91 protein-coding genes, 5 tRNA genes, 1 rRNA gene, 13 pseudogenes and 1 other annotated feature (1 of these 111 cut by a window edge) are annotated in these 106026 nt (G+C 44.2%); of the genes and pseudogenes, 71 read left to right on the top strand and 39 right to left on the bottom strand.

The genetic code is table 11. The annotated features are described in order from the left end of the window. Window positions 1–14: 14 nt before the first annotated feature. The 3 genes from rrf to Q3W56_RS10270 all read left to right on the top strand — a co-directional run bounded on the left by rrf (window position 15) and on the right by Q3W56_RS10270 (window position 3347). Window positions 15–130, top strand: a 5S ribosomal RNA gene (rrf, locus tag Q3W56_RS10280). Between the two features lie 713 nt (window positions 131–843). Then, window positions 844–2280 carry a SulP family inorganic anion transporter gene (locus Q3W56_RS10275; protein WP_019713137.1) on the top strand — a complete coding sequence of 479 codons (1437 nt, stop codon included), beginning with the start codon at window positions 844–846 and terminating at the stop codon, window positions 2278–2280. 146 nt (window positions 2281–2426) lie between these two features. After that, window positions 2427–3347: a bile acid:sodium symporter family protein gene (locus tag Q3W56_RS10270; RefSeq protein ID WP_080010221.1), complete on the top strand. Its 921-nt coding sequence runs from the start codon at window positions 2427–2429 to the stop codon at window positions 3345–3347. Window positions 3348–3418: 71 nt separating this feature from the next. Here the strand turns inward: Q3W56_RS10270 and Q3W56_RS21180 are convergent. From Q3W56_RS21180 to Q3W56_RS10205, 13 genes and pseudogenes are all read right to left on the bottom strand, one after another. Then, window positions 3419–3613: pseudogene (locus tag Q3W56_RS21180) on the bottom strand (alpha/beta hydrolase); the annotation flags it as partial. Further along, entirely contained in the window at window positions 3610–4608 is a 999-nt protein-coding gene (feuC, locus tag Q3W56_RS10260) for an iron ABC transporter permease FeuC (RefSeq protein ID WP_302895387.1), read from the bottom strand. The gene feuC and the pseudogene Q3W56_RS21180, both read right to left, overlap by 4 nt. Beyond that, entirely contained in the window at window positions 4601–5605 is a 1005-nt protein-coding gene (locus Q3W56_RS10255) for a FecCD family ABC transporter permease (RefSeq protein WP_019713140.1), read from the bottom strand. Before Q3W56_RS10255 ends, feuC begins: the two co-directional genes overlap by 8 nt. Before the next feature lie 18 nt (window positions 5606–5623). Continuing rightward, the gene (gene feuA, locus Q3W56_RS10250; protein WP_019713141.1) at window positions 5624–6577 is read right to left on the bottom strand and encodes an iron ABC transporter substrate-binding protein FeuA; all 954 of its coding nucleotides are present in this window, start codon (window positions 6575–6577) and stop codon (window positions 5624–5626) included. Window positions 6578–6667: 90 nt separating this feature from the next. Beyond that, window positions 6668–8257 (bottom strand): bacillibactin transport transcriptional regulator Btr, encoded by a 1590-nt coding sequence (gene btr / locus Q3W56_RS10245; RefSeq protein WP_302895386.1) that lies wholly within the window; start codon window positions 8255–8257, stop codon window positions 6668–6670. A gap of 190 nt (window positions 8258–8447) precedes the next feature. Beyond that, window positions 8448–9692 carry an exo-beta-N-acetylmuramidase NamZ family protein gene (locus Q3W56_RS10240; RefSeq protein WP_302895385.1) on the bottom strand — a complete coding sequence of 415 codons (1245 nt, stop codon included), beginning with the start codon at window positions 9690–9692 and terminating at the stop codon, window positions 8448–8450. A 13-nt stretch (window positions 9693–9705) separates the two neighbouring features. Next, window positions 9706–11634 carry a glycoside hydrolase family 3 protein gene (locus Q3W56_RS10235; RefSeq protein ID WP_302895384.1) on the bottom strand — a complete coding sequence of 643 codons (1929 nt, stop codon included), beginning with the start codon at window positions 11632–11634 and terminating at the stop codon, window positions 9706–9708. Between the two features lie 27 nt (window positions 11635–11661). Further along, on the bottom strand, window positions 11662–12984 hold the full coding sequence (gene pbp4b, locus Q3W56_RS10230; RefSeq protein ID WP_302895383.1) for a penicillin binding protein PBP4B: 1323 nt from the start codon (window positions 12982–12984) through the stop codon (window positions 11662–11664). A gap of 55 nt (window positions 12985–13039) precedes the next feature. Beyond that, window positions 13040–14407 carry a PTS transporter subunit EIIC gene (locus Q3W56_RS10225; RefSeq protein ID WP_302895382.1) on the bottom strand — a complete coding sequence of 456 codons (1368 nt, stop codon included), beginning with the start codon at window positions 14405–14407 and terminating at the stop codon, window positions 13040–13042. Window positions 14408–14432: 25 nt separating this feature from the next. Next, window positions 14433–15284 carry a MurR/RpiR family transcriptional regulator gene (locus tag Q3W56_RS10220; RefSeq protein WP_302895381.1) on the bottom strand — a complete coding sequence of 284 codons (852 nt, stop codon included), beginning with the start codon at window positions 15282–15284 and terminating at the stop codon, window positions 14433–14435. 13 nt (window positions 15285–15297) lie between these two features. Further along, window positions 15298–16215 (bottom strand): N-acetylmuramic acid 6-phosphate etherase, encoded by a 918-nt coding sequence (gene murQ / locus Q3W56_RS10215; RefSeq protein WP_302895380.1) that lies wholly within the window; start codon window positions 16213–16215, stop codon window positions 15298–15300. A gap of 109 nt (window positions 16216–16324) precedes the next feature. Beyond that, window positions 16325–16807 (bottom strand): GNAT family N-acetyltransferase, encoded by a 483-nt coding sequence (locus tag Q3W56_RS10210; protein WP_302895379.1) that lies wholly within the window; start codon window positions 16805–16807, stop codon window positions 16325–16327. Between the two features lie 12 nt (window positions 16808–16819). Beyond that, complete coding sequence (locus tag Q3W56_RS10205; RefSeq protein ID WP_302895378.1) at window positions 16820–17275, bottom strand: 2-thiouracil desulfurase family protein; 456 nt, start codon at window positions 17273–17275, stop codon at window positions 16820–16822. 180 nt (window positions 17276–17455) lie between these two features. On the opposite strand from Q3W56_RS10205, the gene Q3W56_RS10200 reads away from it, so the two are divergent. The 21 genes and pseudogenes from Q3W56_RS10200 to Q3W56_RS10100 all read left to right on the top strand — a co-directional run bounded on the left by Q3W56_RS10200 (window position 17456) and on the right by Q3W56_RS10100 (window position 35231). Then, window positions 17456–17530 (top strand) — tRNA-Glu (locus Q3W56_RS10200). Window positions 17531–17533: 3 nt separating this feature from the next. Beyond that, window positions 17534–17609: transfer RNA gene (locus tag Q3W56_RS10195), tRNA-Val, on the top strand. Window positions 17610–17613: 4 nt separating this feature from the next. Then, window positions 17614–17686 (top strand) — tRNA-Thr (locus tag Q3W56_RS10190). Window positions 17687–17706: 20 nt separating this feature from the next. Continuing rightward, a tRNA-Tyr gene (locus Q3W56_RS10185) sits at window positions 17707–17791 on the top strand. 4 nt (window positions 17792–17795) lie between these two features. Further along, a tRNA-Gln gene (locus tag Q3W56_RS10180) sits at window positions 17796–17867 on the top strand. Between the two features lie 227 nt (window positions 17868–18094). Next, window positions 18095–18658 carry an RNA polymerase sigma factor SigW gene (sigW, locus tag Q3W56_RS10175; RefSeq protein WP_302895377.1) on the top strand — a complete coding sequence of 188 codons (564 nt, stop codon included), beginning with the start codon at window positions 18095–18097 and terminating at the stop codon, window positions 18656–18658. Between the two features lie 13 nt (window positions 18659–18671). Then, window positions 18672–19298 carry an anti-sigma-W factor RsiW gene (gene rsiW, locus Q3W56_RS10170; RefSeq protein WP_302895376.1) on the top strand — a complete coding sequence of 209 codons (627 nt, stop codon included), beginning with the start codon at window positions 18672–18674 and terminating at the stop codon, window positions 19296–19298. Window positions 19299–19465: 167 nt separating this feature from the next. Next, window positions 19466–20287, top strand: a complete 822-nt coding sequence (gene cdaA, locus Q3W56_RS10165; protein WP_019713153.1) for a diadenylate cyclase CdaA — start codon at window positions 19466–19468, stop codon at window positions 20285–20287. Next, window positions 20280–21734 (top strand): CdaA regulatory protein CdaR, encoded by a 1455-nt coding sequence (cdaR, locus tag Q3W56_RS10160; RefSeq protein ID WP_302895375.1) that lies wholly within the window; start codon window positions 20280–20282, stop codon window positions 21732–21734. The genes cdaA and cdaR overlap by 8 nt, the downstream gene beginning before the upstream one ends. Window positions 21735–21752: 18 nt before the next feature. Beyond that, window positions 21753–23099, top strand: coding sequence for a phosphoglucosamine mutase (gene glmM, locus Q3W56_RS10155; protein WP_302895374.1), 1347 nt, complete (start codon window positions 21753–21755; stop codon window positions 23097–23099). A gap of 431 nt (window positions 23100–23530) precedes the next feature. Further along, window positions 23531–25333: a glutamine--fructose-6-phosphate transaminase (isomerizing) gene (glmS, locus tag Q3W56_RS10150; protein ID WP_302895373.1), complete on the top strand. Its 1803-nt coding sequence runs from the start codon at window positions 23531–23533 to the stop codon at window positions 25331–25333. Window positions 25334–25920: 587 nt separating this feature from the next. Beyond that, complete coding sequence (locus tag Q3W56_RS10145) at window positions 25921–27066, top strand: NADH:flavin oxidoreductase (RefSeq protein ID WP_302895372.1); 1146 nt, start codon at window positions 25921–25923, stop codon at window positions 27064–27066. 54 nt (window positions 27067–27120) lie between these two features. Further along, entirely contained in the window at window positions 27121–27300 is a 180-nt protein-coding gene (locus Q3W56_RS10140) for a hypothetical protein (protein ID WP_302895371.1), read from the top strand. A gap of 20 nt (window positions 27301–27320) precedes the next feature. Further along, window positions 27321–28091: an SDR family NAD(P)-dependent oxidoreductase gene (locus Q3W56_RS10135; protein ID WP_302895370.1), complete on the top strand. Its 771-nt coding sequence runs from the start codon at window positions 27321–27323 to the stop codon at window positions 28089–28091. 784 nt (window positions 28092–28875) lie between these two features. Continuing rightward, window positions 28876–30393 carry an NADH dehydrogenase subunit 5 gene (locus Q3W56_RS10130; protein ID WP_302895369.1) on the top strand — a complete coding sequence of 506 codons (1518 nt, stop codon included), beginning with the start codon at window positions 28876–28878 and terminating at the stop codon, window positions 30391–30393. 14 nt (window positions 30394–30407) lie between these two features. After that, window positions 30408–33032, top strand: a complete 2625-nt coding sequence (locus Q3W56_RS10125; protein ID WP_302895368.1) for a DUF2309 domain-containing protein — start codon at window positions 30408–30410, stop codon at window positions 33030–33032. Window positions 33033–33086: 54 nt separating this feature from the next. After that, window positions 33087–33621 (top strand): annotated as a pseudogene (locus Q3W56_RS10120) (carbonic anhydrase). Between the two features lie 52 nt (window positions 33622–33673). After that, the gene (locus Q3W56_RS10115; RefSeq protein ID WP_302895367.1) at window positions 33674–33964 is read left to right on the top strand and encodes a DUF6407 family protein; all 291 of its coding nucleotides are present in this window, start codon (window positions 33674–33676) and stop codon (window positions 33962–33964) included. Window positions 33965–34015: 51 nt separating this feature from the next. Further along, on the top strand, window positions 34016–34390 hold the full coding sequence (locus Q3W56_RS10110) for a Na-translocating system protein MpsC family protein (RefSeq protein ID WP_019713162.1): 375 nt from the start codon (window positions 34016–34018) through the stop codon (window positions 34388–34390). 324 nt (window positions 34391–34714) lie between these two features. After that, window positions 34715–34919: pseudogene (locus Q3W56_RS10105) on the top strand (two-component sensor histidine kinase); the annotation flags it as partial. 58 nt (window positions 34920–34977) lie between these two features. After that, a pseudogene (locus Q3W56_RS10100) lies at window positions 34978–35231 on the top strand (hypothetical protein). On the opposite strand, the pseudogene Q3W56_RS10095 reads toward Q3W56_RS10100, so the two are convergent. Further along, window positions 35224–35994: pseudogene (locus tag Q3W56_RS10095) on the bottom strand (serine/threonine protein kinase). The pseudogenes Q3W56_RS10100 and Q3W56_RS10095 overlap by 8 nt on opposite strands. A gap of 98 nt (window positions 35995–36092) precedes the next feature. Then, entirely contained in the window at window positions 36093–36950 is an 858-nt protein-coding gene (locus tag Q3W56_RS10090) for a hypothetical protein (protein ID WP_302895365.1), read from the bottom strand. Between the two features lie 131 nt (window positions 36951–37081). On the opposite strand from Q3W56_RS10090, the gene Q3W56_RS10085 reads away from it, so the two are divergent. The 4 genes from Q3W56_RS10085 to Q3W56_RS10070 all read left to right on the top strand — a co-directional run bounded on the left by Q3W56_RS10085 (window position 37082) and on the right by Q3W56_RS10070 (window position 40549). Further along, window positions 37082–38287 carry a DUF4885 domain-containing protein gene (locus tag Q3W56_RS10085; protein ID WP_302895364.1) on the top strand — a complete coding sequence of 402 codons (1206 nt, stop codon included), beginning with the start codon at window positions 37082–37084 and terminating at the stop codon, window positions 38285–38287. Window positions 38288–38591: 304 nt separating this feature from the next. Beyond that, window positions 38592–39980, top strand: coding sequence for an amino acid permease (locus tag Q3W56_RS10080; protein ID WP_268401148.1), 1389 nt, complete (start codon window positions 38592–38594; stop codon window positions 39978–39980). A gap of 114 nt (window positions 39981–40094) precedes the next feature. After that, the gene (gene csgA, locus Q3W56_RS10075) at window positions 40095–40343 is read left to right on the top strand and encodes a sigma-G-dependent sporulation-specific acid-soluble spore protein CsgA (RefSeq protein WP_003234887.1); all 249 of its coding nucleotides are present in this window, start codon (window positions 40095–40097) and stop codon (window positions 40341–40343) included. Between the two features lie 14 nt (window positions 40344–40357). Next, window positions 40358–40549 (top strand): YbxH family protein, encoded by a 192-nt coding sequence (locus Q3W56_RS10070; RefSeq protein WP_019713168.1) that lies wholly within the window; start codon window positions 40358–40360, stop codon window positions 40547–40549. A 29-nt stretch (window positions 40550–40578) separates the two neighbouring features. Here the strand turns inward: Q3W56_RS10070 and blaOXA are convergent, their stop codons facing one another. Beyond that, window positions 40579–41382 carry a class D beta-lactamase gene (gene blaOXA, locus Q3W56_RS10065; RefSeq protein ID WP_302895363.1) on the bottom strand — a complete coding sequence of 268 codons (804 nt, stop codon included), beginning with the start codon at window positions 41380–41382 and terminating at the stop codon, window positions 40579–40581. A 172-nt stretch (window positions 41383–41554) separates the two neighbouring features. On the opposite strand from blaOXA, the gene cypC reads away from it, so the two are divergent. Beyond that, a complete protein-coding gene (cypC, locus tag Q3W56_RS10060; protein WP_302895393.1) occupies window positions 41555–42808 on the top strand; it encodes a CYP152 family fatty-acid peroxygenase CypC in 1254 nt (417 codons plus the stop codon). Window positions 42809–42848: 40 nt separating this feature from the next. Here the strand turns inward: cypC and Q3W56_RS10055 are convergent, their stop codons facing one another. Then, window positions 42849–43109, bottom strand: coding sequence for a hypothetical protein (locus Q3W56_RS10055; RefSeq protein WP_014112476.1), 261 nt, complete (start codon window positions 43107–43109; stop codon window positions 42849–42851). Window positions 43110–43459: 350 nt separating this feature from the next. Between Q3W56_RS10055 and Q3W56_RS10050 the strand changes: the two genes are divergently transcribed. Then, window positions 43460–45088, top strand: a complete 1629-nt coding sequence (locus tag Q3W56_RS10050; RefSeq protein WP_419901038.1) for a Na/Pi cotransporter family protein — start codon at window positions 43460–43462, stop codon at window positions 45086–45088. 25 nt (window positions 45089–45113) lie between these two features. Here Q3W56_RS10050 and Q3W56_RS10045 read toward each other — a convergent pair whose 3' ends face one another. Beyond that, on the bottom strand, window positions 45114–46004 hold the full coding sequence (locus Q3W56_RS10045; protein ID WP_302895362.1) for a glycerophosphodiester phosphodiesterase: 891 nt from the start codon (window positions 46002–46004) through the stop codon (window positions 45114–45116). A 413-nt stretch (window positions 46005–46417) separates the two neighbouring features. Between Q3W56_RS10045 and Q3W56_RS10040 the strand changes: the two genes are divergently transcribed. The 3 genes from Q3W56_RS10040 to Q3W56_RS10030 all read left to right on the top strand — a co-directional run bounded on the left by Q3W56_RS10040 (window position 46418) and on the right by Q3W56_RS10030 (window position 48922). Then, window positions 46418–46666, top strand: coding sequence for a YbeF family protein (locus Q3W56_RS10040; RefSeq protein WP_302895361.1), 249 nt, complete (start codon window positions 46418–46420; stop codon window positions 46664–46666). A 91-nt stretch (window positions 46667–46757) separates the two neighbouring features. Continuing rightward, window positions 46758–47675 carry a bifunctional helix-turn-helix transcriptional regulator/GNAT family N-acetyltransferase gene (locus tag Q3W56_RS10035; protein WP_302895360.1) on the top strand — a complete coding sequence of 306 codons (918 nt, stop codon included), beginning with the start codon at window positions 46758–46760 and terminating at the stop codon, window positions 47673–47675. Continuing rightward, window positions 47672–48922, top strand: a complete 1251-nt coding sequence (locus Q3W56_RS10030) for an MFS transporter (protein ID WP_302895392.1) — start codon at window positions 47672–47674, stop codon at window positions 48920–48922. Before Q3W56_RS10035 ends, Q3W56_RS10030 begins: the two co-directional genes overlap by 4 nt. Before the next feature lie 31 nt (window positions 48923–48953). Here the strand turns inward: Q3W56_RS10030 and Q3W56_RS10025 are convergent, their stop codons facing one another. The 6 genes and pseudogenes from Q3W56_RS10025 to Q3W56_RS10000 all read right to left on the bottom strand — a co-directional run bounded on the left by Q3W56_RS10025 (window position 48954) and on the right by Q3W56_RS10000 (window position 56685). Next, window positions 48954–49382: a hypothetical protein gene (locus Q3W56_RS10025; protein ID WP_014112484.1), complete on the bottom strand. Its 429-nt coding sequence runs from the start codon at window positions 49380–49382 to the stop codon at window positions 48954–48956. Between the two features lie 63 nt (window positions 49383–49445). Next, window positions 49446–51626 carry a glycoside hydrolase domain-containing protein gene (locus tag Q3W56_RS10020; RefSeq protein ID WP_302895359.1) on the bottom strand — a complete coding sequence of 727 codons (2181 nt, stop codon included), beginning with the start codon at window positions 51624–51626 and terminating at the stop codon, window positions 49446–49448. Window positions 51627–51699: 73 nt separating this feature from the next. Next, window positions 51700–52619, bottom strand: a pseudogene (locus Q3W56_RS10015) (DMT family transporter). Next, on the bottom strand, window positions 52616–53443 hold the full coding sequence (locus Q3W56_RS10010) for an AraC family ligand binding domain-containing protein (protein ID WP_302895358.1): 828 nt from the start codon (window positions 53441–53443) through the stop codon (window positions 52616–52618). The pseudogene Q3W56_RS10015 and the gene Q3W56_RS10010 overlap by 4 nt, the downstream one beginning before the upstream one ends. 161 nt (window positions 53444–53604) lie before the next feature. Beyond that, on the bottom strand, window positions 53605–54630 hold the full coding sequence (locus Q3W56_RS10005) for an ADP-ribosylglycohydrolase family protein (protein WP_302895357.1): 1026 nt from the start codon (window positions 54628–54630) through the stop codon (window positions 53605–53607). 12 nt (window positions 54631–54642) lie between these two features. Further along, window positions 54643–56685, bottom strand: a complete 2043-nt coding sequence (locus Q3W56_RS10000; protein ID WP_302895356.1) for a T7SS effector LXG polymorphic toxin — start codon at window positions 56683–56685, stop codon at window positions 54643–54645. 364 nt (window positions 56686–57049) lie between these two features. Between Q3W56_RS10000 and purT the strand changes: the two genes are divergently transcribed. From purT to trhO, 11 genes and pseudogenes are all read left to right on the top strand, one after another. After that, window positions 57050–58204, top strand: a complete 1155-nt coding sequence (purT, locus tag Q3W56_RS09995; RefSeq protein WP_302895355.1) for a phosphoribosylglycinamide formyltransferase 2 — start codon at window positions 57050–57052, stop codon at window positions 58202–58204. A gap of 140 nt (window positions 58205–58344) precedes the next feature. After that, window positions 58345–59286, top strand: a complete 942-nt coding sequence (gene mpr, locus Q3W56_RS09990) for an extracellular metalloprotease Mpr (RefSeq protein WP_302895354.1) — start codon at window positions 58345–58347, stop codon at window positions 59284–59286. Further along, window positions 59249–59644, top strand: coding sequence for a DUF2606 family protein (locus Q3W56_RS09985; RefSeq protein ID WP_302895353.1), 396 nt, complete (start codon window positions 59249–59251; stop codon window positions 59642–59644). Before mpr ends, Q3W56_RS09985 begins: the two co-directional genes overlap by 38 nt. 172 nt (window positions 59645–59816) lie before the next feature. Further along, window positions 59817–60701, top strand: a complete 885-nt coding sequence (gene cesB, locus Q3W56_RS09980; RefSeq protein WP_302895352.1) for an enantioselective carboxylesterase CesB — start codon at window positions 59817–59819, stop codon at window positions 60699–60701. Window positions 60702–60898: 197 nt separating this feature from the next. Next, complete coding sequence (gene pssA / locus Q3W56_RS09975; RefSeq protein ID WP_302895351.1) at window positions 60899–61432, top strand: CDP-diacylglycerol--serine O-phosphatidyltransferase; 534 nt, start codon at window positions 60899–60901, stop codon at window positions 61430–61432. Next, window positions 61423–61911 carry a DedA family protein gene (locus Q3W56_RS09970; RefSeq protein ID WP_302895350.1) on the top strand — a complete coding sequence of 163 codons (489 nt, stop codon included), beginning with the start codon at window positions 61423–61425 and terminating at the stop codon, window positions 61909–61911. The genes pssA and Q3W56_RS09970 overlap by 10 nt, the downstream gene beginning before the upstream one ends. After that, window positions 61904–62713, top strand: a complete 810-nt coding sequence (locus Q3W56_RS09965; RefSeq protein WP_302895349.1) for a phosphatidylserine decarboxylase — start codon at window positions 61904–61906, stop codon at window positions 62711–62713. Before Q3W56_RS09970 ends, Q3W56_RS09965 begins: the two co-directional genes overlap by 8 nt. Window positions 62714–62749: 36 nt before the next feature. Beyond that, the gene (locus Q3W56_RS09960; protein WP_302895348.1) at window positions 62750–63028 is read left to right on the top strand and encodes a hypothetical protein; all 279 of its coding nucleotides are present in this window, start codon (window positions 62750–62752) and stop codon (window positions 63026–63028) included. A 104-nt stretch (window positions 63029–63132) separates the two neighbouring features. Continuing rightward, window positions 63133–64470, top strand: coding sequence for an erythromycin esterase family protein (locus Q3W56_RS09955; RefSeq protein ID WP_302895347.1), 1338 nt, complete (start codon window positions 63133–63135; stop codon window positions 64468–64470). 111 nt (window positions 64471–64581) lie between these two features. Beyond that, window positions 64582–65373 (top strand): annotated as a pseudogene (locus tag Q3W56_RS09950) (helix-turn-helix domain-containing protein); the annotation flags it as partial. A gap of 213 nt (window positions 65374–65586) precedes the next feature. After that, window positions 65587–66555 carry an oxygen-dependent tRNA uridine(34) hydroxylase TrhO gene (gene trhO, locus Q3W56_RS09945; RefSeq protein WP_302895346.1) on the top strand — a complete coding sequence of 323 codons (969 nt, stop codon included), beginning with the start codon at window positions 65587–65589 and terminating at the stop codon, window positions 66553–66555. 34 nt (window positions 66556–66589) lie between these two features. Here trhO and gltP read toward each other — a convergent pair whose 3' ends face one another. Further along, a complete protein-coding gene (gltP, locus tag Q3W56_RS09940) occupies window positions 66590–67834 on the bottom strand; it encodes a glutamate-aspartate/proton symporter GltP (RefSeq protein ID WP_302895344.1) in 1245 nt (414 codons plus the stop codon). 153 nt (window positions 67835–67987) lie between these two features. Then, window positions 67988–68227: pseudogene (locus Q3W56_RS09935) on the bottom strand (glucosamine-6-phosphate deaminase); the annotation flags it as partial. 217 nt (window positions 68228–68444) lie between these two features. Here Q3W56_RS09935 and gamR point away from each other — a divergent pair. The 3 genes and pseudogenes from gamR to Q3W56_RS09920 all read left to right on the top strand — a co-directional run bounded on the left by gamR (window position 68445) and on the right by Q3W56_RS09920 (window position 70955). Further along, window positions 68445–69151 (top strand): annotated as a pseudogene (gene gamR, locus Q3W56_RS09930) (transcriptional regulator GamR). A 34-nt stretch (window positions 69152–69185) separates the two neighbouring features. Beyond that, window positions 69186–69461 (top strand): DUF1648 domain-containing protein, encoded by a 276-nt coding sequence (locus tag Q3W56_RS09925; protein WP_302895343.1) that lies wholly within the window; start codon window positions 69186–69188, stop codon window positions 69459–69461. A gap of 423 nt (window positions 69462–69884) precedes the next feature. Next, window positions 69885–70955, top strand: coding sequence for a branched-chain amino acid aminotransferase (locus Q3W56_RS09920; protein ID WP_302895342.1), 1071 nt, complete (start codon window positions 69885–69887; stop codon window positions 70953–70955). Between the two features lie 35 nt (window positions 70956–70990). On the opposite strand, the gene mmuP is transcribed toward Q3W56_RS09920, so the two are convergent. From mmuP to Q3W56_RS09900, 4 genes are all read right to left on the bottom strand, one after another. Continuing rightward, the gene (gene mmuP / locus Q3W56_RS09915; RefSeq protein WP_302895341.1) at window positions 70991–72403 is read right to left on the bottom strand and encodes an S-methylmethionine permease; all 1413 of its coding nucleotides are present in this window, start codon (window positions 72401–72403) and stop codon (window positions 70991–70993) included. 120 nt (window positions 72404–72523) lie between these two features. After that, the gene (gene mmuM / locus Q3W56_RS09910) at window positions 72524–73471 is read right to left on the bottom strand and encodes a homocysteine S-methyltransferase (RefSeq protein WP_302895340.1); all 948 of its coding nucleotides are present in this window, start codon (window positions 73469–73471) and stop codon (window positions 72524–72526) included. 125 nt (window positions 73472–73596) lie between these two features. Further along, window positions 73597–75033, bottom strand: a complete 1437-nt coding sequence (locus Q3W56_RS09905; protein ID WP_302895339.1) for an alanine/glycine:cation symporter family protein — start codon at window positions 75031–75033, stop codon at window positions 73597–73599. Between the two features lie 21 nt (window positions 75034–75054). Further along, window positions 75055–76038: a glutaminase gene (locus tag Q3W56_RS09900; protein ID WP_019713195.1), complete on the bottom strand. Its 984-nt coding sequence runs from the start codon at window positions 76036–76038 to the stop codon at window positions 75055–75057. 299 nt (window positions 76039–76337) lie between these two features. On the opposite strand from Q3W56_RS09900, the gene glnK reads away from it, so the two are divergent. From glnK to Q3W56_RS09840, 12 genes and pseudogenes are all read left to right on the top strand, one after another. Then, on the top strand, window positions 76338–77570 hold the full coding sequence (glnK, locus tag Q3W56_RS09895) for a two-component system sensor histidine kinase GlnK (RefSeq protein WP_302895391.1): 1233 nt from the start codon (window positions 76338–76340) through the stop codon (window positions 77568–77570). A 10-nt stretch (window positions 77571–77580) separates the two neighbouring features. Continuing rightward, complete coding sequence (glnL, locus tag Q3W56_RS09890; RefSeq protein WP_268401170.1) at window positions 77581–78525, top strand: glutamine utilization two-component system response regulator GlnL; 945 nt, start codon at window positions 77581–77583, stop codon at window positions 78523–78525. A gap of 224 nt (window positions 78526–78749) precedes the next feature. Next, window positions 78750–79676, top strand: a complete 927-nt coding sequence (gene kdgD / locus Q3W56_RS09885) for a 5-dehydro-4-deoxyglucarate dehydratase (RefSeq protein ID WP_302895338.1) — start codon at window positions 78750–78752, stop codon at window positions 79674–79676. A 29-nt stretch (window positions 79677–79705) separates the two neighbouring features. Continuing rightward, entirely contained in the window at window positions 79706–81172 is a 1467-nt protein-coding gene (gucD, locus tag Q3W56_RS09880; RefSeq protein WP_302895337.1) for an alpha-ketoglutaric semialdehyde dehydrogenase GucD, read from the top strand. A gap of 86 nt (window positions 81173–81258) precedes the next feature. Further along, window positions 81259–82626 carry a glucarate transporter GudP gene (gudP, locus tag Q3W56_RS09875; RefSeq protein WP_302895336.1) on the top strand — a complete coding sequence of 456 codons (1368 nt, stop codon included), beginning with the start codon at window positions 81259–81261 and terminating at the stop codon, window positions 82624–82626. 36 nt (window positions 82627–82662) lie between these two features. Then, window positions 82663–84030 carry a glucarate dehydratase gene (gudD, locus tag Q3W56_RS09870; RefSeq protein ID WP_302895335.1) on the top strand — a complete coding sequence of 456 codons (1368 nt, stop codon included), beginning with the start codon at window positions 82663–82665 and terminating at the stop codon, window positions 84028–84030. A gap of 69 nt (window positions 84031–84099) precedes the next feature. Further along, complete coding sequence (locus Q3W56_RS09865; RefSeq protein ID WP_302895334.1) at window positions 84100–84801, top strand: FadR/GntR family transcriptional regulator; 702 nt, start codon at window positions 84100–84102, stop codon at window positions 84799–84801. A gap of 87 nt (window positions 84802–84888) precedes the next feature. Continuing rightward, window positions 84889–86421 carry a galactarate dehydratase gene (gene garD, locus Q3W56_RS09860; RefSeq protein WP_302895333.1) on the top strand — a complete coding sequence of 511 codons (1533 nt, stop codon included), beginning with the start codon at window positions 84889–84891 and terminating at the stop codon, window positions 86419–86421. A gap of 64 nt (window positions 86422–86485) precedes the next feature. Beyond that, a pseudogene (locus Q3W56_RS09855) lies at window positions 86486–86623 on the top strand (hypothetical protein); the annotation flags it as partial. A 49-nt stretch (window positions 86624–86672) separates the two neighbouring features. Further along, window positions 86673–86920 (top strand) — a binding site (T-box leader). Between the two features lie 96 nt (window positions 86921–87016). Further along, on the top strand, window positions 87017–87178 hold the full coding sequence (locus tag Q3W56_RS09850) for a tryptophan RNA-binding attenuator protein inhibitory protein (protein ID WP_019713204.1): 162 nt from the start codon (window positions 87017–87019) through the stop codon (window positions 87176–87178). A gap of 20 nt (window positions 87179–87198) precedes the next feature. Beyond that, window positions 87199–88137: a DMT family transporter gene (locus Q3W56_RS09845; RefSeq protein ID WP_302895332.1), complete on the top strand. Its 939-nt coding sequence runs from the start codon at window positions 87199–87201 to the stop codon at window positions 88135–88137. Between the two features lie 126 nt (window positions 88138–88263). Continuing rightward, a pseudogene (locus Q3W56_RS09840) lies at window positions 88264–88512 on the top strand (ABC transporter permease); the annotation flags it as partial. Here Q3W56_RS09840 and Q3W56_RS09835 read toward each other — a convergent pair. Next, window positions 88473–88612 (bottom strand): annotated as a pseudogene (locus tag Q3W56_RS09835) (hypothetical protein). The pseudogenes Q3W56_RS09840 and Q3W56_RS09835 sit on opposite strands and share 40 nt — an antisense overlap. After that, window positions 88572–88958, bottom strand: a complete 387-nt coding sequence (locus Q3W56_RS09830) for a YndM family protein (protein ID WP_019713206.1) — start codon at window positions 88956–88958, stop codon at window positions 88572–88574. The pseudogene Q3W56_RS09835 and the gene Q3W56_RS09830 overlap by 41 nt, the downstream one beginning before the upstream one ends. 115 nt (window positions 88959–89073) lie before the next feature. Here Q3W56_RS09830 and Q3W56_RS09825 point away from each other — a divergent pair, with 115 nt between their 5' ends. The 6 genes and pseudogenes from Q3W56_RS09825 (at window position 89074) to tatC (ending at window position 94005) form a co-directional block, all read left to right on the top strand. Further along, entirely contained in the window at window positions 89074–90309 is a 1236-nt protein-coding gene (locus tag Q3W56_RS09825) for a serpin family protein (RefSeq protein WP_302895331.1), read from the top strand. An 81-nt stretch (window positions 90310–90390) separates the two neighbouring features. Further along, window positions 90391–90819 (top strand): cell wall hydrolase CwlJ, encoded by a 429-nt coding sequence (gene cwlJ, locus Q3W56_RS09820; RefSeq protein ID WP_019713208.1) that lies wholly within the window; start codon window positions 90391–90393, stop codon window positions 90817–90819. A gap of 227 nt (window positions 90820–91046) precedes the next feature. After that, a pseudogene (locus Q3W56_RS09815) lies at window positions 91047–91223 on the top strand (hypothetical protein). An 18-nt stretch (window positions 91224–91241) separates the two neighbouring features. Beyond that, window positions 91242–92993 (top strand): alkaline phosphatase PhoD, encoded by a 1752-nt coding sequence (phoD, locus tag Q3W56_RS09810; RefSeq protein ID WP_302895329.1) that lies wholly within the window; start codon window positions 91242–91244, stop codon window positions 92991–92993. Window positions 92994–93006: 13 nt separating this feature from the next. Continuing rightward, window positions 93007–93219 (top strand): sec-independent protein translocase protein TatAD, encoded by a 213-nt coding sequence (gene tatAD, locus Q3W56_RS09805; RefSeq protein WP_003223835.1) that lies wholly within the window; start codon window positions 93007–93009, stop codon window positions 93217–93219. 60 nt (window positions 93220–93279) lie between these two features. After that, window positions 93280–94005 (top strand): twin-arginine translocase subunit TatC, encoded by a 726-nt coding sequence (gene tatC / locus Q3W56_RS09800; RefSeq protein WP_019713212.1) that lies wholly within the window; start codon window positions 93280–93282, stop codon window positions 94003–94005. On the opposite strand, the gene pcp is transcribed toward tatC, so the two are convergent. Continuing rightward, the gene (gene pcp / locus Q3W56_RS09795) at window positions 94002–94649 is read right to left on the bottom strand and encodes a pyroglutamyl-peptidase I (RefSeq protein ID WP_302895327.1); all 648 of its coding nucleotides are present in this window, start codon (window positions 94647–94649) and stop codon (window positions 94002–94004) included. The genes tatC and pcp overlap by 4 nt on opposite strands. A gap of 79 nt (window positions 94650–94728) precedes the next feature. Between pcp and Q3W56_RS09790 the strand changes: the two genes are divergently transcribed. Beyond that, on the top strand, window positions 94729–95829 hold the full coding sequence (locus Q3W56_RS09790; RefSeq protein ID WP_302895326.1) for an aminotransferase class V-fold PLP-dependent enzyme: 1101 nt from the start codon (window positions 94729–94731) through the stop codon (window positions 95827–95829). Window positions 95830–95871: 42 nt separating this feature from the next. Here the strand turns inward: Q3W56_RS09790 and lmr(B) are convergent, their stop codons facing one another. Both lmr(B) and lmrA read right to left on the bottom strand, forming a co-directional pair. After that, window positions 95872–97305, bottom strand: a complete 1434-nt coding sequence (gene lmr(B) / locus Q3W56_RS09785; RefSeq protein ID WP_302895325.1) for a lincomycin efflux MFS transporter Lmr(B) — start codon at window positions 97303–97305, stop codon at window positions 95872–95874. 49 nt (window positions 97306–97354) lie between these two features. Beyond that, window positions 97355–97921: a transcriptional regulator LmrA gene (lmrA, locus tag Q3W56_RS09780; protein ID WP_302895324.1), complete on the bottom strand. Its 567-nt coding sequence runs from the start codon at window positions 97919–97921 to the stop codon at window positions 97355–97357. A gap of 644 nt (window positions 97922–98565) precedes the next feature. Between lmrA and estA the strand changes: the two genes are divergently transcribed. Beyond that, entirely contained in the window at window positions 98566–99204 is a 639-nt protein-coding gene (estA, locus tag Q3W56_RS09775) for a lipase EstA (RefSeq protein WP_302895323.1), read from the top strand. Window positions 99205–99241: 37 nt separating this feature from the next. Here estA and Q3W56_RS09770 read toward each other — a convergent pair whose 3' ends face one another. Then, window positions 99242–99625: an RDD family protein gene (locus tag Q3W56_RS09770; protein WP_268401185.1), complete on the bottom strand. Its 384-nt coding sequence runs from the start codon at window positions 99623–99625 to the stop codon at window positions 99242–99244. Between the two features lie 234 nt (window positions 99626–99859). Here Q3W56_RS09770 and Q3W56_RS09765 point away from each other — a divergent pair, with 234 nt between their 5' ends. Beyond that, window positions 99860–100936 carry a helix-turn-helix domain-containing protein gene (locus Q3W56_RS09765; RefSeq protein ID WP_268401186.1) on the top strand — a complete coding sequence of 359 codons (1077 nt, stop codon included), beginning with the start codon at window positions 99860–99862 and terminating at the stop codon, window positions 100934–100936. A gap of 39 nt (window positions 100937–100975) precedes the next feature. Here the strand turns inward: Q3W56_RS09765 and natK are convergent, their stop codons facing one another. Together natK and natR are read right to left on the bottom strand one after the other, a co-directional pair. Beyond that, entirely contained in the window at window positions 100976–101932 is a 957-nt protein-coding gene (gene natK, locus Q3W56_RS09760; RefSeq protein ID WP_064672043.1) for a two-component system sensor histidine kinase NatK, read from the bottom strand. Window positions 101933–101944: 12 nt separating this feature from the next. After that, window positions 101945–102646 carry a two-component system response regulator NatR gene (gene natR / locus Q3W56_RS09755; RefSeq protein WP_003234759.1) on the bottom strand — a complete coding sequence of 234 codons (702 nt, stop codon included), beginning with the start codon at window positions 102644–102646 and terminating at the stop codon, window positions 101945–101947. Between the two features lie 144 nt (window positions 102647–102790). Here natR and natA point away from each other — a divergent pair, with 144 nt between their 5' ends. The 3 genes from natA (at window position 102791) to Q3W56_RS09740 (ending at window position 105760) form a co-directional block, all read left to right on the top strand. Next, window positions 102791–103531, top strand: a complete 741-nt coding sequence (natA, locus tag Q3W56_RS09750; protein WP_015252894.1) for a sodium ABC transporter ATP-binding protein NatA — start codon at window positions 102791–102793, stop codon at window positions 103529–103531. Beyond that, window positions 103532–104692 carry a sodium ABC transporter permease NatB gene (gene natB, locus Q3W56_RS09745; RefSeq protein ID WP_302895317.1) on the top strand — a complete coding sequence of 387 codons (1161 nt, stop codon included), beginning with the start codon at window positions 103532–103534 and terminating at the stop codon, window positions 104690–104692. A 135-nt stretch (window positions 104693–104827) separates the two neighbouring features. Then, complete coding sequence (locus Q3W56_RS09740) at window positions 104828–105760, top strand: aldo/keto reductase (RefSeq protein WP_302895316.1); 933 nt, start codon at window positions 104828–104830, stop codon at window positions 105758–105760. 38 nt (window positions 105761–105798) lie between these two features. On the opposite strand, the gene Q3W56_RS09735 is transcribed toward Q3W56_RS09740, so the two are convergent. Next, a protein-coding gene (locus Q3W56_RS09735) for a DUF4352 domain-containing protein (protein WP_302895315.1) crosses the window boundary here: on the bottom strand, window positions 105799–106026 show its 3' end. 837 nt of this gene lie beyond the right edge of the window; the window shows 228 of its 1065 coding nt (coding positions 838–1065); its start codon lies beyond the right edge, outside the window — the gene reads right to left on this strand; it ends in the stop codon at window positions 105799–105801.

Here is a 106026-nt window from a genome sequence, read left to right as displayed (position 1 = left end):
CCTGAAGGCATTTGTTTGGTGGCGATAGCGAAGAGGTCACACCCGTTCCCATGCCGAACACGGAAGTTAAGCTCTTCAGCGCCGATGGTAGTCGGGGGTTTCCCCCTGTGAGAGTAGGACGCCGCCATGCAATTTGAAAAAAGGGCAGCTCAAATGAGCTGCCCTTTTTGTATTCGGGTTTACCGGACGGTATGGAATGGAACGAGCCACTTTAATTGAGCCGCATTCCTGTGTGTTAAATAGACAGAGCGGGCACAATAAAAACCTGCCGATTCTGTATTGGTGTTAGGGTCGGGGCCGATCAGACATCAGATTGCTTGTTCAAATGATGATGAAATAACTATTAAGGCTGACCGTTAGACTGAGGTTGATTGGACGTATCCGTTAATAGACAAGGGCGGAAGGCATGTGCCATGGATTTGATGATATGTATCAGATGAAAATTAGGCCTTTCCAGCTGGCTTCTCATGGTAGTGACAATTGTTGGAACCGTAGAGGCTCGCAAATTATGGAGGACATGCCTCAGCTTTCTAAACCAATTACGGACGAGAAAAGATATTACAGCAGTTAAAACGAATCTTATTTCTCATCAATATGATTTAATGCAGCGAAATAGCTCAAACTAAGTTTGAGCCATTATTTTCTTTAGCATGCATCTTGCGTATTTGATCAAAATTTAATATGATACTCTTTGTATAATAACTCCTTGCCTCAATACAAAATACTCAACGTGTCCTCTTTTTCTCCGGTCATTTTCCTTTCATTTTCTCCCGTAAAATAAAGAAAGCTCCCAATACAACAAATACGGTGCGGATTTATTTTTAAAAAAAGGAGTCGTTATATTTGAATAATAGTTTTACATTAAAGCAGCAATGGTTTGGAAATATCCGAAAAGACATTCTTGCTGGCATTTTAGTTGCGTTAGCATTAATACCTGAAGCAATTGGCTTTTCTATTATAGCTGGTGTTGATCCGATGGTCGGTCTTTATGCGTCATTTTGTATAGCCATTATTATTTCTATTTTTGGCGGCAGACCAGGCATGATTTCAGCGGCAACTGGCTCAATGGCAGTCGTTATGGTGTCTCTGGTTGCTGATCATGGGCTTCAATATTTATTTGCGGCTACGATTTTGACAGGAATTATTCAGGTGATTTTAGGTATCAGTAAAATTGCGAGATTAATGAAATTCATCCCGCGTTCTGTGATGATCGGGTTTGTGAATGCGCTGGCGATCCTTATCTTCTCTGCGCAGCTTCCTCAGTTTGAAGGTGCTTCTTGGAGCATGTATGCGATGCTTGCCGGGTCGTTGGTTATTATTTATGTACTGCCGAGGTTTACGACTGCGGTTCCGTCTCCGCTTGTAGCGATTATTGTAATGACGATTATTGCGGTCACTTTCCATGTGGATGTGCGGACGGTAGGGGATATGGGCAATATTTCTAGCTCATTGCCTCATTTCTTAATTCCTGATGTTCCGTTTACCTTTGAGACGCTGCAAATCATTTTTCCATATTCAATTGCTTTAGCGTTTGTTGGATTGCTGGAATCTTTGCTGACAGCACAGATTATTGATGAAATGACGGATACAGACAGTGACAAAAATAAAGAGAGCCGTGGACAAGGAATTGCAAATATCGTAACTGGGTTCTTTGGCGGCATGGCTGGCTGCGCTATGATCGGACAATCTGTCATTAATACAAAAGCAGGCGGACGCGGGCGCTTGTCAGCGTTTGTTGCCGGTGCTTTTCTGATGTTTTTAATTGCCGTCTTAAGTACTGTCGTCGTGAAAATTCCGATGGCTGCGTTGGTGGCTGTTATGGTTATGGTATCTGTTGGCACATTTGATTGGTCATCTTTAAAAGGCCTCAAAAAAGCACCGCTCACAGACTCAATTGTCATGGTTGTGACTGTGATTACGGTTGTTGTGACGGACGACTTATCTAAAGGCGTATTCGTCGGCGTTCTCTTAAGTGCTGTGTTCTTTGTGGCAAAAATCTCGAAGCTGAAAATTGTTTCTCATGCAGAGGATCAAAAACTGAGAACGTACCAAGTGAAGGGGCAAATCTTTTTTGCGTCAGTGACTGAACTTACGAATGCGTTTATTTATCAAGAGGATATTGAGCGAGTCGTGATTGATTTAACTGAGGCCCACATATGGGATGATTCAGGAGCTGCGGCGCTTGATAAGATTGTAGTGAAGTTTAAAGAGCAAGGAATTGAGGCTGAAGTAAAGGGTTTGAACAAAGCTAGTAAAGCCCTTATGAAGCAAATGACATAAAGTGTGAAAGCCCAGATTGATGAGATCTGGGCTTTTTTTTATAACATATGACTGAATAGCATTGATATAATAGAGTGAGATAGAAATATTTAATAGGAGACTTGTATATGACGCTTCAGAAGCTGAACCGTGTATTGGGGAAAGTCATGCCGCTTTTAACGCCTACTAGTGTTGTGCTGGGCGTGCTGCTGTCTCAGTTTTTAAATGGATATGAAAGCGCTGTGCCTTGGATCTTTGCTTTTATTACGTTTGCTGGCAGTTTGAGCGCTAATTTTCAATCTTTGAGACATGCATTGTCTCATCCTCTTCCTATGATTCTTGCATTATTTGTTCTTCATATTTTTATGCCGCTTTTTGCTTGGGGCAGCGGCCATCTTATCTTTAAAGGCGATCCTTTGACGATCACCGGCTTAACATTGGCTGTTGTGATTCCTACGGGGATTACAAGCTTGATTTGGGCAGCGATGTACAAAGGGAATGTCGGTTTGACACTTTCAATTATTCTAGTTGATACGGTGCTGTCGCCGTTGATCGTTCCGCTGAGCCTTTCATTGCTAGCCGGCGCTCAGGTTCATATGGATGTGTGGGGGATGATGAAAGGGCTGATTGTGATGGTTGTGATACCTTCTTTTCTGGGTATGCTGTTTAATCAGATCTCATCTCCAGAAAGAACCGCATCTGTAAGCAGTGCGCTGTCGCCTTTTTCAAAGCTTTGCCTGATGGCTGTGATTGCGATTAACAGTTCTGCGATTGCCCCTTATTTCAAAGCCGTTGATTTGAGATTCGTAGGTATAGCGGCGACGGTATTCTTTATCGCGTTAACAGGCTATGCAGCTGCTTGGCTGATCGGTAAATTGATGAAAAGACGCCAGGAGGAAATTGTATCTCTTATTTTCACGGGAGGTATGAGAAATATCAGTGCCGGCGCAGTTCTTGCCGTGACGTTCTTTCCGTCTCAGGTTGCCGTTCCGGTGGTGATCGGCATGCTGTTTCAGCAGATACTGGCTGCTTTGTTTGGCTATATGCTGAATCGTTTTGAATTAAAACCTGTATTACAGAAAGCATGAAAAAAACCGTTCAAATTTATGAGCGGTTTTTTTCTCTGTATAGCCAATCACGATGATGAACTGTTTGCAGAAGAACTTGCGGCGGTGCACTGATACTCATCTAGCAGGTTTTCGGGTTCAATACCGATCAGCGCGAGTTCAGGCAGCCTATGGTCTTGAAACAAAGAACTGATATCTTGCACGTAATCAGCAGGGTATCTCTTGCTGCAGGCTGGCTGTAGGAAGGGGGAGGTGCCGGCGTTATGCCCTGAAAGAGTTCTGTTCAATTTTTTTGCTGAAAAAGCAAATATAAAAAATAAGGTACACCGAGGATCGCCAATATGATGCCTGCAGGCACTTCCGCGGGCTGGAAAAACAGTTTTCCGGCAAAGTCTGCGCTTATCACTAGCAGCATGCCGATTAAACCGCTCAGTGGCAGGATGTCGCGGTGTTCGACACCAGCCAGTCTCCGTGAAATATGGGGAGCGATTAAGCCGACAAACGCCATGCTGCCCGCTACGGAGACACAGGCGCTGATGATTGCTACACAAGCGACGAGCAGGATCGTTTTTTCTTTATTTGATGAAATACCCAGGCTTCTGACTGTGTCTTCATCAAAACGAATAGTGTCGAGCAAGCGGGACTTGGCGATAAGGATAGGTATAAACACTAGCATCCATGGGAGAACGGCTGTGATATACGTCCAGTTGGCAGACCAGATGCTTCCGTTTTTCCACACCATGGCCATTTGATAGTCTTGCGGATCCATTTTTAATGATAAAAACAACGACAGGGCGCTGAATCCTGAATTAATTGCGATCCCTACCAGAATAATTCTTCCTGAATCTAAATTGCCTCTGTGCCATGCAAATATGTAAATCAGGATCGCCGCGATCAGTCCTCCTATCAATCCGAAGAAAGGCATTCCCATCGCTGCAGCTATGGATGTCACTTCCTTCTGGCCTTGGAATAAGAGCATAAACGCTACAATGCCGGCTCCTGCCCCTGCGTTGATTCCGAGAATTCCAGGATCAGCAAGCCCGTTTCTCGTGATGGCCTGGATAACAGCGCCTGCAATGCCAAGACCGAGTCCGATAATAGCTGCCATGACAACCCGCGGCAGTCTTAAATCGAACAGCAAAATTTCATACTGTGGATTTGGATCAATCTGAAAAAGAGTGGAGAGCAGTTCAGCAGGACGAACAGAAAATGATCCGCTTGTTAAGCTGAAATAGCTGACAATGAGAATCAAAGTGATGAACACGGCATATTTTTTAGCCATTTTGCTCCCCTCCTTTTCGTTTAATCAAATAAAGGAAGAAAGGGACGCCGATAATGGATGTCACGACTTCAATCGGTGTTTCGAACGGATAATTGATAAATCTGCTTGCGAGATCACACAAGGTTAAAAAGATACCCCCCAAGATGCAGGAACACGGAATCAGCCTGCTGTAATCAGAGCCGACGAGAAATCGTGTGATATGAGGAACAACCAATCCGACAAACGCGATTTTTCCGGCCAGCGCTACTGCACTGCCGGTTAAAATGATGACTGAAAGCATTGCCATGATTTTAACGGTCTTTTTCTTTTGCCCCAGACTTTTAGAAATGTCGTCCCCTAATGATACGGCGGTCACCTTTTTGCTGAGAGAAATGGCCATTACAATGCCAATTAGGAAAAACGGAGCGGCTAGTTTCAGAAAATCTGGACTCATTTGGTGAAGTCTGGCACTGTACCAGAAACTGAGATCCTGTGAAATTTGAAAATATATCGACATGGCCGCTGATAAACTGCTGAGCAGCATGCTTGTGACTGTGCCGATGATGGCAAGCTGTACGGGGGAAAACCCGTTAGGCATCATGGCGGCAAGGCTGAATACCAACACAGCTCCTAGTGCTGAGCCGATAAAAGAGTAAATGATCATCTCAAACGAAGACGACTGCGGAAGCAGAACCATACAAAGCGTGATGATAAACGCGGAACCATCTGAAACGCCCATAATGGAGGGCGAAGCTAAATAATTGCGCGTAATGCCTTGCATAAGCGCTCCAGAAACAGCAAGAGCTGCCCCTATGAGCAGAGCGCCGGCAGCCCTTGGAATCCGGGAATGCCATATAATTTGATGGTCTGTGTTTCCCGGATCGAAATGAATAAGAGATGTAAAAACGATATCTGTGCTTAGATGCTTTGCGCCATATAGGATCGAAAGCAGCAGTGACAGTGCAATAGCAAATGGAGAAGTAATCAATATGATACGTGTCCACTGTTTTGAATACATACAAAAACCTACTCTGAATTAGTTTTGTGTCAATTTTTCAGCAGCCGCTTTCAGGAAGCGGACTTTGCTCCAAGCTGTGCCGCCTTGTGCAAGAGGATTTACCGAGTTGACGTACACATGATCTTCTTTGACTGCTTTCAGGCTTTTCCAGATTGGATTCTTCTCTAAGTCTTTTAAGGCATCAGGTTTATCTGCATTTTCATCATCAGAAAATTGGACGAAGATATGGTCCGGATTCATTTCACTTAATTTTTCTAATGAAATCAGCTCTTGTGCTTTTGCAGCTTTTACTTCGTCCGGCGCTTTAAGGCCTAAATCACCATAAAGTGTGGAGTTGAAGTATACCTGTTCAGGGTAAATGTAAATGTTGCCTTGTCTGATTCTGATGACCAGAGCTTTTGAATCTTTTGCTTTTTCGTTAATTTTTGTTTTCGTTTCTTTTAAATCCTGTTCATAGTCTGCAATGATTTTTTTCGCTTTTTTCTCTTTTCCAGTCAGCTGGGCAAGCAGCATCATGTTTTCCTTCCAGTTTGAAGAGATATGAGAAACTGGGATCGTTGTGCCGGCTGTGCTGATTTTTTGCAGCGTTTTTTCCGGGAACTTTGTTGAAGCAAGGATGACATCTGGCTTCATTTCAAGAATCTTTTCAATGTTTGGCTCCATTTTTTCTCCGGTTGCTTCGGCTTTATCAGTAATGTCTTTGAACATATCAGGGAATTTGCCGGAGAATGAAATCGCGCCTTGCGGATGAACGTCAAGCAGTTTCGCGTCTTCCATCGATTCTACGCTTCCCGTAATGGCAATTTTGTCTGTCGGTACAGTTACTTCATATGTTTTATCCAGGTATTCAATGTTCTTCTTCTCAGACGCTGTGCCGCTTGCCTTGCTGGCAGTCGATTCATTTTTGCTGCCGCAAGCTGCCGCCGTCAGCGCGAGAAGCAAGATTAATAAGGTAAGAGATAACTTTTTCATCTATAGAGCCTCCTGTTCAATTGATAACTATTATCAATTGGGATTATAGAGAATGAACAGGTATAACACCATGGACAAATTCCATATTTATCATGGACTATCACCGGAAAGTAAAGAAATGGTTTGCTGGACAATCCGTTTGTGCCCGCAAGCTGAGTATTCATTCCAAGGATCAAAGGATAGAAGATAAACACGGTTATTTCGTACCGCACTTAGGTTTTGCCACGCCTCTGTCTGTTGCAATTGCTGGTAATAAGCAAGGGTTTCAGGCTCTTTAAATAGAAAAAGCATGATGCAGTCAGCTTGGTCATTTGCGATATTTTCTAACGAAATAGCTTGATCTGAAGATGTGTCTTCCGTTTTTGCCGAATGAAATCCTAAATCTCCGAAGAAGACTTCGCGGACGCTTCGATTATGTGCCAGATAAAAGTTTTGCTTATGCAGCCTCAGAAAGAGGAAACGGAGCTTTTGGGCGTGCTGAAGTGTTTTTTTGCCGGCCGCTGCCTGCTGGTCATAAGCTGCGAGCCATTTTTCTGCTTCTGACTCTTCCTTTAAGAATGAGGCAGTTTGCAGAAAGTGAGTTCTCCAGCTTTCTTCTGAAGGAAGGTACATGACTTCTGCGATGCGATTCAGGCAATTTTTTTCTGCTGGAGATATAGAATCCATGCTGAAAATCACATCTGGTTCAGTCTGAGATAACGTGTTCAGGTTTTCTTCCCACCTTTCATTAAATCGGTATGCGCTGAGCTGGACGGGTATATCTGCCGAATAATGCTGATAGTAGTAAGATGTCCATTTTGGATGCAGCGCGGCCGCAAACGGTATGTGATTCAGGGGGATGAGATGGCCCATTGTGCCCCTTCCGTATGCGGCAATTTTTTTTCGGCGTTTTTTCATATAGCTTGTAGGTGAACAGCCTGTAAGCTTTTTAAAGATTCTGCTGAAATAAAATTCATCTTGATAGCCGGTTTGGTGGGCTATTTCCTTCAATTTGCAGTTTGACCTTGCCATGAGCTGTTTTGCTCGGGTGATTCGCGTTTTTGTGATGAACTCTGTTACGCTCTGACCTGTCCATTTTTTAAAACTATCGCTGTAGTGTTTGGCACTGATTCCTGCCATTTGCGACAGCTGGGCAAGTGTCATTTTTGTATCGGCGTGGGTTTCGATGTACTGTTTTGTTTTTTCGATTGCTGAATGTGTATCCGTCTGGTTAGATAAATTGGCAGTAAAGAGGTCATAAATCAGGCTTTGAACTTCAATCACACATTTTAGCTGAGAAAGCTGAGACGATTCATTCCATAGCGCTATAAGCTCTTGAAGCCGGACTGCAAGGTTTTCGATATGTGAAACATTCACAAGCTTCAGGTTGGATAGTTCGGTTTCTGTGCAGGGTGTTAAGATATCTTGCCCGGTTTCCTTGACATAACTTTGGAGCCTGATTAGATAGGCATCTATATGCCCTTGGGCTGCGGGCGTAAAGCCAAAGGTCTCGTTAGGCGGACAAACATAAAGTGTCTTTTTTTGCAAAGGACTGATGTTTGTTCCGATTGAAATATGGCCGTTTCCTTTTAAATGAAAGATCAGCACGAATGAATCGGCTAATTGCTGTTCTGAGAAGAGATCACTTGGTTTTTTTAGATATTCAATTTGTATGGGATGATAAATCACTGTATTTTGCACGAGTAGACCACCTTTTCAGAAGCATTCAATTGATAATCATTTTCAATAAAAATTGTACCAAATAAATGAAAGTTTTCCTATATAAAGCGGGTGGTTTTTTAGTATGAAAAAAACCCTTACTTATGTGTAAAAGTAAGGGTCTTTCGTTCGGTAAGAATATGTTACACGTGTAACATACGATGCTTACGTTCTAATAAATGAGATATTTTTTTCTTGTTTTGCTGAATTGTTGGAGTGTTTTTTCATAGCTGTTTATGATGTTCTCAATCGAAGTTCCATTTTCAATTTTTGTCCTGATCCAGCCGTTGCCTGCCAGTTTATCGAATGAACCTGTTGACAGGAACTCAAAATCCTCAGGATAGAGATCGTGTATGGTTTTAATGACTGAAAGACCCGTTTTAACGGCTTCAAACTTATCTCTGTCTGTCACATAGAGCTGCACACCGTGGCAAAGCGTTCCTTGATGTTTAGAAAACGTCGGTGTGAAGGATGCTGCCCTAAATGTTACGCCCGGCAGATTGAGGCTGTTTAATGTTTCTTCAAGTTCTGTGCTTTTGATAAATGGAGCTCCGATCAATTCGAATGGTCTTGTTGTCCCTCGCCCTTCGGATATATTTGTTCCTTCAATCAGCCCGGTTGCAGGATAAACAAATGTGCTTTCCACCGTCGGCATGTTAGGCGAAGGGAGGACGAAAGGCAATCGGGTATCGTCAAAATCCATTTTTCGTTTCCAGTGTTTCATTTTTACCACTGTAAGATCGGCATCAATATCAAATTCTTTGTTGAACAGTAAAGCCAATTCGCCTATCGTCATCCCATGCTTCAATGGAATGGGATACAATCCGACAAATGAGGCGTATTCAGGTTCTAAGATTGGCCCTTCAATATGATTCCCGCCTTGAGGATTCGGACGGTCCAGCACCATAACTGGAATGCCGTTTTCTTTAGCGGCTTCCATTGCGTATGCCATTGTATAAATGTACGTGTAGAAACGGGTCCCGACATCCTGAATGTCAAACATTAGAATATCGACATTTTTCAGCATTTCTGGAGTCGGTTTTTTCGTTTTTCCGTAGAGGCTGTATACGGGAACCCTGGTTTTTTCGTCAATGTAAGAGCCTACTTCGTCTCCAGCCTGGGCGTCACCTCGGACGCCGTGTTCAGGGCCGAATAAAGCTGTCAGTTTGATATCCGGGTTCTCGTAAAGGATATCGACACTGCTTTTCAGAGATGCGTTTACTCCGGTTGGATTGGTGATCAGTCCGATGCGTTTTCCCTTGAGCTGTTTTTTATAGTCTGGCAAGAGCGTGTCTATACCAGTTTGGACTTTAGGTTTTTTAGCCGTTTGATTCTTTGAATCGGGTGAAGCAGAGGCAGCGGTTATCGTTCCGAACATCATGAGCCCTGTCAGAAAAGCGAATATTGTTTTTCTCATGTGTCCCTCCTTATTAAAGCGGTTTTCCCGTTTTGATATTTAATCCGTAGCCATATGGATAAAGGGTGTCCCCCGGGTTCGTGACTGATGGGATGTCAACTGGAAGTGTGCCTTTAGGTTTTGCCTGGCCGAAAATCGCCATCACTCCGGCCGGAATATTAGGTTGAAGATAACGGCCATTCGCGTAGCCTTTGAAGCCGTAGACAGCAATGAGTGCCTTAGCTTCTTCAAAATTAGCGGCATCATATGGGTTGCGCAGGCTCATTAAGACAAATGGTTTGTTGTGCTGCAGTGCTGCTTTCATCACAGCTCTCGGAAATACGGTCGCCCATTTGCTTGTATCTGATATGGTGTCGTCAATGACACCGTCGTTGACGACAGGATCGTTTTTCACGACGTAGGAGCCGGTAATGATATGGTCAGCCTCTTTTACTTGTCTTTCATGCTCGGCATTAAATACTTGGTTGGCAAAATTCATTTTGATGAGAGACACGGGTTTGATTTTCTTTCGCTTGACGAGATCGCGAATGGTTTGTTCAATCGAAGCAGTTTGTTCTTCGTAAGGTGCGACAATTAAGATTCGGCTGTCTTTTTTAGGCTTGAACGGCAAGGTATGCTGTTCATTTTTTAATACGGTCACTGCTTTTTCAGCTATTTGTTTCTCCACGTTTAGGTGACGCTTGCTTCCTACGATTTTCTGGGCTTTGTCTATTTTTTCTTTTATGCTGTCGTCGTTTCGAGCTGGATACATACCACGTTTTATTTTCAGAGAAATGATTCGTTCAACCGATTTGTTGATTTGATGCTCAGGAATGTCTTCGTTTTTTACGGCTTCTTTTAAAGCTTGAATAACACGTGCGAATTTCTGTTCTTCTTTCAGTGAAGTGACCGAGGCTGGCATTAGTGCAATATCGACACCGGCTTTTATAGCCATGACCACCGCCTCTTCCTGGCCGAAATGATCTGCGATTGCTTTCATATTGAGAGCATCGGTAACGATGACACCATCAAAGCCCATTTCCTGCCGAAGAAGACCTGTCATCACGTTTTTCGAGAGTGTAGCAGGAACCAAAATGTCCGATCCATCGAGTTTACTTTTGTATGTGGTGTCGTCAAAGGCAGGAAATTGAACGTGAGCTGTCATCACCATATCAGCACCAGCATCAATTGCTCTTTGAAAAGGATAGAGCTCGACCTCACGAAGCCGTTCTTGGCTATGAGAAACGAGCGGCAGTCCGTAATGGCTGTCAACGTCGGTGTCTCCATGTCCCGGGAAATGTTTGAGGGCAGAGGCGATATCTTGCCGCTGCAAACCTTTCATCGTATATAAACCGAGTCGTGCTGTCAGTTCTCGATTAGAGCTGAATGACCGTACGCCGATTACCGGATTATGAGGATTATTATTAATGTCTACGACAGGGCTGAAATCGGTGTTAATGCCTAAGGCAGAGAGCTCCTTTCCAATAATGGTGCCGGTCTGATAGGCGTTGATTCTGCTTCTGGCTGCGCCTAGCGCCATATTCCCTGGGAAATTAGTACCCTCCCCTAATCTCGTTACGATGCCGCCTTCCTGATCAATGCCCAGCATAAGCGGAATTTTGGGGCTCGCCTTTTGGTAAGCGTGAGTCAGCTGTACAGTTTGTTGTGTTGTTTTTACATTTTCTGCAAAAAGAATGACGCCGCCGAATTGATACTTATTGATAAGGCCGGCGATTTCCTCATTCATTTCTGTGAAGGCTTGTGGAGAAGACTCGCCCTCCTTTTGCCAATTTCTGAAATCAGGCATCAGCATCTGGCCGAGTTTTTCATCTAATGTCATGCGATTGACAATCTGCTTGGCATCGGCTGAGCTGCTGGATGAAGCAGCTTTAGCTTGGCTGCCGCCGAGAAAACATGAAAAAAAGAGAACGGCTGAAAGGATAAGCGGAAATACAGGTTTCATATCAACTTCCTCCTATCGTCGAATCATTCATTCCATCGCTTCATAGATCGCGGTGATGACGCTCCCGTAACTGCCTGTTGGAAATTGATCACCCTCAAACACATTTGGATTTTCCTCTGGATCAGCAACTGATGAATGCTTTTTGTTTGTTAATAAAGCAATGCCTAAATTGAATGTTGGATCAATGATTGTAACTGTCCCTGTCCAGCCGGTGTGTCCGTAAGCATTTTCACTGGCATGAGGGCCAAACATCCATTCCATGCTTTTACTTCCGTTTCGACGCCAGCCAAGAGCGAATGTCGGGTCTGTTGCTGAAGATGCTGTAAATAGTTCTGCTGTTTTCTGATCAAATAAAGAAACGTTTCGATATGATCCTTTGTTTAACATGACCTGCAGCAAAATGGCCATATCATCTGCATTTGAGAACAATCCGGCATGGCCAGACACACCATCCATTGAGTAAAATGCTTTTTCGTCATGAACTTCTCCTTGCAGCGTGTGTGTACGGATGTTAGGGAAATGAATAACGCCGTCCCGTGTATTACCCATACGCTCAGTAGCTGCGAACTGTTTTGGTTTAAAGCCTTTTAGCAGCGGATTGTACAAAGTATGCTTCAGCTTCAGCGGCTTGTAAAGCTCTTGCTCTGCGTAGACATCAAGCGGTTTGCCGGTGAGTTTTTCGACAATACAGCCGAGGAGCATATAGCCGATGTCACTGTATACGTGTTTTGTCCCCGTTTCATAATCGAGCGGAATTTTCGACAAATACTCAATCGTTTTGTCTCGCTCCTGAGAATAATACATGCCGGCTTTTTCCGGCGTATAAAAGTAAAAGCTTGAGGGGAGTCCTGATTGGTGCTGGAGGACATCAATGACACGAATCTTGTCTTTTCCTTTAATCAGGTCTCCCGGCTGATCCTTGAAATCAGGCAAATATGCAGAAACCTTTTCATGTACATCGAGTTTTCCTTGGGTGACTAAGCGCTGCAATGCAAAATTCGTTGCATACATTTTTGTATTTGAGGCTAAGTCAAACATCGTGCGGGTTTTCATTTTGGCCGGGCGGCGCAGGACTGCCGATCCTTCGTACTTTTTACTGTAGCCGTATGCTTCTTTTTTTATGATGCGGCCATCCTTCACGACGACGAGAACGGCGCCTGGAAATCCTGCTGAAATATCCCGTTCTATCATCTGATCAACCTTCCTTAGTTTCTTCGACGAGAATTGTGCAGTCTCTGCATTTATGGTTTTGGCCCCCACTTGATAGTCTGCTGTTTGTGCGGAGGTTCCGGTTGGCAATATAGATAGAGTGAAAATGGCACTGAATAAGAACAGAAATTTTGTTTTCACTGGCTTGCTCCTTTCCGTGCTTCTATCCGTTTACTATCCCTGAAACAGAAACCATTTAATCGAACTGAGAAGCCATTTCTTCTTTATATCCGAATGCATAGGTTAATAAAAAGCCGGCCGCGTAGGAAATAAACAGTCCGATGATATACAGAATGATTTGCGAAGATAGGACGAGAAAGGAAAGCGGCAGCCCGGAGACACCAATCGCAATGGTGGCTACCTGAAAATAAGCTTGAAAGGCTCCGCCAATTCCAGCTCCTAAGCACGCTGTTAAAAACGGACGGCCAAGTGGCAGCGTGACTCCGAAAATAAGCGGTTCACCAATACCGAGCAGCCCCGACGGAAGCCCGCCGGCGATTGCTTTTCTCAATGTTGATTTTTTCGTTTTCACAAAGATGGCAAAGGCGGCGCCTACCTGTCCTGCACCTCCCATAGCTAAAATAGGAAGCAGAGGATCATTGCCGATCGAATTGATCAGTTCCATGTGCACAGGCGTCAAGCCTTGATGCAGTCCGGTCACGACGAGAGGTAGGAAGGCAGCTCCCAGAATAAAGCCTGCAGCGATGCCGCCGATGTCCAAGATGGAAAGAAGGCCGGATGTAATAGCGTCAGAAATGAAGCCTCCTAAAGGCATAAATACGACATACGTTACGATTCCGGTGATTAACAGTGAAACGGTTGGGGTGACAATGATATCGAGTGATTGAGGAATAAAACGGCGGATAAATTGTTCGGTGTAAGCAATGAATATGGCTGCGAAAAGAACCCCAATCAAACCCCCCCTGCCCGGAAGAAGCTGTTCTCCGAATAAACTGATTTTTGCGATCTCCGGATTTATAATCAAGATCCCCGCCAGAGCTCCAAGAGCGGGTGTCCCGCCAAATTCTTTCGAAGCGTTAATGCCGACGAGAATGCCGAGATAAGTGAACAATCCTGATCCGATGACTGTCAGGATAACAGCAATTTGTGAATCTACAGAGAGCCAGCCGGCTTGAATAATTGCTTTGGTAATCCCAATGATTAAACCGGAAGCGACAAGTGCGGGAATAAGAGGGATGAAAATGCTGGCAATTTTACGTAAGAAAAGTTTAAAAGGAGTGGCGTTTTTTCGGTTTATGTCAGCTTTCTTTTTGGCCGCAGTTTCTTTGACGTCAACACCTTCTTCTGCTGACACGAGTTTTGAGAAAGCGGCTGTGACATGGTTGACGACTCCTGTGCCGAGGATGATTTGTATGGTTTCAGCTTCGACGACCCCCAATACGCCGTCAAGCTCTCTTAAAGCTTGAGCATCTGCTTTGTTTTCATCATAAGGCGTGATACGCAGGCGTGTCATACAATGCGTATACGAGGAAATATTGGATTTTCCTCCGCATAGCTCAAGGATTTTCTTTGCAAGATGATTGTAGTTATTTTCATTGCTCATCAAAACCCCTCCTCTTCCAGATGCCTTATTTTTTTCTCATAGATTGTATGGCTGCTTTCGTTTTATCAATATAGCCTGTTGTTTCTTCATACTGCTCAGCCGCCATGCCTAAAAACAAAACATCAATCATAAAAAGCTGGGCGAGGCGGGAGGAAGTGGCTGCACTTCGAATCAGGGCTTCGTTGGAGTGCGTTGTGTACAACGGGACATCAGACAGCGCGGAGACGGATGTCTGGCTGAATTGTGTAAGACTGATCGTTGTGATGCCTTTTTCCTTAGCCATTGTGAGCAGTTCAATGATTTCCTGCGTCTCTCCCGAAAACGAAATCGCGAATACAATGTCATCCTTATCTGCATTTGCGATTAGAGATGCCACAAGATGAGTGTCTGTGAACGCGGTTGCTTGTTTATGAATGCGAAGCCACTTTTGCTGGGCGTCCTTGGCGACAATGCTGGAAGCCCCGACGCCGATAAAATGCACAGTATGTGCTTTGAGAAGCAGAGAAACCGCTCGTTCAAGCTCTTTGTAGTCCATCAGGTCTGAAGTATCCTGAATGGCTTGAATGGCGTTGCCGGCCGCTTTTTCAGAAATAGAGGAAAGAGGTTCGCGAGGCGCAATGTCCCGATAGCCTTGTACAGCAGGTTTTGCCAGATCGCCTGCCACTCTCATTTTTAAATCTTGAAATCCCTTTAGCCCGAGTGATTTGCAGAGCCTGATGACGGCAGCGTCACTTGAATTGGCTAAGGCACTGATTTCGCTGACAGTGCTTTCTATAGCTTTGTGGGGTTGAGCTAGGATGTAATCTGCAAGTTTACGCTCGGATGGAGGGAGCTTGTGCTTCATTGATTCGATAATCGCTAGACCGCCTGTTGCCATTCTTGGTCTCTCCTTATCTTGAATGGTAATGTTCAATTGCTTTGTCTATAAAACCGTTTGTTTCGTCAAGCAATTCTTTAGCTTGTTCCTGATCTGTGTTTGTTTTGAGCATAACGATTGCTGTTTTGACGTGATGATTGGCTTTTTCCAGAGTGTGTCTGGCTGTGTCGTATGAAGCGTTTGTGAGGCTTTGGATGATACTGATGGCGCGTTCTTTTAGTTTTTTGTTGCTGACATTGACGTCCACCATCAAGTTTTCATAAACCTTGCCGATTTTGACCATTACAGCAGTGGATATCATGTTTAGAATCATTTTATGAGCAGTTGCGGCTTTCATACGTGTTGATCCTGTAATGGCCTCAGGTCCGACGACAACCTCAATGCTGTGATCCGCCTCCTTGCTGATGACGGAATTTTCATTACAGGTAAGCGCGATGGTGTGTGCTCCGACTTTACGGGCGTATGTTAGGGCGCCTGCGGCATAAGGTGTGCGGCCGCTTGCTGCGATGGCAATGACGGTGTCGTTTGAAGTGAGTTGTATGTTTTTTAAATCTTCGGCTCCAGCTTTTTCACTGTCTTCAATTCCCTCTGCTGCCTGCAAAAATGCTTTAGGTCCGCCAGCCATGATTCCGATGACCTGATCTGGGTTGACGCTGTAGGTGGGAGGACATTCAACAGCATCCATGACACCGATTCTGCCGCTTGTGCCGGCGCCTATGTATATAAGCCGGCCACCATTTTGAAACGAGTCATAGGCGCAGTCTACAGCTGTTATGATATCGGGGAGAACCTGCTGAACGGCGGCTGCGACTTTCAAATCTTCGTTGTTGATCATTTTGAGGATGCCGAGTGTGTCTGCTTTGTGGATTTCAGCTGTTTGGCTATTGCGTGATTCCGTTGTAAGGCGGTGAAGGTTTAATGGTTTTGACATGAGGAGGCCCCCTGTTTAAAAATAATATATCTCAATATTCAGTATATTCGTTCCTGTTATGACATTTCAACTATGTTTTAAAATCTTTAAAATTTTATTTCATCCTAGACTATAAGAAGTAATGAAGGAGCAGGTGCTCTCCAATCGGTCCGATTCTTCGCCGTCCTTTATCAAGAAACCCGCTTTTCATATAAAGGTGCTTTGCACGTGTGTTCAGTTGATTAACGGCTAAAATAATTTCATCGCACCATGGGAAATAACTGCTCACAAAAGAGGGAAGCTGAAACATTGCTTTTTTTGCATAACCTTTTCCCTGATGCACTGCGTGTATAGACAGAGAGCTGAGCAGTAAAGCAAATGGATTGTTAGAATATGGAGCAAGCGTTTCTTTTGATGTATATAAAATGAAAAAACCGACTGGCAAATCGTCTTTTAAAATGACTACTGGATACCGGTCCCGTATGCTCAGGGCCTGAGCCAGCACCTCTTTCGGGAGTGAGGTAAAGCGTTTGTCATCGTTTTTTAGTGTAAATGATTGGAGCTCCGGCAAATGTTCAGGCTTATAGAAGGATAAAGAAATGTCTTGAGTCATGTGATGCCCTCCTTACAATATGTTGTCTAGCTGGTTTTCCGAAATGACATGGTAGCCCGCTTGTTTTAACAGTGCGGCGGTCACTCCGCTGCCGGCAATTTTTTGGCCGGAGAATGTACCGTTATAGATAAAACCGCTTCCGCACGACGGACTGTTTTCTTTTAATATGATGGTAGAGGCATTGACTTCTTTTGCGTAAGCTAATGTGTTCGTGGCGCCTTCCATATATAATTCTGTGACATCTTCTCCTGAAGCTGTCACGACTTTAGCGGTTCCATTAAGAACATCCTCGCCGGTGCCTCCGATGATTTCTGCAGGTTCTCGGGGAGTTGAGAAGCCGCCGAGAAGCTCAGGACAAGCCACAACTGCTTCATTTTCATTGATGAGTTTTCTGATTTTCTCCGATGCGGCATGAGAGCCGTTATATCTGCATTCAATGCCGCCAAGGCAAGAGCTGACTAGTATCATATTGGTTTCTCCTCTCTTAATTCGCTTGTCTCTATCATAAAAGAAATGATAAATGTTGGGAGGCTTTTTCAGTTAAAAAAGGAGTTAAAAAGTTTGAAAATAAAAAATTTAATTTTTCTCTTTACAAAGGGGGTGTAACCTGTATATAATAACTTTTGTCAGCTCGACGAGAACACAAACGGCCCGTTGGTCAAGCGGTTAAGACACCGCCCTTTCACGGCGGTAACACGGGTTCGAATCCCGTACGGGTCACCATTTGGAGGATTAGCTCAGCTGGGAGAGCATCTGCCTTACAAGCAGAGGGTCGGCGGTTCGAGCCCGTCATCCTCCACCATCTTGCCGGTGTAGCTCAATTGGTAGAGCAACTGACTTGTAATCAGTAGGTTGGGGGTTCAAGTCCTCTTGCCGGCACTCTTTTCTAACATTAATATGGAGGGGTAGCGAAGTGGCTAAACGCGGCGGACTGTAAATCCGCTCCCTCAGGGTTCGGCAGTTCGAATCTGCCCCCCTCCACCATTATTGGGCTATAGCCAAGCGGTAAGGCAACGGACTTTGACTCCGTCATGCGTTGGTTCGAATCCAGCTAGCCCAGTCACAGACACCTTTGATCAAAAGGTGTCTTTTTTTCTTTTTAAAATCATTCCAACTTCTAACTGTTCAGTCTGTATAATAATTTTAAAAATATGTTAAGGTAGTTTATTCACGAATTACCATCTACACCCTGCCAAAAATTTGATAAACTTATTTTATAAAAAACTTGAAACCTTTTGGAACGAAGCTCGTATACATACAGACCGGTGAAGGCAGAGGTTAGATAATATGGAAATGATGATTAAAAAGAGAATTAAACAAGTCAAAAAAGGCGACCAAGATGCATTTGCTGACATCGTAGATATCTACAAGGATAAAATTTATCAGCTTTGCTATCGTATGCTTGGTAATGTGCATGAGGCAGAGGATATTGCACAGGAGGCTTTCGTCAGAGCGTACGTTAATATCGACAGTTTTGATATTAACCGGAAATTTTCAACTTGGCTTTATCGAATCGCGACCAATTTGACGATTGACCGCATTCGCAAAAAGAAGCCGGATTATTACCTTGATGCAGAGGTGGCTGGTACGGAAGGCTTGACCATGTATTCACAAATCGCCGCAGATGGAGTTTTGCCTGATGATGCAGTTGTGTCGCTGGAACTCTCAAACACGATTCAGCAGAAAATTTTAAAGCTTCCTGACAAATACAGAACAGTGATCGTATTAAAGTATATTGACGAACTCTCATTAATTGAAATCAGCGAGATTCTCAACATTCCTGTGGGGACTGTGAAAACGCGGATTCACAGAGGCAGAGAGGCTCTCAGAAAACAATTAAGGGATCTTTAAGTGGGGTGATGAAATGAGCTGTCCTGAACAAATTGTGCAGCTTATGCATATGCATCTTGATGGAGATATCCTTCCAAAAGGTGAACACATATTAAATGAACATCTGGAGACATGCGAGAAATGCAGAAAGCATTTTTATGAGATGGAAAAATCTATAGCGCTCGTCCGGAGCACATCGCATGTCGAAGCCCCCGCGGATTTTACCGCTAATGTCATGGCAAAATTGCCTAAGGAGAAGAAAAGAGCTTCTGTGAAAAGGTGGTTCAGAACCCATCCTGTTATCGCATCTGCTGCGGTATTCATCATTTTGATGGGCGGAGGTTTTTTGAACAGCTGGCATAATGACCAAAATTTCAGCGTGTCCAAGCAGCCGAATCTTGTGGTCCATAACCACACTGTGACCGTGCCAGAAGGTGAGACGGTCAAAGGTGATGTTACTGTCAAAAACGGCAAGCTGATTATTAAAGGAAAAATAGACGGGGATGTAACTGTCGTAAACGGCGAAAAATATATGGCCTCTGCTGGACAAGTCACCGGTCAGATTGAGGAAATCAATCAATTATTCGATTGGACATGGTACAAGATGAAGTCTGCGGGGAAAAGTGTAGTCAATGCTTTAAATCCAAAAGGAAAAGAGTAAAGCGCGTCAGTCGCTTTGCTCTTTTTTTACGGGCTGATAGAGCTGGCACATTTCACTTGCTAAATCGATATGTGGTATAATGGGCTCGCTATGTAAAGTACATATGCGTAACACGTAAAACACAAAATGCGAAATACGAAATGACTGAAATCTTGGAGGACGAGGAAATGGCTTTTGAGGATATCCCTTTTTTGCAGTACCTCGGCAATGCCGTTGATATTCTCCTTGTTTGGTATGTGATATATAAATTGATTATGGTGATACGTGGCACGAAAGCGGTTCAGCTGTTAAAAGGAATTGTTGTGATCGTGCTAGTCCGTATGGCCAGCCAATATTTGGGCCTCAGCACGCTTCAATGGCTGATGGACCAAGCGATAACATGGGGATTTTTAGCAATTATTATTATTTTTCAGCCTGAGCTGAGAAGAGCGCTTGAACAGCTTGGCCGCGGCCGCTTTTTTTCAAGGAGCGGCACGCCTGTAGAGGAAGCGCAGCAGAAAACGATTGAGGCAATCACAAAAGCAATCAATTATATGGCGAAACGCCGTATAGGCGCCCTGCTGACCATTGAGCGGGATACCGGAATGGGAGATTATATTGAGACCGGCATACCATTGAATGCCAAGGTCAGCTCTGAGCTGCTGATCAATATTTTTATTCCGAACACCCCGCTTCATGACGGTGCGGTGATTATGAAGAATAATGAAATTGCCGCTGCCGCTTGTTATCTGCCGCTTTCGGAGAGCCCATTTATTTCAAAAGAACTGGGTACGCGGCACAGAGCGGCTGTCGGCATCAGTGAAGTAACAGACAGTTTGACGATTATCGTGTCTGAAGAGACCGGCAGCGTCAGTGTGGCGAAGAACGGAGACCTTCACAGAGAGCTGACGGAAGAAGCACTGAAAGAAATGCTTGAAGCCGAGTTTAAGAAAAACACCAGAGACACTTCTTCTAACCGCTGGTATTGGAGGGGCAAGAAAAATGGATAAATTCTTAAACAACCGCTGGGCTGTGAAAATCATTGCTCTGCTTTTCGCGCTCTTGCTTTATGTGGCGGTTAACAGCAATCAAGCACCGACTCCGAAAAAACCGGGTGAATCTTTCTTTCCAACATCAACAACTGACGAAGCAACACTGACCGATATCCCAGTCAAAGCGTATTATGATGATGAAAATTACGTCGTGACAGGTGTTCCGCAAACGGTGAATGTCACGATTAAAGGCTCGACAAGCGCTGTGAAAAAGGCTAGGCAGACCAAAAACTTTGAAATATATGTCGACATGGAAAATTTAAAAACCGGCACACATAAGGTTGAGCTAAAGGCCAAAAACGTGTCGGATGGGCTGACAATCTCAATCAATCCGTCTGTTACGACAGTTACCATTCAAGAACGGACGGTCAAAAACTTTCCCGTAGAAGTGGAGTACTACAATAAAAGCAAAATGAAAAAAGGTTATTCTCCAGAGCAACCGATTGTCAGTCCGAAAAATGTGCAAATTACCGGATCTAAAAATGTGATTGATAATATTTCTCTTGTAAAAGCTTCAGTGAATTTGGAAAATGCAGATGAAACGATTGAAAAGGAAGCGAAAGTGACTGTCTATGATAAAGACGGTAACGCGCTTCCTGTCGACGTAGAGCCCTCGGTCATCAAGATTACCGTTCCGGTAACAAGCCCGAGTAAAAAAGTGCCCTATAAAATTGAACGTACAGGAAGCCTTCCTGATGGTGTCAGCATAGCGAAAATTGAATCCAGTCCCAGTGAGGTAACGGTTTACGGATCACAGGATGTGTTGGACTCTCTTGAATTTATTGACGGCGTCAGCTTAGATTTAAGCAAAATTAACAAGGATTCCGATATCGAGGCAGATATTCCGCTTCCTGACGGTGTCAAAAAAATCTCGCCGTCAAAGGTGACTTTGCATATAGAAGTAGATAGTGAAGCGGATCAGAAGTTTGAGAATGTCTCTATTAAGACTGTAGGGCTGAGCAGCTCGCAAAACATTGAGTTTCTAGACCCTGAATCTCAAGCGATAGACGTGACGGCTAAAGGCTCTCCCGCCAATATAAAAAAACTGAAGAAATCAGATATTGAATTGTATGTGAATGTTTCAGATTTAGATGACGGGGAGCATAGCGTGAAGCTTGAAGTAAACGGGCCTCAGAATGTAACCTGGTCCTTGGGGCAGAAAAACGCCAAAATCAAGCTGTCATCAAAAAAAAGCAATATATCAACTAATGGCAACAGCAGCAATACATCAGGAAACCAGGATGACACAGATAAGCAAACGAATGATCAAAGGAACAACCAGAAAGAAGATACAACGAACACCGATAAAAACAGCAATGATCAAAAACAAGACGAAAATAAAGATCAAAACCAAGATCAGGATGAGGACGAATCCAATGCGGCTTCAAAATCCTCATCGGAATAAAAAAGGAGCGATTATAAAATGGGCAAGTATTTTGGAACAGACGGTGTAAGAGGTGTCGCCAATAGTGAGCTTACACCTGAGCTGGCCTTCAAAGTCGGACGTTTCGGCGGATATGTGCTGACAAAAGACAAACAACGTCCGAAAGTGCTGATAGGCCGCGATACACGCATCTCCGGTCATATGCTGGAGGGAGCCCTTGTCGCCGGACTTTTATCCATTGGCGCAGAAGTCATGCGTTTGGGTGTCATTTCTACACCTGGTGTATCTTATTTAACAAAAGCGATGGATGCAGAGGCAGGCGTTATGATTTCTGCTTCTCACAACCCAGTGCAGGATAACGGCATTAAGTTTTTCGGGGGAGACGGATTTAAACTATCTGACGAACAGGAGGCTGAAATTGAGCGCCTGATGGACGAACCGGAGGATAAGCTGCCAAGGCCGGTCGGTGCCGATCTCGGGCTTGTAAACGACTATTTTGAAGGTGGACAAAAATATCTGCAATTCTTAAAACAGACTGCTGATGAAGATTTCACAGGCATTCATGTGGCACTGGACTGCGCACATGGTGCAACATCGTCCTTGGCGACACACCTGTTTGCTGATTTAGATGCAGATGTTTCAACAATGGGGACTTCCCCGAATGGATTAAACATCAATGACGGCGTCGGATCAACTCATCCTGAAGCGCTCAGCGCGTTTGTCAAAGAGAAAAACGCCGATCTCGGCCTTGCGTTTGACGGTGACGGCGACCGCCTGATTGCTGTCGATGAAAAAGGAAATATCGTTGACGGCGACCAAATCATGTACATATGCTCAAAACACCTAAAGTTAGAAGGCCGTTTAAAGGATGATACAGTGGTTTCGACTGTAATGAGCAACCTCGGCTTCTATAAGGCGCTCGAAAAAGAAGGCATCAAAAGCGTGCAGACGGCTGTCGGTGACCGTTACGTAGTAGAAGCAATGAAGAAAGATGGCTACAATGTCGGCGGTGAGCAGTCAGGACATCTTATTTTCCTTGATTACAACACGACAGGGGACGGATTATTGTCTGCTATTATGCTGATGAATACATTGAAAGCGACAGGAAAGCCGTTGTCAGAGCTTGCAGCTGAAATGCAGAAGTTCCCGCAGCTGTTAGTCAATGTGAGAGTCACTGATAAATATAAAGTCGAAGAAAACGAAAAAGTAAAAGCTGTTATTTCTGAAGTTGAAAAAGAAATGAACGGCGACGGCCGGATTTTGGTCCGTCCTTCAGGCACTGAACCGCTAGTCCGTGTTATGGCTGAAGCGAAGACGAAGGAGCTATGCGATGAGTATGTCAATCGCATTGTTGAAGTCGTCCGGTCAGAAATGGGATTAGAGTAACGAAGTCTATTATCAGAGAGTGAACAAGACAAGCGAGTTTTACATATGATAATTGTGAGACATACGGCAAAGTTGTTTAAAAAACAATTGACCGTTTTATGTCACATGCTGTAAAATCAAGCTTGTCTTGTTCTTATTTTCTCTACAGGAAAGAAGACGGGATTATTGTTTCACTTATAATTATAGCGCCCGAACTAAGCGCCCGAAAAAAGGCTTAGTTGACGAGGATGGAGGTTATCGAATTTTCGGCGGATGCCTCCCGGCTGATATGCAGATCACAGCCGTAAGGATTTCTTCAAACCAGGGGGGTAACTCCTTGAACAAAGAGAAATCACATGATCTTCCAAAAACATGTAGGAGGGGACGATTGAAAGTCCCCTTGAAATTTGACTTTCTTCGTCTCCTTTTACAATCTTAGGAGGAAGAAAAATATGTGTGGAATCGTAGGTTATATCGGTCAGCTTGATGCGAAGGAAATTTTACTGAAAGGGTTAGAAAAGCTTGAGTACCGCGGATATGATTCTGCTGGTATCGCTGTTGCCAACGAACAGGGAATCCATGTGTTCAAAGAAAAAGGACGCATTGCGGATCTTCGTGAAGTTGTGGATGCCAATATAGAAGCGAAAGCTGGAATTGGCCATACTCGCTGGGCAACACACGGCGAACCAAGCTATCTGAACGCTCACCCGCATCAAAGCGCACTGGGCCGCTTTACACTTGTTCATAACGGCGTGATCGAGAACTATGTTCAGCTGAAACTAGAGTATTTACAAGGTGTAGAGCTCAAAAGTGATACCGATACAGAGGTAGTTGTTCAAGTAATTGAGCAATTTGTCAACGGAGGTCTTGATACAGAAGAAGCGTTCCGCAAAACACTTACACTGTTAAAAGGCTCTTATGCAATTGCTCTATTCGACAACGAAAACAGAGAAACGATTTTTGTAGCGAAAAACAAAAGCCCTCTATTAGTCGGTCTTGGAGATACATTCAATGTCGTAGCATCTGATGCGATGGCAATGCTTCAAGTAACCAATGAATACGTAGAGCTGATGGATAAAGAAATGGTCATCGTCACTGATGATCAAGTTGTCATCAAAAACCTTGATGGTGACGTGATTTCACGTGCTTCTTATATTGCTGAGCTGGATGCCAGCGATATTGAAAAAGGTACGTACCCTCACTACATGTTGAAAGAAACGGATGAGCAGCCTGTTGTCATGCGCAAAATCATCCAAACGTATCAAGATGAAAACGGCAAACTGTCTGTGGCTGGTGATATCGCTGCCGCTGTAGCGGAAGCGGACCGCATCTATATCATTGGCTGCGGAACAAGCTACCATGCAGGACTTGTCGGTAAACAATATATTGAAATGTGGGCAAACGTGCCGGTTGAAGTGCATGTAGCGAGTGAATTCTCTTACAACATGCCGCTTCTGTCTAAGAAACCGCTCTTTATTTTCCTATCACAAAGCGGAGAAACAGCAGACAGCCGTGCCGTTCTTGTTCAAGTCAAAGCGCTTGGACACAAAGCGCTGACAATCACAAACGTACCGGGCTCAACGCTTTCTCGTGAAGCTGACTATACATTGCTGCTTCATGCGGGCCCTGAAATTGCTGTTGCTTCAACGAAAGCATACACGGCACAAATCGCTGTTCTTGCTATTCTTGCATCTGTAGCAGCTGATAAAAACGGCATCGATATTGGTTTTGACCTTGTCAAAGAACTCGGTATCGCAGCTAACGCAATGGAAGCTCTTTGCGACCAGAAAGACGAAATGGAAATGATTGCCCGTGAATACCTGACTGTATCCAGAAACGCTTTCTTCATTGGGCGCGGCCTTGACTACTTTGTATGTGTCGAAGGCGCACTGAAGCTGAAAGAGATTTCTTACATTCAGGCAGAAGGCTTTGCCGGCGGAGAACTGAAGCACGGCACGATTGCCTTGATCGAACAAGGTACACCAGTATTTGCACTGGCAACACAAGAGCACGTAAACCTAAGCATCCGCGGAAATGTCAAAGAAGTTGCCGCTCGCGGAGCCAATACATGCATCATCTCACTGAAAGGCCTAGACGATGCGGATGACAGATTCGTATTACCGGAAGTAAACCCAGCGCTTGCTCCGTTGGTATCTGTTGTTCCATTGCAGCTGATCGCTTACTATGCTGCACTGCATCGCGGCTGTGATGTTGATAAACCGCGTAACCTTGCGAAGAGTGTTACTGTGGAGTAATGAATGTTTAACCCCTTTGGATATTAGCCAAAGGGGTTTTTTGTTAGAGTGAATTATTTGAGGAAGCTTACTTTTACTCATTTGGTAGCTATGACTTACATCTCCGTATGCTAAAAGAATTCTTCCTGCTGATACTATGATGGTGCTTGAATAGATATAGAAGATGCCCTGCTGTTGTTAGCTCCTTTTCCAATGCTAAAAAGATGATTCTTTGGTAGAGAGTTTTATAACGATACGGAAAACGAAGAGGCTATGAATGTACCGTAAATAGATTCATTGGCATTCCTCCTCTCTGAACTCTGTTGGAGTCTACACATATTCATCAAGATCGCTATCTTCCAGATTGAGTAAGATACAAACAATAAAAGTGCAAATGATATACGCCTTATAAGGAGAACAAGATAAATGGCAGCCTCGTTGTGCTAGGAAGCAAATACCCTTGCTATTTTTTTATTATACGAATACAGGAGAAACGCTAGAACATACTCTAAAGGATGAATTATATAAACAAAAACAACAAATAGTAATGGAAGGCTAGTGGCGTTATTGACCGATACTAATTGATTTAAAGAAGAAGGAGTTTTCTTATGAGTAATAAAAACTTGTTGTTTGAAAAAGTGACTTTAGGTAGTACAGCTATAGACAATCGGGTAGGTGTAGCCCCAATGACACGAACGAGTGCGACACCGGATGGGTATGCAACCGAACAAATGGTTTCGTATTATACATTATTTGCCCGCGGCGGGTTTGGATTGATTATTACTGAGGGAATTTACCCGGATGATAAGTATAGTCAAGGATATTTGAATCAACCTGGTATTGTCTTCGAAGAACAAGTCAAAGCTTGGAAGAAGGTAGTAGATTCTGTTCATCAAGCTGGAGCTAGAATATTCGCACAGCTCATGCACGCAGGGGCGCTGTCACAAGGAAATCGTTTTGTGAATGAAACGATTGCACCTTCTTCTGTTCCGCCAAAAGGAGAGCAGATGGAATTTTATGGAGGTAAAGGACCGTTCTCGATACCAAGAGAAGCGACAAAAGAAGACATAACAGAAGTGATCAAGGGGTTTATCAGTGCGGCTAAAAAAGCCAAAACAGCTGGTTTCGATGGGATTGAAATTCATGGGGCGAATGGTTATTTATTAGATCAATTCCTAACAGATTACACCAATCAGCGTACGGATGAATATGGCGGTTCTACAGAAAATCGTGTGCGTTTACTAGTGGAAGTGTCGAAAGCTGTTCGGGAAGCTGTCGGACAGGATTTCACCGTTGGGATCCGGATTTCACAAGGGAAAGTGAATGACTACACACACAAATGGCAGGGTAAAGATAAGGATGCTGAAATGATCTTTGGTCAGTTAGGCCAAGCTGGTCTCGATTTTATCCATGTCACGGAGTATGAAGCATGGCAACCAGCATTTCCGGAAGGGGAAGGGACGACTGCAACCGATTCGGCTTTTGGTGATGGTGGGTCCTCAATGGCACGTTTAGCAAAGACATACAGTAACTTGACCGTAATTGCCAATGGGCATCTTGAGGATCCTGCAAAGGCTATAGAAATTATTGAAAAAGGAGAGGCAGATGTAATTACTTTAGGTAAAGGCGCTCTTGCGAATCATGACTGGGTAGAAAAAGTAAAAAACGGGGAGCGTTTAGCAGAGTTCCAGCCTGAAAAAGTATTAAGCCCGAATGCTAAAATTAAAGAATTTGAAACAGAAGGATTCGAATAAACTATTAACGTCGGCTAAACAGCTGAAACGAAGGTTATCAGGTTGAACTTGATCTTGAGGATTTATTTATATCCTTCCGTTCATCCTCAAGAAAATATGACGAAAATTGTCCAATATGATAAAGGTCCTTTAAAGGAAAGAGCCTTTGCGGTTTGGACAAATGATTATATGCCGAGATTCTTTATCTTCTCTGCGTTAATGGGTTATGAAGTAGTGAAGGCGCTTGAAAAATAAATAAGGGAGAAGAGAATAAGATGAACGAAATGTTTGATTTAAGTGGCAAGGCAGCAATCATTACAGGAGCAGGCAGAGGTATTGGTAGAACACTTGCTGAAGGTTTGGCTAACGCTGGAGCAGATGTTGTCCTAGTTGCTCGAACAGAAGAAGAAGTGAATAATGCGGCAAATGAAATATCTAAAAACACAGATCGTAAAACACTAGCATTGGTTTGTGATGTTACTGATGCAGAGGCTGTGAATAATACCGTGAGCACGGCGTATGAGCATTTTGGACACCTTGATATTTTAGTCAATAATGCCGGGGTAAGTGTCCGTGAAACAACATTTAATTTATCTGAAGAAAACTGGGATAAAGTGATGGACGTTAACTTTAAATCAGTTTTCTTGATGTCCAAAGCCGTTGGAAGCTATATGATGAAACAAAAATCAGGAAGAGTCATAAATGTAGCCTCAGTGGCATCTGCATTGACGTTATCATCGGGAACACCATACGGACCAAGCAAAGCTGGTGTCGTTCAATTAACTCGGCAAATGGCAAATGAGTGGGCAACACATGGGATTACGGTTAATGCGATAAGCCCTTGGTTTTTTAAAACATCGTTAAATGCAAAAGCGTTAGAAAACGAGGAATTTCGCAGTCTATTAGAAAGTAGGACACCGATGAAACGTCTTGGTCAATTAGAAGAAGTCATTGCTCCCGTTGTCATGTTTTGTTCAGACCGTGCAAGTTATATTACTGGTCAGAATCTTTTTATTGACGGTGGAGTAACTAATTACGCGTTTTAACTCCAAAGAGTGGACCAGACCGTGTGATGTTATGAGACAACTGGCTGAAGCCTAACAAATGCGTGTAAACGAGACTTCTATCTATCGGTTGGACTAGCTGTTGTCAAAATTGTTGTAGCTATATATGTTTATCAAGGAGGAATCATATTCATTTAATTTAACCGCTCAGTTATTTGCTAAGAAAGAATATTGAAAAGTGGATATCTCAGCATATCAATTCATAGGGAAAGGAGAGTTTGATACTTCGTTCCTGTATTCCAAGCAGCAACATGTATTTCTATTCAATTAAAATATGAGTTTCTGTTGACAACTTTTAAAATTTATCATATCTTATACATAACTAAATAATCGGTACAGATGTCTATTTTCACCCTTCTACACCATGAGGCCTTTAGCATTCTTTTAATATTAATATTTTAATCTTGACGGGATGAAAAAGTATTCTAATGTAGAAAGGGAAGAATAACATTCATCCGATTTATTCTATAATTGGACTAAATGAAAGTTGTAACGATGATTCCTTTAAAGGAATTGAAAATATAGTATATAATAAATGACCAATAATAAAGGTAGCTCTTCAAAAAACTTCGCAGAAGTTAGTTGAAGTGAAACCGACAATGTTCAAGATTCAGTGATCTAACATCATCATTGAAATTTTGAGGTTGTCGGTTTTTTTGTTGGAAAAAAATAGAGATACATAAAATATGTATTAAATTGTAGATAAATATCTTTAGTTTTAAAGGCTTTTTAAGCAATAACGATATTTAAAAAGGGAGAATTTGAAATGTTAGTTTCACTGAATTTATCTTCATTGTTAACATTATTTTTTATTATGCTGATTGCTTCTGGGATAAGTGGACTAGTGTTTTTACATCCACGCGTACCCTTGCGTTTTGTTCGCATTCATATTGGTATCTTGGCTTTACCGCTTTTGGTTTCCTTACTGATGCTTGCCAATAGGAGTGTGAATGGAAATGTTGGCCCTTGGCACTTCGATTCCTTAGCTGGGTTAATGACTTTCTTTGTTTTGGCAATTGGTCTAATTATTCAGCGTTTTTCTGTACGTTACTTAATGGGTGATCGGTCGTACCGAAAATATTTTATGCTTTTTACTTTCACTACAGGATCTGCTTCAGTTGCATGGTTAAGTGGCGATCTCCGCTTGATGGTTATATTTTGGGGAGCAACTCTTGCCGGTTTAACTTTACTTATAAAGTTAAACAGTGCTTGGCAAGTGGCTAGTGAAGCGGCCAAGGTTTCCGGTCGATTATTTTTGTTAAGTTGGTTTTCATTGTTTTTCGCGATGATGTGGCTTTTTCAAGCCACAGGTCAATGGCAGTTATCATTGGTTTTAACAAATGAAAGTTTAACCCAACTGGGAGGATGGGAGAAAACAGGGATTAATCTATTGATTGTATTAGCAGTGATCATTCCTGCAGCTCAATGGCCATTCCAAAGATGGTTAATTGATTCTATTGTTGCTCCAACTCCTGTTTCTGCGATTATGCACGCAGGTTTAGTAAATGCAGGCGGGATCATACTGGCTCGATTTTCTCCTCTATTTAATGGAGGTATCGCTTCGATTATTTTACTTATGCTTGCTAGCATCTCAGTATTGATTGGAACTGGTATTAGTTTAGTTCAGGTTGACTATAAACGCCAGTTAGTAGGCTCCACGATTGGACAAATGGGGTTTATGCTCATCCAGTGTGCATTAGGAGCCTATATCGCAGCTATTATTCATCTTATTTTACATGGTTTATTCAAGGCTACATTGTTTTTACAGGCTGGTTCGGCAGTACGGCGTCATGAAGGATCAGCTCGCGCTAATGAAGGAACTTCCTATTTATGGATCATAGCTGGTCGGATTTTATCCTTAGTTATAGGCGTTGCTTTTTGGCTCGTTGCTCCTGGAGAGGGTTATCGATTCATTAGTGCCTTAATTTTAGGGTGGTCACTGTCCGTTTCTTGGACTCAGCTCGTAGCTTTTGGAAAGGGAAGAATGGGTCGAATTGCCGGCTTAACATTTTTAGGCGGAGCAGCCTTTGTATATTTTATCATTCATAACCTCTTCTATAAGTGGCTGCATACGAGCGTTTTTCAAAGTGTTCAACCTCCAATGTCAGCTGTCATCATTGTCGTCTGTCTTTTACTATTTGGCAGTGCTTTAGGTACGTGGGTTGCTCGTCATCGTTCTTCAGTTTTGTTCGCAGTACTCTATCTTCGGTTAGTACGATTAGGTGAAGCAAAACCAAAGACAGTAGAGAGTCATCCAGACTACCTTAAACAATATTTATCATAAGGAGGTAATAAGTGTTGGGCATGACATCCGTATTAACGAAAGAAAATGTAAAAAAGAAAAATACAGAGATTGATTTTCAAGATAGAGATATTAACGTTCTAATTGAATCAGCCAGCCGAGTCATTGCGCCACTTTGGCCTATTTCAACATTTGCTGCACGTAACCCGTGGATGGGACTTGAAAACCAACCTTTTGACAAGGTTGCTGGTTGGTTGAAAGATACTCGTGATGTTGATATATACCCTAGTGCGTCTATGATCCGTTCAGCAAAAAATAAAGGTGAGATTGATGAAGATTTTGTAAAAATGGGGCTGCAGCGTTGGCTTGATTCACACTCCTTTAACATCCCGCGGGATGTGGCAGAACGCTTTTGTCAGGCTGGATTAAAATTAGATCCACTTCCTTCCACCCTTTTATCATCACATAAGCTGGAACAAATGGTGAATGAATGTAGTGGACTGAATACCGATCATATCGAGAACTTTTTTATGCAGCCAATCAGTTCGTATATTGAGCATCAAGACGGAGAAAGGTTAGTTAATATACTTGATCATCATGTTATCAAGTGGTGTAAGTTATATCTGGATAACTCTCAAGCAGGTTGGAAAATGCCTAATCGTGAGGAGGGTTTCTATCGTGCCTGGCAGCAACTCATTCAATATGATTCAGCACTTAGTAAAAAGCAGCGTGAAAGGTTAAAAGGCTGGCCGCAAGAGGCACATATCGCTTTACAAGAAGCCTTATTCGCACTAGACATACCAGAATCAGAAATCCAGACTTATCTTGAAGGTCATTTACTTTCCTTACCTGGATGGGCAGGAATGATGCTTTGGCGTTCCCAACAATCAAGCCATGAACATGCACTCCTTACAGAATATTTAGCGGTTCGGATATCCATGGAGTGGGCCCTTATAAAGCCATTTTTACCTTTGAATCATCAACGATCTCAGAAAGAAATTTCGATTACTCCCCTTTTAGCAGCTTGGATTCATTGGGGAGGCCTTACATTAGAGGAATGGTCACAGATGTCGGCCAACGAACAAAACGATTATTTATCATTTGCCTATAGCTTTGATGAGAAGCTTCGCAGGAAACTTTGGCTAGAAGCTTGGGAACAAACACACACTGATCGATTAAGTCAGAAGATCGTCACGAAACAGCGTGAAACCAACGGTAAAAAATCTGCAATAGCTCAATTCGCATTCTGTATCGATGTACGATCAGAACCTTTTCGTCGTCAACTAGAAAAAGCAGGCCCGTTTGAAACGATTGGTGTTGCTGGTTTCTTCGGGGTGCCGATTGCAACTTGTGAACTTGGCAGTAAACACAGTCATGCCTCTTTGCCGATCATACAAAAACCGCAACATAAAATAAAAGAGTTCGCAGATGAAGATGTACTTGAAAAATACAACCAACGCAAGCAAGCATTCCATTCCGTAAGCCATACATTTAAAACGATGAAACAGAATGTACTGACGAGCTTACTTCTCCCTGAGTTAAGTGGACCTTGGCTTAGTCTGCAAATGGTGGCGCGTAGCTTTGTGCCAAGAAAAGCTGATCGTTTCATTCGTCATCTCCGTGAGTCGTGGTTACGTAAACCAGATACAAAACTCTCGCTTCATGCTGATTATGTAACGGAGGCAGAAATACCTGTAGGTTTTACTGAAAAAGAGAAAGTGAACTATGCTCGGCAAGCACTAAAAATGATGGGTTTAACAGAGAATTTCGCACCATTAGTCGTGATTTGCGGGCATGGCAGTCAAAGTACCAATAATCCTTATGCCGCGGCTCTTGATTGTGGTGCCTGCGGTGGAGCGGCCGGTGGATTCAATGCGAGAGTTTTAGCTGCTTTATGTAATCTTTCAGAGGTAAGAGAAGCTCTTTTAACTGTAGGTATGGAAATCCCTGAGGATACGGTTTTTGCCGCCGCTGAACATAATACAACGATGGATGAACTACATTGGATTTATGTACCAGAACTATCTGAAGCTGCTCAAGAAGCATTTAATCGAATCGAAGCCGTTATGCCGACAGTGAGCCATCATGCAAATGCAGAACGTCTAGCCCAATTACCGAATTTCCAATTGAAACTTAAAAATCCGAAGGCAGAGGCGCACCGATTTGCGGGAGATTGGAGTGAGATACGTCCGGAATGGGGATTGGCACGTAACGCCGCTTTTATTATCGGCCAACGAGAACTAACTAAGGATTGTGATTTGGAAGGAAGAGCCTTTCTTCATAATTATGATTGGAAGCAGGATGAAAGCGGTGAGCTTCTAGCAAATATTATTGCAGGGCCTGGAACTGTGGCCCAATGGATTAATCTACAATATTACGCATCAACGGTAGCACCTCATTATTATGGCAGCGGAAGTAAAGCAACTCAAACCGTTACTTCAGGTCTCGGAGTTATGCAGGGGAATGCAAGTGACTTGTTAGCCGGACTGCCTTGGCAATCCGTCATGCAATCAGATCATGAGGCTTATCATTCTCCTCTTCGGTTGTTAATCGTCATCCAAGCACCTAAAGAATTTGTAGAACGATTATTAAATAATGATTCAGCATTTCTAGAAAAAGTTCAAAATGGATGGGTTCGACTGGCTAGTGTTGATCCAGAAGGACATTGGGAAAACTGGTAACTGCTAAAATGATTTCAAATATATTTGTTACTAAATCAAAAAGAGGTGGGCAATATGAGTGTAGATAAAAATAAAAAAGTATTATTTTTGACGGACATGGAAAACGGGCTGGAGCCCATTCTACAAGAAGTGACTCATACTCCAGCAGAAAATATGTTGACGATACAAAGCTATGGTGCCGATATCTCACATCCTTACGGAGAAATCATGAGGTCTGTTATTATTGCCATTTATCAGGAAGATGTTGAGGAGGTTTTTGTTGTAGGAACAAAAGATAAGAGAACTTCCACAGATCATGTACGAACCCAACTTGAAACAATGAAAGATAAACTACAAACACTGGATTATCTTTTTCAAAATTGCAGGCCTGAATTTTCAGGCGGTACATTCGATGAATGGCTAAATGGAAATGAAAATAGCAGTGACGCTATTGAAAAAAGTGTTGATATCATTCGTCATCATCCATTAGTGCCGTCATATGTTAAAGTTCGAGGTTTAATCGTTAATCAAAAGGATGGACAATCCTCAATTGAGGAGGTCCCTGCTATTAAAACAGCGTCAAGCGTTACCTGATCATTGCTTGTTATGATGAAATGGAAGATGTGTACCCATATATGGAATAAACGCAGCAAGGAGAAGGTATGAACGCTAATTTAACTGATTTTGTCGCGAAAACAATAGAGGAAATGAGCTCGTTTGATCGTGAAAATACGGATTGTATGAAAGAAATAATCAGAAAAGCCATTGATTATTATCATTTAAAATCTTATGAAGAAGTTGGGGAAACCGATTTAGGAAGCGTTCAATTTTTGCATGTTCACTCTATGGTGGAAGAAAATATGTTATCCAAAATGGTAGAGGTCATAAGAAACGGTGAAACTGATTTGGATATTGAAGGTGTATATGAAGGACATGTTGTAAGAGAATATTAATGAGACGAAAACAATAGAAGATGCTAATTTTCACCAGGAGATGTTTTATATATGAGAAAGTCGAAGGGTTCTTTTGAATCAGAAATCAGTAAGTCCATTACTCAATGGGAAAAGGATTATCTAGGGCGTGGGTCTGTATCTGTTAAGACTGATATACTGCGGGATATGATCATCGTTAATTTAAAAGGAATTTTAACACCAGCTGAATATGCAGTTTGTGGATCAAAAGAGGGGCTGTTATCTATCAAACAAACTCGTTCGGAGTTAGTTGAATCAGGGGTAGAAGGTCTTAAGGAAATCATCTTAACGATAACTGGAGAAGAAGTGAAAAGTTTCCACACTGATTTAAGCTCTAGGACAGGTGAACGAGTGATGGTGTTTAAATTAGGTAATGATCTAGAGAAAAAATTAGAAAAGATCTTATAATATAAAAAATTGGAAATGCTTAAGAACACTATGATTCAAATGCCGTAAAATTCAACATTATTAACTGCCGCTTCTTTTGTTTTATAGTTATGGCATCAACTTAAGCAGCCGCAAAGAGAGATTAATTCATAACACACTGTCTTGTTATTCACGAAGATTCAATGGTTCCATTTCGTATCCTTTCTATATCACGTGAAATGGAAAACATTATGGAAACTAAAGGTACAATAGTGGAGGTTGATGGGAACAAGATGAAAGTGTATGAAGGGGGAAGGATACGGTTTGTGTTTATGCTCGGCTGAGGATTGCTGGGCCTATACGTAAAAGTATTCAAAGGCTGAACAGGTTGGAGTCGTGGTTCAACATGGCAATGTTTTTATTCGTGATTGACGGGATTGGATTTGATCGAGATGAGAACAGTGAAGGGATTGGGTTAAAGATTATTGACGATATATGCAGGCTGCTTGCGATTACTTATGAGCTTCATACAAATGAGAAAGGAACGGGGTTTTTGTTTTCAAAAGAGTGACCCCGCTGATGTTTTTCTTTCGCCCATAAACTCTATATAATAGGTAGAAAGAAATGGGGTGATCAGCATATGTTTAAAAAAATCATCAAAACAATCAAGCGCCTCTCAAGCAGCTCTAGCGACCGGTATCGCAGACACAGGCACTACAGCAGCAGCCGACGCCGGCATTACCGCAGCTATAGCAGCAGCTCAAGCAAAAGAAGACACTACGACCGTTATGGCGGCAGTCATCGTTACAAACGCCGGAGCTACAGCAGCAGTTAATCCAAAAAAGTTCTTGTTCCGCTTTTGGGAAAAGGGTTTTTTATGTGACCGATTGAATGGCCCGGCTTAGATCCTCGCGAATAAAAGTCGTGTGCTGATACTCTTCATCAATGCCCAATCATTTTTTTAGCAGCAAGGTTACTTCGTTTGTCAGCGTTAATTCCTCCAGCCACGTGCCGTTTTTCTTCTTTTTTCCCTTTATATTGAGAGTAGAGCAGGAATAACAGCGTTTCCCCGAGATCGAAGAAGTCATCCTGTTTTCGCAGCTTTATTTCCTCTGTTTCTTCAGGAGTCAATTGTTTGGCAAGGCCCAAATCGATGAGGCAGAGCCTGCCGTCATTAATGATGATATTAGGCGTTCTGATGTCGCTGTGAAATATCAGGCGAGCATGCAGGTATTCTACAATATCAAGAAGCTGTGAAATCAGCTGTAACGCCATAACCTCTGTAAATGGCTGTTTTTGAAAAAATAATAATTCCTCTATATTTTCTCCATCAAAGAACTGCATGACATAATAAGCCTGTCCGTCTATGATGAAATCATCCTTGAAGGCTGGGATTTGCGGGTGGTCAATGCTTTTGAACAGTTTCATTTCCTGCTGGAACCGGACTCTTTCTTTTTCCTTTTTGGCTTTTGTCGGCCGCAGCTGTTTTAAGACATAAGAGGTTTGGGTATGGACATCAGTGCACAAATAAACCAACCCATAGCCGCCCATGCCGAGCATTCTTCGATTCTGTATTGATGATTTAGAATAACGCCGTCCTTTAGAGGACAGTCAAAAAGGAGCTTTTTTAGCTGTTTTAATGCCATGTCTGCACTTCCCTTGATTGTACTGACTATAGTTTATCAAAACGATTGCCTTCTAGGCTAAAAATAAAAAAGAGCCGGATAGCCGGCTCGGTATAAAGTTAAAACTGCTTTGTGACATCGTATTGATAATCTATTTTTGCTTTTACATTACTCATCGTCGATCTAGCAGTTGCTAATGTATTATATTTAAAACTCCATACCTTAGCGACACTGAGTTGATCTGACAATGATATGTCATAAGACCCTGACGTCGAGCTATTCACAAGGGCACGGCGCCATTCGTTATTTTCGCTCGTCATGATGAAGTGGCGTGTATTTCCCTGGCTTGGTGTTTGAGTGGCGGTTGTTTGTACTCTGGTAACAATGGCATCGCGCGGTATTCCTGATTGGTTTGTTAAATCAACCTTGATCACGCTGGAGTCAGAACCTGAGGGGCTCAGGGTAGTATTTCCTTTATTTTCAGCAGCGCCGCTGAATTGGAATGTTCCGCTGCCGGATTTGATTCGGTCTTCAATTGAAAGTGTAAAATACATGTTCCCGGTATAGGTGCCGCGTGACACTTTCACATAGAAGGTATCTGTCGTGTTTTGGGCGTCAGCATTGGCATAAATAAAAGAAGAGTACGTATTAGGATTAATGACTTCTGTGCCTTGCGAAACAGGCACTCTGTTTCTATTGAAAATTTCTATTTTCATCCCTGTGTACGTGCTTTGATATGTACTTCTCACATAGACTTTTTCTCCCTTATTAGCTGTAAACGTGAAATAGGCTTCATCTTGCCCAGCTTCTAAAACCGTTGTATCGATATTCTTATATTTCCAATAACCGATTGGCGCTGCGGTATCGAATGAATTGTTTCCTGTAATCGCAGTAACCCCGGCGGCTGATGCCGAATAAGTAAAGGTGAATAAGACAGACAGTATCAACGCGAATGAGATAAGCCATTTTTTGGTCATACAAACAACCTCCTTTTATTCCCATCATACATAATAATGTTTTAAGTGTAAATAAATGTTTTTCAAGGTTAATATATACATTGGCACTGCCGATAAAAAGGGTAAGAGAGAATTGTTCAGGAGGGAACGCAATGCGTCTGAATCGGCAATTTATCCGTACTCAGCTGATGGTACAGAACATATTGAACAGAAATGCGGCTGCTACGCGCAAGAATACGTCTGAAAATAAACCAGCGGTGCTGGAAAAGGCATACAGCAGGCTTGAGTCACCATCTTCAAATGAGGGAATCAATCAGTTCAATTATTCTAAAGCCAGTGTGGCGGGAAACAGCGGGACTTTCAGCAAGGTGTATCAATCAGCGAATGATCGAACAGTGACAGATACAGGGGAGGAAACAGTGATTCAATCCCAAAACCCCTATGAATCTGAGAGTGATATCAGAATTAAAATACTAGATGAAAAATACAGCAGAATGAATGCGATTAACAAAACGAAGTCTGATCCATTAGGCTATATAAAGGATAAGTACCAAAATTCAAAGTCTCCTTATTTCAGAAGTGATCTGTCTGCTGCAGAAAGACAGGCTGCTTACGATAATGAAACAGAATGGCTATTCAAAGGAAAGGCGCAAAACTATAATCTGCAGGATGCCGCATTTCGCAATGTCACATTTCATGGGGAAGTGGAGGCTGAGAATGCGAAAGTGTATCAGAGAAGCCAGGTGAACCAGCAGCTGCAAGTGCTGTTGAATCGAAACGATATTCACATTCCGCAGGGGACAGAGCTGACATTTACGATTACGCCGGTTGACTATAAGGTACAGGTGAGCGGGACAGACGATCAGGCACTGATAGAGCAAATTGAGCAAGTGCTGCAATCTGGAGACAATAGCAAAGAGCTGTTTTTACATATTATGAAAAGCCTAAGCAGTGATTCAGCACAATTTTCCGAAGAGGCATATCAAAAGTATCAAGCTGCTCGTGAGATGTACGAAGTCACAGGCTATCATTTGAAGGATTTAGAAGTGATTGATGGGCGGTTCGTAACGCCTGATGGACGTGACTTATTAGACGTATATAAAGAAGAGCTTGAAAAAGATCCTGTGCAAAAACAAACGGCTTCTTATGCTATATCCCACTATCGTTCAGAGCTCAGTAAAATGGTGAAAGCCGGGGGGTATGATGCTATTCCGGATTTTATCCTATCGATTGATTACAGCAATGGTTCTTTGAGAGATGTTGGACAAAGCAAGAGCTATGGCACCGGAGATACCGGGTGGCTTGAAAGATTAAAGCGTCAAACTGGCGTAAATTATGAGGTAAGCTGTTCATTGTGAGCAGCTTTTTTTATGGGAATATAAGGGAGAAAAGAATTTTAATACTCACATACTTTCATTATATTTATATAAAAGATTGTAACCAAAGTTCTGATCAAAAACTTTGAGTAAAAGTGTTTACCTCAAAAAAACATTTGTGTTTTCCAGAGAAATTTATTATGATGAAATAAGTAATTTTGGAGATTATATAACAGTTCTATGTTTGAATTTTCTGATTGTTATAACTGATTGGTGAGAAAGATATGGGGGCAAGCAGGCCTGATGCTATCTCATTTTCGAGTATTTTGGAAGAGGGGGAAGAGAAGTGGCAAATAAAGAATTAAAGAGGGGCCTGGGTGCGCGTCATATTCAGATGATCGCCTTGGGCGGTACGATCGGTGTTGGCTTGTTTATGGGTTCTGCCAGCACGATTTCATGGACTGGCCCGTCTGTCCTTTTGGCTTATGCAATATGCGGAATATTTATCTTCTTTATTATGCGTGCCATGGGTGAAATGCTGTATGTCGAACCGAGTACGGGTTCTTTTGCGACATTCGGCCATAACTATATTCATCCTCTGGCAGGTTATATGACAGCATGGAGCAACTGGTTTCAGTGGATTATCGTCGGCATGTCTGAGATTATCGCTGTCGGTTCATATATGAAGTATTGGTTCCCGGATTTGCCTGCTTGGATACCTGGTATCGTGGCAATGGTGATTCTTGGTGCCGCGAACTTAATTTCTGTTAAGTCATTTGGTGAGTTTGAGTTTTGGTTTGCGATGATTAAAATCGTGACAATTATCTTGATGATTATTGCGGGTATCGGGATTATTTTCTTCGGGTTTGGAAACGGCGGAGATGCGATCGGCTTGTCGAACCTGTGGTCTCATGGAGGATTCTTTGCAGGCGGTTTCTCTGGATTCTTCTTTGCGCTGTCTCTTGTCATTGCGGCCTATCAAGGGGTTGAACTGATCGGGATTACAGCCGGTGAAGCGAAGGACCCGCAAAACACGCTAAGAAGTGCGATTCAAAGTATTATCTGGCGTATTTTGATTTTTTATATTGGCGCTATTTTTGTGATCGTGACCGTGTATCCTTGGGATGAGCTCAACTCACTCGGAAGTCCGTTCGTATCCACGTTCTCAAAAATCGGAATTACGGCAGCGGCAGGTATTATTAACTTTGTCGTCATTACTGCGGCAATGTCCGGCTGTAACAGCGGTATTTTCAGTGCGGGACGCATGCTTTATACATTAGGCGTCAATGGACAAGCGCCGAAATTCTTTAAGAAGATTTCACGCAATGGTGTGCCGTTGTATGGGACAATTGCGGTGATGATCGGTTTGGCTGTCGGTGTTGTTCTGAACTATATCGCGCCTCCGAAGATCTTTGTCTATGTATACAGTGCAAGTGTACTCCCGGGCATGATTCCTTGGTTTATCATTTTGATCAGCCACATCGGATTCAGAAAAGCGAAGGGTGCCGCATTAGATAAACATCCATTCAAAATGCCGTTTGCTCCTTTTACTAACTATTTGACGATTGCTTTCTTGCTGATGGTTCTGGTTGGCATGTGGTTTAACGATGATACTCGTATCTCTCTGATTGTAGGCGTAATTTTCTTAGCGCTTGTGGTCATTAGTTATTATGTGTTTGGGATTGGCAAACGTACGCAGGTCAATTTGACAAAAAGCGGCCAAGCAGCTGAATAACGATAAAAAAGAGACATTCACGGATGTCTCTTTTTTTATTTTTCGCGTATGGATTTTCCCTATTTTAGCAAGCTATAGGGTAAAAAAGATAGCAGAAGGAAAGGTGTTCATGAAATGGATGTTACACTTGGTTATTTGCGCGAATCACTTTCGAATCATCTAGAAAATGAAGTCTGCCAGCGTATTTGCAAGAAGATGCTGGCGAAGCGTTATGCAAATGAAGAGGAATTTGTAAAAGACTTAGATGATAATGAAATGTCTTTTTTGAACCATGTATTAGAAAAAGAAATTAAGTATGCCCAGAATGAACAGGATCAAAAACGGGCCAAGGAATTAAACGAGGTGTATGAATTACTGCTTTGAAAGGCGGGTAAGAAATGGGAGCAATTGAACGAAGCGGATATACATTTCAGCCGGAGTTTAGCATCGTCCGACAAAATGGAGCCATCCATGTATACCATCACGGAGAATTTGTGGAAGAAATCGAATTTGAATGTAACGGGGAATATCCCGATCATGATTTGATTGAAGAGCTTGTGAATCACTATTGTTTTGAGCATGACATTTAGAGCCCTGCCTATTTGCAGGGCTCCTTCATTTATGATGTAATCAGGCCATGCTTTTTCAGAATATCCACTGTGATGTTTTTGGCTTTTGTACCTGAATCATTGACATTGGTGACAAAAATATACGAGCCATGCTCTGTTTTGATGAATCCGACAAACCAGCCTAATCCCATATCTGTCAGGCGGGTTCCGGTTTTTCCGTAGAGTGTGTAGTGATCTCCTTCCTCTTGAATCATCATGCGCTTGACAGTTTTCATCACCGATTTGTCAAATGGAAGCTCCTCTTTTACAAGCTTCTCCAAAAAGGCTTTTTGTTCCTGCGGGGATATTGTCAGCGAACTTTGCAGCCAAAACTGGTCGATCCCCCCGCTGATATCCTCATTGCCGTATGACAGAGTATGAAGCCATGTTTTCATCCTTTGCTCACCGATATCTCTCGCTAATGCTTGATAATACCAGATGGCGGATTCCCGCATGGCCGAGCCTAGCGTATGGTCGCGGTTCCACGATTCGTATTCGCGCTTGATCCCGTCCCACCGTTTGACATCGTATTCATCCCGAACAGCTTTTACCTGTAACCCGATTAAGGCGTTCACGATCTTAAAGGTGGACTGCGGAGTTTGTCTTTTGTTTGCCCGTTCTCTGTTGTAGACAAAGGTCTTGTCCTTTTGCACATCGTGAAGAATGAAGGTTCCATCTGTATCCTTGAATTCGTCATCGACATTCATTTGGCTGACATTTAGATGTTTTTCATGGGCAGACGATGATGCGTGAACGGAAAAGCCGAAGAACCCTGCAATACTCAGCATAAGCACAACATATATCCAATTCTTCATTTTGTTCTCCCCTTTGTTTTGATCAATAACCTTTTCTCTATTTCTTCTGTTCTTCCTTTAAAAAAGCTCTTATAAATGCTTAAATTTGCTTCTGTAAACAAATACTGTTATTGAGTTTATGCTCGCAAGATAACGTGAAAATAGATGGTAAAAAGGAAGGCAGGGTATGCGGATGTATGAACAGATTCCACATGACAAAAGTCTCGATAACAGTGTGGCCTTGATGCGGGAAGGATATTTGTTTATAAAGAATAGAAAAGAGCATTACCATTCAGATTTGTTTCAGGCACGTTTGCTGGGAAAAACATTTATTTGTATGAGCGGGGCAGAGGCTGCGAAGGTATTTTATGATACCGAACGATTTCAGCGGCAAGGTGCTGTCCCGAAACGAGTGCAAAAATCGCTGTTTGGCGTCAATGCGATCCAGACGATGGATGGCGACGCCCATATTCATCGGAAGCTGCTTTTTCTGTCATTAATGACACCGCCGCATCAAAAACGTTTGGCTGAGCTGATGACAGAGGAGTGGGAAGCGGCAGTCACGAGATGGGAGAAGGCAGATGAGGTTGTGTTATTTGAGGAAGCAAAAGAAATCCTATGCCGGGTAGCGTGCTATTGGGCAGGTGTTCCGCTTAAGGAAACGGAAGTCAAGGAGAGAGCGGTTGACTTCATTGATATGGTTGACGCGTTCGGTGCTGTGGGGCCGCGGCATTGGAAGGGTAGAAGAGCAAGGCCGCGTGCGGAAGACTGGATTGAAAGAATGATTGAAGATGTTCGTGCCGGCTTGCTGAAAACACCTGCCGGAACAGCGCTGCATGACATGGCATTTCACATTCAAGAAGATGGCAACCAGCTGGATTCCCGGATGGCCGCCATTGAGCTGATTAATGTCCTGCGGCCTATCGTTGCCATTTCTTACTTTCTTGTGTTTTCAGCTTTGGCGCTTCATCAGCATCCGAAGTATAAGGAATGGCTGCGTTCTGGAAGCAGCCGGGAAAGAGAAATGTTTGTGCAGGAGGTCCGCAGATATTATCCGTTCGGCCCGTTTTTAGGGGCGCTTGTTAAAAAGGATTTTGAATGGAATAATTATGAATTTAAGAAGGGCACATCTGTACTGCTTGATATATATGGAACAAATCACGATCCTCGCTTATGGGACAACCCTGATGAATTTCGGCCTGAACGATTTGAGGAGCGGGAGGACGATCCATTTGATTTGATTCCTCAAGGTGGAGGTCACGCGGAGAAAGGGCATCGCTGTCCAGGGGAAGGCATTACGATTGAAGTCATGAAAGCAAGCCTGGATTTTCTCGTCAATCAGATTGAGTACGACGTTCCGGAACAATCACTGCATTACAGTCTCGCAAGAATGCCGTCATTGCCTGAAAGCGGCTTTGTGATGAGTGAAATCAGACGGAAAAGGTAACATATAAAAGCTCTCTTCCTGATGAAAGAGAGCTTTTTGGTCACTTCTTTTTTTCATCGTAGTATTGGACGGGATACATGGAGCCTTCTGATACCATTTTGTTATCCTCGATATCTTGCGGGTGCGGGTGGCCGGCTTTATCGACTGGGAACGTTTCCATGTCCGGCTGTTTGGTCATTTTCATTTTCATGCTGTGAATGAATTCTCTAGCTTTTTGGCGATTTGACGGGTCTTTTAATAGATAAGAAGTGATGCCGACAGTTGAAACAGCGAGACCTGAAAGTAAGAGCTTTTGTTTCATGTTGATACTCCTTTCTATTTTAAGAGTGGTGTTTCCTGTATCATTCCCGTTTTGATTATGGCTAAACCTTTGCTGATTGTCTGCCCGTTATTCTCTGCGGCTGGTATACTGAAAGCTCTATGGGAAAGAATAACTGTGATGAGAAAACCTTGCGCTATCACGCAAGGTTTTTTGTAGTCGATTGGTCATGTTCATCGAGGAAATGTTACATCAATGTAAATATATAATAGGGCCATAAGACTTATTGTTAAGTTATTGTAAATTAAGCGGATGTTTTATTTACAATCATCTGAACTTGAAACATAATCGAAGAGAGTTTGCGGAATAATGTCTAAACAGAGGTGAACATGTTGGCGATTGATATACAAACATTACTGTTTGAATTTCTCGGGGGTCTCGGTATTTTCCTGATTGGGATTAAGTTCATGGGAGACGGACTTCAGAAATCGGCTGGAGATAGATTAAGAAATATTTTAGACCGTTTTACAAGCAATCCGCTAATGGGCGTATTGGCGGGGATTATTGTGACGGTTTTGATTCAAAGCAGTTCCGGAACCACGGTTATCACCGTTGGGCTTGTCAGTGCGGGCTTTATGACGCTTCGCCAGGCCATTGGCGTCATTATGGGAGCCAATATTGGAACGACGGTTACCGCGTTTATTATCGGAATCGACATAGGGGCCTATGCGTTGCCGATTATTGCTGTCGGCGGATTTCTACTGTTTTTCTTCAAACATAAAAATATACAAAATGCTGGTCAGATTGTGTTTGGATTCGGGGCCCTGTTTTATGGGCTGGAGTTAATGAGCGGCGGCATGAAACCGCTCCGTTCACTTGAAGCGTTTCATGATTTAACGGTTAGTATGAGCAACAATCCGGTTCTAGGTGTTGTCATTGGGACTTTGTTTACGGTACTCGTGCAAAGCTCCAGCGCCACGATTGGCATCCTGCAAGGTTTATTTTCAGATGGTCTGATTGATATTAACGGTGCGCTGCCGGTGTTATTCGGTGACAATATTGGAACAACGATTACCGCGATTCTTGCGTCTCTAGGGGCATCTGTTGCCGCGAGACGTGCTGCGGCTACTCATGTGCTGTTTAACCTTATCGGGACAGCGATTTTCCTGATTTTGCTTAAGCCGTTTACTTCTTTGATCTTATGGTTGCAGGCTTCAATAGGGCTTGATCCAAAAATGACGATTGCCTTTGCGCATGGAATTTTTAATACGTCCAATACACTCATACAGCTTCCTTTTGTGGGGATATTGGCTTTGATCGTAACAAAACTGATTCCCGGCAAGGATTCAATGGTTGAATACAAGTCGCACCTTGATCCGATTTTTATTGAGCAATCTCCATCTATTGCTCTCGGACAAGCAAAAGAAGAAGTCCTGCAAATGGGGAACTTTGCGGTACAGGGGCTGGAGGTTACAAAACAGTTTCTAGTGACAAAACAGCCAAAATACGCGGCAAATGCTTATCAGATAGAGGATGCGGTTAACAATCTTGATCGGAAAATTACCGATTATTTGATCGAGCTTTCTTCAAGTTCTCTTTCAGAGCACGAGTCTGAGGAGCATCATATGCTGATGGATACAGTCAGGGATATTGAAAGAATCGGCGACCACTTCGAAAATGTGATTGAACTGATTGAATATCAGCAGGCGCATCGTGTGGTTATTACTGAATCTGCCATGTCGGATTTAACGGAAATGATGGATTTGACGATTTCTACTGTGAAGGCGTCCATGGATGCATTGCACCACAATGATGTGAAGATAGCTGAACAAGTCATTGAAAAAGAAGATGAAATTGACAAAATGGAACGGAAGCTTCGCAAAAAGCATATTATCCGTCTGAATGAAGGGCTGTGCACTGGACAAGCGGGCATCGTCTTTGTCGATATGATCAGTAACCTGGAGCGTATCGGCGATCATGCGGTGAATATTGCAGAAGCTGTTATTGGTGAAAATCAATGAGAAAAAGCTGAGAATCTTAAGATTCTCAGCTTTTTTTGTAGTCTTTTTTAACGTGCTGGAAGATATCAGGGTAATTTGTGAACACTCCTGTCACTCCCCAGTCTAGCAGGCGGCGCATATCTGCTTCTGCATTGACTGTATAAGGATGAAGCAGGAGGCTGTGGCTGCGGATCATGCTGACGTTTTCGGCATTCAGCGCTTTGTAATCGGGACCCGCACCGACAGCGTATGTTTTGATCTCTTCTAGATCAGCATCTGTCATTGACGCTATTTGTTTAGCTTGCAGTAATTGAACGGTTGGCAGGTTTGGCTGTAATTGATGGATTTTCACTAGACTTTCTTTGCTGAATGATTGAATCATCACTTGACCGCGCTTAGCATGTTTGCCTAGTAGTTTATGTTTCTGTAAAGAAGCGATCAGTTTTTCTTCCATGCCTGGGTAGGTGTCAGGCGATTTTGTTTCAATATAGTAGTTTGCGTGTTTTCCGAACCGGTCTAATACTTCGTCTAATGTAGGAACCTTAAGGCCAGCGTACTGCGGCTTTGCTTTCTCCGGATAGGCTTTATTAAACCAAGAACCGGCATCAAGTTTCTTAATGTCTGCGAGCGTATGGTCTTTCACCCAGCCCGTTCCGTTTGTGGTACGGTCCAGTTTTTCATCGTGCATGACAATCAATTTGCCGTCTTTTGTCATTTGCAGATCCAATTCAATATAATCTGCTTTCATTTTCTGAGCGGTTTCGTAAGAAAGGATCGTGTGCTCAGGCACATATCCGGAAGCCCCTCTGTGCGCGACCGTCAGGATACGGTCAGGTGACAGCAGATTCCCTTTTGACACTGCCGACACTGGTGTTACCATAAATGAGAGTAAGCTCAGCGACAGAAGCACCAAGGCTAGTATTCTATTTATTTGCATGATTTCTCCTCCTTATAGATAAGCAGTACCTACCTGTCTTTTATATTAAAAAAATGATGTAAACGACGTGTTGAAAAAAGATTAATCTTTTATGTTTCTTTCTTAAACGTGCTCCGCCCGTTTTCCAGGTTAAAGCTAAGAAAGCTGAATGTGTGGCGTGGCTCTTTTCTGAAAACAAAAAGAGCCAGAAAATCCCCATTGTCAAAAAGGGGTTGGATTCCTGGCTCTCCTGATCTCCATCCAAGTTATTAACTCACCATGATAGCGATTTCTTAAATTATCATAAGCCGGAATGAATGTAAACGGGTCATTTTCAAAAAAATGAATCAAGAAAAAAGTGAATATTATCCTTTTCATATTGCAGTTATGTTTTTTTACGAGCCGCATAAAAATCTGGAGGGAGGCTGTTGCAGATGGATGAATTAGAAATCGCATTCGGTATTTTGCCGTTAGGAATTATAGTGTTATCGGTTGCCGGGACGTGTATTTGTAAAAACGTGTATCTGATGCCAGTGCTTAGTTTGATTATTTCGCTAGTGTTCACTTTTTTCATTTTTAACGAATCATTTTTAGGATGGGTTGTTGTCTATAGCTTGGTTTCACTGGCTTTTTCCTATATCACATTGATTGTGATCAGGAAAAGGAAAGCGTCAGGAAAATAAAAAGGCCCCACTTTCCAACTTATCGTTGACTATGGCAACTATATTTGATTATAATTGGCTTAATCAGTGATATAAGAAAGTGGGGATGAGTTTGAAAACCAGTGAATCAACTGCTGGATTAAAATTCAGAAAGTTCAATCGATTTTACACAAATGTCCTTGGTTTCCTTAATGAGCACATTTACGACAGCCCGTTTTCCTTGACCGAAACACGGATTTTATTTGAGATTTATAATACGCCTCATTGTACAGCAAAAACCCTTCAGGATAAGCTAGGGCTAGATCGGGGATATGTCAGCAGGATTTTGAAGCAGTTTGAAAAAGAACATTTGATCTATAAACAGAAGAGCAAAAATGATGCTCGTCACCATTATATTTATGTCACGGAAATGGGGAAAACGATTTATAAAAAGCTGGAGGAGAAAGCCAACGAACAAGTAGAACGGATGCTGAAGGAAATTGACCAAAAGGATCAGCACAGGCTTGCGGAGGCGATGGCAGAAATTGAAGCGATCCTTTCACAGTCACTTTCTACCAGAACGTCAGACATATCGATTAGAGATTACTTTCTTTCGGATGATCTTCAAATTCTTATTGAAAAACAGAGACAATTTTATGCGGAGGCTCATGGCTGGGACGACACGTTTTTAGCTTATCTTCATGAGACCTTTGATGCGGAAATCGAAACCATATGGATTGCAGAAAGCGGAGGGAAATTTGCCGGCTCTGTCGGGTTGGTCAAACATGATGAAAAGACAGTGCAGCTCAGATGGTTTCTTGTGGATGCCGCTTTTCGAGGAAGGGGGCTCGGCACTCAATTGCTGGAGCATCTGGTTGCATACTGCCGGGACATGAGATTTGAACGCATTTTTCTTTGGACGGTGAGCACCATGGCTGAGGCCCGTCCGCTCTATAAAAAATTTGGATTCAGGGTAAGTGAAGTGAAAGAAGAAGCGCCATTATGGGGACAGCGTTTGACAGAAGAACGGTGGGATTTGGAGCTGTCATGAAAAGACTGCACTATGCTTGGATCATCGTGTCCGTCACCTTTTTGATCTTATTGGCTGTCCAGGGGGTGCGCCTGTCGTTTGGTGCGTTTGTGGAGCCGTGGGAACAGCAATTTTCAATGGACAGAGGCACCATCTCGCTGATTTCTACGCTAAGCTTTATTGTCTATGGCTTATCACAGCCTGTGATCGGGCGGCTTGTGGACAAATGGGGTGCCCGGGCTGTTTTGTCATGGAGTGCGTTACTGACAGGAGTCAGCATTTTCTTAACATACTTTGTCACTTCGCCATGGCAGCTGTTTCTGCTTTACGGGCTGGGTGTTTCGCTTGGAGTGGGCGGAGCATCGAATGTGGCAGCAAGTGTGCTGGTCGTCAATTGGTTCAGCAAAAAGCGGGGACTAGCCTTTGGGATCATGGAAGCAGGCTTTGGCGCGGGGCAAATGCTTCTCGTTCCCGGCTCACTCATGCTGATCCATTGGTTTAGCTGGAAGCTGACGGTGGTGGTGTTGGGCTTGCTGTTAATCGTGATTGTTTTTCCGGCTGCACTGCTGATGCTGCGGAACAATCCTTCAGAAAAGAATGCAGAACCGATAGGCGGATTGGCTGCTGCGGAAGAAACAGCGCCCAACACAACTGCTCTTTCAGTGACTGGAATGTTTCGGATGAGACAATTTTGGTTTTTGATTTTGCCGTTTTTGATCTGCGGGTTTACGACCGTGGGACTGATGGATACCCATTTGATTCCGTTTTCTCACGATCACGGCTTTTCAACGACAGTCACAAGTGCCGCTGTCAGTCTGCTTGCCGGCTTTAATATTGCTGGCATCTTACTGTCTGGAATTGTAGCTGACCGGTGGAGCAGCCGGAAAATCCTGTGCTTTTTATATGCGGTGCGCGCGCTGTCGATCGTGATTTTGATTTACAGCCACGAGCCTTACTTGCTTTTAGCCTTTGCGATTCTGTTTGGATTAGTGGACTTCGCCACGGTAGCGCCGACTCAAATGCTCGCTACCCAGTACTTTCAAAACTACTCGATCGGCCTCATGATCGGCTGGCTTTCGCTTGCCCATCAAATCGGATCGGCACTCGGCGCGTATGTGCCTGGCGTCATCTATACGGTAACGGGTGAGTATACACTGGCTTTTTATTTGTCGATTGGGATGCTTGTGCTGGCGAGTGTGATGAATGTGATGCTGAGGGAGCCCGCGGCGGTCACGCGTGACAGTGCGGCTGTGATTGGGAAGGGATGAGAGCAGAGAGTGAGCATCTCTGATTTCGGGATTATTCAGAGATGCTTTTTTTGTATTTTTGTTCTAATACGAAGTCGATCATTCCGACAATGCGGGCGTTTTCGGATTTTTGTTTGAAGCGCTCAGAAATTTGAACTTTTCTTGAAAATGGGAAAACACCAAATACCCAGATAAGGCCAATTAACACAAAAAACATTTGTACACCCATCTCTATTAAATCATTATAATGAGAACTGAAAAAATAAATATATAACGTTATTAATGTCACTGTAAATACGATTTTGACAGTGTGTTTGAATGTGAGCTGTGGTTCAATTAAACACACTTTCATTTGGTTGAGTGTGAAAGAGTCTTGTTTCATTAGGTAAGAAAGTAAATCATTGTCGTTTTGACTGATGGGGTACAAGTCGGTTTCTATTTTTTTTGTGATCTCCTGATACTTATGTATATTACTTTTCATACAGTATCCCCCCTTTTTTAGAAGAACTCCATGAATCCCTAAAGGACTCATGGAGAAACAATATTATTTAAAAAGTGCTAAAAATGTACGGAAGAGTACTGCAGCAGCTCCCATTTCAGGGCCTACCGTTAATACTAATGCACCAATACCAGCAACAATCAAGATACCTGTACCTGCCACAACCATGTTGTTGACAATAGTATCCCAATTCGGTGAATATACTTCCTCAGTATCTGGCAAAGTAAAGTGCTTCTGTTTTATTTTAAACGTAATCGTAGTCGTAAGTCCAGTTGTAGCACTGTCACCTACTGGAATATCAGGCGTATAGATTTTAACTTGAATGTTTAACGATTGAGCAGTTGGGTTTACATAAATCTCCAAGTATCCGTTGCGTACTGATAAGCTGAGACTGTTTAAAAGGTTTTGATAAGAGTCGATTTGTGACGCAGTGAGAGACGTTTGGGTGTCGCCTAATAAGCCTGTGATATAGGCACCTGGTTTACCATTTGTAATGGTAATTGTGTTTGGTGAACCTTCACTTGGTATGGTTGCCAGAAGTGAAGTGGATAGAATAATATCCAACTCAGGTGATGTAAAAATGGTTTCTGTCGTATCAAATTCAAACATAGCGTTCGCAAGACTTGATAGATTTTCTAAAGCCGGAATGGTAGATAAAATGTCTGTCAGTGTACGCAGTCTTGCATCATATACCGGATCAGATGGCGGATTTACATGGCTTGTACCTGAATCTCTTCCTGAGTAGCCGTCTTTATCAATCCCAATGCTTCCAGAGCCGCTTCCGATTGTTCCCTCATAAAATTGATCAAAGGCCCAGTTGTTTGGCATGGGATAGCCGAGATTGCCGCTAAATCCAGTTGACATATTTGCGACAAAACTATATTTTGTCAGTTCTGCTTCTGATGTGCGGATACAAATGTTTCTCGGTCCGTAAACCCCTATTTCATACTTAGGTGCGGTTGAAAATGTCTGCATTTTAGTAAATGCTGACTTAATCTCTTGGAAATAAGGGATGATTTTCTCGGTCACTTCATAATCGTAGGCATCAAAATCGACGGCGAAATAAATGGTCGTGCCTGACGGGAAACCTAATCTTCGAGCCGCAGAAGCAGCACTATATGCATCTTTTGTGCCTTGATCTTTGATAAAATAAGAAGATTCATAGCCACCGTCTTGATAAATCGGAAAGACCTTTAATCCCGCATCAAAAATAACTGATAGTTCCTCAGACGTCATAGCTTTTGAAGTAAGGCCGCTGCTTGTCCGCACATTCCCGGTCAAATATCTTCCAACCGTTTTATAACCGTTATTCCGCAGGGTTTGAGCTTTTTCTGCCGTTATAATTGTAGCAGTGTCACAAGCTGAAGCGGCGCGTGCTGTATCTCCTGAGCTTGATAATAAAGCTTTAATGGTCGGCATATCTGCATAACCTGTTTGAGGCAGACACATGAATTCTTGAAATGCTTTAACGGCTGAAACAACACCCACACCATATTTGCCGTCAAATGCACCAGGGTCGAATGATTTCCCGTTGCAATAAAGAGCGTACTGAACAATTAAAACAAAGCCGGTTCTTGAATCCCCGGGAGTTAAGGTAGGACATAAACTTGTTGTGCCGTTTCCGAAAAATCCATTGGCAACACTTGTGCTCATGCCTTCTTCTTTTTGCAGGGCATAAATAAGGGCTTTGTTTGTATCGCGGGCATACAGTCCGTCACATGGCATTAAGCCGATGTAGTCATTGTAGTCCCGGTTTAAATTTTGTTGAATCTGGCGGATTCTTGAATCACCCCCAGATACCAGCTTAAAAGCGCTCATGTCTAATAAAGCTTTCATAATCAACGTGGTGACAATCCCATCCTGTGTTGTCAGACCGGCAGCTTTCTGGAATTCCTTCACCGCATTTTCTGTTTTTTCATAAAAGACGCCTGTAAAACCACCGGGATTAAAGCCTTTGCACCATAATGCACCCTGCAAAATAAAATTCATGTTGCTTGGTTCTGAATTTGGATCTTGTTTTTTAAGAGGCTTAAATAAGCGCTGTGTTGTCGGCCCGAAGTTATCAGCTGGTTCTGAGATACCCAGTTCAATTTGAAGCGCCCGAGTCAGACCGTAGATCGTATCCCACCCAGTTTTCCCGCTCTCTTCTACTGGGTTATACCCATGCTTTCCGCTGTACGTTTCGTTCAGCCATTGCTGTGTGATTAAGACCATTTCATCAACCATTTCGTTTCCTCCTTTATTAGATCGCGTTCATTTATAGGTGGCAAACGTAGGACAAAATAAAAAATGGATGCCGTTAAGCATCCATTTTACATCCGTTCTCCAACAGCTTCGCTTTCGGTTTCATCTCCGAAATGTAGAGGCCTAAAAGCGTAAGGGCGCCTCCTAGAAGAGCGATCCATGTCATGTTTTCATGCAGGATCAGGACGGAAGCAGCGATTGTGATAACCGGGACAATGTAAATAACGCACTGGATTTGACGGCGCCTAGCACGCCGACTGAGTAATTCCATGTTGCGAAACACAGGGCGGAAGCACCGATGCCGAGGAAGAGCATGTTGAGTACATTTGAAGTGGATGAAAATCGGCTCAGGTCAAAATGGAAGTCGAACAAAAATAAAGCGGGAATCATAAACAACAAACCGTATAAAAACACTCTCTGTGTCAGCTCGATGATGTGATAATCGTAAGCGCTTAATTTTTTCATGAAAATCGAGTAGCCTCCAAACACGAGAGCGGCCCCGACTGCCATGATGTCTCCGAACGGATTCATCCGCAGTACGACATTGCCGTTGAACGTAATCAATAAAAGCCCAATCAGTGCTGCCCCAAATCCAATGAAAAAAGTCAGCCGCAGTTTTTCGCCTTCAAGCAGAAAATGGGCCAGCACCGCAGTGATCATCGGAATTATGGATACGATCATGCCGACATTGGATGCATATGTATAGGTGAGAGCTATATTTTCTAATAATAAGTATAAGGTTACGCCAAATAAACCTGCCCCGACAAATAACAGCTCCTGCCGCCAATTTTTGAACGGAATTATTTTGGGACGTACGAGAATAAGCGCAATAAAGCCCATCAAAAACCGATAAAGTAATATTTCCATTGGAGTGAAGTCAGCCAGAAGAATCTTTGTCGAAATAAAGGTCGTCCCCCAAATCAGAATGGTCACAATGGCTGCGATATGCCCGGCCGATTCTCTTTGTGTGCTCATTTTTGAAGCTCCTTTTCAAAAATCTTCATGTATTGCTTCGGCGTCAGCCCCACCTGCCGTTTGAAAAACTTCGTCATATGGCTCTGATCGCTGAATCCTGTCTGACATGCCGCATCAATCGGTCTAACCCCTTGTTCAAGGAGTTTTTTCGCTTGATTAATCCGGATTGTCTCCACGTAGCTATTAGGCGTAATTCCTTTTTGTTTTGTAAATGAACGCAATAAATGATACTTGCTCCAGCCTGTTAGTTCACTCAAATCGTTGAGCGTAACGTTCTGGGCATAATGCACTTCTAAAAATTCGCAAACCATTTTGACTTCGTCGGATGGTTCGGGAATGCTGCTGAGGAATGTGACGTCAGAATAATGGCGGATCAGCTCTTCTAGAAGATGAAGAAACAGCTCCTCTTTGCGCAAAGCCTGTTTTTCCTTGGATATCAAAATATGCAATTCCTGCAGGCTGGTTGTCAGCTCGTGGCGGAATAACACATGCTGGGAGAAATATGGGAGATGCCCGGCACCAGTAATCTCTTTCACCGCCTTCTCCATAACATCCGGCATCACATTGATACACCGATAATCAAGCGTCCGCCCGTCAATCTGCTCACAACTATGCGTATCACGGGGGTTAAAGAGGAGAAGATCACCTGGATTGATAATATATTCTTGATCCTGACAGGCAAGATACCGCTGCCCTTTTTCAATAAAGCCAATCACATAATAATCGTGAAAGTGGTTCGGGAATTTCTGCATAATCCCTTTGAATCGGTAGGCTTCAATATTAAGATGCGGGTCGAGGTGCAGTGTTCGGGTTTCGTTTTGCATGGGATGCCTCCTGTCGGTGTGGTGTCTTGGGTTAAGTGTAGCATGATTTTTGGGGATTTCTTGTATGATGTTGCTGTTTAGGGAATAGAGAAAGCAGACCGTTACTGGTCTGCTTTCTTTTTCGTGGCATTTATAAGAAGACTAAATAGTTTAATGGAATTTTAAAGACTTCCATATTCCTCAACAATAGCTTTATCAGCACAGTACTCGTAGAAATTGTTTATTAACTTATCAATATCTTGCTTGCGAGCTATTTTGTTTAACCAATCTTCTGGGATTGCGTCCATCTTATAATACATTCCTGCTAGTGACCCTGTTATTGACGCTACGGTATCAGTATCTTCTCCTAAGTTCACTGCTGCTAGTACTGCTTCGGTAAATGAATTTGTAGTGCCAAAACACCATATTGCGGCTTCTAATGTATGAACGGCATATCCGTCTGATTGAATTTCTTCTCTTGGTGTATTCAAAAAACGTTTGTCAAAAATTCTTTCATAATGGGTTAGCTCTTTATGGTATATATGTTCCTTTGCAAAATTCTCATCGAAAAGCTCTTTCACTTCTCTTAAAGATGTATCAATTGAATTGTTATAATATAGCCTTAATAATAGCTCAATATAAATAATGGAACCAACTATAGCACGCGGATGGGCATGGGTTATTTCAGTGTATTTTTTGATCATCTCCGTTTTTTTTACGAAATCAAATTCTTTATGCAAAATAAATACTAATGGTGAAATTCTCATTAATGCTCCATTTCCATTATCAAACTCGGACTGACCGCCGCATTCTTCTGGCAGAACTCCTTTCCTAAATCGTGTAATCGCTTCAGCAGTCGTCCTTCCAATGTCAAACATTTCACCATACGGCGTCCAATAGCCTTCGTCTTGATACTGTTTAAATTTCTGCATCAAATTGTTGGTGCTTCCTTCTTCAACTACATTCTCCACCAGGCACAAAGTCAGCGATGTATCGTCAGACCAGGTTCCGGGAGGTTGATTATATGTGCCGTATCCAACTATATCCTGTATATGAAATTCTCCTCTTGTTTTAAATTCAACTGGAACTCCTAACGTATCTCCAATAATGCCACCGTATATTGTTGGAAGTACTTTGTTTTTTATATTCAGTTTAAGGAAGCTCTTATTGTCATCTTCCCATCTATCTATCATTCTTCTGCCTCTCATTTTTTCACCCACTTAAATTAAGTCTAAAACAATATGTAACTTATTGCTGCTGTCAACATGTGCGCTTTTAATTACCATCTCTTGTCCGAAATTTAAAAGTAACTCAGCTTCATTAGGGAAATGACTTATCTTTCCGAGATAAGCTGCATTAGCTCCTGCTGGAACATTTATTTCCCACGAGACTTTCATGTGTTCAAAGGATGATTCTTTAACAATTGCAGTACTTACAAAACCGTTGTCTCTAAAAGTCTTCCCAATTAGTGATTCAGCATTAATGTCTCCGTATTTGTCAACTTCAATTAATGACTCTAAAGGTCTGAGATCTGTCCCTCTATAAACTTGTAAATTGTGTGGAACTCTCGCTTTATCCAGCCCATTCTTTATATTATAGATTGTATCTAAATCAATGCCATCTAAAGATTCATTAATTCCTCTTAGATAATCATTTATTTTCTTATAATCGTCGCCAGTATATTGCTTAATAGCATGTTGTTCACGTGGAGTTAATGAATTAACCCAATCGTCATAATACTTGCTTCCCCATTGGTGTGCTTGTTCTACTGTATTAATATCACGTGTAAAATTAGAATTTTCACTTGGTCCTACGCCACCTGATTTGCTTTGATCGCTACCATTAATATTGACAAAGTTTTCATGTTTCTTATTAACATTCTTCTCAAGTTTCGATATAGGGTTTTCGATATTCCCAGCACCCTGTATAGCAGGTTCTAGAAGATTGTTATTTGGCAATGTGAAATAAGGTTTTGCTTTATCAGTAATGTTCTTTGCTATAGATTTATGATCGTTCACAAAAGCTTTTGTTTCCTTTGTTACGAATTTTCCGGCTTTTGTTGCTGATGACACTTTTCCGAGTCCTTTGGCTCCAAAAAGGGAAGCAACTGCGTAGGTGATGTAGTGGGAGCGGCTATATGCATCACCATGAACCATATTGTCGTTCCAAGATGTTTTGAATGAATCGACCATATATTCAAAAGTTTCGGGCGCGCTATAAATCACATTTTGAAGTTCTTGTCCGGCTTTGACTTGTTCCTCTATGCCCATCTTACCCTGCGCTCTATACGACCATACAGCAAGATCGTAAGCGCCGACTGCGAGGTCGCATGCACCGATGACGATATCTTTTCCGGCATCCCAGAGCCCGACAATTACACCCTTTCCACCTTCGACAAGCATTTTTCCTGTTTCCTGCTGTGCTTTCATTTGAACAATGCTTGAATAATATTGTAATTGCTCAGCGTTCAGGTTGTCAGTGCCAATCTTGTCTGCAATTTTCAAGTATTCCTCAGGATCAGTAGTTTTGTCGAGTTTTTTCTTAAGATACTCGATTTCTTCCTGTTTTTTTGCTCTTATGAACTGCTGGGATTGTTTGTGAATATCTTCTTTGTTTTGATAAGCGTCTGTTTCGTGAAAGGCTTTTGCGTTAAAGTTTATTGGATTTGTGCTTCCGCCTTTGCTAGTGGCGCCTGTCAGTGCTTCGAAGAATGCCCGAACCTCATGTTCCACTGCTTCTGAGGCCTCGTAATCACTGTTTAGTTTCTCATCAAGGTCATACAGGTGTGTAATCGTTTTTTTTCGTTTTTTATCTGCTTTATCCAGTTCATCGGTGACAGTAGATTGATCAAAGAGGGATAACGGCAAAATGTCATCAATTGAATTCAGAATTGATTTCATTTCTTTATGCTGTGCCTCTATAATGCCATCAGCTTTGATAAGGCCGTTATGCAGTTCATTGTCGAGATAGGATTCCTCAACGTATGCATCGTCATCGAATGTTGCTTCCTCAATTGCAGCTGGCACGTTTTTGAAAAAAGCAATTCTCATGTCAATGAGGTCCAGCCACAGTTCCGCTCCTGCCGCTTGTTCCTTATAAAATGCTTTAATTGCATTAGCACCCTTGCCTGTCATGGCATCATCCAAATTTGCCATCTCTTTGAACTGTTTCTTTAGAACAGCCATATGCTCTCTTAATGTTTGATAGGCTTTAAGGCGTGTTTCAGCTGCTTCTAAAATCGTATTTGTTTCAAGTGTTTTCAATGTACTGTGTCCTTTCGCCTGCATTTTCCTGTAAATATGGTACCATGGTGAATTCAGGAAAGGAGCGCAAACAGAATAATCAAGGAAAAACAGTACTTTTTTACTGATCCTATTTATTCATTTGTTTTGCTCGCAGACAGGAAAAGCTGCTGGATCAGTCTGTCGTGCCCATATGCCGGTTTCCTACATTGGTTTTGTACATATAAATTTTAGGTGATTCTGTACGGTATATGTGGAGCTCACCTGCTGTGAAAAAACCTCTGATGCCAGCTCGTGATAATTTCTAACTTCGTCTTTTTGAATAAAAATTTATTTTTCAAATATTTCAGTTATAATGGTTGGGAAGCAGATAGGAGGGGCAAAGATGTATCAATCAAAGAAGGTTATATTATTAGGTTCAGGTGAGTTAGGTAAAGAAGTAGTGATTGAAGCCCAGCGTCTTGGGGTACAGACGGTGGCGGTTGACAGTTACGCGCATGCTCCGGCGATGCAGGTCGCGCATAACAGCTATGTCGTTGATATGCTGGACAGCGAGCAGATCAGAAGCGTCATTGAGAAAGAAAAACCGGATTTGATTGTGCCTGAGGTGGAGGCAATTGCGACGGATGAATTGCTGAAGCTTGAAGAGGAAGGGTTTCATGTCATCCCGAATGCACGTGCGGCAAAGCTGACGATGGATCGGGAAGGCATCAGGCGGCTTGCGGCAGAAACGCTTGGACTTACGACGGCTGGCTATGAATTTGCGAATACATATGACGAATTTGTACAAGCGACAGCTCGGATCGGCTTCCCTTGTGTCGTTAAACCATTGATGAGTTCTTCTGGAAAAGGTCAAAGCGTGTGCCGCTCTGAAGCGGATTTAGAGAGCTGCTGGGAGACGGCGATGGAAGGCGGACGGGTGAAAAACGGCCGCGTGATCGTAGAGGAGTTTATTCCATTTGAATCAGAAATTACGCTTTTAACTGTTCGTGCAGTCAACGGCACGACTTTCTGTGAACCGATCGGACATGTGCAAAAGGACGGAGATTATATCGAATCTTGGCAGCCGCATCATATGACGGAGCAGCAAATGGAAGAAGCCAGGCATATCGCAAAAACCATTACCGATGAGCTTGGCGGGTACGGCCTGTTTGGCGTTGAGCTTTTCCTAGCGAAAGAAAAGGTGTATTTCAGTGAGGTGTCTCCTCGACCGCATGATACAGGTCTTGTGACGCTGGTGACGCAAAATTTGTCGGAATTCGCGCTGCATGTCCGGGCAATTCTCGGTTTTCCGATTACAGAAATCACGCAGCTTTCTCCTGGCGCCAGCCGGCCCCTTAAAGCATCGGCAGAATCAGCGGATTACACTGTAGAAGGACTGGAACACGCACTGGCAGTGCCAAAGACACAAGTTCGCGTCTTTGGTAAGCCGATAACGAAAGCCGGACGCCGTATGGCGGTTGCGCTTTCTGCGGCTGATACAGTTGAAACAGCGAGAAATAACGCAAAGAAAGCGTTGGATCAGCTATCTATAACATAGAGCGAAAGCAGGCCTTGTCAGGGTACAAGGCCTTTTTTTAATCCTTATAAAAGTTTTATCATAAGAATCAGAAACGTGATTATAATGTAAAAGTCTTCCACTGTTATGGGTGGTTGACACAAAGGGAGGGAGATGACAGAATGAAATTAGTTCCAACATTCAGAAAACAATGTGCCGCTTGCTTTATGGTTTTATGCTTGGCGATGGCAGCGGCGGTATCTTTTGCTGTACCGGCAAAGGCGGCAGAGAATCCGCAAACTTCTGTATCAAATACAGGTAAAGAAGCGGATGCCACAAAAAATCAAACGTCAAAAGAAGAACAGGTTTCCGCCCCTTTTGAGGGAACCGGAAAAACAAGCAAATCGCTATACGGCGGGCAAACGGAACTGGAAAAAAACATTCAAACCTTACAGCCTTCAAGTATCATCGGAACCGATGAACGCATCAGAATCTCCAGCACTACGTCTTTTCCTTATAGAGCAACTGTTCAACTTTCAATTAAGTATCCCAACACCTCTAGCACTTATGGATGTACCGGATTTTTAGTCAATCCGAATACTGTCGTAACGGCTGGACATTGTGTGTACAGCCAGGAGCACGGATGGGCTTCGACGATAACCGCAGCGCCGGGCCGCAATGGTTCTTCATATCCATACGGTACTTATTCAGGCACGATGTTTTACTCCGTCAAAGGATGGACGGAGAGCAATAACACCAATTATGATTACGGAGCGATTAAATTAAACGGTTCTCCTGGAAACACGGTTGGCTGGTACGGCTACCGGACAACAAACAGCAGCAGTCCCGCGGGCCTTTCCTCGTCAGTGACAGGATTCCCGTGTGACAAAACCTTTGGCACGATGTGGTCGGATACAAAGCCGATTCGATCCGCTGAAACGTATAAGCTGACCTATACAACTGATACGTACGGCTGTCAAAGCGGCTCGCCTGTTTACCGAAACTATAGTGATACAGGGCAGACAGCTATTGCTATTCACACGAACGGGGGATCGTCATATAACTTGGGAACAAGGGTGACGAACGATGTATTCAACAATATTCAATATTGGGCAAATCAATAAATACAGCACATTAGCTATTTTCATGTTTATTATGTTTTTATGCGGATGCAGCTCACAAACGCAATCTGCTCAGAAAGAAACGGCTATCCCTGTTACTCTTCATGTGGAGGATGCTAAGGGGCTGCCCGTCGAAGGGGTTCAAATTACGATTGTCAAAGCGCCAGTCTCAGACCAGAAGCCAAGTAAAGAGATTGGCGAGATACTTGGTCAAACAGATAAAAACGGAGACATCAAATGGGCAGGCAAAAAAGGTGACTACTCAGTTGCATTGACGAAGGGTGAAACATCAGTAACCCATGACATCTCATTTACAGAGGATAAAAAAGATAAGGTCATTCTATTAGTTTTCAAAGAATAGGCGGTTTCTCTGATTTCGAGGGAAACTGCCTTTTTTATGGATCACAGGAAGCCAAACTATATACTGGAAATTTATAATATGAGATAATGAGAAATAGGTATTTTTTCTTATGAGACAAAAGGGGTGTTACCCTTTATTTTATATCAATCAAACCCGGAGGAAAAAGAAGAAGATGACACAAGATTCGATGCAGCTCGCCGTGGCTGAGAGCGGTCTCCGCTTTTACCAGGCATATGATAAAAGCCTTTCTTTGTGGCCGATTGAGTCGGAAGCATTCTATGTTTCTACTCGTTTTGGAAAAACACATATCATGGCAAGTGGGCCAAAGGACGCACCTTCGCTCATTTTGCTTCACGGGGGGCTCTTCAGTTCTGCTATGTGGTATCCGAATATCGCGGAGTGGAGCAGTCAATATCGTACATATGCAGTCGATATAATAGGAGACAAAAATAAAAGTATCCCATCAGCCCCTCTGGATACGAGAGCTGATTGCGCAGAATGGCTGAAAGATGTCTTTGATTCTCTTGGACTTGAGACAGCACACCTGGCAGGCCTTTCGCTTGGAGGGTCCCATATCGTGAATTTCTTGCTCCAAGTCCCTGAAAGAGTAGAGCGGGCGGTTGTTATGAGTCCCGCCGAAGCATTTATTTCATTTCATCCGGATGTCTATAAATACGTTGCAGGGCTTACGGGATCAAGAGGAGCTCATGCATATATGAAGTGGATTACCGATAGCCGTTATGATCTACATCCTGTACTGCAAAGACAAATTGTAACGGGTGTGGAATGGCAGGACGAACAAAGAAGCCTGAAGCCGACAGAAAATGGCTTTCCGTACGTGTTCACAGACCGGGAATTGAGATCGATAACGGTCCCGATACTCCTGATGTTTGGTGAGTACGAGGTCAGGTACCATCAGCAAATGGCTTTAGAACGGGCTTCAGTATTGGTGCCGGGGATTCAGGCTGAAATCGTGAAGAACACCGGACATCTGTTATCTCTGGAGCGGCCAGAGTACGTCAATCAACGCGTCTTGTCCTTTTTGAGCGGGAAATAATATAGTAAGAAACATGAAAAGATTGGCATTCATTGTTCAAAAGATAACAAATGTTGTATAATAATAGAATTTGAGTGCTGCTTTTTTGGGGGCATTCTATGTTATCATGCTTAATAGAGAAAATTTTTCCTGTAACGCTATTCGATGCAATCGTCGAATGAGATAGATGGTTTTACAATTGGAGGTTTGGTTACACTGTGAATTATATCCCCTGTATGATTACGATAGGAAACTTTACTTGCGGAATGCTGGCGATTCATTCGTTGTTATATCACAACATTCATTCCGCAGTGCTTTTTATTTTTATCGGCCTGTTTCTTGATTTCTTTGACGGGATGGCAGCACGTAAACTGAATGCCGTTTCTGATATGGGAAAAGAACTGGATTCATTTGCTGATCTAGTGACGTTTGGTGTGGCTCCTTCTATGCTTGCGTACAGTGTCTCATTATACGCCCTTCCGTTTATCGGGATTTTATGCGCATTGACGTACAGCATTTGTGGAATGCTTCGTCTCTCTAAATTTAACATTGAGCAAAGCAAGCTTCCGACCTTTATCGGGATGCCGATTCCATTTGCGGGTATGTGTCTTGTGCTTCTCAGCTTTACCTATCACCCGATCCTGCTGGCAATCGGCGCTTGCGGACTTTCCTATTTAATGGTGAGTAAAATCAAATTCCCTCATTTTAAAAAACATGCGGCAGAAAACCTGGAGTCCGGGAGATGGAATTAGTTCAGGATCTCATAGCGGATTACGGTTATCTCGCTATTTTTTTGATGCTGGTTCTAGGGATTGTTGGATTGCCGATTCCAGATGAAGTGATGATGACTGTTGTCGGCTACTTCACAAATACGGACGTGCTGAATTATGAGCTTTCAATATTCATCAGCTTTGTCGGAGCTTTGTCAGGTATGCTGATCAGCTACATGATCGGCAGAAAAGCCGGCCGCCCGTTTATCGACAAGTACGGCAAGTGGATCGGATTAAAAGAAAAGAGAATGATGAAAGTAGAAAAATGGATGAATAAATACGGTCCATATTCTCTTATTTTAGGATATTTCATTCCAGGCGTCAGACATATGACGTGTTATTTTTCGGGAATCGGCAAAATGAACTTGAAAACGTATATTTTGTTTGCGGCAATCGGCGCCTTTTTATGGTGCTTTATTTTTATTACAATCGGAAGGGTAATAGGGATTATTCATGTTTAATACGGCTGTAAAGATTCTGTATCGATCATTGATAGAGCTGACGAATCATCGTCTGTCATCCTATCTGATTAAAGGATTTTGCGAGTCTAAAATCAGCAAACCGGTCATTCCGCTTTTTTCAAAACATTTTCGGCTAAATTGGGATGATGTAGACGGATCGGCCGCTGATTACAGTTCGCTGTCCGAATTGTTCATTCGACATATTAAATTGGAGCGGCGCCCAGTTTCAAAAGAGGCGCACGCGGTGGTTAGCCCTGTTGACGGTGTGGTTCAGACGGTAGGAACAATCAACCCGAATCAAACCTTTAGAGTAAAGGGAAAAGATTACTCTTTCGCTGAGCTGACCGGCTGTAAAAGCGCAGACCATCAATACAACGGCGGATACTTCATCGTGCTGTATCTAAGCCCGCGGCATTATCACCGTTTCCATTCTCCGATCAGCTGCAGGTATCAAAAGCTGGCCGAGCTTGGAAATCGTTCTTACCCTGTAAATCAATTAGGGTTAAAATACGGAAAAGACGTGCTGTCGAAAAATTACCGGTTTGTGTACGAGCTGAATGGCGGCACTCGAAATATCCTGATGATTCCCGTCGGCGCGATGAATATTAACTCTATCGTGCAGACGAGTACACGGGACGTGCTGGAGATCGGCGAGGAGCTTGGATATTTTTCATTTGGCTCAACCGTCATATTGATTTTTGAAAAAGACGCGTTCCAGCCGTCAGCCAATTTAACAGAAGGCCAAGAAGTCCAAGTCGGAGAATTGATAGGATACGAAGAACAAAAAGAGGAGCTCGTATAAACGCAGCGCCTCTTTTTTTGAAGAAAGGTGATACTCATGGAGAAACAAATCATCAGCTGGATCAAAGATTATCAGAACACCGGAGATGAAGCCGTCCTGCGGCAAGTGCGGGAAGCGTGCTGGCCGATCGTTGAAGCGGTACTGCAAGGGATGGCAGCAGATGAAGAGCAAGCGAGTGATTTGCGTGTGAAAGGGATCGAGCGGTTTCCATTCATCATCAGCAAATACCAAGCGGATGTGCAGATTCCAGTTGAAACATTTCTACGAAATACGTATCGGTTTTACTTTCATCAGGTGATGAGAGGATCCAGCTAAAGCTTCTTTCAATAGAGAAGCTTTTTTTGTTGGTGAAAAAAGGAAACTTCTTCTGTATCAATCTCGTAATGACTAGAGAACCTTATAGAAAAGGAGAGATTGAATTGAAACGAATGATAGTGAAAACGGCTCTGCCACTGCTGATTGTCTGTTTGGCGTTTACTTCTTTTTCAGCCTCCGCCCGAGCTGCTTCTGAGGAAAAACATTGGAATCGGTGGATTGAACGACATGCACATCCACTAGATTCTGCCGGTGTCTCAAACAAAGACCTTCGATTTCTGGAGAAGGTGCTGAAAGGAAAACGAATCGTTCAGTTAGGAGAAACCACACACGGCGCTGGCGAAATCAATGCAACAAAAGTACGCATGATCAAATACCTCCACGAAGAACTGGGGTACGATGTATTGGCCTTTGAGTCTGGCTTTACCGATACAAATGCATCCTACCTTAATATGGATCAACTTACCTCTAAAAGCACGATGAAAAAATCCATATATCCCGTTTGGCACACAGAAGATGCTGTTGAGCTGTTTGCTTACATGAAAGAGCAAAAAGAGAAAGGCGATCCGCTTATCCTTACGGGTTTTGATATTCAAAGCATGAAGAATTCATTCAATGACGCTGCAAACCAATGGGTCAAAGCAGTGGACCCTGAAAAAGCAGAGCTGCTCTCTCAATCAGAAAATGACTTTTCAACTTTGGTGACAGACAGCAGTACGTTTGAAGAATTTGCGCAAAAGAAAGAAGCGCTTGCGAAAAACTATCAAGAGCTGATCAAGTTCGCTGAAACACATGTTTCAGAGCTAAAAGCACACCTTCCGAAAGAGCCGAAAGCTTATGAGATGTTTATGCATTCCCTTCAGCTGAGAATTGACGTCATGGAAACGTATATGCTGGAAGAAATGAAAGAAAAACTAAAGGATTATCCGGATAATATTGAGGATTTTTCATTCTATATGAGAGACCGCATGATGGCTGAACAATTTCAGTGGGTTGCGGAAACCCTTTATCCGAAGAAGAAGATCATTGTCTGGGGCCACAATTACCATCTTCGCAAACAGAATACCAAAATGATAAAGGACTGGGTAGAGCTAAACGGCCCTAACATGGGTGATTATTTGCCGGAGCGGCTGAAAAAACAAACATATACGATTGGCATTTATGCATATTCAGGCGCCAGTCTCGATAGCGATAATAAGACCGTTACGCCGGTCACAAGCCCGCCGCCGTCTGGAAGTCTTGAAGCCTTGCTGAAAGCTGCGAACCATCCAGCTGTCTTTGTTGATTTTCTCCATACAAAAAACAAGAAAGGCACTTCGTGGATGTACACCCCGCGGACAGCACTCTATTGGGGGATTACGGAAGAGCAGATGATCTTGAAGGAACAATATGACGGTGTCATTTGGCTGGAGCATATCACGCCATCAGTTATTATCAAGTGAGTAGTGTTCCCCCCTGTTATAGTACAGGGGGTTTTTACATATCGCAAAAAAAATCAAAACATATAAGCTGTGATCCATTATTCTAAAACAGAAAGGAGATTGAAGCGTGATATGTATTATGAAAAAGCTATCCAGAAAACAATCGATTGGATTGAATCACATTTACATGAGCAAATATCAAGTGAGGATATTGTAAACGTTTCAGGCTTTTCAAAATTCCATTTTCATCGAATCTTTCAAAAAGAAGTCGGTATGTCGGTTGCTTCTTATATTCGTTTAAGACGTCTTGCTACAGCAGCGGCAGCATTGCTTTATACCGATTTTCGTATTATGGATATTGCTTTGCATTATCAGTTTGAATCTCAAGAAGCATTTACGAGGACGTTCAAAAAGCTGTATCACATGCCGCCTGGAGCATATCGAACATTTATGAAGCGATTGACTGCAAAAAAGGAGGAATCTCGCATGGGGAAAAAAATGAAGGGCTGGTTATTGAACGGGAGCCATCCATTCCAATACGAAATGGGGGTTGACCGGGAAAATGTACATCAGGGAAAAGCTTCAGGGTATTTAAAATCAACGATGGTGCAGGGCAACGGTGAATTTGCGACGATGATGCAGCAATTTAAGGCAGATCGCTATCTAGGAAAAAGGCTTCGGCTATCAAGTTTTATCAAAACAAGAGGAGTGAAGCATTTTGCCTCACTTTGGATGCGGATTGACAGTGCTGTTGACGATGTTCTCCAATTTGACAATATGAGCAACAGGCCTATTACCGGGACAACCAATTGGAATCATTATGCTATTGTTTTAGATGTCCCTGAAAAGAGTGCTGTGATATCTTTTGGTGTCCTATTATCTGGGCCGGGTCAGATGTGGATGGATCATGTTGTTTTTGAAGAGGAACTATAAAATAGTTTTCAGATAACTACTTTAATTAGTAATTTAATGGAAAATACCATTGTATATTAATGAACCCATGTGCCGCTTGGTTTTGTAAGAGCTTGGATATTTTTGTCAGTCTGGGCGGATCTGTTCATCTTTGCGTCATTTTCCTGTATGATATAGTAAGTGTGTGCATAACAACTAACTATAATCGAACAGGGTGTTTAAATCATGGAAAAACAATACAGAGTACTACTTTACTATAAATATGTTCCGATTGAAGATCCAGAGGCGTTTAAAGAGCAGCATCTGGCTTTTTGTAAGGAGCTTGGTTTGTTAGGCCGTATCCTTGTTTCTTCTGAAGGAATTAACGGTACGGTATCAGGTACGGTTGAACAGACTGAAAAATATATGGAAACAATGAAAGCTGATCCTCGTTTTGCCGACATGGTATTTAAAATTGATGAAGCAGAAGGCCATGCGTTCAAAAAAATCTTTGTCCGTCATAAAAAAGAGCTTGTGACGCTTCGTCTTGAAGATGATGTGGATCCGAATGAAACAACAGGTCAGCATTTGAAGCCTGCAGAATTTTATGAGAAAATGCAGGATCCAAACACAATTGTAATTGACGCGCGTAATGATTACGAGTATGATCTTGGCCATTTTAGAGGAGCAGTCCGTCCTGACATCGAAGCCTTCCGTGAATTGCCTGAATGGATCGAAGAACACAAAGACATGCTTAAAGGCAAAAAGATTTTAACATACTGCACGGGCGGCGTGCGCTGCGAAAAATTCTCAGGCTGGCTGGTGAAGCAAGGCTTTGAAGATGTAGCACAGCTTGACGGCGGAATTGTGACATATGGAAAAGATCCTGAGGTGCAAGGCAAGCTGTGGGACGGCCAGTGCTACGTCTTCGATGAAAGAATCAGCGTGCCTGTCAACCGTGTCGAGCATGTGGTTGTCGGAAAAGACTACTTTACAGGTGAACCGTGTGAGCGTTATGTGAACTGCGCAAATCCATCTTGCAACAAAAAGATGATATGCACACCGGAAAATGAGTATAAATATATGCGCAGCTGCAGCCACGAATGTCGTACGAACCCAAGAAACCTATATGTTTCAGAGCACAATATGACAGAAGAAGAAGTAAACGCAAGACTGGCAGCGATTGAAAAAGAAGATCACGTTGCTGCTGAATAATCGAAAGAACACCTCGGGAATGAGGTGTTCTTTTTTATACGCTATCGGTTTGTCCGTTTGCAGAGGCCCATTCTTTTTCGCGGAAGGCCTTTTCCCATTTTGACACCACGATGCAGGCCATCGCATGCCCCGGTACGTTCACGCCTGTTCTCGCCATGTCCATGACACGGTCAACGCCCGCTATTATGGCGACGCCTTCAGCAGGAAGCCCTACAGCATTGGCAGTTGCCAGAAGAACAACAAGCGAGCCTGACGGAACAGCTGCAATGCCTTTACTAGTCATGACAAGCACAAGCATCATCATCAGCTGCTGGGACAATGTCATGTCTACATGAAAGGCCTGCGCCAGAAAAATACAGGAAACTGATAAATATAAACTGGAGCCGTCGCAGTTCAGTGACAAGCCAGAGGGAACGACAAATGATACCACTCGTTTTGGGCAGCCGTATTTCTCCATTCTGTCCATCAGCTGAGGGAGTATGGTTTCGGTGCTGGTGGTGGAAAACGCGATCAAAAACAGATCCCATATCATTTTTAACACTTCGAAATACTTAATATGAAAGATGAGACCGACAAGCGGAAAGAGGACAAAGAGGATCAGGAACAGACCAAGGAACACCGTGCCAACCAGTTTAAACATAGGGAGGAGGAGTTCGATGCCATATTGGCCCACAGAGGCTGCCATCAAGGCTAGCACGCCAATAGGAGCAGTCACCATGACGATTTGCGTGAGTTTGAACATAATTTGAGCGGTGGATTCAAAGAAATTCATCACTGGTTCAGAGGCTTTGCCAATGCCGGCCGCGGCGACACCAAACAAAATCGCAAAGAAGATAACGGCGAGCAAATCATTTCTGGCCATGACGTCAATAATATTTGTAGGAATAATATCAAGGATCATTTGTTTAAAATCAACAACTTTGTCTGTGTAGCCGGAAAGTTCATTGATATCTTTTTTCGCCAAATGGGAGAGGTCAAGCCCGACACCGGGTTTTAAGACATTCGCTAATACAAGTCCAAGCGCCAATACCATCGTGGTAATCACTTCAAACCAAATGATCGTCTTAATCCCGAGACTGCCCATTTTTTTCATGCTTCCGCTTCCTGCAGCTCCGATGACAATAGTAGAAAACACAATTGGCACGACAATCATTTTAATCAAACGAATAAACCCATCTCCGACAGGCCTCAACGCCATCCCAAAATCAGGGAAAAAATGGCCGACTGCTGCGCCGACAGCCAAAGCGATTAAAATTTGGAACGCGATCAATTTCTTCAAACGAATCCCCCTTTTCATGATGATAGGATGAGGCATATTCATATCTTGGTAAATTACATGAAAACACCTTATTTCAAATTTTATTTTGATAGCGCTTTCATTATGTTGGCAAAAAAGTCCTTCGCTTCAGGGGGGACTATCTTACTTCATTTGCATAAAATGGTTATAATTTGCGGATGAGACGGAGAGAGACCAGCGTATTCATCCAAATGAAATGTAGTAACCTTTGAAAAATCGATTTCGCCTGCCTGATAGTCTGAAACCAGCTGCTTGTACAAGCCGACCGGCGTGCTTCCTGTTGCCAGGCCGAGAACGGCATCTTTCTTAGCCTTTCATCATGTTAGCGCTTAACTTACAAAGTTCTTCATAGTGCTCGGCGATTATAATCTTCATGTGACACCCCCTCAAAGAGATAGACAAGCACCATATTTGTTATAACCAATTTAAGATGGTTGTCATTACGAATTTAGCGCCACCGTAATCAAACTTTCAATATTAATTTCTGAAAATTTGTTATAAAAGGAGGATACAAATCTTTCATATGAGGCTGGCAAGTGATATTATGGTCTCAATCAAAAAGAACGGTTGCATACAGAATGGGGAGAATGAAATGACAGCTTTATATTCTGTTATCAAGTTTAAAATCATTGAATTAATGAAGTCGGGCAAGTATCAGGCGAATGATCAGCTGCCGACGGAGAGCGAGTTTTGCGAATAATATGATGTCAGCAGAACAACTGTGAGACTGGCCCTGCAGCAGCTTGAGCTTGAGAGGTATATTAAAAGAATTCAAGGGAAAGGAACATTTGTATCGGCTGCAAAAATACAATCGCCGATTCCGCATAAGATTACAAGCTTTGCAGAACAAATGAGGGGCCTGCGTTCTGAATCAAAAGTGCTTGAACTCGTGGTGATACCTGCTGATCACTCCATTGCCGAGCTTTTGAAAATGAGAGAGAATGACCCTGTCAACAAGCTTGTCAGGGTCAGATACGCCGAGGGGGAGCCCTTGCAGTATCACACCTCCTATATTCCCTGGAGACCCGCACCGGGGCTGGCACAGGAAGAGTGCACAGGCTCGCTGTTTGAACTGTTAAGGACAAAATACAATATTGAAATCAGCAGAGGCACAGAATCAATCGAGCCGATTTTAACCGATGAAACGATCAGCGGCCACTTGTTAACCAATGTCGGAGCACCGGCATTTTTATCAGAATCTCTCACCTATGATAAAAATGAAGAAGCAGTGGAATATGCGCAAATTATTACGCGAGGAGTCCGATGAAATTCACCGTAGAACAGTCATATCATTCATAAAGTGATGCGTGACGATGAAAGGGATGGTGGTTTTATGTTTCTATTGATGAATGGAAAGGCGCTGTGGGGGGCTGTGATTGCTGCTTTCATCCTTTCAATCGTGTTTTACCCATTTCTTCCGGCGGAGATGCCGATTCACTATGATGGAACGAACAGCCCGGATCTGACGGTGAACAAGCTGGCGGGGACTGTAATACTGCCTGTTATGATGGTTGTGTTTGCATGGGCGCGGAAGATCAATTGGCAATTTGTGATTGCAGTATATCTTTTGCTGATTTGCCATATGGTCGTCCTGTATTTAGCAGTCTAAAATGAGGCAGCCAGATTGAATCTGGCTGTTTCGGCGTGCCGGCAAACTCTTGCACTCGTCGTCAGCCGGCACGTTGGTGCTCACCAGTTATGAAAGAAACGGCAGCTAATTGCCCCAAGTGTCCTGCCTAATGCCGCCGTCATCACATTTTGTGAGAGCACCTTTAATGCTCGTCCTTCCTAGACTTCAAGGGTTATCAATCACACTGAAAAAAGATAACAAAAGCCTAAAACGGGCAGTTTTTCTTTTATTTCATCTTCATTTGACAAAGAATGTGGTGTATAATAGCTGATGATCATAAAGAATATTCTGAAATTTGCAGGTGTAGAGCGGCGTATAATCAAAGAAGAGGCTGTATACTTTTTTAACTTTAAAAAGACTGAATATTAAAACAACTATGCTGTGAAAGGTGTGCTGATCAGATTGAATAAGCTTATTGAACGAGAAAAAACTGCATTTCATAAGGAAAAGCCCGAACCTTCATCCTTGGAATTCGGGAAATATTTTACAGATTATATGTTTGTGATGGATTATGAAGAGGGAATGGGCTGGTACCATCCGAGAATTGAGCCGTACGCGCCGCTTACGCTTGATCCGTCTGCATCTGTTTTTCACTACGGCCAGGCTGTCTTTGAAGGATTAAAAGCGTACAGAACAGAAGATGGCAGAGTGCTGCTGTTCCGTCCGGATCAAAACATCAAACGGCTGAACAGATCGTGTGAGCGCATGAGTATGCCGCCTTTAGACGAAGAGCTGGTGCTTGAGGCATTGATGCAATTAGTTGAGCTGGAGAAGGATTGGGTTCCAAAGGAAAAGGGTACGTCACTGTATATACGTCCGTTTGTCATTGCCACAGAACCAAGTCTCGGTGTGAAGGCATCCAAGAGCTATACGTTCATGATTGTGCTTTCGCCTGTCGGCTCCTATTATGGCGACGATCAGCTGAAGCCAGTTAGAATCTACGTCGAAGATGAGTACGTGCGGGCGGTGAACGGCGGAGTCGGAAGTGCAAAAACGTCCGGAAATTACGCGGCCAGCCTTCAGGCGCAGCAGAAAGCGAATGAGCTGGGCTATGACCAGGTGCTGTGGCTGGATGCCATTGAAAAGAAATACGTGGAAGAAGTAGGGAGCATGAACATCTTTTTCGTTATGAACGGGGAAGCTGTCACACCGGCATTAAGCGGAAGTATTTTAAGCGGAATTACGCGTGCGTCTGCGATTGAGCTGATTCGGAGCTGGGGCATTCCGGTTCGTGAAGAGAGAATTTCGATTGACGAGATTTACGCGGCTTCTGCACGCGGAGAATTGACAGAGGTCTTCGGCACGGGAACTGCAGCAGTCGTTACGCCTGTCGGTGAACTCAATATTCATGGGAAAACGGTGATTGTAGGCGACGGGCAAATCGGGGATATCTCGAAAAAGCTGTATGAAACGATAACAAATATTCAGCTTGGGAAAGTGAAGGGGCCGTTCAACTGGACGGTGGAAGTTTGAAGATGAAACAGAACCTGCTCGGAGGCAGGTTCTGTTTATTCTGAATGAGTGATATCAGCAGTCGGCTGGCTTATGCGGTTTTTCGCATAATATGCTGCATAACAGATGGCCATAAACGGTATGCCGCAATACAGTGCGATTCGTTGATTCGGATCAAAGGCTATGCCGATGACGGAAGCCAGGCATAACAGGAACGCGGCAATCGGCACGAACGGATACAAAGGGGTCCGGTAAGACAAATCGGCTACCTTGTTTCCAGCTTCTACATAACGTTTTCTGAACATGAATTGAGAAGCGGCGATACCCATCCACACGACAACAACCGCAAACCCGGAAATCGACACGAGCACAACGTATACAGTGTCTGGCGCAAATACGCTGGACAGCAATGACAGAATGCCGCCGATCATACTGAATACCAGCGCGTTAAACGGGGTTCCTTTTGACGTCAGCTTTGCAAATGTAGGGTGAAGCGTTTTTTCTTTTGATAAAGACCACAGCATCCGGGAAGAAGCGTAAAGTCCGGAATTAGCAGCTGACAGAATCGCTGTCAGGATGACAAAGTTCATGATATCGGCTGCATACGGGACACCGACTCTGTCAAAGACAGCGACAAACGGGCTTTTGATAACGCCTGCATCTTGTATCGGAATCATTCCTGACAGCACGAATATCGTTCCGACAAAAAAGAGTGAAAGACGCCAGACCGTTGTTTTAATTGCTTTTGGTATCGTCTTGTCGGGATCAACGCTTTCTCCGGCGGCGATTCCGATCAGTTCAGTTCCCGAGAAGGCAAAATTAACGGAAAGCATTGTCATCAAGATCGGGACAAATCCATTGGGAAAGAGCCCGCCTTCCGCTGTGAAGTTGGACAGCATCGGAGCGGCTTCTCCGCCTTGAATCGGGAGGATGCCGAACATGGCAGAGCCGCCTAAAAGAATAAACAATATAATGGCTAATACTTTAATGCTGGAAAACCAAAATTCTGATTCAGCGAAAAACTTGACTGAAAATGCGTTCAGCAAGAAAATGAACAGCGCAAAGACGGCACTCCACATCCAAACGGACGTATGGGGGAACCAGCGCTGCATTAACAGGCCGGCTGCAGTGAATTCTGATCCCAATGCCACGGTCCATGTCAGCCAGTACAGCCAAGCAACCGTGAACCCGGTGCCCGGCCCTATGTATTTCGCAGCATAGGTGTGAAAGGCGCCCGTGACAGGCATGGCCACTGACAGCTCACCGAGGCACAGCATGACCAAATAGACGATTCCGGCGCCGACTAAGTAGGCGAGTATCGTTCCCGCGGGGCCTGCTTGCTGAATGGTATAGCCAGAGCTTAAAAACAGCCCGGTTCCGATGACACCCCCTAAGGAAAGCATAAAGAGGTGCCGGCTTTTCATACTTCTCTGAAAGTTTGTCTCATTCTTGTTGTGAGCAGATTTCATCTTTTTCCAACTTTCTATCGGCGATTTATTTCATTCCTAATAAAAAATCTCATGTCAGCGAGTGACACGAGACTCCGGAGAACCGGCTTTTAGATAGAATATACAAACAATTCCGATAAGTCAAGTTGTTTTTAAAGCGTGCGCCCATGTTGCAATTTCTTTGATATCTTCAGGTTTTGTCCGGCAGCAGCCGCCAATCAGCTTTGCTCCTTTTTCATGCCACATACGTGCGCTTTGTCCGTATGGTACTGCGCATGCTGCGCCGTTCCACGTTTTTGTCTCCGGATCATATTGCTCGCCTGAATTTGGGTAGACGATGATCGGTTTTGATGTGTGCTTTTTTAACGCTTCTATTAAAGAAGGGATATGCTGAAGCGGCGTGCAGTTGATGCCGAGCGCTGCAACTTGGCGGTGCTCATCAAGCCATGACGCGCAGTCAGCGGCAAGTGTTCCGTCACTGATATGCAGGCCGTCTTTTGCACTGAAGCTGATCCACGCATACGTTTCGGGAAATTCCTTCAACAGCCGGACAATCGCTTTTGCTTCGGTCAGACACGGAATTGTCTCGCATGCCAAAACATCAGCTCCGGCTTCGATCAGCGCTTTCATACGGGGCCGATGAAATTCAACAAGCTCATCCTCTGTAATTCCGTAGTGACCCCGATACTCAGACCCGTCTGCAAGATATGCGCCATAAGGGCCTACAGAAGCCGCAATGATTGGTTTTGGCCGATTCAGACGGTTCTCTTCAAGTGCCCAAAATTCATCACGCGCTACAGCTGCGATGCTGACGGACATCTCGATGAGCCGGCGTGCTTTCGCTTCGCTCAGCCCGCGTGCCGCAAAGCCTTCAAATGTAGACTGGTAGCTGGCGGTAATCGCACAGTCAGCGCCTGCCGCGAAATAATCAGTATGAACTTGTTTAATCAGGTCCGGCTCTTCCATCAGGATTTTTGCCGACCAAAGACTGTCGTTCAAATCACAGCCCTTGCGTTCAAGCTCGGTCGCCATGGCGCCGTCTAGCACAATAAGCGGGTATGTATCTAGTATATGTTGGATAGGGTTCATAGAATGTATCGATGCCTTCTTTCAGATTTTTTGAAAAGATATGAAAATCGTAATGGAGGCTTACGTGTTTGTCAATAAACGCAAAAGAAAAGGGTGCTCAGCCCGTATGTCTGAACACCCTTCTTTTACGAAATTTGTTTGTTGTGTTTGTCAGTCTGTGTGTCAGAAAGCGGCCAGCATTCAATGCCATTGTGGTTTTTGAGCACACTTTTATAAAAGACCGGGTCTTTGCCTGCTTTTTTCTGGCGTGTATAGTCTTGGAGTGCCGCAAAAACGACCTTTGATAATAAGAAAATTGCAATTAAATTCACGACGACCATCAAGCCCATAAACAAATCAGCCAGATCCCAGACGAGCTGGACTTTGGCAACACAGCCAAACACAATCATTGCAAGCACGCCGATACGGTAGACAAAAATCAGTTTTTTGCTTTTGTTCAAAAAGCCGATATTGGTTTCGCCATAATAATAGTTTCCGATTAAAGCACAGAATCCGAATAACAAAATCAGAATGGCGAGAAAACCTGATGCCCATGAACCGACATGGGAGCTGAGAGAAGCTTGTGTCAACGCGATCCCGCTCAGTCCCGGAGTATGGTAGGCATCCGAAAACAGGATGATAAAGGCGGTGCTTGTACAAATAACTAGCGTATCTGACAGCACACCAAGCGCTTGAATCAGTCCCTGTTTGACAGGATGGCTTGTCGTTGCGGTGGCAGCGGCATTCGGTGCACTTCCCATTCCCGCTTCGTTTGAAAAGATTCCACGTCTGACACCCTGCATTAAGGCTGCACCTAAAGCGCCGCCAGCGGCCTGGTCAAAACCAAATGCATTTTTCACGATCAGTGCAATCACGTCCGGCAGCTGGGTAATGTTAGTGAGAATTACGAAAAACGCAACTCCGATATACAGGACAGCCAATACGACGACAATGGATTCAGCCAGCTTCGCAATGCGCTTTACGCCGCCGAAAATAATCGTGCCGAACACAGCAATTAAAATGAGTCCCAATGTCAGACGGTTTGTGCCGAACGCATTTTCAAAGGCGAGACTGACTGTATTTGATTGGACCGAGTTAAAGACAATACCGAACGATAAGGTAATTAACACAGCGAAAAGCGCGCCCATCCACCTTTTGTTCAGTCCTTTTTCCATGTAATAAGCCGGCCCGCCGCGGAAGCCGTTTGCATCTTTTACTTTATAAATCTGTGCCAGTGTGCTTTCCACAAAGCTTGATGCTGATCCGATAATGGCGATCATCCACATCCAGAAGATTGCACCTGGCCCGCCTAGTGCAATGGCGATGGCAATGCCCGTAATATTTCCTGTTCCGACACGGGCCGCCATGCTGATGCAAAACGCTTGGAACGGAGAAATGGTATTTTTCGACCGGGAAGCAGCACCTTCTCTTAATACCCTGACCATTTCTTTCAGCATGCGAACCTGTAAAAACTTAAGCCTGAACGTAAAATAAATTCCCAGCGAAAGGAGCAAAACAATTAATAGCTTTGACCACAATAGATCATTTGCGACACCGACGATATGTTCCAGGATTTGCTGCATACAATCACCTCTTTTTTATGTTTAAAAAATGCTGAGCTCCCACTCCTGCGCCATATGTTTCAGCAGCATACCGCCAGTGAGGCTGTTGCCGTATTCGTCAATAGCAGGCCCGTAAATGCCGATACCACACCCGGATTGAAAAGGCTGTTCTCTTCTGGCACTTGGAGGAACGAGAGCCATGATGCCGCCGGAGACGCCGCTTTTGGCCGGCACGCCGACAAACGCCGCATACTTGCCTGAAGCGTTGTACATACCGCACGTCAGCATTAACGCCTTGGCCAATTTTGCCACGTCTTTAGGGATCACTTGCTGTTGTCGAATCGGATGATAGCCGTCATGGGCAAGGATCAGGCCGATCAATGCAATGTCTTCTGTCGTGCTCTCCATGGCGCATTGCTTCAAATACACCTCGAGTGTTTCTTCTACATCTGCTTCTAAAAAGTTTGTTTCTTTTAAATAGTAGGCCAGCGCCCTGTTGCGGTGGGCGGTTTCCCATTCAGACTGAAACACTTCCTCATGAATTTTCGGCCGTTTTCCTACCAAGGTTTCCATCACCGAGTAAAGAAACTCGAGCTTATCATGTGCCGATTCTCCGGGAAGAATCGAAGCGATAGTAAGGGCACCCGCGTTAATCATAGGATTAAACGGCTTTCCCGGCTTGTTGATTTCGAGCCGAATGATTGAATTAAAGGCGTCACCTGTCGGCTCGACATCTACACGGTCCAGCACATAGGGAATGCCGCGGCTCATGCAGGCGGCGATAAAGCTGATCACTTTTGAAATGCTTTGCAGGGTAAAAGGGACGTTCCAATCGCCGGCATGTATCATCGTTCCGTCAGGCTCCAATATACAAATGCCGAGCTGTGAGTCATTGACTTTTCCTAAAGCGGGGATATAGTTTGCACTTTGTCCATTGGCGGCAAAGGGACGATAGCGCTCCACCCAATCATGCAGCTGAGACGCTGTATCTATTTCTATTTGGGGCTCTTTTATCAATTCTTTCATCGAATTCCTCCTCACTGTTTTTCTTTTTTAGGACTGAGGTTTATCAAAACGAAGGCTGAAGGGGCATTAAACGCTTTCATAAAAGCGGAAGGTATATTTACTGTATAATGGCGACTACAGAATCATACAAAATACGACAAAAATGACTTGAAAATAAGCCGTAAGATTTATAAAAACCTCATGTTCTAGGCCAAAAGAAATTTGCAGGTTTCCTGCCAGTTCCCCAAAATAGAATCGAGGATGTGATTATCATAAAACTGGAACGTTTCTTTGAAAAAGACGAATATATACTGGCTCTCATGCTGATTACGGTGCCGCTGGCCGGTGAACTGAAATTTTATCCTCTCAATGAAGAATTCAGGGTCAGCTTTGGCGCACCGGTTTTTTTCTTCTTTTTATTGTTGCTGAGGCATGTGCCTGCTGTGCTGCCGGGTTTTCTGACTGGAGCGGCGGTTTTCGTCTTTCGCGTCTTTCTGGAATTATGGGGCGGGGGACACAATGGACTGACTCCAATACTGTATGACCAAGCGTCTGGCTTTTTCTTTTATATGACTTACGCCTGTCTATTTTCCGTATTAAAGGCTAATCGTTTCTGTGAACGACCCTTTATGCTCGGTTTTATCGGGTTTATGATTGAAATTGTGTCAGATTGTGTCGAGTTGGCCGTGCAGTTTCTCATTTTCCATACGGTTGTCACGCCTGCGAAAGTTACGGATATCGCGGTAATTGCGATTTCTCACACATTTATCGTAATGAGCTTTTATACTGTGCTGAAGCTGTATGAAACGCAGTCGAGAGAAAAACAAACAAGGCAGCAGCATGAGCACATGCTGATGATCGTTTCCAATTTATATGAGGAAACGGTGCATTTAAAAAAGACATTGAAAACGACAGAGAAAGTGACAAACGATTCGTATCAGCTCTATCGGGAAGTGAAGGGCAAGGATAATCAGCTCAGCGGAAGAATCCTAAGGCTGGCCGGAGAAATTCATGAAGTGAAAAAGGACAACCAGCGAATATTCGCAGGGCTTTCAAAACTGATTTCTAATGAGAGCTTAAGAGATTATATGAGGGCTTCTGATTTGCTGCAGCTTGTGATTCGAATGAATGAAAAGTACGCTGAAGCACTAGGGAAACAGATTGATTTTCAATGCTCGATAGAAGGGGAGCATGACGATTATCACGTATTTATTGTGCTTTCGATTGTGAATAATCTAACGTCAAATGCGGTTGAAGCAATGGGTAAAGAGGGAATGATCAGCCTGAGGCTCCGTAAGCCAAATGAGAGTATGGTAGAATTCCAGGTGGAAGACAATGGTCCCGGTATTTCTGAAAAAATAGGAGACATTGTGTTTGACCCGGGCTTTACTTCAAAATATGACGAATTTGGCACGCCTTCTACGGGAATCGGACTTTCCTACGTGAAGGAAATCGTGACTGAACTAGATGGGGATATTACGTTTGATAATCAGCAGCGGGGAGTGGTGTTTGCCATCAGGCTGCCTGTCCGGCATTTGATTCAGAAAGGATGAACCGAAAGCTATGCGTTTTTTTATCGCTGATGATGACCGTGCAGTACGGTCAATTTTAAGGCAGATCATTGAGGATGAGGATCTCGGGGAAGCTGCTGGTGAAGCGGACGACGGGAGCCAGGTGGAAGGGCATATGCTGCAATTCAAACAGATTGATATTTTATTAATTGATCTGTTAATGCCCGGGAGAGACGGCATTGAGACAATTCGCCAGCTCCACAATACGTACTCCGGCAAAATCGTGATGATCTCTCAAGTGGAAGCGAAGGAAATGGTCGGAGAAGCGTACTCGCTCGGCATCGAATATTTTATCCATAAGCCGATTAACCGCATTGAAATTGTGACGGTTCTTCAAAAGGTGAAGGAGCGGATCGAGCTTGAGCAATCGATTGGGGCTATTCAGCACTCTCTAAGCCGGCTTGTCAATCGGACTGAACAGAAAGCGCGTCCCCAGCAGCACAGTGACAAAGGCTTAAAAGAAGCAGGAACATTCCTGTTGTCCGAGCTGGGCATGATGGGGGAAGGCGGTGCACATGATCTCATGGCGGTGCTGCAGTATTTAGCAGAACATGAGCAATCTGAGCCTTATGATAAACATATCCCTTCGCTCAAACAGATCTTCACCCAAGTAGCAGAACGGAAGCTGGGGGCGGGTGCATCCGAAACGGAAGTCAATCGAGAAATAAAAGCCTCTGAGCAGCGCATCCGCAGAGCGATTATCCATTCACTGCACCATTTTGCTTCATTGGGCACAACTGATTTTTCAAATCCGAAATTTGAAACCTATGCATCGAAATTTTTTGATTTTCCGGTTGTCAGCCAGAAAATGAAAGAACTCCAATCCAAGGATGCAAAACCTCTCGCCCCTGCAAGAGTGAATATGAAAAAATTCATCCACGTGTTCTTTTTAGAAGCGAAGCTTTTGCACGAGACGATGAAACAAAGAAGGGTTTAAACCAAAACAGCCGGCTGTTCCGGCTGTTTTTTTGTTGCGCCAGAACCGCGGTGGGACAGCGATTCCCTGTTTTTTTATAAAATATTAGAAAATAAAGATATTGACTTATTGTTTATTTGTCTTACAATTAAACAAAAAGATATAGGGAAGGAGCGGATGCGAAACCAAACAATAAAGCGCTTTCAGTTAGGGGCTGTATAAATAAATAACAGGAGGTTATGTTGATGAGCCGTATGAGAAAAGCACCCGCTGGAATCTTAGGTTTTCCGGTTGCACCTTTTAACACACAAGGAAAACTGGAGGAAGAAGCTCTTTTTCAAAATATCGAGTTTTTGCTGGAAGAAGGCTTGGAAGCGATTTTTATCGCTTGCGGGTCTGGTGAATTTCAATCTCTCAGCCAGAAAGAATACGAGCAAATGGTAGAAGTCGCAATCTCAGCAGCCGGAGGAAAGGTTCCGGTTTACACAGGGGTGGGCGGTAACCTCAGCACAGCGCTTGAATGGGCGCAGCTGTCGGAGAAAAAAGGCGCCGACGGCTACTTGATCCTGCCTCCGTATTTGGTGCATGGCGAACAGGAGGGGCTGTATCAGTATGCGAAAACGATTATTGAAAGCACCGATCTCAATGCGATTCTTTATCAGCGCGATAATGCCATTCTCTCTCTTGAACAGATCAAGCGGCTGACCGAGTTTGAACAGCTTGTCGGTGTGAAGGACGGTGTGGGAAATATGGATTTGAATATTAACCTCGTCTATACGCTTGGCGACCGTTTAGAATGGCTTAACGGAATGCCGATGGCTGAAGTGACGATGCCGGCTTACCTGCCGATCGGGTTTCACTCCTATTCTTCAGCGATTTCAAATTATATCCCGCATATTTCCCGAATGTTCTATGACGCATTGAAAAACGGAAATGACGAGCTGGTGAAGGAGCTCTATCAGCGTGTGATTCTTCCGATCAACGACATTCGCAAACAACGAAAAGGATATGCCGTATCTTTAATTAAAGCGGGCATGGAGATCATGGGATTGAACGTGAGAAACACAGCCAGACCGCCTGTCGGCCCGGTTGAAAAAGAACACTATCAGCAATTAGAAGCGATTTTGAAGCAGGCGGCTGACCGTTTTCCGAAAAAAGCCGCGACGGTTTGATGAACATGAAACATGAAAGGGGAATGAGCATGTCTGTGATCACGGAACAAAACACGTATCTCAACTTTATTAATGGAGAGTGGGTTAAGTCTCAATCAGGCGATATGGTCAAGGTCGAAAACCCTGCGGATGTGAATGATATTGTCGGCTATGTACAGAATTCAACGACAGAAGATGTGGAACGGGCTGTCGCGGCTGCCAATGAAGCCAAAACGGCTTGGAGAAAGCTGACGGGAGCCGAGCGGGGCCAATTCTTATACAAAACAGCGGATATTATGGAGCAGCACTTAGAGGAAATCGCCGCCTGCGCAACGCGTGAGATGGGAAAAACACTGCCCGAAGCGAAAGGGGAAACAGCCCGCGGAATTGCGATTCTGCGCTATTACGCCGGAGAGGGCATGCGCAAAACGGGTGACGTTATTCCGTCTACTGACAAAGACGCGCTTATGTTCACCACCCGTGTTCCGCTCGGTGTGGTCGGCGTGATTTCTCCGTGGAACTTCCCGGTGGCGATTCCGATTTGGAAAATGGCACCGGCATTGGTATACGGCAATACCGTTGTCATCAAACCGGCGACAGAAACAGCCGTTACATGCGCAAAAATCATCGCCTGCTTTGAAGAAGCCGGGCTTCCTGCAGGAGTCATCAATCTGGTGACAGGCCCGGGTTCTGTTGTCGGACAGGGACTTGCTGAGCATGAAGGTGTAAATGCCGTTACGTTTACTGGTTCAAATCAAGTCGGGAAAATCATCGGGCAAGCAGCTTTAGCGAGAGGAGCCAAATATCAGCTGGAAATGGGCGGCAAAAACCCTGTCATTGTAGCCGATGACGCTGACCTTGAAGTTGCGGCAGAAGCCGTCATTACGGGTGCCTTCCGTTCAACCGGCCAGAAGTGCACCGCGACAAGCCGCGTCATCGTGCAAAGCGGAATTTACGACCGTTTTAAAGAAAAACTGCTCCAGCACACAAAGGATATTACGATCGGAGACAGCTTAAAAGAGGATGTCTGGTTGGGACCGATTGCCAGCAAGAATCAGCTGGATAACTGCTTGTCGTACATTGAGAAAGGCAAACAGGAGGGCGCTTCCCTTTTGATAGGAGGAGAAAAGCTGGAGGACGGCAAATATCAAAACGGCTATTATGTTCAGCCTGCCATTTTTGACAATGTGACATCTGAGATGACGATTGCCCAAGAAGAAATTTTCGGTCCGGTGATTGCCCTGATCAAGGTTGACTCGATGGAGGACGCGCTGGACATTGCCAATGATGTGAAGTTCGGCTTAAGCGCATCCATTTTCACACAAAACATCGGCCGAATGCTTTCATTTATTGACGGAATTGAAGCCGGGCTTGTCCGAATTAACGCGGAAAGTGCGGGTGTTGAGCTTCAGGCGCCTTTTGGCGGCATGAAGCAGTCGAGCTCCCACTCCCGTGAACAGGGGGAGGCAGCGAAGGACTTTTTCACTGCGATCAAAACCGTTTTTGTGAAGCCGTAATGATGCTGGAAAGAGGCGGACGTGTCTCTTTCCTAGCTTTATCACAGCCAGCATATGATTCTCTACTTTGAAAAGGAGAAGATACTATGAAAAAAGAATATGCGAATGTTTCACCGGCGGGCAAAAAAACGTCTGTGCGCTGGTTCATCGTTTTTATGCTGTTTCTTGTGACCTCTATTAACTACGCGGATCGGGCGACGCTTTCCATCACGGGAGATTCCGTCCAGCACGATCTGGGATTGAACTCGGTCGCCATGGGATATGTCTTTTCTGCTTTTGGCTGGGCCTATGTCATCGGGCAGCTTCCGGGCGGCTGGCTGCTTGACCGGTTTGGTTCAAAGACTGTTATTGCATTAAGCATCTTTTTCTGGTCGTTTTTCACGCTGCTGCAAGGGTCGATTGGTTTTTTCACCGCCGGCACAGCGATTATCCTGCTGTTTGCACTACGTTTTCTGGTCGGCTTGTCCGAAGCGCCTTCATTTCCAGGAAACAGCAGAGTTGTTGCCTCATGGTTCCCAAGCTCCGAGCGCGGGACAGCTTCAGCCTTTTTTAATTCAGCTCAATACTTCGCAATCGTCATTTTTTCTCCTTTAATGGGCTGGCTCACCCACTCTTTCGGCTGGCATTCTGTCTTCGTTGTCATGGGTGCCGCGGGCATTCTTCTGGCTGTTATCTGGCTAAAAACGGTGTATGAACCAAAAAAACATCCGAAGGTCAATGAAGCTGAGCTTGCGTACATCGAACAGGGTGGCGGCCTGATTTCCATGGATGACAGCAAAAGCAAGCAAGAAACAGAATCGAAATGGCCTTATATCAAACAGCTGTTAACGAACCGCATGCTGATCGGCGTGTACATCGCGCAATATTGCATTACGACTCTCACCTATTTCTTTCTCACATGGTTTCCGGTATATTTGGTTCAGGCCCGCGGCATGTCTATCCTTGAAGCAGGGTTTGTCGCTTCCCTGCCGGCGCTGTGCGGATTTGCCGGCGGTGTGCTTGGGGGGATTGTGTCAGACATCTTACTGAAAAAAGGCCGTTCGCTGACCTTTGCAAGAAAAGCGCCGATCATTCTCGGCATGCTGCTGTCTTGCAGTATGATTGTCTGTAACTATACAGATTCGGCGTGGCTCGTCGTCGTCATTATGTCACTTGCGTTTTTCGGAAAAGGCTTCGGCGCATTGGGGTGGGCTGTCGTGTCGGACACGTCTCCGAAAGAGTGTGCAGGATTAAGCGGCGGTTTGTTCAACACTTTCGGAAATATTGCCTCAATTACAACACCGATTATTATCGGCTACATTGTGAATGCGACAGGATCCTTTAATGGCGCGCTCATGTTTGTCGGCGCTAACGCGGTTGCGGCGATTCTCAGCTATTTGCTGCTGGTCGGGCCGATCAAACGGGTCGTGTTAAAGAAACACGAGCAGGACCCCGATCAATCATTGCCTGTCTAATACTTATGAAAGCGCTTTATAAGAGGAGGAAAATAAATGAGTTCACCCATACAAGAGCAGGTTCAAAAAGAAAAGAGATCGAATATTCCTACAATTTGTGAGATGAAGGTGATCCCTGTTGCGGGACATGACAGCATGCTGCTGAATCTAAGCGGCGCACACAGCCCATTCTTCACCCGGAATATCGTGATATTAACCGATACTAGCGGAAATCAGGGAGTCGGGGAGGTGCCTGGCGGAGAACACATTCGCCGCACACTGGAGCTGGCTGTGCCGCTTGTAATCGGAAAGTCCATTGGCGCATACCAGTCGATATTGCAAGCGGTCAGAAAGCAGTTTGGCGATCAGGACAGGGGAGGACGCGGCATCCAGACGTTTGATTTGCGCACAACTGTTCATGCCGTCACAGCACTGGAAGCAGCTTTGTTAGATTTGCTCGGAACGTTTCTTCAGGAACCAGTCGCGGCTTTGCTGGGCGAAGGGAAGCAGCGTGATGAAGTGAAAATGCTAGGCTACCTCTTTTACATCGGCGATCGAAAGCGGACGACTCTGCCGTATCAAAGCGATGAGCAGTCAGATTGTGGGTGGTTCCGTCTCCGCCATGAAGAAGCGCTGACCCCAGAGGCCATTGTACGTCTTGCTGAATCCGCGCAGGAGCGCTATGGCTTTCAGGATTTCAAGCTGAAAGGCGGGGTACTGCGGGGAGAGGATGAAATCGAAGCTGTCACTGCATTGGCGAAACGTTTTCCGGAGGCAAGGATCACTCTTGATCCGAACGGGGCATGGTCATTAGAGGAAGCGATTGCATTATGCAAAGGAAAGCATGATGTGCTTGCATATGCAGAAGATCCGTGCGGGGATGAGAACGGCTACTCCGCCCGAGAAGTAATGGCTGAATTCCGCCGTGCGACAGGGCTTCCAACTGCGACAAATATGATTGCGACCGACTGGCGGGAAATGGGTCATGCGATCCAGCTTCATGCGGTGGATATTCCGCTGGCTGATCCTCATTTCTGGACGATGCAGGGTTCGGTGCGGGTTGCGCAAATGTGCCATGATTGGGGCTTGACATGGGGCTCCCATTCCAACAACCACTTTGATATCTCCCTTGCGATGTTTACCCATGTGGCAGCAGCGGCTCCGGGACGCATCACGGCGATTGATACCCATTGGATCTGGCAGGACGGGCAGCGTTTAACGAAACAGCCTTTTGAGATTTCTGATGGCTGCGTCAAGGTGCCGACTAAGCCTGGTCTTGGCGTTGACATTGATATGGAACAAGTGGAAAAAGCGCATGAACTCTATCGAAAAATGAATTTAGGCGCACGGAATGACGCGATCCCTATGCAGTATCTGATCAGGAATTGGGAGTTTGACCGGAAACGACCGTGTCTTGTGCGATAAGTTTGATTGCAAATATTGTCATATCGGCTATTTTGTCTTACAATTGAACAACTGAAGGGAGAGTTGTTCGTGTACGAAGGTTTAGAAGATCTGAAAGTCGATACAGTCGATCGGAAAACATTAGCCAAGCAGGTCATTGAACGGATTGTCCATTTATTGTCGAGCGGACAGTTAAAGGCTGGAGACAAATTGCCGACTGAAATGGAACTGATGGATATTTTGCATGTCAGCAGGCCGGTGCTTCGCGAGGCTTTGAGTTCACTTGAAACACTGGGCGTCATTACGAGAAAAACCCGCGGCGGTACGTATTTCAACGATAAAATCGGCATGCAGCCATTTTCCGTCATGCTTGCCTTGGCCACTGATAATCTTCCGGCTATCATTGAAGCGCGGATGGCGTTAGAACTCGGGCTTGTGACGATTGCCGCGGAAAAAATCAATGAGGATGAGCTTCAGCGTTTGCAGAAGACAATCGACGACATCGCCAGCAGCACTGACAATCTTTATGGTGAAGCAGATAAAGAATTCCATCGCATTATTGCATTAAGTGCCAATAACCCCGTTGTTGAAGGGATGATTCAGTCCCTCTTGATCACCCATGCGAAAATTGATACTCAGATTCCGTACAGGGAGAGGGATGTAACGGTCGAATATCACAAAAAAATCTACGATGCTCTTGCGAAAAGAGACCCCTACAAAGCGCATTACCACATGTATGAGCATCTGAAATTTGTCCGTGACAAAATTTTGAAGGGCATGGATGAGATATAATTGACAGCCGCAGTTGACACGGATGAGCTGCGGCTTTTTTGAACCGATTTAGAAAACGCTTACTATGATATGAGGAGTGATTTTCAGATGGCGATGAACCTCAGAAAGAACCAAGCGCCCCTTTACATCAAAGTGAATGAAAAAGATAACACGGCGATTATTGTTAATGACGGAGGACTGCCAAAGGGCACTGTTTTTTCATGCGGTCTCGTACTTGAAGAGGATGTCCCTCAAGGCCATAAGGTGGCCTTAACCGACCTGTATCAAGGAGATGAGATTGTTCGTTACGGGGAGGTAATCGGTTTTGCCGATGAGACGATCAAACGCGGGAGCTGGGTAAGGGAAGCCCTCGTAAGAATGCCCGCTCCTCCGGCTTTAGACGATCTTCCTCTCGCGAACAGAGTGTCCAAACCGGTTCCGCCTCTTGAAGGCTACACGTTTGAAGGGTATCGAAATGCGGACGGCAGTGCGGGGACGAAAAATATTCTCGGTATCACCACAAGTGTTCAGTGTGTCGTTGGCGTCTTGGATTATGCAGTCAAACGGATAAAAGAAGAGCTGCTGCCGAAATATCCAAATGTCGATGATGTCATACCGCTGCATCATCAATACGGCTGCGGTGTGGCGATCAATGCACCGGATGCCGTCATTCCCATTCGTACGATTCAGAATCTCGCGAAGCATCCGAATTTCGGCGGGGAAGTAATGGTGATCGGATTAGGATGTGAAAAGCTCCTCCCGGCAAGAATTGCTTCTGAGAATCAGGATGACATTCTGTCACTTCAGGATCACCGAGGTTTTGCGGCAATGATTCAGTCCATTTTAGAAATGGCGGAAGAACGCTTAATCAGGCTGAATAGCAGAACCCGTGTGACCTGCCCTGTTTCTGATCTTGTCATCGGCCTGCAATGCGGCGGCAGTGATGCGTTTTCCGGCGTGACAGCCAATCCTGCGGTGGGGTATGCCGCTGATTTATTGGTTCGCGCAGGTGCAACTGTTTTGTTTTCTGAGGTGACAGAGGTGCGGGATGCGATTCATTTATTAACGCCGCGGGCTGAGAGTGAAGAGGTCGGACATTCGCTGATTGAAGAGATGAAATGGTATGACAGCTATCTCCGGCGGGGGGAAGCGGACCGAAGCGCGAATCCGTCACCAGGCAATAAAAAAGGCGGGTTATCCAATGTGGTGGAAAAAGCGTTAGGCTCGGTAGCGAAATCAGGCACAAGCCCTATCTCCGGCGTGCTCGGCCCAGGTGAAAAGGCGGAGCAAAAAGGCCTGCTGTTCGCGGCGACACCAGCAAGCGATTTCGTGTGCGGAACCCTTCAGCTGGCGGCAGGCATGAATCTGCAGGTTTTTACGACAGGAAGGGGAACACCGTACGGCTTGGCCGCTGCACCGGTGCTGAAAGTAGCGACACGGCATTCATTATCAGAACATTGGGCGGACTTAATTGATATCAATGCCGGGCGAATCGCGACAGGAGAGGCAAGTATCGAAGACGTAGGCTGGGAAATCTTCAGGACGATTCTGGATGTGGCAAGCGGCCGCAAACAAACGTGGGCGGACCGTTGGGGCCTTCATAATGATTTGTGCTTGTTTAATCCTGCCCCAGTGACTTGATTCATTGTTCTAGCGAATCAGAATGGAATATGATGAAAGTGATAACCAACAACCTACAAAGAACGGCCGCATATGGGCGGTAATGCAGGAACACATCTCAGAGATGCAGCGCTGGAAGTTGCCAAGTTTGCTCCAGACACAGCAGGAGGAGCACATCAAAATGACGCTGGAAGCACTTGGCGTAAAATCGGATTATGATTGACTTCTTTAAATTAACAGAGTATTATAAATTTTGTTAACAAAAGAACGGATCAACAATCGTGAGGAAGAGTAAGTACGCAGCAGTGTGGAGGTTCAGAGAGTCGGTGGCAGGTGTGAACCGGCCCTCCCCTGATGCCGAATGGGCTTCTGAATTGCTTTGCTGAACGGTTAGTAGGTGAAGCCGGGATTCTCTCCCCGTTACCAAGAGAGGAGTATCGAAACGGATGTTTTCTGTACTGAGAGTGAACAGCTGTATAGCTGTTAATAAAGGTGGTACCGCGAGACCCTCGTCCTTTGCATAGGACGAGGGTTTTTGTGTTTTCTAAAGGAGGTGACGGCCAATGGATGATGGCTTGTGGATGCATAATAAATCAATAGAAAAGGAGGATGTCAAATGGTCATAGCAACTGATGATTTAGAGGTCCCGTGCCCTGAATGTGATAGAACAGGAGAGAGCAAAGGGAAACCTTGTCCGGCATGCGGCGGGAAGGGTGTCATTCTGACTGCTCAAGGAAATACGCTGCTGCATTTTATACAAAGGCATTTGAACAAGTAAAGGAGAAAAGCTGAGCTGAGATGAGTTTAGAAGAGCAGAGTAAGATTCACAAACCCGCTGCAGGTACGGTTTTTTTGCTGATCGGAACGGTCTGTTTTGCGTCTAAACCGATTTGGATGAAATGGGCATATGAAATGGGTGCTGAGCCAGACGCGGTATTGTTATACAGACAGCTGTTTGCTGTTCCGCTGTTTTGGGTGATTTTTTGGTTATACCGTCCTACAATGCCGAACGGTATAAAAAAAGGAGACCGATGGAGAGCTTGTGCCGCAGGCGTGTTTTGTTTTTTTCTGTCCCCTTTGCTTGATTTTATTGGGCTGAACCATGTATCCGCAATGGTTGAACGTATATTGCTGATGAGCTATCCGTTGTTTGTGTTAGGATTCACTGCGTGTCGTGATCGGAAAATGAATTCAATACAAGACCTTTTCGCAATGCTGGCAGTCATGTTTGGTCTTTTCCTTGCGCTGGGTGGCTGGGATACTGAACTCTTTCGGGCCAATAGGATTGGATCTGTATTCATTTTGTTATCCTCAGCCGTCTATGCTGGTTATCTTGTCCTTTCCGGGCCGCTCGTCCATCAAATCGGAAGTATCCGTCTTAATGCGTACGGGATGACAGCTGCCGGAGCGGCCATGATGCTTTACATAGGCATCAAATCGACAATCGGTATAAATGTACCAATAGCAGCATATCCGCTTGCTCTATACGGTTTGTTTGTGTTAATCGCAGTCGTGACCACTGTGATTCCATTTGTGCTAATACTTGAAGGCATTAAGCGAATTGGAGCACAGCGAGCCGCCGCCATTTCAATGGCGGGGCCTGTCCTGACAATTTTTTTTGGGGCTTTATTTCTCGGTGAACGGCTCCAGCCTATTCAAGCCATTGGATGCGGTACTGTTTTCTTTGTCATTACAGGCATGGAATATAGAAAGCTAAAAACAGGAAAAAATAAATAATTTTTGTAAAACGCACACGTTTTTCAATTACAATAAGTGTAATCACGTGTGTGTTTTTTGATTTTACAAAGGTTAGGTGAGAAGATGCAGCGCATATTGCTTGTGGAGGACGACCATTCCATCAGTGAAATGGTTAATATGGCGGTTTTCGCTTTTGGCGCCGCTGGAACCAGTTTAGTTCCCATCTTTTTTGGGATGCGTAAACACTCGGTTCCGCAACCATCATATCATCCGTAGTAATTGTGATTGCTCATCAGTTCAACAAACCCTGGTTTCTCCATCTCGTCTGTTGTTTATATCCCATTAGCTTTGGCAGCTTTCGGGTTGATTTTTTCCTACATGGCGATCAGAAACGCGGACAAGCAGGATGCATAAATAAAGGCGCCCAATATGAATATGTAAAAAGGCCGATGCTGTCAGCACCGGCCCTCTCGTTATGAATCTGATCTTGTTTCAAGATAATGCTTCTTGCCAATCTCTTTGCTCATCATATAGAAATGGAAGCAATATTCACCGATTGCCATGGCGATCGCGCCGAATAAAGCCGCCAATGCAACTTCACCGCCAGTCATCCCCAAAGAAAGCGGCATGCCCATCAGCCAAATGACAAGGAAGGCCAAACCGAAATCGGCCAAAGTCGCAATCATATTATTCCATCTCGGCAATACATATAGATCGCCCAGCAAGTAAGAAATAATCCCTAACACAAGCGTCATTAAGAGCGTATCACCAAACGTGAAACCAAAGCCCAGACCTAGCACTAGATAAAGCACAATAATCGTCATAATACCTTTAATCGCGAGTGCTTTCACATGTGTCATTCCAAAGTTCCTCCTTCTATTATTTTGATTTGTTATGTATGATTCCTCAAATTGCTAAAGTTAAACCTAATATTGTGTTTTTTTACAGTCCATGTAGAGGGAGTGAGTTGTTTATATGAAAGGAAAGCTGCTCACAGTGCTGCTGCTATTTATGCTTTGCGGAGGAGGCTGCAAACCTGTTGAAGAACCGGCATCATCTGCTCGATCACCTTTCCCACCTGATTCTGCAAATACCAAAGCCTACAATATTCATAAGGGTTTAATTGAAGCGGAGCGTAGATTCGGAACCGAGTTGTTTCAAAACATGTTAGATAAAGACGGATTAACGGACAATCTGCTGATCTCACCATACAGCTTACAGCAGGTGCTGATGATGGCTGCAAATGGAGCGGAGGGAGATACATTAAGGGAAATCAAAGCTGGCTTATATTTGTCCGACCTTGATGACAGTACCATAAATGAGTCATCGTACGCGCTCGTGAAAAGGTTTGAGTCTTTGTCTGAAGGTGATCTGCTGACGGCTAATGCCGTATGGTCAAGGCTTGAAGCCAAGCCAGACTTTAAACAAACAATTAAACAATTCTTCTCGGGCAGTGTCTTTCAAATTGATGGCAATATTCAGAGCGCTAAAAACTCGATTAATCAGTGGACGGCTCACCAAACGAAAGGGCATATTGACGACATCGCGGATCATGCTTCGCCGAAAGCTGTTTCCCTTTTGGTAAATACAGTCTATTTTCAAGAAAAGTGGGGGCTGCCGTTTGACCAGAATGTGACCGCTGATGAACATTTTTTTCTCCCTGACGGCTCTGCCAAAAAACAGCTGATGATGAAGCAGACTGAACGCCTTGCTTACTTAGAAAATGAACTGTTCCAAGCAGTCAAGCTTCCATATGAAGATCAACAACTTTCTTTCACTTTATTTCTGCCGAAGAAAAAGCCGGCTTCTTTCATGTCTCTTCTCACAAATCAAAACATAAAAGCATGGGACAGCGCATTTCAGCCAAAAACTGTGGAGCTGAGTATGCCCCGTTTTACACTGAAAGGGCAGTATAACGTAAAACGCGCTCTTTACGAAATGGGGATGAAACCCGTCTTTTCCGATGCCGACTTTTCCAGAATGTTTACTGAAGGCCGCGGTGTATCAATCGATAATGTAAATCACCACACATTTATCAAAGTGGATGAATCAGGAACCGAGGCCGCGGCTGCCTCGTCAGTGGAAATTGTTGAGTCTGCAATCGCGCCAGACCATACGTTGACGGCCAACCGCCCATTTTTCTTTGTTATCACAGATGAACAAACAGCAAGCCTTTTGTTTTTAGGCTATGTCGCAAATCCAAATGAATAAATTTAAATTCTCTCCTGTCCCTCCGTCATCACTTTTGAAGTACTGAAATATGATGAAAGGAGATCAAGGGGAGGTGACGTGATGGCGGTCGTGAAAGCAACGAGTGCGGATGTCGATTTGCTGGCAAGGCTGCTCAGAGCTGAAGCGGAAGGCGAAGGTAAGCAGGGGATGCTGCTTGTCGGCAACGTGGGAATTAATCGGCTGCGGGCGAATTGCTCAGATTTTAAAGGCCTCCGTACTATCAGGCAGATGATTTATCAGCCGCACGCGTTTGAGGCAGTGACGCACGGATATTTTTACCAAAGGGCGCGAGATAGCGAGCGTGCCCTTGCACGCCGGTCAATTAACGGTGAAAGGCGCTGGCCTGCAAAATTTAGTTTGTGGTACTTCAGGCCGGAGGGAAACTGTCCGCCCCAGTGGTATAACCAGCCATTTGTGGCCAGATACAAGTCACACTGCTTTTATCAGCCGACGGGGGAAACGTGTGAAAATGTATATAACACCTTTTAGAGACAGGGCGCCGTTCAAATTGAACGGTGTTTTTCTTTGGCCCTGCTTACTGAATGGCCATTTGGCTGAAAGAAGCCAAGGAAAAATGAAGAGCCTCATCCTGAAAAGCCGTAAAGAATAAGCTTTTTCAGCAGATTATTTTCCAAATAACCGATTGCACTGAGTCATTCTGCGAAATGGCTCGGTGTTTTTGTTTTTTTAAGATCATGTGAAGAAAAATAGTCCGAATGGGCGGCTTGCAAACGACAGAATATGCAGAAAACGCGCCGTTTAGCCAGCTTTCGGCATGTTTCAGCGGCAGGTTTGTGAGTGAAGACCTGTTTCTGTAGTTCAGCGCTTACAATCGGTTCACACTTCTTCACAGCCATTTAACAATGATTCCCTATAATGGAGGCGATCAATGAGAAGAGAGGGGATCACGAATGGCATACGACAATCGTTTTGATGAATGGGTACAGAAACTGAAAGAGGAAAGCTTTCAAAACAATACGTTTGACCGCCGCAAATTTATTCAAGGAGCGGGGAAGATTGCAGGACTTTCTCTTGGACTGACCATTGCTCAATCAGTTGGTGCATTTGAAGTAAATGCCGCGCCTAAGTTCTCGAGCTATCCGTTTACGTTAGGGGTTGCGTCTGGAGATCCGCTTTCTGACAGTGTCGTGCTGTGGACGCGCCTGGCACCAGATCCGCTCAACGGTGGGGGAATGCCGAATCAGGCGGTGCCTGTCAAATGGGAAGTCGCAAAGGATGAGCATTTCCGCAAGATTGTGAGAAAGGGCACTGAAATGGCCAAACCGAATCTCGCTCACTCAATTCATGTGGAAGCGGACGGGCTTGAGCCGAACAAAGTGTACTATTACCGTTTCAAAACCGGACATGAACTAAGCCCTGTCGGAAAAACAAAAACGCTGCCTGCCCCTGGCGCCAATGTGCCGCAAATGACCTTTGCGTTCGCTTCCTGTCAGCAATATGAGCATGGATATTATACGGCCTACAAGCATATGGCGAAGGAAAAGCTTGATTTAGTCTTCCATCTCGGTGATTACATATATGAGCATGGTCCAAATGAATATGTATCAAAAACAGGCAATGTCCGCACGCACAACAGCGCAGAAATCATTACGCTGCAAGACTATCGGAACCGCCATGCCCAATACCGTTCTGACGCCAATCTAAAAGCTGCCCATGCGGCGTTCCCTTGGGTTGTGACGTGGGATGACCATGAAGTCGAAAACAACTATGCCAATAAAATACCGGAAAAAGGACAATCAGTTGAAGCATTTGTACTCCGCCGTGCGGCAGCGTATCAGGCGTACTATGAGCATATGCCGCTCCGCATCTCCTCTCTGCCGAATGGACCGGATATGCAGCTGTACCGGCACTTTACGTATGGAAACCTGGCGTCCTTCAATGTGCTTGATACACGCCAGTACAGGGACGACCAAGCCAATAACGACGGCAATAAGCCGCCTTCTGATGAATCGCGCAATCCGAATCGGACCCTGTTAGGAACAGAACAGGAACAGTGGCTCTTCAACAATTTGAGCAGCTCGACAGCCCACTGGAATGTGCTGGCGCAGCAGATTTTCTTTGCGAAGCGGAATTTCGGGACAAGCACAAGCCCGATCTACAGCATGGATTCGTGGGATGGCTACCCTGCTCAGCGCGAACGGGTTATCAATTTCATTAAAGGTAAAAATCTGAATAACGTTGTCGTGCTGACAGGTGATGTACACGCAAGCTGGGCATCGAATTTGCATGTTGACTTTGAGAAGACAAGTTCAAAAATCTTCGGAGCTGAATTTGTCGGAACCTCGATCACCTCTGGAGGAAACGGCGCGGATAAACGGGCGGACACAGACAAAATTTTAAAGGAAAATCCGCATATCAAGTTCTTTAATGACTATCGCGGATATGTCCGCTGCACAGTGACGCCTCACCAGTGGAAAGCTGATTATCGCGTGATGCCGTTTGTGACAGAACCTGGCGCCGCCATTTCGACACGGGCTTCACTCGTCTATGAAAAAGACCAAACAGGGTTGAGAAAGGTTTCATCCACAACGATTCAAGGTGGGGTGAAGCAGTCCAATGAGGTTGAAGAGGATCGTTTCATAGCACACAATAAAGCCCACGAAAAACAAATGATGAAGAAACGGGCAAAAATCACGAATTAAGGAGTGAAAAAACATGTTTTCAAACATTGGTATACCAGGCTTGATTCTGATCTTTGTCATCGCCCTCATTATTTTTGGCCCTTCCAAGCTGCCGGAAATCGGGCGTGCCGCCGGACGGACACTGCTGGAATTTAAAAGCGCCACAAAATCACTTGTGTCTGGTGATGAAAAAGAAGAAAAATCAGCTGAGCTGACAGCGGTAAAGCAGGACAAAAACGCGGGCTGAGTGCTGATGAGGCAGACACCGGGTCTGCCTCTTTTTTTATGAAAGGGAGGGCTTTTTTGAATGGATAAAAAAGAAACCCATCTAATCGGGCATTTAGAAGAGCTACGCCGCCGGATTATCATAACTCTCGCGGCATTTCTTCTATTTCTCATCACGGCTTTTTTGTTCGTGCAAGACATTTATGACTGGCTGATCAAGGATTTGGACGGAAAGCTGGCTGTGCTTGGCCCGAGTGAAATCCTTTGGGTGTATATGATGCTTGCCGGCATTTGTGCCATTGCGGCTTCCATCCCTGTTGCCGCGTACCAGCTGTGGCGTTTCGTTGCCCCGGCGCTCACAAAAACGGAGCGCAAGGTGACGCTCATGTACATACCCGGGTTATTTGCATTATTTTTGGCTGGCATCTCTTTCGGATATTTTGTCTTGTTTCCGATCGTGCTCAGCTTTTTGACTCATTTGTCTGCCGGCCATTTTGAAACAATGTTTACGGCTGACCGCTATTTCAGGTTTATGGTGAATTTGAGCCTGCCGTTTGGTTTTCTGTTTGAAATGCCTTTAGTGGTGATGTTTTTAACAAGGCTGGGCGTCCTAAATCCCTATCGGCTGGCCAAAGCGAGAAAACTGTCCTATTTTCTGCTGATCGTTGTGTCTGTATTAATCACACCACCTGATTTCATTTCTGATTTTCTCGTCATGATCCCATTGCTTGTCCTGTTTGAAGTAAGTGTCACCCTATCAGCGTTTGTCTACAAAAAGAGACTGACAAGCGAAACGGCGGCAGCTTAGTGCAGTGTACCGCCCGGTGTCTTCAAATCCTCATCATATTGTGCGGCCGTAACAGCGGCGATTCTCAATGCCCGGACAATCGTGTCCAGGCTGAGGCTCGGCGCTGTTTTGTCGATTGTTTGCTCTGGGATGAAAGGAATATGAATAAACCCGCCGCGAATGTGCGGGGCTGTCCGGCGAATGTGATCCATTAATCCGTAGAACAAATAGTTGCATACAAATGTGCCCGCTGTATAAGAAACCGCGGCTGGAATTCCGTTTTCCTTCATCTTTGCAGTCATTCGTTTCACGGGAAGTCCCGTCCAGTAAGCGGCGGGCCCTCTTGGAGAAATCTCTTCATCAATCGGCTGATGTCCTTCGTTATCGGGGATGCGCGCGTCTGAAAGATTGATTGCCACTCGTTCCGGCGTAATCTGCATCCGCCCTCCGGCTTGGCCGACACAGATCACGATATCCGGCTGATGCTTCTGAATGGCTTGCCGCAAAGTGTCCAGAGCGGTTCTAAAGACAGTCGGAATTTGCTCTGCTTTAATGATTGCTTCATCCGTCTCTAAGCCATTCAGCTGTTTTGCCGCTTCCCATGATGGATTGACGGTTTCTTTGTCAAAAGGGTCAAAGCCTGTGATCAACACTTTTTTTCTCATCTTCCCATCTCCTTTTTCCTTTTATACTATTGTTCATTTTTGGGTTTTTCATCAAAATAATGAAAAGGAGTGAATCACAATGGAGCATTTGCCGCAGCAGTATCGCCAGCTGTTCCCAACTGTGCAGACACATACGATGCTTGCCAGCTGTTCTCAGAGCGCGTTGGCAGAGCCTGTATCAAGGGCGATCAGAGACTATCATGACAGCCTGCTGCATAGGGGGACGAACTGGAATGAAGCGATCGAAAAAACAGAGAGTGCGAGAAACGAGTTTGCAAAGCTGATAGGAGCTGAACCGGATGAAATTGCAATTGTGCCGTCAGTTTCTGACGCGCTTGTTTCCGTAGCATCGTCCTTATCTGTTTTTGGAAAGAAGCATGTTGTGTATACAGAGATGGATTTTCCGGCAGTATCTCAAGTTTGGCAGGCACAATCCGATTATACCGTATCCGTCATTCCATCAATAGACGGTGGTCTGCCGCTTGAACAATATGAAACATATATTATGGATGAAACAGTGCTGACATGTGTTCCGCACGTTCATTATCGGGACGGCTTTGTCCAGGATGTAAAAGCAATCGCTGAGATTACTCATAGAAAGGGCTCTTTGGTATTTGTGGATGCATATCAATCAGCGGGGCACATTCCCATTGATGTAAAAGAGTGGGGTGTTGATATGCTGGCGGCAGGCACCCGGAAGTATTTGCTTGGCATACCGGGAATGGCGTTTCTTTATGTGAGAAAGGAGCTGGCGGATGCACTGAAGCCGAAAACATCAGCTTGGTTTGGCCGGGAGAGCGGGTTTGATGCGGCTTATGCGAAAGGCGCACGTCGTTTTCAAACAGGCACTCCTGCTTTTGTCAGCATTTACGCAGCGGCAGCGGCTTTATCCCTGTTAAATCATATTGGCGTTTCTCATATCCGGGATCATGTGAAAACGATCTGTGCCGAGGCATGTCAATATGCTGCTGAAAAAGGCCTGCAGCTGGCGGCACCAGCAGGAGAGCAGCCGGGCATGGTTGCGGTCTGGGATGAGCGGGCATCGGAAACGGCGGCGCTGCTGAAGAAGAAAAAAGTGATTTGCGCGCCGCGGGGCACTGCCATCCGTCTTGCTCCTCACTTTTACAACACGAAGGATGAATTGCGTCATGCGATTGATGAAATCGCGCTCCGTATGTAAACATAAAAAAGCCCCTGAACACAATGTCAGAGGCTTTTCATATTAATGATCTACTTTAACTCGCTTCAAGAAGAAAGCGCCAATTAAACCGATAACAGCAACAATCATCGCAAACACAAACGCGTGCTGCACGCCCGCTGTCAAAGCCTGCGGGATGACTGCCGGATCGGCAGGATTTTTGGCTGTGCTCATATAATCATGCTGGCCTGCAGCCATAATGCTGACCGCAACCGCTGTTCCGATAGCGCCCGCCATTTGCTGCAGTGTGTTCATGATAGCGGTGCCGTCTGGATAAAACTCTCGCGGCAGCTGGTTTAAACCATTTGTCTGCGCAGGCATCATAATCATAGAGATCCCGATCATCAAGCAGGTGTGCAGGATGATAATTAACGCAGCCGTTGAAGTGGTCGTGATGTTTGAGAAAAACCAAAGGACAACAGTAACAATCACAAATCCAGGAATGACAAGCCATTTCGGTCCGTATTTGTCGAACAGACGGCCTGTAACGGGGGACATAAATCCGTTTAAAATGCCGCCCGGCAAGAGAATAAGACCAGAAGCAAATGCCGTCAGGACTAAGCCGCCTTGCAGATACATCGGCAGAAGCAGCATAGATGACAGAATGACCATCATGCAAATGAAAACCATAATAACACCCAAAATAAACATCGGGTATTTGAATGCACGCAGGTTCATCATCGGCTGCTTCATCGTGAGCTGGCGGATTGAAAATAGGATAAGACCGACAACACCGACAATCAGTGAGACGATAACAGTCGGGCTGGACCATCCGCCGGAGCCTTCACCCGCGTTGCTGAATCCGAACACAATGCCGCCGAAACCAATCGTCGAGAGGATGATGGACAATACATCAATTTTCGGCTTTGTAATCTCAGATACATTTTGCATGTATATCATACCGAAAACAAGCGCCAGCACAAGGAACGGAAGAGAGATCCAGAAAATCCAGTGCCAGTTGAGATGCTCCAGAACCAACCCGGAGAAAGTCGGGCCGATAGCGGGCGCGAACATAATGACAAGGCCGATCGTTCCCATCGCCGCGCCCCGTTTATGAGGCGGGAAAATCACCAAGATTGTGTTAAACATCAACGGCAGTAAAAGACCCGTTCCGAGTGCTTGAACGATCCGCGCCGCCAATAAAAAAGAGAAGCTCGGCGCAAGCGCCGCAATCAAGGTGCCTAAAATTGAAAAAATAAGTGATACGGTGAAAAGCTGTCTTGTTGTGAACCACTGCAATAGCAGTCCTGATACAGGAACGAGGATACCGAGTACAAGCAGGTAGCCCGTCGTTAACCATTGAACGGTTGCCGCTGTAATGTTCAATTCCTTCATAAGATCGGTTAAAGCGATATTCAGCGCTGTTTCACTGAACATGCCGATAAAACCGGCCAACAGCAAGGAAACCATAATCGGCATCACTTTGTATTGCTGAGATGCTTTAGCTGCTGTTTCCAAAAGTCATTTCCCCTCTCTATTACGAACGTAGTATAAGTATGTCTTATTTTTATCTCTTCAGCAGGTCAGGAATGCAGCTGGAGATATGAAGAAGCGGTGTGCTGTTTTTTGCCGTCAAAGATAAAAGAATACCGCCTTCAATCATGGCGTTAATCACAGTGCTGACTTCCTTAGCATGGCTTTCACTGCAGCCTGCAAGCCGCAGTTTTTCCTCATACACAGAGGCCCACTCTTTGTAGGCTTCATGGCAGGCTTCCCGCAACGGTTCGCTTTTCAATGACGTCTCAGCCGCAAGCAAGCCGACAGGCAAGCCTTCAATGTCTTCTGCACATGAAAATTGGCAGGAGACCTCCTTCAAAAAGGCTTGAATGCCTTCCGCTGGATCGGTGTAGGCTTCCATGCAGTCCGAGATTTTCTGGCGGATATATTCCTTCATCTCATTCACCGCTTCGATCGCCAGCTGTTCTTTGCCGCCGGGAAAGTGGTAGTACAAAGAGCCTTTAGGCGCGCCGCTTTCCTTAATAATCTGGTTCAGCCCCGTGCCGTAATATCCCTGCAGCTGAAATAGCCTGGTTGCAGCTGAAAGAATTTTCTCACGGGAATCTCCATAACTCATAACATTCCCACCTTACTGAATTGCAATCAAAAATATAGTGACTGGTCTATTATCTTGATTCGACCATCGGTTGTCAAGAAAAATTGACTGATGAAAAACAGAAAAGCATTCATAGGGAAGGACTCTGGATCTTTGGCTTTCTTTTTCCTTGAATTGCAAGTCAAATATATTTCTTTAATATTGGTCTTTCACCAAGATATTTTAGCTTATATTCTTCCTTTATCTTTTTATTAGCCACAGGATATTTCACGGCATTCACTAAACCCAAAGACTAAATATAACGAAATGAAATAGGGGGAAAGATGACTCCATTTCTTTTTTTTTTGCCTTTCCTTTCCCAGCCCGAACAAAATATTCATTAATCATTTCGCTGTCTATCTAGTTTTTTCTTAGTTCAATCCAAAACAAAAACTAGGAAAAGTAATGCGAAGTCTATGTCTCCTAGAGAAAATGTTGCGCCAAACTTAATTATTATACTTGCTGATCAACACCGTAAAATATCAAAAACTAATCAAGATCGTTTGGATGGACAAAAAACGCCTTTAACCTTAAAATTTCTTTAAAATAAGTAAAAATTACCCTTTACTAAATTAATTTGGTAATGTAATATAATTTACGAATTTGTTACAAAAAAGGAGGATATTATGAAATTTGTAAAAAGTAAGTTTATTGCACTTGTAACAGTTTTGGTGCTGTCAGTCACGTCGTTGTTTGCGATGCAGCCGTCAGCAAAAGCCGCGGAACACAATCCAGTTGTTATGGTACATGGTATTGGAGGAGCATCATTCAATTTTATGAGTATTAAGAGCTATCTCGCATCTCAAGGCTGGTCGCGGGACAAGCTGTATGCAGTGGACTTTTGGGACAAGACAGGCGCAAATTATAACAATGGCCCGGTATTATCAAAATTTGTGAAAAAGGTTTTGGATGAAACGGGTGCGAAAAAAGTGGATATTGTCGCTCACAGTATGGGGGGCGCGAACACACTTTACTACATAAAAAATCTGGACGGCGGAGATAAAATTGAAAACGTCGTAACGCTTGGCGGCGCGAATCGTTTGACGACAAACAAGGCGCTTCCAGGAACAGATCCAAATCAAAAGATTTTATACACTTCCATTTACAGCAGTGCCGATATGATTGTCATGAATTATTTATCAAAATTAGACGGTGCCAAAAATGTTCAAATCCATGGTGTAGGCCACATCGGTTTATTGTCAAATAGCCAAGTGAACAGCCTGATTAAAGAAGGATTGAACGGCGGAGGCCAAAATACGAATTAACGAGAAACATAACCTTGAAGAATTCTATTCTTCAAGGTTATTCTGCTTTCAGCACGATTGTTTTTGCAGCCATATCATGAACGGCTTGTTTTTTCTTTGTAAATGCGGCTGTCAAATAGATCAAACGAGAGAACACATGCACCCATGCTATCATGTAACGGACGATAGCCTGTGGGAGAGATATATTTTCGTATGTTTCGTCTCTCACGATTTGCAGCCCGATGATTTTTTTGCCCAGTGTACCTCTCCAATTTGTCAGCGGCATTAGCAAAGGATACACAAGCAGCATCAATATAGCGACAATAATGACGCCGGCGGACCCGTCACCAAACGTAAATCCGGCTGCCAAAATCACTGCTGCGGCAATGATGACATCAAGTACTAGAGCGCAGGCGCGCAGCATAAAACCAGCTAGTTCCAACATAAACACTCCTTGAAATTTTAGATAAACACCTAATGATTGTAAATAAGAAGGGCCTAAAGTGGGAATAGGTTATAAGCCTTAAATCACATAAGGCGGTGATAATGTCATAGGTAAATTGACATAATCAGCCATCTTATTATATTGCCAAATTCTTTTTTAGCCCGAAACCAAGCCCTCAGAAGTTATTTTTGTTAAAATAGAAAAGTTACAACAGAATTCGGAGGGTTTATTGTGGGAAAAGTGAAACGAAATGCCCCATGCCCATGTGGCAGCGGCAAGAAATATAAAAAATGCTGCGGAAGCAAAGTTGTCGACTTCCCGACAGAACTAGCAGCAAAAGAAGCAAAACAAATTCAGGAAGACTTAGTGGAGTATGCCTTCACAGTACATAGAGAAAGCATTTCAGGCTTTATCAACCAGCATGAATTTCTTTCTGCTATGGACAGACAGACGAAAGACATCAGCGTATTTAACTTAGGGATCTGGGGAATCTTCTTCCATCCGCTTGCTGGTGAAAAGACAATCTTCGAAGAGTACCTGCAGAAAAAAGGCGATTCGATTACTCGCCCGAAAACACGTGAGATTGTTGCATCATGGAAGAGCATGACGCCAGCCTTATTGCTGCTGCAAGACCTGAAAGAAGGTGTCATTCACTTTGAGGATGTCATTACGACAAAACAATTCGAAGTGGAAATGGACGCCAACAATCAAGACCTCCCGCCAGTGGGAAGCCTGATTCTCGGATATCCTATCCATGAAGCAGAAAAAGCAGAGTTCTTTATGCAGTTCACGATCTTCCCGGTGAAGAGAACAGAAGCGCTGATCAGCAAAGTGAAGAAATATGCGGATGCCGCTGTGAAGAATGGCAAAACGCCGGAAGACTTCATGAAGCAAGAATTCAACAACGTTCTGTTCGCGCTGTTAGCGGAGAAAGATGAAGAGCCGCAAGCAGAGGCAGCGGAAGAAAGCAGTATTGAGTGGGCAAACGACATGGAGAAAGAAACAGCTGCGGCTATCGAAGAAGGCATGGGCGGAGATGAGTATCCGACTGAATTGATTCCGGCTGTCATAGACATCTGGAAAACATTCTGTGAGAAAAAATCACCCGTCATCAGAAAACCGGAAGCTTTTGCTGCGGCAGTTGAATATTATGTAAATGCGATTTCTCTTAACGGCGCGTCCGTTTCTCAAGCCAAACTGGCGAAAAAATACGGCGTCAGCGCATCAACGATTTCCAGCCGGTACAAAGAAATTGAAAGCACGCTGCAAGACGAAGCAGATCGTTTTGCACAAGCGCTATCCTCATAATGAAAAAAACCTTGAAAAGCCGGGCTTTTCAAGGTTTTTTTATTTCTGAAACGGAATTTTGATTTCTAACCGGAAGATGGGGTGGCGGTAGGTAAAATCCAGCCTGCCAAAAGCGCTCTTCACCAGTTTTTGAATGATATATGTGCCCATGCCTTCATGAGCGCCGTTTTTCGTTGAGCGGCCAAACGATTGATAGATTGTATCGAGCACTTTTGGGTCCATCCCGGGAGTGCTGTTTTCACAAGTCAGTACATAAAGTCCGCTGCGCAGTGAAGTCTCCAGTTTAATCTCTGCTTTTTCTCGGGCCTCCGCCGCGCTGTCGAGCGCATTTTCTAATATGTTGCCGACCAAGCTGACCTGATCAGCAGGCGAAAACGGAAGGGAAGAAAGCGGTGTATGAATATGCAGCGAAACACTCACATTCGAGGCGCGGGCTTTTTCTAAAAAATCATAAAGCACCCCTGCAACGTACGCGTTCTCTCCCTTCAAAAATCGGTCATATTGACTGTATTGATCCGCCCAGTTTTGAATATATGCTTGTGTATCTGCCTTGGGCTGAGCTGATTTGATTGCAGTGATATGTTTCATTGTGTCATGATTCCGGCTTCTGACATCAATCAGCATTTGATTGGCGTGCTGTTCAGCTTGAGTCAGCTTATCAATTTGATCGGAAAGCCTTGCCTGCAAAGCAGACTGTCCGATACGGAGCCCTTCACACCCTGCAAATATCGCGATTACACATAATGCCGGCATGATGTCTGTGCCGATCAGCACTACTCCCGCCGACATCACTTGAATCACCGCAATCCACGCACAAAGCTGGAAGGAACAGCAGTCCCACACCCGCTTCGTATTCCAAATGTACAATCCTGCAGCAGCTGCGCCTAAAACAGCGGTGAGCCAAGAGACTGCTGTGCTGTGTGAAAGAGCAGCAGCTCCCTGATAACATATGAAACTAAATAAAACCAGATAAAGACATTGAAAAAGGGTAATCACGTTCCGAACTCCTCAAAAATAGTAGTTTTGAAAATAATCAAGCTGCTGCTTAGTGATCATCGCTTTTTTAGACGTTCCCTCAAAGGAAACTGTGAATGAATGCTTGGTATAAGCGGAAAAATGCTTTATGTAATGAATGTTGATAATAAAGGAACGATGCGAACGAAGAAAATCCTTTTCGGGCAGGTCGCCTTTAATATCATTTAATGTTTGATACGTTTGCACCTCTTCGGCGGTTGTCACAATCGTCGTCGAACGTCCCGTCCGTTCTGCGAAAATAATATCCTTCTTTTGCAGGACGTGCATTTCAGACTTTTGCTTTATCAATATACGCCCATTCAAACTCGTTTCCGTTTTCTTTTTCAAGTACCGGTCGAAGGAAGCGGCCAGACGGTCGGCATAGTACGGCTTCATAATATAATCATGGACGTTCAGGTCAAAGGCGTGAACCGCATAACCGCCGTGGCCGGTAACAAAAATCACATCCACATCAAGTGAATGGGATTTGATCAAATCAGCAAGCTCGTAGCCAGACATATGGGGCATCTCGATATCGGCAAGCAGCAGATCAATGTCTCCGTTCTTTACCCGCCTGTAGGCTTCCTTCGCTGAATCGGTGGAAAAGACAATTTCGACGTCCTGCATTCTGGAAACGATCGCTTCCAGCTTCTCTAAATCTACTCGATAATCATCTACAAGTCCGACTTTTACCATTATCATTCCCCTAGTTACATAGAATCATCTTTATTCTATCCCATTTCGCGACATAAAAAGAACTCTTCGCGACAACTTTATCCAACTAATCCAGCTTTTCGTATATAGTCATTACTAGAAATAAAGATAAAGGGAGATTGTGACATGATTACACTGACCGATTGCAGCCGCAGGTTTCAGGATAAGAAAAAAGTAGTCAAAGCGGTGCGAGATGTAAGCTTAACAATTGAAAAAGGAGAAGTCGTCGGCATTCTCGGAGAAAACGGTGCCGGCAAAACCACGATGCTGAGAATGATTGCTTCCTTGCTTGAACCATCACAGGGTGTAATCACAGTAGACGGCTTTGACACGGTCAAGCAGCCGGCTGAAGTCAAAAAAAGAATCGGTGTCTTATTCGGAGGAGAAACCGGGCTTTACGACAGGATGACCGCTAAAGAAAATCTCCAATACTTCGGCAGGCTGTATGGGCTGAACCGCCACGAGATCAAAGCAAGAATAGAAGATTTATCGAAACGGTTCGGCATGCGCGATTATATGAACCGGAGAGTGGGCGGGTTTTCGAAAGGCATGAGGCAGAAAGTCGCCATTGCCAGAGCGCTGATTCACGATCCGGACATCATTTTATTTGATGAGCCGACAACTGGGCTTGATATTACGTCAAGCAACATCTTCCGCGAATTTATACAGCAGCTGAAAAGAGAACAAAAAACGATTCTTTTCTCCAGCCACATTATGGAGGAAGTGCAGGCGCTCTGTGACAGTGTCATCATGATTCACAGCGGAGAGGTGATTTACCGGGGGGCACTTGAATCACTATACGAGAGCGAGCGCAGTGAGGATTTGAATTACATCTTTATGTCTAAGCTTGTCAGGGGGATTTCTTAAATGCTGAGCCATATTTATAAAAAAGAAATGATCGACGCTTTGCGCGACAGAAAAACGATTTTACTCACAATTTTAGTGCCGATGATTATGATGCTTGGACTTGTCTTCTTTTATGAAAGCATGCTGTCCGACAAAGGGGAGCAGTACACGCTGGCTGTCGGCCATTCGCTTCCGCCCGCACTGGAAAGCAAGCTTAATGAGTTTGACGAAATCAGCGTAAAAACATTTGCAAAGCCTGAAGAGGCAGTTGATGAAGGAAAAGCAGATGCCTATCTGAACGTCCCGAAAGAGTTCGACTCATATGTCAACAGCATGACACCTTTTAAGGTTGATGTTTACGGCAATTCAATCGATCAAGGGTCTTCAAATGCCATGCAGCTTGTGCAGTCTGCCTTAGATCAGTACAAAAATGAAATTGTGCAGCAACGTTTAACAAATAAGCATATTGATCAATCGGTGATCCAGCCGTTTACGATTCAGCAAAAGGAAGCGGATGAGGAGAAAGGGACTTCCGCTATTATGCTTTCCGCCATTCTGCCCATGCTGATTCTGACTTCCATTGTTTCCGGCGCAATGCCGATCGCTCTTGATATCATGGCCGGTGAAAAGGACCGGAAGTCAATCGAGGCGCTGCTATTAACGCCAGTCAGCAGAAACAAAGTGCTGGTCGGCAAGTGGCTTGCGGTTTCCACTTTTGCCGTGGCTTCAGGTGTATTGGCTTTGGTGTTTTTGATTTTGTCCACCGTGTTATTTACCGAAAATTTAAAAACGGCCTTCCAGCTGGGAGATCATATGTGGAGTGTAATCGGCGCTTCAGCCTTAATCATTGTGCTCTCTGCATTGCTGATATCTGCGATGGAACTTTTCATCAGCATCATGTCCAGCTCGGTAAAAGAAGCGCAAAGCTATATGTCTCTCGTCGTCTTTCTGCCTGTGTTCCCGATGTTTTTCATCTTCAGCAAGGCACCGAACCAATTTGACTTATCATACTTTCTCATCCCGTTTCTGAACCTGCATGCGTTATTTAAACAGCTTTTATTCGGGATGGTTGACCCGGCTGCCATTTTGTCTACGTCAGGAACCATCGCCGTGCTCATCGCCATCTTCTTTTTACTAGCCAGAGCCTGCTTCCTGAAAGACAAATGGGTTCTTCCAAAATAAACTTGCAAAAGGAGAAATACACATTCTCCTTTTTGTATATCCTGAAAAAAGAAGGAAAATAGAAAAAGGATATCTAATACAGAAAGTGACCCTGCACTATTTTTCATCAAAATTGGTATCAAAGGAGAAGGAACAATGGATCAAACACGTACACTCGGCAAGACGAAGCTGCAGGTGAAGCGGATCGGATTCGGTGCGAATGCGGTCGGCGGGCATAATCTATTTCCGAACCTGAATGATGAAACAGGGAAAGATTTGGTGCGCACGGCATTGAATGGAGGCGTGAACTTTATTGATACCGCCTTTATATACGGACTGGGACGTTCTGAGGAATTAATCGGCGAAGTTGTACAAGAACGCGGCGTGCGACATGAGCTCATTATTGCCACCAAAGGGGCTCATAAAGAAGTGAACGGCGGCATTGAATTAGACAACAGCCGGGAATTTCTTCGGGGCGAGGTGGAAAAGAGCCTGAAGCGGCTGAAAACAGATTACATTGATTTGTATTATGTTCATTTCCCTGATGGGAAGACGCCTCTCGCTGAAGTGGCCGGCACGCTGAAGGAGCTGAAGGATGAGGGGAAAATCAAAGCGATCGGCGCTTCGAACCTCGATTATCAACAATTGCAGGAGTTTAATGCCGACGGTTATTTGGAGGTCTTCCAAGCTGAATATTCTCTCATTCAGCGCGATGCCGAGAAGGAGCTGCTTCCGTACTGTGAAAAACACGGCATTTCCTTTATTCCCTATTTTCCGCTCGCGTCCGGGCTGCTGACAGGGAAATTCACGAAAGATACGGCCTTTGATGACTTCAGAAAGGATAAGCCGCAATTTCAGGGAGAAGTGTTTATACACAATCTCAAAAAAGTAGATAAGCTGAAAGCGGTAGCGGAGGAAAAGCAAGCGGAGACGGCACAGGTTGCCTTGGCGTGGCTGTTAACAAGACCGGCGATAGACGCTATCATTCCAGGCGCTAAACGCCTTGAGCAGTTGAAAAATAACTTGAACACCTTGAACCTTGAACTAACCGAAGATGAAGTGAACTTCATCAGCGGAATCTTCACATAAAAAGGAAATAGCTTTAGATACTATTTCCTTTTGGTGTTTTATTCTTTAATGAATGCTTCGACTAATTCTGCTGCTCTGTAGTCGTCCATATCAAGCTGCCATTGGTCAATGTCATTTTTCTTCATTTTTACTTCAACTGTTTTTTCAGTTGAAGCAGGTCCTAGCTTTTTGAATTCTTCAGGATAGACTTGAAGCGCGTATTTCACAGCATCCTCATAGCTGGCGCCAGAATTTTTGCTGTAGTAGTCTTTCATTCTGTCTTCGAT

This window comes from Bacillus sp. C28GYM-DRY-1, assembly GCF_030519405.1.
Taxonomy (GTDB): domain Bacteria; phylum Bacillota; class Bacilli; order Bacillales; family Bacillaceae; genus Bacillus; species Bacillus spizizenii_A.
Note: the sequence above shows the minus strand (reverse complement) of the source record. Positions and strands in the feature narration are given on the sequence as shown.

Coding starts and splice junctions, on each gene's coding strand:
- Q3W56_RS10270 (WP_080010221.1), top strand. CDS start 2,427: ATGCCGCTTTTAACGCCTACTAGTGTTGTGCTGGGCGTGCTGCTGTCT.
- feuC (WP_302895387.1), bottom strand. CDS start 4,608: ATGGCTAAAAAATATGCCGTGTTCATCACTTTGATTCTCATTGTCAGC.
- Q3W56_RS10255 (WP_019713140.1), bottom strand. CDS start 5,605: ATGTATTCAAAACAGTGGACACGTATCATATTGATTACTTCTCCATTT.
- feuA (WP_019713141.1), bottom strand. CDS start 6,577: ATGAAAAAGTTATCTCTTACCTTATTAATCTTGCTTCTCGCGCTGACG.
- Q3W56_RS10240 (WP_302895385.1), bottom strand. CDS start 9,692: ATGAGAAAAACAATATTCGCTTTTCTGACAGGGCTCATGATGTTCGGA.
- Q3W56_RS10235 (WP_302895384.1), bottom strand. CDS start 11,634: ATGAAACCTGTATTTCCGCTTATCCTTTCAGCCGTTCTCTTTTTTTCA.
- Q3W56_RS10225 (WP_302895382.1), bottom strand. CDS start 14,407: ATGAGCAATGAAAATAACTACAATCATCTTGCAAAGAAAATCCTTGAG.
- Q3W56_RS10220 (WP_302895381.1), bottom strand. CDS start 15,284: ATGGCAACAGGCGGTCTAGCGATTATCGAATCAATGAAGCACAAGCTC.
- murQ (WP_302895380.1), bottom strand. CDS start 16,215: ATGTCAAAACCATTAAACCTTCACCGCCTTACAACGGAATCACGCAAT.
- Q3W56_RS10210 (WP_302895379.1), bottom strand. CDS start 16,807: ATGACTCAAGACATTTCTTTATCCTTCTATAAGCCTGAACATTTGCCG.
- Q3W56_RS10205 (WP_302895378.1), bottom strand. CDS start 17,275: ATGATACTAGTCAGCTCTTGCCTTGGCGGCATTGAATGCAGATATAAC.
- sigW (WP_302895377.1), top strand. CDS start 18,095: ATGGAAATGATGATTAAAAAGAGAATTAAACAAGTCAAAAAAGGCGAC.
- rsiW (WP_302895376.1), top strand. CDS start 18,672: ATGAGCTGTCCTGAACAAATTGTGCAGCTTATGCATATGCATCTTGAT.
- cdaA (WP_019713153.1), top strand. CDS start 19,466: ATGGCTTTTGAGGATATCCCTTTTTTGCAGTACCTCGGCAATGCCGTT.
- cdaR (WP_302895375.1), top strand. CDS start 20,280: ATGGATAAATTCTTAAACAACCGCTGGGCTGTGAAAATCATTGCTCTG.
- glmM (WP_302895374.1), top strand. CDS start 21,753: ATGGGCAAGTATTTTGGAACAGACGGTGTAAGAGGTGTCGCCAATAGT.
- glmS (WP_302895373.1), top strand. CDS start 23,531: ATGTGTGGAATCGTAGGTTATATCGGTCAGCTTGATGCGAAGGAAATT.
- Q3W56_RS10145 (WP_302895372.1), top strand. CDS start 25,921: ATGAGTAATAAAAACTTGTTGTTTGAAAAAGTGACTTTAGGTAGTACA.
- Q3W56_RS10135 (WP_302895370.1), top strand. CDS start 27,321: ATGAACGAAATGTTTGATTTAAGTGGCAAGGCAGCAATCATTACAGGA.
- Q3W56_RS10130 (WP_302895369.1), top strand. CDS start 28,876: ATGTTAGTTTCACTGAATTTATCTTCATTGTTAACATTATTTTTTATT.
- Q3W56_RS10115 (WP_302895367.1), top strand. CDS start 33,674: ATGAACGCTAATTTAACTGATTTTGTCGCGAAAACAATAGAGGAAATG.
- Q3W56_RS10110 (WP_019713162.1), top strand. CDS start 34,016: ATGAGAAAGTCGAAGGGTTCTTTTGAATCAGAAATCAGTAAGTCCATT.
- Q3W56_RS10090 (WP_302895365.1), bottom strand. CDS start 36,950: ATGACCAAAAAATGGCTTATCTCATTCGCGTTGATACTGTCTGTCTTA.
- Q3W56_RS10085 (WP_302895364.1), top strand. CDS start 37,082: ATGCGTCTGAATCGGCAATTTATCCGTACTCAGCTGATGGTACAGAAC.
- csgA (WP_003234887.1), top strand. CDS start 40,095: ATGGATGTTACACTTGGTTATTTGCGCGAATCACTTTCGAATCATCTA.
- Q3W56_RS10070 (WP_019713168.1), top strand. CDS start 40,358: ATGGGAGCAATTGAACGAAGCGGATATACATTTCAGCCGGAGTTTAGC.
- blaOXA (WP_302895363.1), bottom strand. CDS start 41,382: ATGAAGAATTGGATATATGTTGTGCTTATGCTGAGTATTGCAGGGTTC.
- cypC (WP_302895393.1), top strand. CDS start 41,555: ATGTATGAACAGATTCCACATGACAAAAGTCTCGATAACAGTGTGGCC.
- Q3W56_RS10055 (WP_014112476.1), bottom strand. CDS start 43,109: ATGAAACAAAAGCTCTTACTTTCAGGTCTCGCTGTTTCAACTGTCGGC.
- Q3W56_RS10045 (WP_302895362.1), bottom strand. CDS start 46,004: ATGCAAATAAATAGAATACTAGCCTTGGTGCTTCTGTCGCTGAGCTTA.
- Q3W56_RS10040 (WP_302895361.1), top strand. CDS start 46,418: ATGGATGAATTAGAAATCGCATTCGGTATTTTGCCGTTAGGAATTATA.
- Q3W56_RS10030 (WP_302895392.1), top strand. CDS start 47,672: ATGAAAAGACTGCACTATGCTTGGATCATCGTGTCCGTCACCTTTTTG.
- Q3W56_RS10025 (WP_014112484.1), bottom strand. CDS start 49,382: ATGAAAAGTAATATACATAAGTATCAGGAGATCACAAAAAAAATAGAA.
- Q3W56_RS10020 (WP_302895359.1), bottom strand. CDS start 51,626: ATGGTTGATGAAATGGTCTTAATCACACAGCAATGGCTGAACGAAACG.
- Q3W56_RS10010 (WP_302895358.1), bottom strand. CDS start 53,443: ATGCAAAACGAAACCCGAACACTGCACCTCGACCCGCATCTTAATATT.
- Q3W56_RS10005 (WP_302895357.1), bottom strand. CDS start 54,630: ATGAGAGGCAGAAGAATGATAGATAGATGGGAAGATGACAATAAGAGC.
- purT (WP_302895355.1), top strand. CDS start 57,050: ATGTATCAATCAAAGAAGGTTATATTATTAGGTTCAGGTGAGTTAGGT.
- mpr (WP_302895354.1), top strand. CDS start 58,345: ATGAAATTAGTTCCAACATTCAGAAAACAATGTGCCGCTTGCTTTATG.
- Q3W56_RS09985 (WP_302895353.1), top strand. CDS start 59,249: ATGTATTCAACAATATTCAATATTGGGCAAATCAATAAATACAGCACA.
- cesB (WP_302895352.1), top strand. CDS start 59,817: ATGACACAAGATTCGATGCAGCTCGCCGTGGCTGAGAGCGGTCTCCGC.
- Q3W56_RS09970 (WP_302895350.1), top strand. CDS start 61,423: ATGGAATTAGTTCAGGATCTCATAGCGGATTACGGTTATCTCGCTATT.
- Q3W56_RS09965 (WP_302895349.1), top strand. CDS start 61,904: ATGTTTAATACGGCTGTAAAGATTCTGTATCGATCATTGATAGAGCTG.
- Q3W56_RS09960 (WP_302895348.1), top strand. CDS start 62,750: ATGGAGAAACAAATCATCAGCTGGATCAAAGATTATCAGAACACCGGA.
- trhO (WP_302895346.1), top strand. CDS start 65,587: ATGGAAAAACAATACAGAGTACTACTTTACTATAAATATGTTCCGATT.
- Q3W56_RS09925 (WP_302895343.1), top strand. CDS start 69,186: ATGTTTCTATTGATGAATGGAAAGGCGCTGTGGGGGGCTGTGATTGCT.
- mmuP (WP_302895341.1), bottom strand. CDS start 72,403: ATGAAATCTGCTCACAACAAGAATGAGACAAACTTTCAGAGAAGTATG.
- mmuM (WP_302895340.1), bottom strand. CDS start 73,471: ATGAACCCTATCCAACATATACTAGATACATACCCGCTTATTGTGCTA.
- Q3W56_RS09905 (WP_302895339.1), bottom strand. CDS start 75,033: ATGCAGCAAATCCTGGAACATATCGTCGGTGTCGCAAATGATCTATTG.
- Q3W56_RS09900 (WP_019713195.1), bottom strand. CDS start 76,038: ATGAAAGAATTGATAAAAGAGCCCCAAATAGAAATAGATACAGCGTCT.
- glnK (WP_302895391.1), top strand. CDS start 76,338: ATGCTGATTACGGTGCCGCTGGCCGGTGAACTGAAATTTTATCCTCTC.
- glnL (WP_268401170.1), top strand. CDS start 77,581: ATGCGTTTTTTTATCGCTGATGATGACCGTGCAGTACGGTCAATTTTA.
- kdgD (WP_302895338.1), top strand. CDS start 78,750: ATGAGCCGTATGAGAAAAGCACCCGCTGGAATCTTAGGTTTTCCGGTT.
- gucD (WP_302895337.1), top strand. CDS start 79,706: ATGTCTGTGATCACGGAACAAAACACGTATCTCAACTTTATTAATGGA.
- gudP (WP_302895336.1), top strand. CDS start 81,259: ATGAAAAAAGAATATGCGAATGTTTCACCGGCGGGCAAAAAAACGTCT.
- gudD (WP_302895335.1), top strand. CDS start 82,663: ATGAGTTCACCCATACAAGAGCAGGTTCAAAAAGAAAAGAGATCGAAT.
- garD (WP_302895333.1), top strand. CDS start 84,889: ATGGCGATGAACCTCAGAAAGAACCAAGCGCCCCTTTACATCAAAGTG.
- Q3W56_RS09850 (WP_019713204.1), top strand. CDS start 87,017: ATGGTCATAGCAACTGATGATTTAGAGGTCCCGTGCCCTGAATGTGAT.
- Q3W56_RS09845 (WP_302895332.1), top strand. CDS start 87,199: ATGAGTTTAGAAGAGCAGAGTAAGATTCACAAACCCGCTGCAGGTACG.
- Q3W56_RS09830 (WP_019713206.1), bottom strand. CDS start 88,958: ATGACACATGTGAAAGCACTCGCGATTAAAGGTATTATGACGATTATT.
- Q3W56_RS09825 (WP_302895331.1), top strand. CDS start 89,074: ATGAAAGGAAAGCTGCTCACAGTGCTGCTGCTATTTATGCTTTGCGGA.
- cwlJ (WP_019713208.1), top strand. CDS start 90,391: ATGGCGGTCGTGAAAGCAACGAGTGCGGATGTCGATTTGCTGGCAAGG.
- phoD (WP_302895329.1), top strand. CDS start 91,242: ATGGCATACGACAATCGTTTTGATGAATGGGTACAGAAACTGAAAGAG.
- tatAD (WP_003223835.1), top strand. CDS start 93,007: ATGTTTTCAAACATTGGTATACCAGGCTTGATTCTGATCTTTGTCATC.
- tatC (WP_019713212.1), top strand. CDS start 93,280: ATGGATAAAAAAGAAACCCATCTAATCGGGCATTTAGAAGAGCTACGC.
- pcp (WP_302895327.1), bottom strand. CDS start 94,649: ATGAGAAAAAAAGTGTTGATCACAGGCTTTGACCCTTTTGACAAAGAA.
- Q3W56_RS09790 (WP_302895326.1), top strand. CDS start 94,729: ATGGAGCATTTGCCGCAGCAGTATCGCCAGCTGTTCCCAACTGTGCAG.
- lmrA (WP_302895324.1), bottom strand. CDS start 97,921: ATGAGTTATGGAGATTCCCGTGAGAAAATTCTTTCAGCTGCAACCAGG.
- estA (WP_302895323.1), top strand. CDS start 98,566: ATGAAATTTGTAAAAAGTAAGTTTATTGCACTTGTAACAGTTTTGGTG.
- natR (WP_003234759.1), bottom strand. CDS start 102,646: ATGGTAAAAGTCGGACTTGTAGATGATTATCGAGTAGATTTAGAGAAG.
- natA (WP_015252894.1), top strand. CDS start 102,791: ATGATTACACTGACCGATTGCAGCCGCAGGTTTCAGGATAAGAAAAAA.
- natB (WP_302895317.1), top strand. CDS start 103,532: ATGCTGAGCCATATTTATAAAAAAGAAATGATCGACGCTTTGCGCGAC.
- Q3W56_RS09740 (WP_302895316.1), top strand. CDS start 104,828: ATGGATCAAACACGTACACTCGGCAAGACGAAGCTGCAGGTGAAGCGG.